The organism is Paenarthrobacter sp. 10L412, assembly GCF_056395565.1.
On the sequence record NZ_JBFTJT010000001.1, the window covers coordinates 56248 to 171590 of the forward strand.

Genomic DNA, 115343 nt, shown 5'->3' on the forward strand with positions numbered 1-115343 from the left:
CCTCACGGCCGAAGACGCTTTGGAAATGCTCAGGACGATCCAGCCTGCAGCGGCGGAAAAGTACCGCACGGAGCACAACGCCCTCGCCATCAAACAGAGTGCACGGTGGCGGGACGTGGAGACTCCGGGCCTTGGAACTGCGACGTCGATCGACCCACGGGTGATCAGCCGGGAACTGGATATAATCCTTCCCGCAGACAGGATCGTCGCAGTGGACTCGGGCAACTTCATGGGCTACCCCAGCCAGTACCTGGCGGTGCCCGACGAATTCGGATTCTGTTTTACCCAGGCGTTCCAGGCGATTGGCATTGGCCTCTACACGGCAATCGGCGCTGCAATAGCGCAACCACAGCGGTTGCCGGTCCTGGGTGCCGGAGACGGTGGGTTCCTGATGGGCATCAGCGAACTGGAGACCGCCGTCCGCCTGAAGCTGCCGCTGGTCTGCATCGTCTACAACGATGCCGCGTACGGCGCTGAGGTCCACCACTTCGCCGAGCACCACCCGCAAGAGGAATTGGGCAGCGTGTCCTTCCCGGAGACGGATATTGCCGCGATCGCCCGGGGGTACGGGGCCGACGGCGTGACCGTCAGGACGCTGGATGACCTTCAACCAGTGCGGGAATGGGTTGCGGTCTTCAGAGACGGCGGACAGGACAGGCCCTTGGTGATCGATGCCAAGATCGCCTCGGACGGTGGCTCCTGGTGGCTGGCGGAGGCCTTCCAAGGACACTGATCCGCCGGATGGGTCGTTGAAAAGGGTTGGGGCGCAATGCAGCCCCAACCTTTTTCACGTTTGCCTACTTTCACACAGTTGTTAGAGGGATGCGGCTGCTGGCACATCTGATGTCGCCGGTGATCCAACAATGGACAGCGCATATTCATGGGCCTTCGGACCCAACAGCTCGTGCAGCTTGGTGAAGAGCTCCTGTGCAGCCAGTCCATGCCAATCATGCGTCGTCTTTGTGCGCGCGGCGGGGAGCGAAAATCCGTTCGTCGCCGGCACTGAACACATCCTCGAGTTCCGGCGAGAGCTTGTAAGCCGCAGAACTTCATGGCGCGGCGTCGGGGGAACGTCGGGCGCGGCGGCGGCCTGGGCCATTCAGCGCTACCTCTATTGGTTCAGGGATGGACTTGGAGTCTTAGGCTACATCCCCGGCTGGAGTGCCGGGTTTTGGTGGCGGGCTAGATGAAGTAGAGGCCCGCCCACGGTGTAGCAACCGGCGTCGACCCTTCGAAAACCGAGCGGAACTCTTCATCGAGTAGTGCGCCCATGGTCAATTCCTGTGAATGTTCCTTGATCTCTTCAGAGCGTGAACCAGACATCTTTGTCTCCCTAGTACGGGCATGTGGAGCGGACCACCACTTGTGGCGCCCAAGCATGCTTCCATCTCCAACCTTATATCGTGACTGTGACGCTCGTAAATAGATCGACATATATTCTAGAATCGAGGGCAAGCCCTTGTTTGGACTTTGGCGGCACGCCTCCGGATGAAATCCACATCCTGCAGGAGATGCAGGGGTCTGGAGTGGAGGGCTGATTGCGCGTAAATTGACGCCAGGATGGGCATCTCATCACGCGCGTACAGAAGCGCGGCTGATGGTGGCAATCAGGGAGCGGAAGGAAACCAAGGTTGAGTGAAGTCATAGACCGGCTCTTGCTGGCGATGAACGCGCACGATCTCGAGGGGATGGCAGCCCTGTTTCACGAGAATTACCACAGCGAGCAGCCGGCCCACCCTGGCCGGACGTTCACAGGCAGAGGGCAGATGCACGCGAACTGGGCGGCGATGTTCGCTGGAATCCCTGACTTCCGGACAGAATCGATCCGTTCAGTCGACGACGGAAACACCACATGGACAGAATGGTCATGGACCGGTCATCGCACCGACGGACAACCCTTCCACGCCCGTGGGGTCACGCTCTTCGAAATAAAGGACGGCCTGATCACGTCCGGAAGGCTGTATATGGAGGACGTCGAACGCGAGGTAGTGGGGATCGAGCAAGCGGTGGAAAATCTATCCGGGCGCCGGCCGGATCCGGCCGGGTCCTAAGCCGGGAAGGGAAACCTATGCTGATATGCGCAACCTGCGCCGTCGAACGCGACGAGCCGACGCCCGAACTCTGCCCGATCTGCACCGACGAAAGGCAATACGTGCCCGAGGACGGGCAAAAGTGGCTTTCACTCGACGAGTTGGCGCAGGACGGCCAGCAGTTACTGCTGGAGGAGAACGAGCCCGGACTTATCGGCATCAGAACCGCACCGAAAGTCGGGATCGGCCAAACTACCCAGCTTGTAGTGACACCAGAGGGTTCGCTGCTGTGGGATCCCGTTGGATTCGTTGATGACACCGCTGTGAAAGCAATCCTCGAGCGAGGCCCGGTGGTGGCGATCGCAGCCAGTCATCCCCACATGTTCGGGGTGCAGGTGGAATGGTCACGTCTGCTCGGCGGCGTCCCCGTCCTTGTGGCCGACGCCGACCGGCGGTGGGTTGGCCGCGATGATGCGGTCATCTCCTACTGGTCCGGCAGCAGGATCATCACCGAAGGGTTGACACTGCACCAGACCGGAGGCCATTTCCCCGGAAGCGCAGTAGCGCACTGGACTGCAGGAGCGGGCGGCAAAGGGGTTCTGCTGACCGGTGACAGCGTCTTTCCTAATCCAGACCGCCGCTCCATCGCCTTCATGCGCAGCTACCCGAATCATCTGCCGCTTTCGGGAGCGGTAGCGTTGCGGGTTGCTGCACAGCTGGAAGAACTCACGTTCGACAGGATCTACGGCAACTTCAACAACGTCATCGCCTCCGAAGCCAAAGCCGTTCTGCGCGATTCGGCCCAACGGCATGCAGCCTGGGCGCGAGGAGACTTCGACCATTTGACGTGATGCGGCCCGTTTCCTTGCCTTGGCACCACTCGGCTACGGGGCGATGCTGACGATTCCCTGGCCGATGGCATGTGTGGCCGCTTGCGGTAAGAAGCGTCGAGAAGGCCAGCTGATCGGCGTCGTGCGCGGCAGTCGCCGTCGCTCGGGCGCGTGCCAGAAGTACGCCGCCTCGTCGTACGCACCTGACCGTCCGCTGCCCGCACTTCGAACGAACGCTCAAGTGCGGCTATCGCATCCTCATTCAGCCCTGCGATCTGTGCGCACTCGGCGAAGCGCTCCACATCCTCTACCCCGAGGGCCGGGAGCCCGCCGGCGGCGCGAAACTCGTCGCACGCCTCGCGCCACTCGTAGTCCATGTGGAGCGTCCGGGCCCGCGCCAGGTGATCTGCGTCGTCGGCCACGTCCACCTCCTGATCACCAGTATGCATCGGTGGACTGGGCAGAACTACCCAAAGCCGCGATGGCGAAGTCGGCCCGAACTGCCGGTGTCCGGGCGGGCCGCCAGCGGGATCCTGAAGGTAATCCGCACGGTGCGGCTGCCTTCAGGTCCATGCCGAGGCAGAGTCCATGGCCAATCACATGTCGGTGATCAGCGATCATCTGGCACAGTCCGGTTCATGGCTCGAGTCCTTTACCAATGCCGTCACACTGGGCGAGCCTCCAGCCGCCCTGACGCAATGGTATGAGGAGGCTGGCGAGCAACTGGACCAGTTCCCGCGGCACATCGCGGGCGTCACCAGAGTTGGGTCGCCCGTCGGGTGAGCAGAGGCCCGCGACTCGCGTATTTGCAGGAGACCGAGCCTGGACGGGGACTCCATGACCGGGAGAACTAATCCTGGGTTTACACTAAAGCCATACCAGATCATCAGGTTGCTTAGTGTCGGTGGCGGGGAGGAACGCATGGGCGCATGTCGAAGCTACGGTTGCCTGGTCCGGTCTCTTAGGCTGGGGCGCATGCGCAGAATAATCCCCGCCACTGCCGCCACCCTTCTCCTCCTGGCTGCGACAGGTTGCGCCGTAGATACTTCCGGCGCAACGAAGGTCGCTGAGGATTTCCATCGTGCCGTCAATGCCTCAGACTGGGCTGCTGCTTGTGATTTGCTCCAGCCTACAATCCGGGAAGAGGCTCAACAGCAGGACGGTGTCGACTGCCAGACGCACTTGGCGTCCGCACATCTTCGAGTCCCCGGTCACGTGGTCAAAACCGAAGCCTATGGCCGGGAAGCATTGGTGGAGTTCGAGGGAGATGCGGTATTCGTCGCTGTTTCCGGCTCAACTTGGCGTGTGACTGCTGCCGGATGCACGCCGAGGGAGGAAACCCCCTATTCCTGTGAAGTAGGAGGCAGATAGCAATGCGTGTGGTCTTTACTCTCTATCTCATTCTCATCTTCGGCGGGCTTGCCTATATGGCCGCCGTTGGACTGGTTCACGGATAGGGGGCGACGTGAGAACAGCTTTGAGGAACAACGGACTGAGTCTATTTTTCGGTCTGATCTTCATCCTGGCCTTGGCGGGTCAAGCCATTACTGGACAAGCCGTCTTCAACGAAGGTCAACTCACTGCCGGCCTTGATGAAATCAGTTTCACCCAATACATCACTTCTTCCAGCTTCGCCGTTGACGTGTCAGAAAACTGGCAGTCGGAGTACCTGCAGTTTCTCCTTTACATCACAGCCACCATCTGGCTGCTTCAGAAGGGCTCGCCGGAATCAAAAGAGCTGGACAAACCCGGCCTGGAATCCGACGAAGAACAACTCGTTGGCGAGCATGCCAATGCCAAGTCCCCCGCATGGGCCAAGGCCAAAGGTTGGCGTCTCACCGTTTTCTCAAATTCACTTGCTGGAACCATGGGATTGATTTTTATCCTGTCGTGGCTGGTCCAGTCCATCGCAGGTCACATCGCCTTCAATGAAGAGCAACTGCGCAACTTCCAAGAGCCCCTTTCATGGGCCGAATACCTGGTGTCGCCTGACTTTTGGAACCGTACCCTGCAGAACTGGCAGTCGGAGTTCCTTGCGGTCGGATCCATGGTGGTCCTGTCGATTTACCTTCGCCAACGCGGATCCCCGGAGTCCAAGCCCGTCGGCTCGGCTCATGATGACACCGGAACCACTGGCTGACCAATCCGGGAATACCTTGTGATGGGCTTTACGCCATGCCGCGCAGCGCGGTCCGGATTGAGTGGCTAAAGGCGGGCATCATGTCAAAGTCTGGATCGATGAGCCACTGAAGCTGGGTCCCGTCCCAGCTGGCCACGATGGAGGCAGCGGCGAGCTCAGCATTACAGCTTGTATCGATGAGTCCTTTAGCCTGATCCTCGCGAATGTGCGCCGTGAAGGCCTGCCGGAGGTTCGCATATCGGGTTGTGAACCATCCGTGCGCAGGGTGTCCCGGCGACGATGCTTCCGCACTGAGGACGGCCAGGAGGCGGAGCAGCTGGGGATGCCCGAGGTTATATTCCGCCAGCCAAAGGATCGCCTCGAGGAGACCGTCGGCAAGTCGACGGCGTTCGAACTCGCTGGCAGCTAACTGGTCCGCGTGCTCAAGCACGGCCTCGAGGAGCAGTTCCTTGCTCGGAAAATGGTGCATCAAGCCTGTGAAGCTTAACGAAAGGGCCTTTGCGATTTCCCGGAGAGAGCCACCCGCGTAACCGCGGGTGGCGAACTCGACGGTGGCGGCTTCGATGATTTGCCGCCGGCGGGCTTCCGTTTTCGCGTAGGTGCCTCGCGTAGCTCTTCTGGGGGTTGGCGTAGCGGAAGTAGTCACGTGGCAATGCTACGCGGACCGGGGGGTCAACCAGGTGGCAGACCCCCCGTCTACCGTCATCGGACGCGGCGAATCGGAACCAGTACCACCGCTGCCAGAACCGCTAGCGCAACCGCCATCCCGAACACCAGTTGGAATCCTGCAATCGATACGACTATCCCGGCCACGATAGGGGCAATGATCTGGGGTCCAGTATTGGCAATGTTCAGGATGCCCATGTCCTTGCCTTGGTTCTCTGCGTCCGGGAGAACTTCAGCAAGCAGCGCTTGGTCAACGGCGATATACATTCCGTAGGCGAAACCACCGACAGCGAGGAACAGGTAGAAGGCACTAAGGTCGGCGGCAAAGACAAGTGGAAGTTCGGCGGCGGCAAAAACCAACGAAGCGACGATCACGATTGGTTTGCGCCGCTTGATCCTATCCGAGAGCGGGCCCGAGATCAGCGTGGCGATTCCTGAAGAGATGGCCATGATCACTCCGCCGGTCCCGATCACGCCGCCCGCCTCAGCAATATCCAGTCCGATGTAGTCCGTGAGGACGAAGAGCTGGTACAGCAAGACCATCATGAACGACAGGAGAAGGAGGAAGCGGCCGATAAGGGCGAGCAGGAAATCCCTGTCCCTTGGCGGAACGAAGCCGCGCAACAGTGCGCCAATAGACAGGGGTTCGCGTGCGACGTCGCGGTTGTCCTTCTCACGCGAAAGGAGGACAAAGATGATCATTGCCACCGCTATGAGCCACGGCAGCCAACGGAGTCCCTCCCTCGGCATCGTGATGTAAGCGCCACCAACGATCGCGCCCAGGCTCTGCGCCAGCAGCTGACCGAGTCCGATGAGGGTGGAGGCCTTTCCAAGGTTCTTGGCGCTCACTCGTTCGGGCAGCACCGCGAACAGCGGAGCAAGGACGACAGCAAGCCCGATCTGGAGAACAACCCAGAGAACGACCAGGATGGCAAACTCGCTCGTGAACGACATCATCGTGGCGGCAAGGCCGAGCACGATTCCACCGCTTGCAATCCAGGGATTTCGCCGTCCGAAACGGCTACGTGTCCGATCGGACAAGGCACCGAAAACGATGGTCGCTATCATGCTGGCGATCGAGCCGGCCGCTGCCAGCGTGGCATAGAGTGCGACCTTTTGATCGGGATCAATCTGGGCCATCAGGGCGGGGATAAGGGCGCCAGCAGCACTGAACGGTAGCATCCAGCCAGCATGCGCCAGGAAGAGAAGTGGCCCGAGACGCCCTAGTCGTGGGGCCGGCACGGCGTCCTGAGACTGGCCTGGGGCTGAGGAAGTTATTGCCATTGGGGATGCTCCTTTGCATGGGACGAAGGTCCGACAAGGAAGACGTTAGCTCAAAAACAGTGCATGCGCTACATTTTGAGAAAAGTTCCTATATCCTGCTACTCTAAAACCGTGCACTTGCCACATTTTAACCAATGGAGGTCCAAATCGTGTCAACCGAAGTACTTCTCGAAATGAAGTTGAATTCGACGCATGTTCCCACGCTCGAAAGATCAACTGGACGGGCACGACTCATCGTCGATGGCTCGCCCATTCTGGTCCGAGGCGTCGAACTGCATAACTCGTCCAGTTCGTCCCCTGAAGCGTTCCGGAATGGACTGGAGTCAGCCCTCACGGTTGGCGCGAATACAGTCCTGGCACCGGTGTCGTGGGAGACCGTCGAGCCCACTGAAGGCACCTTTGAACTGGCCCAAGTTACACACTTGATTGAGTCGGCCCGCAGTGTTGGATTGCGTTTGATCATCCTCTGGTTCGGGGCTTGGAAGAATGGGGCCTCCACCTATGCTCCTGCCTGGGTAAAGAGGGACTGGACGCGCTTTACGCGATGCGTTCTGGAGGATGGGCGTCTCACTGACACCCTTTCTCCCTTCACAGAGGAGCCATTGGATGCCACGGCGTTTGCCGCACTGATGCGGCATATCGAGATGATCGACGGCGAGCAGAGAACCGTCCTCATGGTGCAGGTGGAGAACGAGGTCGGCCTTCTTGGAGCTTCGCGGGATCATTCCCATCCAGCCAATGCTGCATTCGCCAAACCAGTACCACAGCCTGTAGTTGATGCCCTGGCGAGCCGGCCACAAGAAGCACTGGGCGCCAATATCGCCATGTGGCCGGAACTACTCCCCTCCCCAGACCGCTCTGACGAGGCGTTCATGGCGTACGGAATCGCAACCCACATCGAACGGGTGGCACATGCCGGCCGGCAGCACTCGGCACTTCCCCTATTTGTGAACGCGTGGTTGGACAGCGATATCGACGTCGACCTTCCGGGTTTCGCTGTTGCTGGAGGACAGCGCCCCGGCATCTATCCAAGTGGTGGGCCGCTCCCCCACGTCGCCGACATCTGGAAGGCGTGCGCACCCTCCATCGATCTGCTGGCACCCGATCTCTATTTCGGGGACAGCCGGACAATCTTCGGCAACTTCCTTGATGCGTCCAAGGGATTGTTCATCCCGGAAATGCGGCGCGACGTTACGGGAGTCGGGCACATCTTTGAAGCGATCGGCGAATTCGGCGCCCTCGGCGTTTCGCCATTCGGCGTTGATTCCGGCAGTGCCGAGGACCTCCAAGCACTGGCTGACGCCTACGATCTCCTCGCCCGCGCCGATCCTCTTCTTAGCGACACCGCGTACTCCACTGGCCAACATCGCGGGTTCTTCCTCACAGATCAGCAGCCGCAGATCGACCTCGTCTTTTCGACTGTTCGAATGACCGTAACGCGGATGACTCCCATCGGAACCGACCCTATCGGCACATGCGCTTATGGGATCATCCGCCAGCTGGGATCCGATGAGTTCGCGGCGATCGGCCGCGGATTCAAAATAGCTTTCACCGCGATCGACGGAGAATCGAACATCGGCATGGAATCCGTGCAGGAAATATCCGGGGTGGCTGATGCCCGATCCGGACGTTTACTTAACGGGGATGAGACAGCAGGCGGCACTACCTGGATCCATCCACACAACGAACCAATGTCCACCGCGGTGTTCCCGATTCCCATGGGGCACATGCACACCGGCATCTCGATCTGCCGCATCTACCCGTATCCTCGGATGTCGCCCCAACTGGTTTGATTGGAGGGAAGCACACCCAGTCACGCCGCTGGGACTGCGCGCCGTTGAACTCATCCGACAGCAATCAGGCAGGTACCAGCATGCTCGACCTCCATCGCCTCACCCTCCTCAGGGAAGTCAAGCTGCACGGCAGCATGAGTGCCGCCGCCCGCGAACTTTCCTACAGCCACTCCGCCATCTCGCAGCAGCTCGGCTTGTTGGAAAAGGAAACGGGCGTGGTCCTTCTCGAAAGGGTGGGGCGAAACGTCCGCCTCACCCCGGCAGGCGAGGAACTAGTGCACAACACGGAGGCAATATTGGCCGCGATGGAACGCGCTGAGGCTGATCTTGCGACCTCCCATGAACGGCCCCAAGGGGTTGTGACCATAGCGGCATTCAGCACCATCAGCCGGAGCGTGATGCCTTTTGCGTTGGCGGAGTTGGCCCGAAATTATCCCGGACTCGACGTCAGGTTGCGACGCGAGGATCCCGAGCAGGCAGTCGTCCAGTTGGTCTCGCGGCAGGTCGATGCCGTGGTCAGCGATGCGTTTCCTGGAACAACAGTGGCGCCGCCCGGAGGAGTGCACACCACCGTGATCGGCCAGGACCCCATCCGCGGCTACCTCCCCCATGGCCTGGAGTTCGCTGACTTTGACGATCTAAAGGAGCTACGTTGGGTAGCAGAGCCACTCCACACAGCCTCCTCACAATGGGCCATGCGGGTCTGCCGCGAGCTAGGCATCGAGCCGGTTATCGCCTATGTTTCTTCGGACCTACTTTTCCACCTCCGCATGGTTGAACAGGGTCTGGCCGCTGCCTTCCTGCCTGACATGGTGGTGCGTGAAGCCGGCAGCCTTATTACGCCTAGTTCCTGGCTGCCGGCAGATCAACAGCGCAGCATCCAGTTCCTGGTTCGGTCCGGCTCTGAGCGCAGCGCTTCCCTGATAGCCGTGCGGGAAGCAATAACCCAAGCGCTGCAGACTGTCCTCATGTAAGAAGCGCTTACAGATAAACGTCAAAAAGATTCGCTTTTGTTTACTCTTTTCCGTGGCTACATTTGCTTCAGGCATGCTCCACTCCGCCGCGTCCTTGCCAACGCCAGGGTCTGGGAGCCAACCGTCACTACCGAAAGAGAGAACCGATGAGCCTCATATCCGACGTCGCTACATCCCTGATTCCGGGAGACCCCGCGAGCCTCCAACACGCGGATGCCGTCATCCAATCCATCAGCCTTCCCACCTCCGGCATCGCAGTCCAGGACCCTGCGACAGGCGAAACCATAGCCCATGTCCCCGACGCCGATGTTCAGACCGCACTGGAAGCTGTTGCGACGGCGGACAAGGCTGGAACGGCCTGGTCCAAGAGCACCCTTCGCCAGCGCGCCAGCGTGCTGCACGCCTGGTACGACAAGCTCGTTGCCCACACTGAAGATCTCGCTCACCTGATTTCGCGCGAAATGGGGAAGCCCTTGGCAGAGGCACGCGGCGAGGTCAAATACGGCACCGACTTTGTTCGCTGGTACGCCGAGGAAGCGGTGCGTCCCGCAGGGAACTTCCGCGAAACGCCGGATGGTGGCGCGAGCCTGCTGACACGCCGCTCCCCCGTCGGCCTGGCGGTACTGATCACGCCATGGAATTTCCCACTGGCCATGGCTACCCGAAAAATCGCACCCGCCTTGGCGGCAGGATGCCCCGTAGTTATCAAGCCGGCAACCCTCACTCCCCTCACGACGTACTTTGCCGTACAACTCGCCGTCGAGGCAGGAGTGCCTGAAGAACTGATCCAGGTCATCACCACCTCAAAGTCCGGTGCTTTCAGCGAAGCCGTCCTCCTCGATCCCAGGGTCAGGAAGGTTTCTTTCACAGGATCGACGCCGGTGGGCCGGCAGCTCCTGAAGCTTGCGTCCCAGAACGTACTTCGCAGCTCAATGGAGCTTGGCGGCAACGCTCCGCTCATCGTCTTCAACGACGCCGATCTGCAGCGGGCAGTGGATGGAACGTTTGCCGCAAAACTGCGAAATGGCGGCCAGTCCTGCATTGGAGCCAACCGAATCTACGTCCAGGACGCAATAGCGGATGACTTTGTAGCAGCGCTCACCGAACGCTTCGCCCAGGTCGCCGTGGGAAGCGGCCTCGGACAGCAGACGGGACTCGGCGCGCTGATCGACGATCGTGCAGTCGCTCAAATGCAGGCCTACACCGAGAACGCCGTGGCCCTGGGCGCCACACTGCTCACCGGCGGCCACGGATACGATTCCGTAGGCAACTTTTTCGCCCCGACCGTCCTGGACCGCGTTACGGAAGATTCCGACGTCGCCCAGTCCGAGATTTTCGGCCCCATCGCCGCCATACAGCGCTTCAGCTCCGAGGCCGAAGTAATTGACCGCGCCAACGCCACAGAATTCGGCCTCGCCGGCTACGTCTTCACCGAGAACCTGGACCGTGCCCTTAATGTCGCCGACAGTCTCCAGACAGGAATCGTCGGCATCAACCAAGGCGTCCCCTCCAACGCAGCCGCCCCCTTCGGAGGTGTCAAGCAATCAGGTCTCGGACGTGAAGGAAGCGCTGAGGGGCTCGAAGAATACGAGAACATCCGCTTCTACAACGTGGCGCGACGCGCCACGGTTTAGCGCCAGCTCGTTTCCCATCCAAATACCATCCGTTGTTACCTCCCGCATCCGGCTTGGATCCGGCGTTACGGTGCTCAGCTCTGACGATCCTGTGCGGGTCTTCCAGCGGTTTGCCACCGTTGATGCACTCTCCAACGGTCGGGCCGATGTGATCCTGGGCAGAGGCTCCTTCACGGAGTCGTTCCCACTATTCGGCTATGCGGCAGCAGGGTAGTTCCCATGGTCCGCGAAATCCTTGCGGATAGTGGCAACCCGGCCGGTTCGTAGTTCGGTGTCTAATGCCGTCGTGGCTAGGCTAAGGGCCGGACATCTGCATTGGCTGCAGTTGTCCGGTCCAGGCCGACGGAACCCTTGGGCACCAACCGCCAAACGTTGGGGGGTCATTGGCAGTTATTTGAGATCCGCTGCATTTAGTAAAGACCACCAGGCAGTCTTGGTGCACGAGTAGTCGGTACTCGTCTTTCGTCCAAGGCCGTAGCCACGCTACCTGTTACGCTGCCGGAATGATCTCCTCATCACTGAGCAAACGAGTTCTTGCCGCTGTGCAGGCGGTGTCGTTGGCGAGTGCCGGCGTCACCGCTGCATTGTTTGTCACCACCGCGGCTGGTGGTGGCGCTGCGCCGGCAGCGGCGGCAGACACTCTCCCCTTCCACCATATTGATATGGATGGAATCGTCTCCCTGATTGGAATGCCGTATGTAGGGTCAGAGCTTCGAATGGGTGCTCCAGCGGAATTCTCAGGCTGCGATAAGACTGAGGCAGCCCCTGCTGGCTACACGATCGAATGGCTCAGTAATGGAACACCTCTTCCTCCCGAACGTCAGGTCGAACCGCTCAAAATTCTGCCTGAAGACCGCGGGAATCGCCTCTCCTTCAACGTCTACGCCACGACTCCGGAAAAGCCACAATGCGGTGACTCCCTACGGGGCGATGAAAACACCCTGCTGCACAGTAAGGAGACCGCGCCAATTGCAGCCTCCAACCGGGCCATGGGTTGGACCGGGCGGGGAAACTTCGAGCTGCTGGGTCGAACGGACGACGGCGACCTGGTCCTCTATCCACGCACTTATACCTATGGTCTGGGAGCCTGCGATGCGGGAACATGCCCAAGCTACGAGACAGCGCAATGGGATGAACCCAGGCTTGTTGGCATTGGATGGGACGTCTTCAACATCGTCTTCTCACCCGGCGATTTCGACGGCGACGGCAATAACGACATCCTCGCCCGAGACGCACGGGGAGACCTGTATCTGTACCCGGGCGATGGCCATGGGGGCTGGTTGAAAAGATCTGTCGTCGGCACGGGCTGGAACATTTTCGACGCCATCGTGGGCCCGGGCGATTTCGACGGAGACGCCATCAACGATGTGCTCGCCCGCGATGCCGAAGGTGACCTCCATCTGTACCCAGGCGATGGCGACGGCGGCTGGAAGCAACCACGCGTTGTGGGCACCGGGTGGCAGGTCTTTGACAAGATCATTGCCCCGGGAGATTTAAGCGGTGACGGTGATGTCGACATCCTCGGACGTGATTACACCGGCTATATGCACGAATACCGTTCCAATGGCCAAGGAGGCTGGGAAGGGGCCGGTACCTGGGGCCCTGGCTGGGAGGCGATGTCCGAGATCATCGGTGTCGGCAGCTACACCCACAACCTGGGCGAGGCAATCCATTGGGGGCACACGGTGACCCGAAACGACACCATTGCCATCAACCCGGACGGAGACCTGCTCAAGTACAGCGGGTTCGTTCCTACCGACGAAACCATTGGAACCGGTTGGGACATTTTCCGTTCCCTCATCTGACCCTGAGGCAGGTTCTGCGTGAGACCCGGAAGAACCGTCATGTTGGTCCAATCGAGTTGAACGCTTGACCAGCGGTCCGGTAAACGGACATGCTGACGACAATAGTGGCCAACGGTCATCAGAACAGCATCCAAGGGAAACTGCCGCATGCGCACGCATTTGACACACTGGGGAGCCTTCGAAGCCGAAAGTGACGGGAAAGCCCTGCTCTCTGTCAGACCTTGGTCCCAAGACCCCGACCCCAGTGACCTCTTGGACAACATGGCCTCTGCACAACACCACCCCACTCGTATCCTGCGCCCTGCCATTCGTGCTGGCTGGCTGGAACGTGGGCCCGGAAGCGGGTCTGGCCGGGGAAATGAACCCTTTGTTGAAGTTTCCTGGGATCGTGCAATTGAGTTGGCCAGTGCAGAACTGGGGCGTGTCTACTCCGAAAAAGGCCCTTCCGCTGTGTACGGATGTTCATATGGCTGGGCCAGCGCCGGCAGATTTCATCACGCCCAAAGTCAGATCCACCGATTCTTGAACTCGTTGGGAGGCTATGTTTCCGGCGTAACGGACTACAGCTACGGTGCCTCGGGTGTGCTTCTGCCGCACATCATCGCTGCCTCGCCCTATCAGGTCATGGCTGGGGCAACCTCTTGGGAAGTGGTGAGTGAGAACACAGAACTCTTCATTGCTTTCGGGGGAATTTCCGAGAAGAACAGCGCAATTGCTCCTGGAGGAGTCGGGCGCCATGTCGCAAGGGCCGCAATCCGGAAAGCAGTAGCTCGCGGGTGCCGCTTCATTGACGTGACGCCGATAGGCGACGACACCTACAAGGAAGCCGGTGCAGAGTGGATCGCGCCGCTGCCTGGAAGCGACGCCGCCCTAATGCTGGCCCTTGCGTATGTGCTGGACGATGAAAAACTCGCCGACGAGAAGTTCCTCGCCCGGTACTGTGTCGGTCTTAATGAATTCCTGCCGTACCTTCGTGGGGATGTCGACGGTGTTCCAAAAAATCCAAGCTGGGCTGAAAAGCTGACGCGGATTCCGGCGATTCGAATTACCGAACTTGCACGTGACATGGCTGAATCACGGACCATGATCAATTTGAGCTGGTCCATGCAGCGGCAACAGCACGGTGAGCAGCCAATATGGCTTGGGGTGACCCTCGCCGCGATGCTAGGACAGATCGGGTTGCCTGGTGGAGGATTCCAGCACGGTTACGGGTCCTCCGCAGATGTAGGACTACCCAGGCGTGTCGCCGGTGCCCCTTCATTTCCCCAAGGCCGGAATCCCGAGACTTCGTATATTCCTGTGGCCCGGATAGCCGACATGTTGCTCAAGCCGGGAAGCCAGATAGATTTCAACGGCAAGCGAATCACCCTGCCAGAGATCGAGTTGATTTACTGGGCCGGCGGTAACCCATTCCATCACCATCAGGACTTGGCAAGATTCCGGAAGGCATGGGCCCAACCAGCTACTGTCATCGTGAATGAACAGTTCTGGACCAGCACAGCACGCCATGCCGACATCGTGCTCCCGGCAACCATGTCGATAGAGCGAAACGACTACGGAGCGGGCCGAAGTGACCCCACGTTTTTCCCGATGCATGCACTGACTGAACCTGCCGGCAGTGCCCGCGATGATTATGATATTTTCGCCGCAATTGCAGCCAAGCTTGGAACAGCTGACGCGTTCACGGAGAAACGTGACACGATGGGTTGGCTCCGCCACCTGTACGGACAATGGAATAGCGAGCTTGGCGAACGAGGCGTCAACGTGGTTGATTTCGACACATTCTGGGACTCAGAAAAGATCGAGATCCCCCTTATTGAACCTAGCCAAATTTTGCTCTCGGACTACCGTCAGGATCCCGGGAAGTACCCGCTCGGAACACCGAGTGGAAAGATCGAAATATTCTCCTCGACAATTGCCGGTTTTGGCTATGCCGATTGCCCGGGCCACCCCGTGTGGATCGAACCTGACGAATGGCTTGGCTCCTCAGGCGACTATCCACTGCACCTCATTGCCAACCAGCCGAAGACAAAACTCCACAGTCAACTCGATGTAGGGGCCACAAGCCAGAAATCCAAGATCCAGGGGCGAGAACCCCTACGAATGAACCCGGATGACGCGGCAGCCCGCGGCCTTGAAAACGGACAGGTTGTTCTCGTGCGGAATGACCGGGGAAGTTGTCTAGCCGGTTTGGCTATCAGTCCTTCTCTACGGCGCGGCGTTGTACAGCTTTCAGCCGGAGCTTGGTATGATCCGGCACCGAATGAAACATCCTTTTGCAGGCACGGGAATCCAAATGTCCTCACAGCCGACAGGCCGTCCTCAAGCCTGTCACAGGCCACGACCGCGCAGCACGCGCTCGTCGAGGTGGAAGCCTGGTCAGCTGAACTCCCTGACCTCACGGTGACAATTCCCCCCGTTTTGATCCCGGAGCGTTAGCATCTTCAGTGGTTTTGTCCACGGTCAGGGGCCATATAGGCCACTGACCGTGGACAAAACGGTTCCCGAAGTAGGACCCGAACGGCGATTCGAGCCCTGAACGCTGGACTCGTAAAAGGTGGAGAATCCTATCGCCGCGACCGGAAGAAGCTAGGCATCGATCACCATGTCGGTCCGCGCTGTGGAGCAGCAGGGCAGGAACTTGCCTGCATCGATTTCCCTAGCCCGGATCCCGCCCTGGTGGTTCATTTCCACCTCACCGGAAAGCTTGACGACCTTGCACGATCCGCACATGCCTTCCTTGCAGTTCGCCCCGATCCTGACGCCCGCACGCTGGGCGGCCCCCAGAATGTGTTCGGTGGGGTCGATGCGCACATTGATTCCGGTGCGCATGAAGGACAGCGTGAGGCTTCCCGTTCCGACTGTGTCGAAGCTTGAAGCATCCGGGGACGCGGCCTGCGGCGCCGTGTCCGAACCGCCGTCGAGGGCTTCCGCACTGGGCGCATCCGGATCGATGGTTTCCAGCGGCAGTCCCCCGGCCTTCAGGGTTCCCTCGGCGTCGTAGCCTGGCTCGTAGAGCCCGAACGCTGTGGGCTGGCTTTCGTAGTAGTCCTCCGCGGAATCGGCGATTTCCTCCGCGATTTCCTCGGCAATGTCCGCCGCTAGCGCGAGCTCCGCCTGGTACTCAAGGATCGTCTGGCGGTCTCCCGAAAAGAATTCCATGTAGATGGAGGTGTCGTCGACGCCGACCTTCCCCAGGAGCTCCGTTGCGGTGTTCAGGTAACCCTCTGGACCACAGGCATAGACCTGGCGGCCGTTGGCGTCGGGGGCCACTTCGTCCAGCATGGAGGCCGTCAGCCTTCCGGTGAGTCCTTCCCAGCCCTCGGGTTTGCTGCGGTCGCCAAGGGAGTAGAAGACCTTGATCCGCGAGTCCACGGAGGCGATGTAGGCCAACTCCTTGTGGAAAGCAAAGCCTCCAGCCTCCGCGCCGTGATAGAGCACGATGACGTCCGCGTGCCCGGGCAGGGAGTGGATGGTCCGCACCATGGACATGATGGGGGTGATCCCTGCGCCGGCAGCCAACAAGAGGTAGCGTGCCCGGCGGTCGGCATCGGGCAGGTGAAATGCCCCAACCGGGCCGAGCATGTCCAGGACGGTGCCGGCTTTGATGTTCTCGTGCACCCAAGGAGAGACAAGGCCAGTTGCGTCGCGTTTGACTGTGATGTTAAAGGTCCACGGCTGAGTGGGCGAACTGGACAGTGAGTAGCTGCGGTCCACCGGATCCTGGTCCTCGCCGTTCACGGGAAAGGCGACGTTCACGTACTGCCCCGCACGGAACGCCAGTGGCGCACCGTCACAGCGGCGGAACACGAAGGTCATCATGCCGCCCACCTCGGGAACCACCTCAACACATTCGGCCATGAACTCCTGCGGATGCCAAGGGCCCAACGCGCGGGCAGCGCTGGCGGGACCCTCGGTGCTTCCCATCACCCTGTTCCAGGGCATCTCAAGACCGCGAATGCGCTGCGGTTCCTGGACTGCCGTCTCAGTGAGGAGTTCAATCATGCCAGGTGCTCCTGGACACGCTGCACGTACCAGTTAATGAATGCCTCCACCTGGTATTCGCTCTTCATGTACGGGCCGGGCTCGTAGGCAGGGCTGCCGGCGCCCGTCTGGCACAGCTCCACGAACGCCTTGTCCTGCAGATTGGTCTGCTTCCAGGTGTAGGTGAGCTTCTCCAGGTCGTAGTCGACACCTTCCACGGCGTCATCGGCTACCAGCCACGTGGTGCGGACCAGGGACTGGTGCTCGTTGATGGGGAAGACCCCGAACGTGATGACGTGGTCGCTCTGGAAGTGGAACCAGCTGTTGGGCTGAAGGTGCATCGAGCAGCGGCCAAGCCGGAAGTCCGGCAAATCGCCGAGCAGCTTCTTGGAGAGCCTGTGCCCATCGGGCGAGAACGATTCGCCGTCGCCGTCCAACGATTCCCGGGAGATACGGATTCCAGCAATTCGGGTGTCGAGCTCTTCCACCACCTCGTAGGGAAGGCCATAGCGGCGGCAACGCTCCTCGAGCGATGCCTGTGCTTCCTTGTTGCGGTCCCACACCTCTTCAAGGTGGGCCGGGATCAGGCCCTCCGTCAGGCCCCAGGTAGGGAAGAGGGAACAAGCGAGTTCCGGGTGGCCGTCGCAGTGGTAGCACTCACGGTTGTTCTCCATGACGAGCTTCCAGTTGCCCTCTTCAACGATGTTCTGCTGGTAAGCGACTTTCGTCTTGGACAGATCGTGGGGTGCGAGGTAGGGCTCGAAGATCTTGGAGGTCTCGTCAAAGTCGGTGGGCGGTTCGTCCGCAATGCAGACGAAGATCAGTCCGGCAACCACGCGGCTGTGGGCGCGCTTGAGGCCGAAGCAGCCCTTGTCGAACTTCGTCTCCCCCGGCGCCGAGGCATGGATCAGGTTGCCCTCCGGGGAGTATGTCCAGGAGTGGTAGCCGCAGACCAGGTTGCCTGTTGACCCGGCGGGCTCGGTCAAGACGCGGGCGCCGCGGTGGCGGCACACGTTGTGCAGGACGTTCACGCCGCCGTCGTCATTGCGCAGCACGATCAGGGAGTAGGGACCATAGTCGACGGTGACGTAGTCGCCCGGCTCCGGAAGTTCCGCGATGCTGGCGGCAAAGATCCAGTGCTGGCCAAAAATGGCTTCCATGTCGATCTTGAAGATCGTGGCATCGGTGTAGAAAGGCGCATCGAGGGAATATCCCTTGCGCCGGAACTCGAACAACTCGCTGATCTCTGCCAGCTGCTCTGCAGGCAAAGATGAAGCGAGTTTTCCGCGTGAATTGAGGGGCAAGACTGGAGCAGACATTTGTTTCCTCCCGGGAGGCCTGGGTTAGCGTGCGATTCATGGCGACCAAGGGTGCTTGGGTGCAACCGATGTTGTATTCAAAATCCTTGTAGTCATGAGATTAGGGACGAATGAGCTGCAACAAAAGCGCAACATTTAGAAGATAACCATGCACAATAGGTGCATGATCGATGCGAGACTCATCACACTTCGAGTGTTTGCCCGTTGCGGCACCATTGGCGCCACCGCGGAGCTCACAGGCTATTCTCCCTCCGCCGTCTCCGCGCAGTTGCGCGAGCTCCAGCGCGTGCTTGGAATGCAGCTGCTGACGAAGGATGGCCGGGGGGTGCGACTGACCGCCACTGGCCGCTTTCTCGTGGCGGGTTCGGACACCCTCATTACCGACTGGGAGAGTCTGCGTGCAGCCGCCATGGAGGCTGGCGACCAGGTGCAGTCCCATTTCGGCCTCGGCGGATTCTCGACGGCGGCCGCCCAGTTGCTCGCGCCGCTCGCCGCGACTCTTCGCTCAACCCGTCCCCAGCTGGAAGTGCAGGTACTCGAGGCCAACCCGGCCCGCTGCTTCGACTTGTTGGTTGCCGAGCGAATCGACCTCGCGGTCATTGTTGCCATGCAGTCCGACACTTACGCTGAGGACGACCCACGCTTCGAACAGACCGTCCTGCTCGATGACCCTCTGGACGTGATCATTCCCTCTGACCATCCGTTGGCTTCGCGTGAAACAGTGACTCTCCAAGAGCTGGCGTCAGAACCCTGGATCACCGAGGCCGCCGGCTCCACCTACCATTCCCTCTTCACCGCGGCGTTCACCGCGGCCGGGGTAACACCACGAATTGCCCATGAGGCCGTTGAGTGGGAAACCCAAATCGCTTTCGTGGGCGCAGGGCTGGGCGTGGGCCTGCTGCCGCGACTGGCCCCGCTGCGTAGTGCAGAAAACGTAGTTCGCCTCCGTATCACCGGCAGGGGTAAGCCCTCGCGCCGCATTGTCGCCGCGGTGCGGCGTGGCAGCATCACATCGCCTCTGATCCAGGAGTCGCTCGGCATCCTGCAGCAAAGCGCCAATCGGATTCTCACTGCCCGGCCCGAAGACGATCTCTGAAATCCTGGTCTCCTGCAGAACTATGACGGACGTCGTCACTGAGGTCCTGCATGTGCAGAGCCTCCTTGTCTCGCCGCGCTACCTAGGTAGTGACTAGTAACACGCGTTAGTTGCAAATGTGATTTAGGTTACCCGCGTTACTTGTGTTTTGGCAAGCCCATTCTGACAACGATGTCTCAATCCTCGGAATGCAATGAATCGTCCTGCGCATGGCCGAAAAAACCGTTGACTTGTCCGCTGGACTTGTCGTAGCTTCTGAGAGCACTGACAACGTTGTCTATGTGGGGATGGGCACGCCGCGATGAAGGGCGACCGAAAAGAATGATGGAAAAACTCAAGATCAACAGGATGCGGATGGCAACATCTGCGTTAACGTTGGCGGGGCTGACGCTTACGGGCGTCATGGCCGGTGTGACACCGGCATCCGCGGAACCAGAGGTGGGAAGTGAGCAATTTCGACCTGCTTACCACTACACACCCGCGAAGAATTGGATGAACGATCCCAACGGGATGATTTTCCATAAGGGCGTCTACCACCTCTTCTACCAGCACAACCCTTCCGGCAACACGTGGGGAAACATGTCCTGGGGACATGCGACGTCGAAGGACCTGGTTCACTGGCAGGAGCAGCCCCTCGCCCTCTCAACCGATGCACAGGAAGATGTGTTCTCCGGCAGCATTGTGGTTGACAAGGACAACACAACCGGCTTCGGGACGAAGGAAAACCCCCCGCTGGTGGCCATCTACACCAGCGCCTACAAGGAGCCCTCCCCGCACCGGGGCCTGCAGGCCCAGTCCCTGGCGTACAGCCTGGATGACGGCCAAACCTGGACCAAGTACTCCGGCAATCCTGTGCTGAACCGCAATTCAGCAAACTTCCGCGACCCGAAGGTCTTCTGGTACGACAACCCGTCCGGCGGCGGATATTGGGTCATGACCGCAGTCGAATCGCAAGATCACAAGGTTCTCCTCTACAAATCGGGCAATCTCAAGGACTGGACTGCCTTGAGCGAGTTCGGACCCGCCAACGCCAGCGGCGGCCAGTGGGAATGCCCTGATTTGTTCCCGCTCGCGGTGGATGGGGATACGAACAACATCAAGTGGGTCATGGTCGTCAACATCAACCCCGGCGGTGTCGCCGGAGGCTCGGCTGGACAATACTTCGTGGGCAACTTCGACGGCACCACGTTCACCTCCGAAACCACGAAACCAGCCACAGCGGCACCGGCCGGTACTGTCCTGGCCGGCTTCAACGACGGCACCTACAACGGCTGGACCGTCAACAACGAACCCGGCAACTGGAAGAACGGCCCTTTCGGCGACGCTCCCGCCGCCGGCTCCCTGCCCGGTCAAAATCCGGTGACCCAATTTGGCGGCACAGGACTGATCAACTCATTCAACGACGGCGACTGGCCGCTGGGTTCCATGCAGTCACCAACTTTTACCGTGACGGACGACTACCTGAATTTCCTCATTGGCGGCGGCAAGCACCCTCGTGTCTCCGACAAGCTGGACAACACCCCGCCCCCAGGAGAACTTAAGTTTGACGGCTTCGAGGTACCGGATGGCACAACGCTGGCCGATGCCGGATGGACCGGCACAGGAGACCTGACCCCCAACTTCCAGCCGGCCACCAGCGGTGGGGACTTTTACCTTGGCGCCAAACGAATCAACACGTTCGAAACCGGCACCGTACCCGGTGATGACCGTCAGGGTACCCTGACATCCCCTGAGTTCCCCATCACGAAAAACTTCATGAGCATGCTCGTTGGGGGCGGCCACCGCTCGGCGGACTCCGGTCAGACCCTGGCCGTCCAGCTGCTCATCAACGGCAACGTCGTCCGCTCCCTTGCGGGCGATAACGCCGGACTGCTGAACTGGAAAGGCTGGGACGTTTCGGAGTTCGCGGGCCAGAATGCACAGCTGCGGGTGGTTGACCAAGCTACCGGCGGGTGGGGTCACCTGACCCTTGACCACGTCATGCTCACCGACACCGCCGCCGTCCCGAGGTCCGATGAAGAAACAGTGAACTTGGTAGTCAACGGACAGGTGGTCCGTACGGCCACAGGCAACGACAGTGAAACCCTGGATTGGGCCTCATGGGATGTCAAGGAATTCGTTGGCCAGCAGGCACAAATCAAGGTTGTCGATAACAACAGGTTCGGCTGGGGGCATATACTCGCGGACGAGTTCACCGCAAGCTCCACAGCAGCGACGTCCCGCCTGGAGTCGTATGACTGGCTGGACTATGGACGCGACTACTACGCGGCTGTCTCCTTCGCGAACATGCCCGAGAACAAGCGGGTCATGTTGGGCTGGATGAATAACTGGGACTATGCCAACGACATCCCTACCAACCCGTGGCGCAGCGCCATGTCACTGCCCCGCGAGGTGCAGCTGACCCAGACATCTGACGGACCACGCCTCACCCAGAGCGCCGTCAAGCAAGTGGACGACCTCGCGCAAAAGCCGAGCTACGCCGATAAGAAGGGCCGCGCTGTCGCGGCCGGAACAACGTCGCTGCCGGCGACGACTTCGGGCCAGGTCCAGCGCGTGGACATCACCTTCGCCCCCGGCACGGCGAAGAAGTCCGGCATCACCGTACTGGGCGACGGCAACTCCTCCACCATCATCGGCTACGACGCCATGACCGGAAAGATCTTCGTTGACCGAACAAAGTCCGGAAACACCGCTTTCCACTCGGCATTCTCTTCCGTGGATGACGCCCCTGTCACCCTGGACAATAAGGGCAATGTCACCCTGCGGATCTACGTGGACCGCTCATCAGTAGAGGTGTTCACCAGTAACGGCCTGCAGACCATCACCGACCAAGTGTTCCCGAACGCCGGAGCCGACAAGATGTCACTCTTCGCAGAAGGCGGCACCGCCCAGCTGAAGTCGCTGACCGTGACGCCGATGGAACAGTCGATGTTCCTTCCCGGAAAGAAGTAACACCTGCGGGTCCCCTGGCTGCCAACAGCGCAGTCCGGGGACCCACAACAGCTCTCGCAGAAATTGCTGACGGCGACCCTGCTTCGCCTCGAACGCAACGGCATCATCGAACGCGAGCTCCTCAGCTCACGCCCCGTGGCGATCGAGTACCGCTTCACACCATTAGGCAACACACTTCGCCACCCCATCGACGTGCTCCTGGAATGAGCCGCAGCACACATGCCTCACATCGAACAGGCACGCGAGACCTTCGACGTCCAGGACCTGGCCAAAGACACCTAGCCGTGGAGCGCAGCCGCAGCCGCTACCGTGCAGGAGACGGGTGCACCATCCAGCGGTTTTGCTGCCGTCGCCGAAGGGCCACTGGTCGCTACGTCATTGCCGTAATACGACGCGATGGTTTCGTCACAAAACAGCTTCCCTCAAGGTGACCTTTCCCTTGGGTAAGCATCCAACCCGCCAAACATTTTGACCGCGCAGGCCTCGCTCATGGTGGCTGGACGTTCGGGTTGAAACCTTGCTCGCTGGCAGCCTTAGTTCAAACAGCCAACAGTCTCGCCCGCACCGGGTACCCCAGGGCCTTTCTGAGGCCCAGACTCATCGAAGCTGTTGGCCATCGTTTTTATTTATTTCCAAACCTTGACAGGTTGAGTGAGATACATCACTGTTGCGTATTACGGGTGATGTTGATGCATACACAACCAGCCACATGCAGATCAAGCCCGTTCGCAGCAAGAAGATTCACAGTGCCGTAGCGACATCGCGCAAGGATTTGCCCACGGGCGTCTGGAGCATGACGTTGAGAGCGCTGCCTCCACCGACGTAACCCAGCCTTCCCCAAGCCGAGTGGGTTGATTTCGGCGAAAGAACAAGCATTAAAACGTCCACTCGAAGCCCGGTCATTGGTTCGAGCCGCCATAAGCAGGAGTACAGCAATGAACAGCCCCGACATCTCAGTACGGAACCTCTGGAAGGTTTTTGGCGCCGCTGGTGAAAAGGTCCCTGGCGATCCTCAGCTTTCGTCCCTTAGCTCTGCTGAACTGTTGGCAGCCTCGGGCTGCGTGGCGGCCGTCCGCAACCTGAGTTTCGACGTCGCCAAGGGTGAGGTCTTTGTAGTCATGGGCCTTTCGGGGTCCGGCAAATCAACCCTTGTCCGCTGCCTCACCCGGCTTATCGAACCTACTTCAGGGCAGGTAATGGTGGATGGCAAGGATGTCCTGCAGGCAGGGGTTGGGGAGCTGCGGGAACTGCGCCGGCGGAAAATGTCCATGGTGTTCCAGCACTTCGGACTCCTGCCCCACCGCACGGTTTTGGACAACGTATCCTACGGGCTGCAGATCCGCGGGGCGGCTAAGAACGAACGCTACGGCCGGGCTCGGGAAATTATTGAACTGGTCGGCCTGAAGGGGTACGAACAACACTATCCGGACCAACTTTCCGGCGGGATGCAGCAGCGCGTTGGCCTTGGCCGGGCTTTGGCGGGCGATCCGGACACCATCCTGTTCGACGAGCCCTTCTCTGCACTGGATCCCCTCATCAGGCGTGACATGCAGGCCGAGGTCATCCGTCTCCACAAGGAAATGGGTAAGACCATGGTGTTCGTCACCCATGACCTTTCCGAGGCACTCAAGCTCGGTGACCGGATCCTGATCATGCGCAATGGCGAGATGGTCCAGTGTGGCACCGGGGATGAGTTGGTGGGATCGCCGGCAGATAAGTACATTCAGGATTTTGTGTCCGAAGTTCCCCGCGCGGACGTTCTGACCTTGAAGTGGATTATGCGTCCCCTGGCGGATGGAACGCCCCTGGATGCACCGGTCCTCAGTTCCGGGGTGATCATCCGGGACGCCATAACAGCGGTGATGCATTCCTCCTGCCCTGTCCTCGTGGAGGATGAAGCAGGCAGGATCATCGGGCAGATCGACCGTGACAGTATCCTCTCTGTGCTGCAGCCAGCGGAAGCAGCGGCCTGATGACTACGCTTGTCAGGGATCAGGAAAAGGTCCAGCCAACAACGACCCCTGTTAGGGAACCGCGCCGCCGCCCCAGTCGCCGCACCATTCTGCTGGTGGCCGCGGGCGTCATCTGGATCCTGGGCTTTCTGATCCTGCACGGGACGTCGACCCTGACTTTGCCTGCCTCCGAGCTGACTGATCTGCATCGCTCGCTGAACCAGTTCAACGCCTGGGTCGCTGCCAACCGCGCGGACAACCCGGTCTTCCTGTATGTCTTCACGCCCCTGCGGGCAGTGGTGGACAACGTCGCCAACCTCTTCATCACGCTCTTTGCGGCAAGTTCCACGGGTCTGCGACTGCCGGAAATTGGCTGGTTTGGAACCGTAGGACTGCTTGGCTGGATTGCGTTCGCTGTCGGGAACGCCCGCGTGGCCCTCCTGACGGTAGCCGTCTTTACCTTCTTCGGCTTCCAAGGTCTGTTCGTCGAGGCCACCTACACGTTCGCCTTGGTCCTGACCGCGGTGCTGCTGACTCTCCTGGTCGGTATCCCGCTTGGTATCCTCGCCGGCGTCTCTACCCGCGTCGCCACAGTGATCACGCCGGTACTGGACTTCATGCAGACGTTGCCAACGTTCGTTTACCTGGCCCCCCTGGCGCTCATCTTCCTCATTGGCCCGGCCTCAGCCGTCATTGCTACCGTCATCTACGCAGCGCCTCCGGTCATCCGCCTCACCGCTCACGGTATCCGGAGCATCCCCGAGAACACCCGGGAAGCCTCGGACTCGCTGGGTACAACCGGCCTGCAGCGGCTGTTTACCCTGCAGCTTCCCATGGCCAGGCGGACGGTCGTCATGGGAATCAACCAAAGCACGATGGCGGCCCTGTCCATGGTCACTATTGCGGCACTTATCGCCGCTCCGGGGCTTGGCCAGGTTGTTGTCCGGGCATTGCAATCGCTCGACGTCGGCACTGCAGTAAATGCCGGCCTCTCCATCGTCCTGCTCGCCATCGTGCTGGACCGGGTAACCACTGCAGCCAGCCGCCGCGCGGAACCGGGCGCTGCCCGAAAGGGCCGCATCTCCCGCAGGAACCGATACATAATCCTGGGCGTCACGCTGGGCCTGGCCCTGGTCATGGTCCAGTTGTCCAGAAGCTCATTGTGGGCCGCGGCTTTCCCGAAAGACTTCAACATCGGCCCGGCGATCGTCCAGGCCGTAACCTCGGCAAGCCAGTGGATGCAGAGCAACCTGTCCCTGTTCACAGTGTCCCTGCGTGAATCGGTCACCACTGGAATCCTTAACCCGTTCCAGTCCCTGCTCACGGACACGCCTTTCTACATCCTCGTGGGCGTCATTGCCCTGGCGGCTTACGCATTGGGCGGCTGGAAGCTCGCCGCCGTTACCACCGCCTGCCTTGGTGTCATCATCTACCTCGGCCTCTGGAGCGATTCCATGGTCACCCTGGCAGGAACGCTGGTGGCCACCATGCTGGTCATGGTCCTTGGCGTGGTCTTCGGCGTGGCGATGGGCCGCTCCCAAAGGGTGGACCAAGTCCTGCGGCCAATACTCGACGCCGGCCAGACGATGCCAGCGTTCGTCTACCTTGTTCCGTTCCTGGGACTGTTCGGCGCGACACGCTTCACGGCGATCATCGCAGGCATCATCTATGCAGCTCCTGTCGCCATCAAGATCACCGCCGACGGCATCGCAGCGATCTCCCCCACTGTCCTTGAAGCTGCCGTTTCCAGCGGGTCAACGCCATGGCAGGTCATTACCAAGGTCCAGTTGCCGATGGCCAGGAAATCCCTGGCACTCGCCGCCAACCAAGGACTGATCTACGTCCTTGCAATGGTGGTCGTGGGTGCCCTGGTCGGTGCAGGCGGACTCGGGTACGACGTCGTCGCCGGCTTTGTCCAAAGTTCGCTGTTCGGCAAGGGCCTGGCCGCAGGCCTTGCCATTGTGTTCCTCGGCATCCTGCTCGACAGGATGACCCAGGCTGCAGCGGCAGCCCCGATACGGAAATTTGCCTCGGCCAAGATCCCCTCAACCTAGTCCCTCCAACGATCAACCCAGCCCCCCCATACTCCCACCCCCAACAAGGAGACCCAACAAATGAAAAAAGTCCCACCGCTGTTGAAGCGAACTATCCCCCTGATGGCAGGAGTCGCCGCCGCTGCCTTGCTGCTGACAGGCTGCGGGGGTGCTTCCGTGAATCAGGTGGCCGCCGCCCCCGCAGGTGCCGGGGATGCGCCTTGCGGAGCTGTTAGTGTCGCGATGAACGCCTGGGTCGGCTATACAGCCAATGCCGCCGTGTACAGCTACGTCGCTAAAAACCAGCTTGGTTGCTCTGTGGTCCAGAAGGACCTGAACGAACAGATTTCCTGGCAGGGATTCGCCTCCGGCGAAGTGGACGTCATCATGGAAAACTGGGGTCATGCTGACCTCACCAAGCAGTACATTACGGATCAGAAGGTGGCTGTAGATGCCGGTCCCACCGGCAACGAAGGACACATCGGCTGGTACGTACCACCATGGATGGCAGAGAAGTACCCGGACATCACGGACGGGAAGAACCTGAACAAGTACGCCTCGATGTTCACCACCTCCGAGTCCGGCGGGAAGGGCCAGGTCCTGGACGGCGACCCCGCTTTCGTCACGAACGACGAAGCCTTGGTGAAGAATCTGAACTTGGATTACAAGGTGGTGTTCTCTGGCTCGGAGGCTGCCCTTATCCAGTCTTTCCGGACGGCGGAGCAAAACAAGACGCCGTTGCTGGGCTACTTCTATGAGCCACAGTGGTTCCTGTCCCAGGTTCCACTCAAGAAGGTCTCCCTTCCGGCCTGGACCGAGGGCTGCGATGCTGACGCTGAAAAGGTCGCCTGCGACTACCCGACCTATACCCTCAACAAGGTCATTTCCAAGAAGTTCGCGGACAGCGGATCACCGGCAGCCAAACTGGCCAAGGGCTTCAAATGGACCAACGAAGACCAGAATTCAGTCGCGACGGATATCCAGGGCGGCATGACGCCCGAAGCCGCAGCCAAAAAGTGGGTGGACGCGAACCAGCAAACGGTGACGTCCTGGCTTAAATAACAGAACATCAGACCACTCACACGTCATCCACCCAGGGACTGTCCCGGGGTGGATGACGTGCATTACGCACAGCAATTTCCGCCTTTACCCAACTCCACCAAGGAACCGAGCGACGGCGGCACCCGGGCAAGTACCGCCGTCGCACTTTTCTTCAGTGGTCGGCCGCTGTACTGCCCAAGGAGGTTGGTTAGCCGGCTCCGGACAACCGGAACAGAACCACTTTCGGCTCAGCTCCGGACGCCGGCCATTGAACACGACTAACCCACAAGGCATTGTTGGAACCGAGAAGAACACAGCTCCGGAACCAACCACAGGAAGATGTGAGGTCTGAGATGAATAATTCCCCAACCCTGGACGACGGAACCTCTGAAGGTCATGACTCGTCGTTGTCCTTTAACGAGTGCTGGAATCTGTTGGCTGCAGCGACAATAGGCCGCCTTGGCCTGGTAGTGGATGACCACCCCGAAATCTTCCCGGTGAATTACGTTCTCTTTGACCGTCACATCGTTTTCCGCAGCAGCCCCGGACGGAAACTGTGGGGAGCAATGGCGTCTAGACCAGGGGTTTTGGAAATCGATGGCTACGATGCTGCGACAACGGAAGCCTGGAGTGTCGTGGCCCGCGGTGAAACACTTCTCATGACAGATCCCGACGAGACTGCGAAGGTGGATGCCCTGGGACTTGAACCATGGCAACCCGGACCTAAGGACAACTACATCCGACTGGTACCGCGGGCTCTGACAGGCCGACGGTTCAAGGTTAACCCGCCCGACTTATGGACAACCAAGACAAATGATGCCCGACGTGCCTCGTTCGAATAGAGCCGCACTGGGCAGGCCTGCTTAGCCGGGGGAAAGGCTCCTGATCATTGATCTGACGACGGTGCTGCAGGGGCATCGGCTTGCTCCGGGGCGCGGGCGGCCTTTGCCCGGGCGACATGACTGCGGGCGTGCTCGACGGCCGGGGCCAGGTCGTCGAACAGGTGCTTGTGGTGGCGCAGAGACTCCAGCACTCCCACCCGCGTGACCAAGGCAAGGTGCCGGGCCTGGATTCCCTTGATCAACACTGTGATTCCGCGCCGCTCCAGGGCATTGACGATGTCGGTGATGACCCTCGCCCCGGTAGCATCCAGGACTTGGAGCTGGGACATGCGGATGATGACTGCGTCAACGTTGCGGATAGCGCTGACGCGTTCCAGAACGCGTTCCGCGGCGCCGAAGAACAACGCCCCATCCAGTCGAAACACGGCAATGTGTTCATCCCCGTCTTGGACAGGACCGGGAATTTCCTCACGGTGCACCCCGCTGGACTTGACCATCGTGCGCAGGGCAAAGAAGGAGGCGACGGCGATGCCGATGGCCACGGCCTGAATCAGGTCAAAGGACACGGTGATCAGGGCCGTGACAATGAAAACGACCGTGTCCGCCCGGGTTGACCCGATCACGCTGCGCAGGGTGGCCAGGGAAACCATCCGGGTGGCGGTGATCATCAGAACACCGGCCAAAGCAGCGAGCGGAATCCGCGAGACCGGACCCGTTGCAAGGTAGACAACGGCCAGCAGGACTACGGCATGGATGATGGCGGACAGCCGGGTGCGGCCGCCGGAGCGGATGTTCACTGCTGTGCGGGCGATGGCACCGGTGGCAGGCATACCGCCGAAAAACCCCGAGCAGATAGAGGCCAGGCCTTGGCCCAGGAGCTCGCGGTCCGCGTCATAGGGACCGGTGTCAGAGATCGAGGCGGCGACCCGCGCAGAAAGCAGTGATTCGATCGCAGCCAGCGCTGCGATCGTTGCGGCCGGGGCTGCCAGCGCTGCCACAGTGCCCCAGTCAAGGGCGGGGACGACTGGGGGCGGCAGTGCGTCAGGAAGTGCGCCGATCCTCGCCACCGGAAGGTCCAGAACCTGGGCAGTGACGCTGGCCGCGATAATGGCGAGGAGGGAACCGGGAATCTGCGGATGGATCCGGGGTGCGGCAACCATGATCACGGCGACGAGTACCACCAGGACCACGGGAGCCCACAAGGCGGCTGGCGACGTCGTCGCCAGTCCCTGGACAGCCGAGACGGCCGCGTTGCTGCTTGGTCCAGCGTGCACTCCGAACGCAGCGGGAACCTGCTGGAGGAAGATGATCAGTGCGATGCCCAGGGTGAATCCCTCGATCACCGGCCAGGGCAGCAGGGTCACGACGCGGCCGAGTTTTAGGACACCAGCGACGATGACCATGGCGCCGGCGAGGACTGACACAGCGGCCAACGCGCCGATGCCGTGAGCTGCGATGACAGGGCCGAGGACAACAACCATGGCGCCGGTCGGCCCGGAAACCTGGATGTTGGACCCACCAAAGACAGCCGCCACAATCCCGGCGATCACCGCGGTAATCAAGCCACTGGCCGGGCCGGCCCCGGAGCTGACACCAAAAGCAAGCGCCAAAGGCAAGGCAACGATGCCAACGGTAACTCCTGCTACCAGATCCCCTTTCCAGGAGCGGGGCAGTTCCGCATAGTCCCGCCAAGACGGCAGGAGCGCGCGGGCCATGCGCAAGACAGTCATCGTTGTGCGCCTGAAGGGGCTGCAGCAGAAACGTTTGCCGTTGAATGTTCAAGCTGCTCGCGGGTGTTGTTCAGCATGTCATGCAGCAGTTGCCGGGCCACCGCCAGCAGTTCTGCAACCTGCGGGTAGGCCAAGGAATAGAACATTTGCAGCGCCCGGCGTTCAGCGGTGACAAGGTGGTAGCGGCGCAGGACGGACAGGTGTTGGGATAGGTGGGATGCTTCCAGACCCGTCGCGGCCAGCATGTCAGTCACCGATACTTCTGGGGCCGCGCTCAGCAGCTCCAAGACCCTGATCCTGACTGGATGCGCCAAGCCCTTGAAGAGGTTGGCCTTCACCTCATACAGAGGCGCCCGGAAATCTGAAAGTTCATCCATGCTTGCCTCTCGCCCCATGATGGGAGTCTTTGGACTGATTGATGATTCCATCATTCAGTGTAACAGCGCTGAGCAAACTGCCTGCGCCCCAGCCAAATCGCCCCTTGCACTCCCCATGCTTTGTGATACGTTTTAAGGGTAATTCGTATCAAGTATCGTACCCTCGTCGGCACTATCTGCCCCCGCTTCACCCGCTGACGCCATGCCTCATTCCAGGCACACTGCAAAACATTCACGTTGACCACGACAGGACACAGCGGAGGCGTACGCCAGCGCTGATAGTTCGAGTTCTCAAAGGAGAGACTCATGAAGCACATCTATGAGCCGAACGTTGCGATATCGATGCGGGACGGAGTGACCCTCGTTGCTGACATCTGGCGCCCACTCGAGGGAACGGCGCCGACGCTGCTCCTGCGGCTTCCGTACAGCAAACGGATGCCATTCATTTACGGCGGGCCGGGAACGAGTGTTCCCAGCCTGATGGCACTCGTGAACGCAGGATATGCAGTCGTCCTTCAAGACGCGCGCGGAACCTATGGTTCTGAGGGTGGGTTCGAGCCTAAGATCAACGAAATCGCTGATGGTCAGGACACAGCAGCGTGGATCACCCGGCAGGGATGGTCAGACGGCACCATCGGTATGTATGGGGCATCCTACTCGGGAATGACCCAGTGGGCCCTGGCCATCAAGGAAACGCCGGGCCTGAAAGCCATTGCCCCCACCATGGCAGCAACGGATTGGTACTCAGAGCTCTGGTACTCAAGGGGTGGCGCCCTATCCTTGAGCCTTGACACCTTGTGGAATGCCATGATGTATGCCAGCGAAGAACAACGGGACCTGGCGAGTGGCAAGACGACTGACCCCGCCGCCCTGATGAAGCTCGGCGGCTCACTGCTGAACCCGCTTTCGCTCAACGATGCCACGCCCGTTGCTGATCTGCCGGTGATTGGGAAGGGGCGCTGGTTCGACGATTGGTTAGCCCACCCCGACTTCGACGGCTACTGGGCCGCCCAGGACTGGTCGCCCCTGGTCAGTTCGGTGGAGGTTCCTGTCTTGGCCACCGGCGGCTGGTACGACCTCAAGATCAACGGAACAGTCTCCGACTTCGTTAGGGTCCGCACACAGGGCGCATCCGAGACAGCGCGCGAGGACTCCCGCCTGATAATCGGACCATGGGAACACGTCAGCACCACCGGGCAGTTCGCAGACAGGCACTTCGGGATCCTTGGCGCTGGCGACGTCACCGAGTCGCATATCGCCTTCTTCAACCAGACACTCCGTGGTCTCGCACCCGAGTCCCCCGCGCCCAGGGTGCGGATCTTCGTCATGGGCATCGACCAATGGCGGGATGAGCAGGATTGGCCGCTCCCCGACACGTCCTACACGAATTACCACCTGCATAGTGGCGGGTCGGCCAACACCCGCCACGGCGATGGCACCCTCCAGCCCGCCGCATCCTCGATGGCGGGCCACGACGAATTCCAGTACGATCCACGTGATCCACTGCCCACCGCCGGTGGCGCCCTTCTTCCGAGTGTGCCGGGATTGGTAGGACCAGTTGACCAGAAGGTTGTGGATGGCCGATCCGACGTCCTTTGCTACACCGGACCCGTCCTCGAGGAGCCCATTGAAGTGACCGGGCACGTGGAGCTCAAGGTGTTCGTCTCTTCAAGCGCCGTGGACACGGATATCACCGCCAAACTCGTTGACGTCTTTCCCAACGGACGCGCAATCAACCTCTGCGACGGCATCCTGCGTCTGCGCTACCGGAACGACCTGTCGAACCCCGCGCCCCTGACCCCCGGTGAGGTGTACGAGGTGACCGTACCGATGGCGGTGACCTCCAACGTCTTCCTGCCCGGTCACCGCATCCGGCTCGATATTTCCAGCAGCAACTTCCCCCGCTACGACCGGAATACGAACACCGGAGGCTTTATCGCCCAGGAGTCTATCGACCAGGCGGTCGTAGCCACCAACCGGGTCATGCACGGACCCCAACACCCGAGTCGGCTCGTCTTGCCCGTCATCAAGCGCTAGGAACCGCCCGAGCCCGGCCGCCGTCGAACATTCAACGTTCGACGGCGGCCGCTGGACGTCGGGAGGGCACAGCGTCACGCCCCGAGGCCAAAGAAGAACTGAAATGTACGGGACATGATACGTTCGTACTCGTAAGTTCGGACAAGGAGGGCTCGTCCCATGATGCCTCAAGGTGCCACCTCGGCCACTGGCCGTACCCGACGATCCCGCAAGAGCGACGACGGGTCCAGACGCCAGGAATTGTTAGTGGAGCTTGAAGCTCTCTTCTTGTCAGAGGGTTTTAGCGGCTTGACGATCGAGGAGCTCTGCAGCCGGCTTCGATGCTCCAAAACTACGCTCTACTCCGTGGCCAGCAGTCGAGAGCAGATCATCCAAAAAGTTACAAGGCACTTTTTTGAACGGTCTACCAAAGCCATAGAGGCCGGAATTGCTGATGTCGAGGATCCCGCGGAGCGGATAATTCGCTATCTCGCGGGAGTCGGTTCTGCCATGAGTCGTAATTCGCGCGCCTTTTACATCGACATGATTTCCTACGAACCGACAGCGGCGATCTACCGGTTGAATTCGCGTGCTGCTGCCCGAAAAGTTCAAGGCATGATCGAAGATGGTGTGGCCTCGGGAGCGTTCCGGGCGGCAGATGCGGCCCTGGCTGGCCAAGCCATTTCTTTGCTGATTGACGGCGTGCAGTCCGGCGAACTTCTGGAGGCGACTGGGCTGACTGCAGGCGAGGCCTTCACGGAAATCGGCGAGCTCGTCATCCACGGGCTCACAGTCAAGCCCAAGTGAGCGAGGCGGGAAAGGTGCCAGAGCACCTTCCCCGCCTGTTCAGCGTATTGAGGACCCGATGGAAATGCCTCCGTCAACGTCGAGAACTACACCTGTGATGAATGACGCTCCCTCGGAGCCAAGAAAGGCTGCAGCTTCGGCGATGTCCGAGGGGTCACCCGTGTGCTTCATCGGGACCTTACTGATGAGCAGGTTCCGTGCTGCGTCGTTCATTGATGCAAGCATGGGCGTCTGGATGAGTCCGGGAGCGATAGCGTTGGCAGTTATACCGTCTCGCGCCCCTTCCAGGGCAAGGGTTCTGGTCAGCCCCACCACACCAGCTTTGGCCGCCACATAGTTGGACTGTCCGAAGTTACCCCTCCAGGACATCGACGAAAACGAGATGATCCGGCCGTAGCGGCGTTTCCGCATCCCCGGGAATACGGCACGGGAGCAGTAAAAGGCACCTTTCAGGCTGACGTCTACGACGGCGTCCCAGTCCGCGTCGCTGATTCTCTCGATGCGGTTGTCCCGGATGATCCCGGCGTTGTTGACCAGCACATCGACTGCTCCCTGTGTTTGTTCCACTTCCGAGATCCATCCATTCACAGTTGACGAGTCCGTCACGTCAACCACTGTCTTGGTGACGCTGGCGTCGCCATGGACTTGGATTTGGTTCACGGCCTCGCTGAGCAAGACGTCGTTGACGTCCGCCAGCGCCAAGGAGGCACCCTCCGCTGCAAAGCGGCTGGCCATCGCCAATCCAAGGCCCTGCGCAGCCCCTGTTATCGCCACAGTCCTGCCTTTATATCGATCGGTCACCGGGATCTTTTGGGTGTTCAAGGCGCCTGTCTCCTACTTCTGGTTGAGCCTGCGTGCCGCTAAGAACTGGCGGAGCGCATCTGGAACGTTGTTGTCACGCCAATTGGCCTGGAATGCTTCGAGTTCCCGATTAAGGGCGTCTGAATCGTCGAGTTCGGTAATCGACGAAAGCAGGTTCTTGAGATTCTGCTGTGCCGGCGAGTCCCTGGCGGCGAGCTGGGCGGCAACGTCGGCGGCCCTCTCGTGTAGTCGCTGATAAGGCACCACGTCATGCAGCCAACCAGTTGGACGCAATGCTTCCGCAGTCATGGGCTGGCCACTGAGGTGCATCCACCGTGCGGGACTCTTTCCAATAGCGCGCTCCAGACGAACGCTGGACCCAGCCCCGGGCGTCAGCTTATTGTTCAGGTGCCCGTCCCCGACCAGTGTTCCTTCAGCAGCAATGACGACGTCGCATGCTAAAGCGAGCTCAAGACCCCCGGCGATTGCGTGTCCATGGAGAGCTGCAACCCAGGGCTTGGAGCTTCGCTCTATAGTCGTGACGACGTCCGAAAGTCGCTCCAGGAATTCCACCACGCCGGCTTTGCTTTCTTCCTCAAGTGCCAGGAAATGCCGGAAATCCCCGCCGGCACTGAAACTCTTACCGTTTCCGGCCAGCACGACGACGGCCGTCTGTGGGTCATGGGCGATGTCGATGACTTGAGCGGCCAAGGCGTCGGCTAAGGCGCCGTTGATGGCGTTGCGCTGAGCTGGGCGGTTCAGGAACAGCCACCGGACAACTCCCCGTTGTGCGACTTGGAGATGTTGGGACGTCACAGCTGTCCTGCTTTCTCCACCTCGGAACGGCGCTGCTGCCTCAGGACATAGCGTTGGATTTTGCCGCTGGGCGTCTTCGGAAGCTCTTGAACGAAGTGGATGGATCGGGGGTATGCATGAGCGGCATAATGGCTTTTCACAAATCCTTGAAGGTCCTGCCGAAGGGCGTCAGACGGCTCCCACCCATCACTGAGTACGACGTAGGCTTCCAGGACCTCTCCCCTGTCCGCGTCGGGAGCAGCGATCGCAGCGCTTTCGGCTACGGCCGGGTGTTCGCTGAGCATGGATTCGATCTCAAACGGGCCGATCCGGTAGCCAGCCATGATGATGACGTCGTCATCGCGGGATGCGAAATGGAATGCTCCATCAGCGTCCCGATGGCCGAGGTCGCCCAGGAGATAGAAGCGCCCATCGCGGGTGAATCGCGATGCTGTCTGCGAAGGGTCCTGGTAGCTTCGGAATGTCATCGCTGGACTACTCGCGACATCGATTGCCACCCGGCCCATCACGCCCGGCGCGAGTTCCGTGGCATCGTCTTCACCAAGCACTGTCGCTGCCCATCCGGGAAGCGGGTAGCCCATGGATCCCGGGACGACCGCACGGGCGATCGCGGGGTGGTGGACGTTGCCGAAGACCATACCAACCTCTGTCTGGCCGAAGTGGTCGTGCACCTCCAAGCCCAATTGCTCCCCTGCCCAGACGTTGACCTCTGGCGTCAGCGGTTCACCCGCACTTGACAGGCGCTTCAGACGGGTGCGCGATGGGAGGATCGGGAAATGAGTGCGTAGCGCCCGGTATACGGTGGGGGCCGCCGTCAGGTTTGTGACTCCCAGGTTCTCGATGATTTTCCATGCAGCAGTGGGCTCAAAGGCTCCGGCCTGCAGGATCGCCCCCGTCCCATTCGCGAGCGGGGCAACGATTCCGGCATATAGGCCGTAGGCCCATCCAGGGTCCGCTGCGCACCAATACACGTCGTCGCTGGCGACTCCGAGCCCGTATTTAAGGTAGCTGTGCCATCCTGCGGCCTGTCGCAGCGGGTGAATGACACCTTTGGGGGAACCCGTTGTACCGGATGTGAACATGTGGACGAGCGGGCCATCGGGACCCTGAACAAAAGCCTCCAAGTCTTTGGTGGAAGCGGTAGCCAGCAACGTTTGGTAGTCAACATCTTCGGGCTCGCCGGCTCCATCGACAACGACGACCTTGATGGGGCTCCCCGTGAGGTCCGGAAGCTTCCCGCGTTGGGCTGTGTCCGTAATAACCAGGCCTACCTGTGCCGTATGGATCCGAAATTCGACCGCTTTGCCTGCAAAGGCGGTAAACAACGGCACGTACACCGCGCCCAGTCGCCATACCGCAAGCATTGTGGTCACAAGTTCGGGGCCCTTGTGGAGAAGAGTGGCGACGCGGGTGCCGGACTGCACCCCGAGGTCGCGAAAGCCGTTGGCAAGCCTGATCGATTCGTTACGGAGTTCCCCGTAACTGACGGCTCGTGCCACTCCACTGTCTTCGACGACGGTGTAGGCCGTTGCCGCCGGGTCGTGGCGGTCGCAGAGGAGCCAAGCAGCACACGCACTTTCATCCAAATAGGGACGGCTGAAGTCGGTGAAGAGGTCTACGTCCAATGTGATCACCCTTGATCTGTTGAGTACGTTTGTTGGTACGTTCGTATCGTAGATCGAATCATAGTGTTTTGTCGAGTGTCCGGACGGACTGCATGTTTTTGCCGCTGGTGTTCCCAGGAGCACACGTTAAAGCAAAGACCCCCCTCTGACGAGGGGGTCGGGTGGTAAGCGCAAGAATTTGTCCGGGTCTATACAGCCGCTCGTCTCTAGCCAGGTGACGATGCCGCACTGGCCTCGGTCGATGCCCCGAGTGTATTGCTTTCGCCGCTAACCGAGGGCATGGCAATAACGGCGACCACAGTGAGTACGGCACTGACCAGCACGGCGATGAATACACCGGTAGATGCCGTCACGATTGTCTGGGGATCCGAATCTCCGCCGGGCACACGGGCGTATATCGCGTTAGCGACTGCCCCGAAAACGGCGACGCCGACAGAGCTGCCGATCGAACGTGCAAAAAGATTGGTACCGGTAACTACGCCTCGCTCATTCCATTCGACACTGGTTTGGGCGGCAATGAGGCTCGGGGTCGCCACCAGCCCCAAGCCAAGCCCGACGACGAAGCAGCCCGCAGCCACCACAAAAATGTTGGGCGCGGGTGCAGTCAGAGCAAGAACAGCTGTACTCACGACCGTGATCGTGACGCCAATCAGGGCGGTCCTCCGGAACCCGATGCGGAGATAGAAACGACCCGCCTGGGATGCACTGATCGGCCAACCGATGGTCAGGGCAGCCAAAGCGAGCCCCGCGATGATTGGGGAGGTCGAGGTGGCTCCTTGAAGGTACGTGGGAACGTAGGAGGTGAGGCCGAACATGACCGCACCGACGCCAAAAGAGGTCATCGCCGTCGTCGCCAGCAGCCGACGGGACACTACCCACGCAGGCAGTATCGGCTCCGTTGCCCTCCTTTCGGCGAGCACAAACGCAGCGAACAGGACAGAGCCGGCCGCAAATATCGCGATACTTATGGGAGAGTTCCAGGCCCATGACTGGCCACCGCCGAGTGCCCCAAGAATGAGCAGGCTCAGGGAAAGTGACAGCAGGCCCGCCCCCAAGAAGTCCACACGGTGCTTGGCCCGCTCAATATTCTCGTGGAACGAGCGAATCAGCATCCAACCCGCCAAGAGACAAAGTGGAATGTTCACGAAGAAGATCCCACGCCAGATGCCCAGCGACGCGAACACGCCTCCGGAGGTTGGGCCAACCACCGAGGAAAGGGCCCAAACGCTGGCAAGGTAGCCCTGCACTTTAGACCGTTCGGCCACAGTGTAGATATCACCCACGATGGTCATGGCCATCGGCAGGACTGCTCCGGCGCCCAGACCCTGAAGAACCCGGAATGCTATGAGGGCGGGCATGCTCCACGCTACTCCGCAGAGGATCGATCCGAGCAGGAAGAGTCCGATACCGCAAAGGATAATCGGCTTACGCCCAACCATGTCTGAGAGCTTCGCGTAGACCGGCACCGAGATAGCCTGCGCCAACAGGTAAGCCGAAAAGAGCCAAGGAAAAGACGTGAAACCGCCGACGTCACCCACAATTGAAGGAACCGCCGTCGCAACAATCGTCGAATCAATCGCCACCAGCCCCGTTGCGAGCATCAAGGCGATGAGGATAGGTCCTCGCCGAGACCGAAACCCGACGCCCTCAGAAGTCTCTGTCGTCATGAAAACTCATTTCCTTTATCTCCGTGTGCGGCTCGCACGGAAGAATTCTGCGAACTAATGGCAGTGCGATAATTTTTCGCACAAATCCGTTCTTGTTTAAGGCTAGTGCCCGGCCCATGGCCAAGCCATAGCCGTCCGCGTCAACAACCCCCGAATATGCGCCAACCAACTTCTGGTCCGAGCTCTGCCCTGTCCGCGGCAGCGTCCGGGTGGGCAGAGTCGGCGACAGTTGGCTGACGGTCAGTGTGTGAGGTCTCGTCCCTTAGTTTCCGTCAGGAAGAACACACACACTGCTGTGATGACCCCGGCCACCACCAGATAGAGTGCGACGGACCAGGAAGCCAGCGTTGCTGCGTACAGGGCCGTTGCGATGAGTGGCGAGAACCCGCCGCCCAGCGTCTGTCCGAACTGGTAACCCATCGAAGCACCGCTGTACCTGAATTTGGTAGCGAAGAGCTCACTGATCAACGAGGCCAGCGGGCCGTAGATCATACCGGCCAAGATAGTGCCACCTGTCATTGCCACCGTGATCAATACAGGGTTCTTGGTGTCAACCAGGGCAAACATGGGAAATGCCCAGAGAGCGAAGGCAATGCCCCCTGCGAGTATGACGGGTCGACGACCCACCTTGTCGGAGATTGCTGAGCTGACCCAGTCGCTGAGGCCGTAGAAGACGAAAGCGATGGTCAAAGCGATAAGGCTTACCCCCGCGTCAAGCTTGAGGCCGATGGTGATATAGCTGAGCAACCAGGTCACGAGGATGTATGCGAGCGTGCCGAATCCAAAACTGATCCCAGCTGCGAGGAGAAGCTCCTTGGGGTTGGACCTCATGACTTCCAGGATGGGTTTGCGGGTGGTCTTACCTTGAGCCTCTGCGGCTTTGAACACCGGGGTCTCTTTCAGGCGCAGCCGAATAATCAGGCCCGTCACCACGAGGATGATCGACAGCAGGAACGGGACCCGCCATCCCCACGCTTCGAAGGTCTCAGCAGGCATGAAACTCAAAGCGAAGAGCACACCGGTGGACAGCAGTCCGCCGATCGCGGAGGATGCCGGAATTAACCCTGTATAAAAACCGCGCCTTTCCGGCGGCGCCGTCTCACTCACCATCAGAATGGCGCCACCGTACTCGCCTCCGAAGGAGAAGCCCTGCACGAATCGCAGCATCACGAGGAAAATAGACGCCCAAAAGCCGATTGCTGCGTAGGTCGGAAGTAGCCCGATGGCAGTGGTCGAAAGGCCTGCGATAAGCAGCATGGCCACCAAGACCCGTTTCCGGCCATGCAGGTCGCCAACATGTCCCGCTACCAAACTGCCAAGCGGTCGGGCAATGAAGCCGACGGCGTAGGTGGTAAACGATGCAAGTAATGCTGCAGTCGGGTCGAAGCTCGGGAAGAACAGTTTTCCGAAGACCAGCGCGGCCACCGATCCGTACAGGACGAAATCATATTGCTCGATGATGTTGCCAACGACGCTACCGGCGACAGTACGGCGCAACAGCTTCTTCTCTTCTGGTCCGAACTTTCTGGTTTCTGCGGGTAGGACGATAGATGCGTCCTTCTCCCCGATCGATTGATTTGTCAGCAGGGCCTGGGACTTCGTCGTCCGCATAAGTTCTCCTGGGTGTTTTCGCCGGCGCAAAAGCGTAGCCGGGTTGCAAGTGAGGTCCGGCCTGGAGATTCTCTTCATCGATCAGGTCGGTATGCCGACGCTACTTCGGCCCAACATGCGGCGTCAAGGAAAACTTTCGCGCTAAGTTTTAAACTCTCGTATGGCGATACTTCAGTGCTTGTCTTGGAGCAGTCTCGACCGCAGGGCAACCCTGGTCAAGGCATCCAAAGCCGCAGCGGGGTTTGCGACTCGTAGGCTTTTCCCTGCGGAAAGGACACGAGCTCGAATTGCATCCCCCACGGCGCCAGGAAGTAGACCCAACGCTGGCCCTTGCTCGCGCCTGAGCTCAAGGTCGGATTCCCAAGCACCTGGATGCCGTGACCCTTGAGGTAGTCGACAGCTACATCGAGGTCCTCTACGTAGAAGGCGAGGTGATGACCTCCGATGTCGCTGTTGCGGGGCTGGTCCAAGCGTTGATCCGGCGAGGAATAGTTGAAGACTTCAAAATTGGATCCATTGAAGCAGCGGTAGAAGCGTATTTCCACCAGCGTTGCCTCCGGATGGACGTTGAGCTTGGTCCGCATCAACACGGGATCCTGCGGGTAGGGCCCCAAGGAGTAAACATGCTGACATCCAATGACTTTAACGAGGAATTCGTGTGCCTGTTCCATGTCGGGCACCGTGAATCCAACGTGGTCTGTCCCACGGATGCCCGGCAGCCCGCTTCGTCCGATGGGGGCGTTTTGCTGTTCGGCGTCCAGGTTCATCTACTTCTCCAGCCTTATGTCTCTAGCGATCAAATATCTCTGGGTGATCAAGCAGCGCAATGCGGGTTTTGCGGACGTGCATCGCCAGCAGTTCCTCTGCAGAGCGGATGTCACGCCGGCGGATTGCTGCAACGAGGAGCCGATGCTCCAAATTCGTGTCTCCGAGCCCCTCGGGACCGATCAGCTGTACGTACGCGCGCCGATAATGCTGTGTCGTGTTCCAGAGCCTCTCGACCATCTCCAATAACGTTGGCATGCCCGCATCCTGAAAACTCAACAGGTGGAACTCCCGGTCGAGTTCAACGAAGTCCTCCACCACCGTGCAATTTTCCATCTGCTCCGCCAGCTCGCTGAGCCGATCCATGGTTTCGGCACTGACGCTGTCAATGGCCTGCCCCAACGCAAGCGGCTCAATGCGTTCGCGAATCAGATACGTCTCCTGGCACTCAGCGAGGTTCATTGAGCTGACCCAGGCACCCGAGGAGGCGACCAGCGTGACGAGACCATGCGATTCAAGAATGCGCAACGCTTCCCGAATCGGCAGCCTGCTCACGCCAAACTCTTCCGCAATCTGCTCCTGGCGGATCCTCGTGCCAGGTGCGAGATCGCCGTCGAGAATCCTCTGACTCAATTCGTTTGCGATGCGCTGACTTGCAGCACCCGACTTCTTCAACAGAACAGCTTCGATGGCCATAGCTACAGCATACGGACTCAGCGGCAATGGATCCATTCGATGATGTTTGGCGTGCAAAACATGGTTCTATGCATTGCATTGGATCCATTCGACCCTCTATGGTTGGACGAACGCCTCAAAGCCATTTCACGTTCGCCACTTGGGAGCCATAGATGTCAACCACCACGCCTTTGACCTACTCGACAGAGTGCACAGAGCTGCGGACAACCCGTAAAGACTGGGATGAAGCAGCTCCGGAGCTGCTCGAATCCATGCTGGTGCAGATGCACACCATTCGAATTTTCGAGGAAATTGTCCTGCAGCTGGCAGGTGAGGGCCTCGTACACGGCCCCGCCCACTCCAGCATCGGTCAGGAGGGTGCCGCCGTGGGATCCATTCTGGCGCTGAGGGGCGCCGACGGCGTCAACGGCACCCACCGCGGCCATCACCAATTCCTGGCAAAGGGTCTGGCCTACCTGTCCCCGAACGGTATGTCGATTATTGACGGGATAAAGAACGACCAAGTCACGGAGTTCATCCGACGAACGATGTCCGAGATTTTGGGTCTCAAAGCCGGTTTCAGCGGTGGTCGGGGCGGCTCAATGCACCTGCAGTGGCTTGAGGCCGGAGCGCTGGGTACGAACGCCATTGTGGGTGGCGGAGTGCCGCTTGCCGCAGGCAATGCCTGGGCACAGCGCCATGACGCAGAAATCCACGACGGCGACGGGCCGGCAGGCGGCATGGGGGTCACCGTGACCTATTTCGGTGATGGCGCCTCAAACATAGGCTCGACTTTGGAGACGCTGAATCTTGCCGCTGCCTGGCGCCTGCCACTGTGCTTCTACATCGAGAACAACCTGTATGCCGTTTCGACCCATGTTGCCGACGTGACCGGTGAACCTCGGCTGGCGGCCCGTGGCCCTGGCTTCGGAATCAGATCCTGGCGCGTGGACGGGATGGATCCCCTCGCCGTCTACCTTGCCCAGAAGGCAGCCGTGGATCACATGCGCGCGGGCAAGGGAGCAACCCTCATCGAGGCGGAAACCTACCGCTATTTCCATCAGAACGGCCCGTTCCCCGGTAGCGCCTTCGGCTACCGGACGAAAGAGGAGGAGAAGCAGTGGCGCGATCGCGACCCGCTGGCCAAGCTGGCCGTCGAGATGACCCGGCGCGGACTCCTCACCGATGAACAACTGAGCGATCTCACCTCGCACATCACAGAGCACATCACCCGGATTGTGGACGGAATTACGGAGAAGGACCCGGAAAGCACCAAAGGCGCCCGCCGCATCCGCCCGACGCTTTGGCCCGATCCCACAGGGGTGGACACGGACATCAGGAGCGAACCTGCGCTGACAGGATCAACCTCCGGAGAAGGCACCGAAACCGGCACCGAGGAGCGCCGCTTCGTAGATGCAATTGCAGATGTACTGGGGCGCCGGATGGACGTTGACCCGGGTGTGTTGGTCCTGGGCGAGGACGTTCACCGGCTCAAGGGCGGCACCAACGGGGCAACCCGCGGGCTGAAGGACGCCTATCCCGACCGGGTCCTTGGGACGCCTATCAGTGAGAACGCCTTCGCAGGCCTGGCAGGCGGACTGTCCATGACAGGGCGCTACAAACCAGTTGTTGAGTTCATGTACTCGGACTTCCTGTGGGTCGCCGCTGACCAGATTTTTAACCAGATCGGCAAGGCACGGCACATGTTCGGCGGCCAGTCCGCGATGCCCGTGGTTCTGCGCTCCAAGGTTGCAATGGGAGCAGGTTATGGCTCCCAGCATTCCATGGACCCGGCGGGTATCTTCGCCAACAACCCGGGCTGGCGAATCGTAGCGCCGTCAACTCCGCACGACTACATCGGCCTGATGAATACTGCGCTGGAACTCCAGGACCCGGTGCTTGTGCTTGAGCACGTCGACCTCTACGGGACCAAGGGAGACATACCCGCTGGAAATCTCGACTACCAGTTGCCCGTTGGCAAGGCTGCCGTGCGTCGCGCAGGCGAAGGTGTCACCGTACTGAGCTACCTGAACATGGTGGACGTTTCCCTCCGGGCTGCCGGGCAGCGAATGGATCTCGATCCCGAAATCATTGATCTCCGGTGGCTTGACCGAGCCTCCCTGGACTGGGACACGATCGGCGCCTCAATCCAGAAAACCAACAACGTCCTGATCGTCGAGCAAGGCGCCCGGGGCACCTCATATGGCGGCTGGCTGTCCGACGAGATCCAACGCAGATTCTTCGACTACCTCGACCAGCCCGTTCAAAGAGTTACGGGCAGGGAAGCGGCGCCGAGCATATCGAAAGTCCTTGAGGCTGCCGCCAATGCCGATATCGACGACGTCCTTGCCGGCTTTGACGAAATAGCCCGCAACCTCGGCCGTTCCTGAACCGGCTCCCATCAAAGGATATTCACCATGGCAACCATCATCACCATGCCGGCCGTCGTCGCAGACGCCACCGAAGCAGCCCTCCAGGACTGGCTCGTGAAAATAGGCGACACGATCGCCGCCGGACAGCCCATCGCCGAAATTGAGACTGAAAAGGCCACTGTTGAGCTACAGGCTGAGTTTCCGGGCACCATAGGAAGGCTGTTAATACAGCCGGGAACTTCCGTAGGTGTCGGTGAGCCCATTGCCGTGCTCGTGGATGCCGGGGAAGATGAGGCGTCCATCGACAAGCAGATCGCCTCCGCTGGCGGCGCCTCGCACAGCATTGCAGAGCATCTAGTTCCGGAGGACACTGAAGCCCCAACAACCCGGGATCCGCGGCGTGGGGCTCCGGACTCCAGCCCTGAAGCGTCCAGCAAGAATCAAGGACCGGGCTCGCGCATCTTCGGGTCACCCCTGGCCCGAAAGCTCGCAAAAGAAATGGGGATAGACCTCTCAGCATTGGAGGGTTCCGGACCCAACGGCAGGATTCTGCGCGGCGACGTTGAAGCTGCCGGAAGGCATCAAGCAGTGGGGCCACAGCCCGTCCCCAGGGTGCAAGAACCCGCTCCCGCTCCCCCGATGGCTTCATCGCAGACGGGAGCGCAAAACTTCCAGGACGTACCACTCTCCGGCATGCGCAAGGCCATTGCCAGGCGGCTCACCGAGTCGAAGACCAGCGTTCCCCATTTCTATGTCTCCATTGACGTCGAAATGGACGCGCTCCTGGCCTTACGCAAACAGATCAATCAGGACATGCCCGCCCAGGGACAGAAAACGACCGTCAACGACCTCGTTCTGAAAGCCCTGGGAGGCGCCCTCGTGGACGTGCCCGCTGCAAATGCTTCCTGGCAAGGCGACGCCATCCGCCGCTATTCCACTGTCGATGTCTCCGTGGCCATCGCGACCACGGACGGCCTGCTGACACCGGTGGTCCGCGGCCTGGAAAACCTCTCCCTCAGCTCTGTGGGCAGGCTGACGGGTGACTACAAAGAACGTGCCGCCGCCGGCCGGATCCGGCAGCAAGAACTCGACGGTGGGTCCTTCAGCCTCACGAACCTGGGCATGTACGGAACACGGGAGTTCTCGGCCATCCTGAACCCGCCCCAGGCAGGGATCCTGGCCGTCGGTGCGGCGGAACAGCGCGCCGTGGTGCGCTCCGGCCAGTTGGCAGTTGCCACGGTCATGAGCTGCACCCTCTCCGCAGACCACCGTGTTATCGACGGCGCGGTGGCAGCCCAGTTGCTGGCAGCATTCAAGGCGCGCATAGAGAACCCCCTCAGCATTCTCCTGTAGTCCCATCCACCAACTGAACCGTGTTGCACAAAGACGCGGCATCCAGCGAAAAGGTCCTATCCATGACTCAAGTAACAGCCGAGCACGACGAATTGCAAGAGGCCGTGCTGCAGCCATCCCTCAAATCCGCTGGCCATATCATCGTTGATACGCTGGCCGCCCATGGCATCAAGCGGGCGCATGTGGTGCCGGGCGAGAGCTTTCTTGACGTTCTTGACGGGCTCCACGGCTCCCCCATCGAAACCATCGTTTGCCGCCATGAGGGTGGTGCCACATACATGGCCGAGGCTGATGGGAAAATGAACCAGCTGCCGGGGATCGCGATGGTTACCCGTGGACCCGGCGCCGCCAATGCCCATGTTGGACTGCATACAGCATGGCAGGACTCAACGCCCATGGTTCTGTTCGTGGGGCTGATCCCCTTCGCCCACAGGGATCGCGAGGCCTTCCAGGAATTCGATATTAAGGCCTGGTTCGATACCGGCGCGAAGCGCGTGATGGTCCTGGACCACGCGGCACGCGCTTCCGAAATCGTTGCCGAAGCCTTGTTCGCGGCGATGAGCGGGCGCCCCGGTCCCGTCGTTGTTGGCCTGCCGGAAGACGTTATCCGCCAGCAGATCCCCGCGGAACTCCATCCAGCCATCCCTGTCGCCACCGGCGGAATGACCACCGTGGACGCCGCCGCGCTGGCCGATGCCTTGGCCGCATCCAGCAAGCCACTGTTTGTGACAGGTGGGAACGACTGGACCCAGGAAGGCGCGGACCAGCTCACGCGCTGGCTGGAAAAGCACCACATCCCGGCCGCAGCTGAATGGCGCACCGAAGGCACCATCCCTTTCGATTCGGCGTCCTACGTAGGCCCCATCGGCTACGGCAGGCCCCGCCCCACCTATGATCTGCTGGAAGAAACCGACCTGCTGATCTTTGTGGGCACGGTTCCCGGGGATGTTATTACCAACGGATTCCTCTGCCGCCAGGACTGGGCAAAAAAGAACTTCCTTGTCACCATCGACCCCTCGCTCCGTGGCCGCTCGGGTCCGGTCTCCTACCAAATCCTGGCCAAACCGGACGTCTTTATCCGTGACCTGGCAAAGATAGATCTTCCCGTCAAGGATGAATGGGTGAACTGGACGTCGAAAATGCGCGGGGAGCAGGAAGCCTTCGCCAGCCTGCCCCCGGCGACGCCGTCGGCTGGCCCCGCACGGATGGATACACTGATGGCCAACCTCGTCCCCACGCTACCTGCTGACGCCATGGTGACCCTCGGTGCCGGGGAGCACACCAACTGGGCCCATCGCTACTTCCCCACCCAGCGGTATGCCTCGATGATCAGTGCCCGGAACGGTTCCATGGGCTACTCGGTCCCCTCCGCCATCGCCGCATCCCTGGAATACCCAGGCCGGCGTGTGGTGACCATTGCCGGTGACGGCGAATTCCTGATGAATGGCCAGGAACTCGCGACAGCCGCCCAATACGGCGCCACTCCCTTGGTCATCGTCATGGACAACCAGGAGTACGGCACCATCCGCACCCACCAGGAACGTCACTACCCGGAGCGGGTGTCAGGGACCCAGTTGAAGAACCCGGAATTCGCGCTCATGGCGCAGGCCTTCGGCGGCTTCGGGATCAAGGTGGAACTTGATGCTGACATTCCTGCAGCCATCAAGGCTGCTCTGAAAGCCATAGACGAGGACCGCGTGTTTGCGCTCATCCATCTGGTGGTTGAGCAGAGAGTCAAAGCCTACTAACCACCCATCCGCCATCGGCTCACTTGAGCCGCTCCAACCCTCAACTTTTAAGGACTTCCCTTCATGACAGTTTCTGCGCTTTCCCCTGCCGTTTCATCTGAACGCGAAGCCGCGCTCCTCGCGTCCGTGCCTACCGGTTTGTTGATCGGTGGGCAGTGGCGGGATGCGTCCGACGGCAGCACGTTCGATGTGCACGATCCCGCCACTGGGGAGGTGCTGGCCACCCTCGCTTCCGCGACCAGCGAGGACGCTGTTGCCGCGTTGGACGCGGCCGACGCCGCCCAGTCCTCCTGGGCGCGCACCGCACCCCGAACCCGGGCCGAGATCCTCCGCCGCGCCTTTGACCTCGTCACCGAACGGGCCGAGGACTTCGCCCTGCTGATGACCCTGGAAATGGGCAAACCCCTGCCCGAAGCACGCGGCGAAGTCACCTACGGGGCGGAGTTCCTGCGCTGGTTCTCCGAAGAAACCGTCCGCGACTACGGCCGGTACCTCACCACCCCCGAAGGCAAAAACAAGATCCTGGTCCAACACAAACCCGTCGGACCCTGCCTGCTGATCACCCCCTGGAACTTCCCCCTGGCCATGGCCACCCGCAAAGTCGCCCCCGCCGTCGCCGCCGGCTGCACCATGGTCCTCAAACCCGCCAAGCTCACACCGCTGACCGCCCAGTACTTCGCGAAGACCATGCTCGACGCCGGCCTGCCCGCCGGAGTCCTGAACGTCGTCGCCTCCTCCAGCGCGTCGGGCGTCTCCGGGCCGCTGCTGAAGGATTCACGGTTGCGGAAGGTCTCCTTCACCGGATCCACCCCGGTCGGGAAGCGGCTCATGGCCGACGCCGCACAGAACGTCCTGCGGACCTCCATGGAGCTCGGTGGGAACGCCCCGTTCATTGTGTTCGAAGACGCAGACCTCGATGCCGCCGTGGAAGGGGCGATGGCCGCGAAGATGCGGAACATGGGCGAAGCCTGCACCGCCGCGAACCGGTTGCTCGTCCATTCCTCGGTCGCTGCGGAGTTCACGGCCAAGTTCGCCGCTGCCATGGGCGCTTTGGTGACCGGCCGCGGAACGGAAACCAACACGCAGGTTGGTCCGCTGATCGACGCCTCCGCCCGGGAGGATGTGCACGCTTTGGTGAGTGCCGCCGTCGACGCCGGAGCCGTTGCAGTTACGGGCGGTGCGCCCGTGGACGGACCCGGGTACTTCTACCAGCCCACCGTCCTGGCCAACGTCCCGAACGACGCAGCGATCCTGGGCCAGGAAATCTTCGGCCCCGTCGCCCCCGTCACCACCTTTACCAGCGAAGAGGACGCCATCCGCCTGGCCAATGCCTCCGAGTACGGGCTCGCGTCCTACCTCTACAGCAAGGATTTCAACCGGCTCCTCCGGGTTGCGGAGCAGATCGAGTTCGGCATGGTCGGCTTCAACGCCGGCGTCATCTCCAACGCCGCAGCACCCTTTGGCGGGGTCAAGCAATCAGGCCTCGGCCGCGAAGGCGGCTCCGAAGGCATCAACGAATACACCACCACCCAATACATCGGCATCGCCGACCCCTACGCCCGCTAAACGCCGGAACACACAGAAGCGCCTGCCGGCCCCTGTAGAGGGAGGCGGCAGGCGCTTTAGTGTTGGGCCAGACAACGTTGGTCCAGGGAAGGCAGTCGCCGCAGATGCAGTGACTACCGCGAGAACTCCGTCGGTGGGCTGTCCACCCAGTCCAGGTAGATCGGGTCCTCCGGGTGCCAAGCTCCCCAGTGTGAGACACGAGGGACATTTACGACGTCCCAATCCGAGTTGATGGGCCGGACGTCGATCCAGTCCCAGATGCAGGTCCGATGAAGGATCTTCCACACGCCATCGCGCTTCTCGCACAGATCGCGGTAGCGGCCTGCCTGGAACATTGTTACTTCGGGCTCTTTGAAGGGGACAACGCAGATGAACATGCTTTCGCGCTTCGCCCGATTGCCGTCGATCTCGGACAAGACATTGGAGATATGGTGGCTGCAACTGTGGATCTTGTCGTGCCAGGTCATGGCTGCATCGGCCCACCCATGGCCGTTTCCGACGTAGCTGCCGTGATCATCGAATGAATCATGCCAGTAGGTGGATTTCATCAGCTCGCGGTCGTGCCGGTCCGCGCCCCTCGCGTACAACATCAGATTGTCGTGGAGGGCTTGCTTGTCATACAACTCAGTTAGTTGAGCATCTGTGAGTGACATATATCCAGACTTTCTACTTCAAACGTCAGGCAGCTTCTTTGACTACCCTCGTTGGGGTTTTTAGAACGTGCGTGCGGCGACCCGCACTGGTTCGGCCCGCTTCAGGGCCTCGCCCAGACGCTCAGCTGACACAGGTGCCGCGGGAGCTTCGAGCATGCTTTCGTCCGGGGTTGCGGGGTCAGCCAGGTAAAGCCTGGTGTAGGCAGCGGCTTCCGGCTCGAAACGCCAGCTCTCAGCCAGCGCGCCAGCGTCCACCGCATCGAAACCCAGTTGCTCGATGACGCCCATTACCTTGGTTTTGGCAGAGATGTCATCGCCCGCCACCGGAAGGGCGGTGCGATCGGAGGCGCCGGCGGGGCGAACCAGCTGCGGAATGTGGTGCGCCAGGATGTTATTGAATGCCTTTGTCAGGCCGGCTCCTTGAAAGTGCCGCAGGACAAGCTCGCTCGTAGTGAGCCGTTCCTCGTCGAGCTCAGCCACCCTTCCATCCCGGAACGGGTAGTAGTTGGTGGTGTCCAGTACAGCTTTCCCTTCCAGGAGGGAGGCAGGAACGGCGGTGTGTGCCGTGAGCGGCACGGACAGCACCACAACGTCTCCGGCCGCTGCGGCCTGTTCGACGGTGCCGGCGGAAGCCAGGGGTCCCAACTCTGAGACGAAGCCGCCTAGGGTCTCCGGGCCGCGGGAGTTGGACAGCACTACACGGATCCCGGCATTTACGGCCAGACGCGCTATGGCAGCACCGATGTTTCCGGTGCCAATAATTCCAAGGGTGGTCATATCTATTCCTCTTTTGAGAGTAGTGGATTGGAGGTGGAGCATCCGGGGACCGGCCCGGATTCAGGGTCCGAAATGATGGCCGGGACGTGACCGGTTGCATCGAGCACGTTGTCCAGCCAGGCCACCCGGTTGGCGAACCGCTTGGCCTTGTGCGGAGCGGTCCACCGGTAGGCGTCGTTTTCCCAGTTGATCTTCAGCCGCCGGCGGGACGTCACAGCAGTGAAAGTGTGGATGAGCCACGGATTCCCCAAACCGTCGGCCACCACCACGTCCGGTCCCGGCAGGAGGGCCAGGAGATCTTTGTCTTGGAGGCCGGTTTCTTCAAATAACTCTTCAAGGGTCTGTTGTTCAGGCGTGGCACCGGCTTCCATAAAACCGGTGATGCAATGCCAAAGACCGCAGTCGTGACCAAGATTTCCGCTTCTTCTGAACAGGGCAATTTTGTCCCGCCACTGGACCACGGCCGCTATCACGGTACGGTCCGCCGGGATGTCATGCGCAGCGAGTGACGGAAACCCGACATTGGACACCGCATCAATGGCGCTCATATTTTCCTCCCAGCGCGTATTTAGCTCCCACGTGCAGCAACCGGCCCAGGCCGCTACACGACGTCGATCGACCGGGAGTTAACAAGCTCGCGGAACTTTGCACCGTGCCAGATGAGCGGCTCGTTTTCCCCGACTCCGAGCTTCTTCACCTCAAGCAGCGCCATCCAGTGGTCGCCGGCTTCTGAAACCTCATGGATGGAGCACTCGAGCCACAATGCAGCGTCTTCTATGAACACGGCCCCGTCCTCACCGACGTCGATTGCCACCTGCTCAAACCGTGCAGCGCGGTCCTTGCCGGCGAGCTTGCGGGTCAGATGCCCTTGCCCCTTGCCAAAGATCGAAACCCCGAGCGAGGCAGCGTCCTTGATCTGTTCCCACGTCTCCGACGACTTCTGCACAGCTACCGCAACCAGGCACGGTTCCAGCGACACTCCAACCATGAACGATGAGGCGACGAGCGCATGCTTCTCGTCGCCTGCTTCGATCGCGAGCACTGCAACGCCGGAGCGAAACTGCGCGAACGTGCTTCGCACCACCAAGGGGTCGTTGCCGAACGCGCTGACCTTCGGCCGGGTCATAAATTTTTGGCTCATGATTTCTTCCTCTGGTGCCCGAGTGGAGTGGTCGCCTTGAACCACTCCCGGACCGAATACGCCGGGACCGCTATGCAGCGGTCTGGCCGCCGTCAATCGGCAGCGCGACGCCGGTGATGTACGAAGATTGCTCACTGCCGAGGAACAAGACCGCATTAGCTACTTCTTCTGCGGTTCCGACCCGACGTGCCGGAACCATATTGATGAGGTAGTCGGCTGCGGCAGGGTTTTCGGCGAGGGCTTCTTCCATCATTGGCGTCCTAATGGGGCCTGGGCAGATGGAATTCGCGCGGATATTCTGTGCCGCGTATTCAAGCGCGATGGTGCGGGTCAATCCCAGGAGGCCGGTCTTGGCGGCGCCGTAGCTGCCATACAAGGGCGTTCCCATCAAGGCTGCGGCTGAAGCCACATTGACTATCGATCCCCCGCCGCGCTCCAACATGGCCGGAATGGCAAACTTCATCGTGAGGAAGGCACCCCGGAGATTCACGTTGATCATCTTGTCGAAGTCCGATTCCAGCGCCTCATGGTGCTGCACCATTGGGGCATTTGCTCCTGCGATATTGCACAGGATGTCGAGTCCACCGAATTCGCTGACGGCCAAGCTGACCATGGCCTTGGCGTCTACCGAGTTTGAGATGTCAGCCTGGATCGGCACCGTGCGGTCTCCCAGCTCGACTGCTGTCTTCTCCTGGGCCCCGGAGAAGTCCGCCAGGACAATGTTTGCGCCATGCTGATGAAACAGGCGGGCGGTTGCCAAACCCATGCCTGAACCCGCACCGGTGATTACTGCTGTCTTGCCTTCAAGTATGTTGTCCATGGTTGTTCCTTCATGTCCTGGTAGTTGGCCCACCATCAACGCTATGAGCGGATGGGGCTGCAACGGCATGGCCATCGGCGCCAACAAGGAAGGAAACTGCGCCAAGATATGGCCTCGGCGAACACTGCCCGCAGGAACAAATAGGCTCCCCGGAAGCCTGAACTGGATGACCAGTCCGGCTTCCGGGGAGCCCGTTGGCTGTCTATCTACTTTGCTGAGAGAACCGCGTCGCGGCTCCGGCTTTCATTCCCGGTTTGTCCTGCACTACCAGGTGCGAAGGCCTTCGAAAACACGAAACCGCGGTAGTCATCGGAGACAACTTCCTGGACCTTTTTGACGTATTTGTCGAAGCCCCCGGCATACGGAATGAAATAGCGCGAGCCGTCGTATTTGTTGACGTGGACCATGTAGTTGTCCACGGCCCGGCGCAACAGCGGCTCCGCAATCTCATTGCAGTGCTCGCCCCACTCCCGCTCTGCCTCAAGGCTGGCCTCAATGCGGACGGCGCCCTTCTTTTCGGCGTGCGCCATGATGTCCGCTACAAAATCAACGTGTTGGTTGTTCCCCACGAAGAAGTTTGCAAGCACACTGGGGCTCTGCGGGCCGGTAAGCATGAACAGGTTGGGGAATCCATGCGTCATGACCCCCAAATGGGTCTGCGGCTTATGGTTCCACCGGTCGCTGGGCTGTTGGCCGTGCTCATTGCGGACGTTGGCCTGGTCCAGGGCTCCCGTAAAGGCCTCGAAGCCGAGGGCAAAAACGATGAGATCAACCTCGTACTCATTGTTCCGGGTCTTGATCCCGGTCTTGGTGATGCGCTCCACCGGATCACTTCTCAAGTCAACCAGACTGACGTTGCTTTGATTGAAGATCGAGTAGTACCCGGTGTCGATGCAGAGGCGCCGTATGCCGATTGGGTAGGAGGTTGGCATCAGCTTCTCCGCGGTCTCCGGATCATCGATCATGTCGCGGATCTTGCCGCGGACGAATTCAGCTACAACGTTATTAACGTCGATGTTCGTCCCCTGGTCCGAGAAAGTTCCGAGCAAAGTCTGGCCCCCGAACGCCCATCTCGACTCGAGAATCTGCTGTTGCTGTTCCTCGGAAAAGTCTGAAGCCTTGCCCGCAAAGCCCTGCATGACGTACCCAACTGGAGAATTGTATGACTCATCACGCAGTTGCAGGACTTTCTTGTTGAGCCGGGCCTTCTTCCTCCTGTCCGCTGGCCCGTTGTGTGCAGGGATCGAGTAGTTCGGGGTCCTCTGCAGGACATAGAGTTGCCCGGCGGTCTTGGCGATCTCAGTCGCAGCCTGCACGCCTGAAGAGCCCGTTCCTATGACTGCCACGCGCTTGCCGGCAAACTCGACGGGGGTTTGTGGCCAGTGGCCGGTTTGATGCCATTCACCTTGGAAATCATCCAGGCCGGGGAAGTCCGGCTTGCGCGGCTTTGACAGCTGTCCGGTGGCCATGACCAGGTAGCGGGCCCAAACTGTCCGGCCCGTATTGGTCTTGATCAAGTATTTGTTCTCATGCGGCTGCCACTCAGCCGACGTCACCCAGGTGCTTAGCGAAAGGTTTCGGCGCACATCGAGGCGGTCCGCAACATAGTTCAGGTAGCGCAGGATTTCGGGTTGCGCTGCGTATCGTTCGCTCCAGTCCCATCCCGTGTAAAGTTCGGGATCAAACATGAAGGAGTAGCTGTGGCTCTCCAAGTCCACGCGGGCACCCGGGTAGGCATTGTGATACCAGACGCCCCCGACGCCGTCTGCTCCCTCAAAGCCGTGGACGTCATGTCCCAGATCTGCAAAACGGTGGAGGGCGTAGATGCCCCCCATGCCGGCGCCGATCACGACGACGGAATATTCCTCAGTCCCGTCTGCCTGATTTCGTACGTTTGAAAAGCCCACCGGATCTCCTTTGATGTCAGTGCGTCGGCTTCTTTGCCGATCCTCGTTCACAAATAACGGTTCACAAATAACGCTAAGAGCCGCTGGGGCAGGACCGGCATGGCAATGGACGCCAATATGGCGGGAAAATGCGTCAACCAGTCATCCACCCGGTTAGCGTCAACTCGTGCGGGTCTCGGCCAAGGCGACGATCGCTACGGCGCTCGTGGTCTCCACACCTAACTGGTTAATGGCCTTCAGTGTGAGTTCAGCGCATGCTCCATGGTTCTCATCGCGGAACACGCGCGTGACCTCGCCTCCGATCCACTGGGTATCACCAAAGACACCCGGCTGCTTAATGCGGACCGAAAGCGACACAAGATCCGCGTCGTCGCCCATCCAGTTGGTCACGCAGTGCGACATCCACGACACGCGCTGGTTGCCGTTGTCGTACGCGCCCGGCATACCGATCGCATGCGCCATGGCAGCGTCCTGGTGTCCCAAGCTCGGGAAGGGCTCGGAGAGGAAGTGCTCGGGACCGAGGTTCGTCGGCGCGTTTGGGTCGCCGTTCCTCACTCGCTCCTGCTGGCGCACTCGGGTCTCGACGCCGCGGTAGCCGGCGGTACCGATTGCGCCCGCGTAGTACGCAGTCATGGTGATGAGGTCGAGCGGACCCTTGACCACCTGCGGCACGACATCGCCGACGGATACCGTCTCAGCAAAACGCGTGCGCTGGCCGCGGATCTCCTCAGCAAGGATCGCGGCTCGGATCTGGTCCTTCTCCTCGTCCGTATACACATGCGGATCGCGGGGTTCGTGCATCCGCTGGGCCTCGGAACTTCGAGCCACACAGACGATCGTGTTACGGACGATCCCGACCAGCTCTTCGCCGACGAAGTAATCGGTGCGCCCCACCTGCTCCACGAGGCGGCCCGACCGGCGGCCAACCCGTTCGCGTACGTCCTCGACGAAGGCGCGGGCCCGCACCCGCTCCCCCAGCCGGATCGGCCGGCGAAAGTCGAGGTCGGCACCAAGATGAATGGCCTGGAGGCCCTCTGACATGCCCATTGCGACTTCGGCGTCACACACGGAGTAGAGGAAGGTGGGGGGTGCAATCCGGGTACCGTGCCGCGTTGTCTGCGCGTACGAATCGGATAGCCACAGCGGGTTCTCGTCGCCGATCCCCCATGCGTAGTGGCGGATCGAGTCGGTGCTGGCCTCCTCGTTCCATTGCACGATAACGGCTGACTCGCCGACAAAGCTCCTCATGTAAGCGACGTCTTCATCGGTGATCCGCTTTGCCGGTACGGAAGTAGCTGCGCTGGTCATGTTGTTGGTCCTAACGAGGTGGTGTGGACTGAGACGACAGCATCGACGACCGTGACGGTTGCTGTCGCCGGGTCCGCAAGGATGGGATTGAATTCGAACTCGTGGATGTTCCCGTGCCGTTCGGCCCAGGCAACTATGTCGATCACACTGCTCGTAAGGGCCTCGAGGGTCTTCCCGCCGGCCTCACCGCGAAGGCTGGTGGCCACAACGCGCGCGTCAGAGATGGCTTGCCGGACCTCCGACCGGGACACCGGGAGCGGAAGGATACTTATATCGTCGATTGCCTCAGTCATCCCGCCGCCGGCGCCGATGACGAGGACCGGACCAAATTCGGGATCGCGTCGAAGCCCCAGGAGGACTTCGGTCTTCCCTGGTGCCATCGCCTGGACAGAGATCGTCGCGGCCTCCCCCTGGAGGGATGCGAGCTGGGTGGCTGCCGCACGCGCGCTGTCGGCGTCGTTGACGCCGATGAAAACGCCGCCGGCGTCTGCCTTGTGCAGGATCTCGGCGTCGTCAATTTTGATCGCCACTGGGAAGCCGATCTCCTCGGCAGCCTGGACAACGCCGTCGACATCACGGACGGCGCGGCTGGCGGGCACAGGGACACCGGATTCCGCCAAGGATTCAGCCACCTCACGCCACGTCAGGTTGGACGTCCCGTCAGTCGTCGTCGTCTTGAGGGCCCTCCCCACGAGATCTCCGCGGTTGGCACGGGTTCTTTGGACGTGGGCCCATGAAGATGCGGCCGCGATGGCATCCAGCGCACGCCCCGCTGTAGGCAAGGAAAGCACTCCTGCTTTGCGCAGGATCCCGGCCTGGGCGGCCGTGACCCGGTCGTCCTCGGACAACGGGACCACCATGACGCGTACTCCCGCCGGGATGCTCATCCCGGCGATACCGGCCGCCAACTCATCGAAATCGTGCGCGAGCCGGGTCGCCGTCACGATAACCCAACCGTCCGACGTCGTGGCGAAGACCCGTTCAAGGATGCGCAGGTAGTCGGCAGTGGATGACTGGACTCCGACGTCGATGGGGTTGCCGAGGTGATTGCTGCCAACCGCATCGCCGATTGATTGGAGCGCATCTGGTTCAATATCCCGGAAAGTCAGGCCGCGGTCATCGGCCAGGTCGTTCCAGAGCCCCACCTGGGCGCCGGAAGTCGTGACGACCGTCAGTTCCTGGTCACCGCCGGAGAGCCGTCCATGGAAGACGTCGAACGTCTCGGTCAAATCAAGGAGTTGCTCAGGCGAGGTACACACCATTCCGAAACGGTGGCGCAGGACGCTCAGAGCGACACGGCCGCTGCCCGCCAGCTTCCCGGTATGCGACTGGGCGCTCATCGCGCCGCGGGTGGACCGTCCCAGTTTCAGGACGATGACCGGGATTCCGCGGTCCCCCGCAGCGGTTGCAGCGGCTTCGAGGTCGTCGTTTGCGCTGAAGCTCTCGACGATGCAGGTGAGGACATGCGTGTCCGGATCAGCGCCCAACCACTGCGCCCAGTCGGTAAAGCCCGTAGAAATCTCGTTTCCTGAGCTGGCCCATGCACTCAAGCCGCTCGCGCCGCGTGCGGCAAGGGATTGCATGAGCGCGTTTCCGAGTCCGCCGCTCTGGCTGAACATGGCCACGTGACCTGCCGGAATCGCACTACGCTGCAGGACCGAGGAGAACGTTGCGGTCAGTGACCGGCCCACGTGCATAAAGCCGATGCAGTTGGGCCCGATAAGTCGGGTGGTGCCCTTGGCCAATTCTGCACGGAGCAACTCGTCGCGGTCGTGCCTGCCGGTCTCACCGAAGCCGGCAGCGAAGGCCACCGCGAAAGGGACGCCGAGCGCCACGCACTCGCGAAGATCCTCGATGACCCTGTCGGCCGGTCCCACGAGGACGGCAACGTCGGGCACCTCGGGGAGGTCGGAGAGGCTCTCCACGGTGGGTACACCGAGCACTTCCTTGTGCACGCTGCTGACTGCGTAGTACCGCCCCTCGAAGCCGAGCCGGGCGAGGTAATCCAACGTCCGTCCCGAGGTCTTCCATGCGTCCCGGGAGGGGCCAACCACCGCCACACTCTCTGCGTTTAGCGGGTTATCGATGCGCACCGGGCTCAAAACGGCCTTGCTATCCAACATTTACATTCCTCCAGTACGTCGGATGGTCCCCGGCCTGCGGCGGGCGGGGACTTCTATTGCCTCGACCACGACGCCGAGATCACGTTCGGTATCGAAGTAGGCAAATCCGCCGTCGCCGCCCTGGCCATAGCCACGCGCGGTTTGCGTAACCCGATATCCGGACCCTTCCATCAGCGTGATCGCGTCATCAAGGCTGTCCACGAAGACGCCCAAGTGGTGCAGGCCGGTGCGCCCCTGTTCGGTGAACTCGTGATAGATACTTGGACCGGCCAATGGCTGGATGAGCTCGATCTGGGGATTGGACCCGCCCATGGCGAGCTTCATGGCAAAAGCGCCTTCCTCGGCGCCAAAGCGTGACCAGGGCATGAACTCCTGGTCATAGCTGTAACAAGTCCACTCGTCGATGCCGAAGGCTCGCCCGTACAAGTCGATGGCCCCGTCCAGGTCCGGCACGAGGATCCCTACCTGCCCCACTTTTCCTATCGGAACAGAAGCTGCGAACTGAACAGATTCCGCTCCCGCAGCGGGCCTGGCAGCGTCGCCATCCCGCTCAAACTCTCTTGATGTGATAGTTGCATTCATAATGTAATAACTACGCTAGCTTTCTAGTTGCTGTCAACGGATAAAATGCTGTCCGCGGTAACCGACTCTTTCTCATGGCGTTGTAGCTCTCCTTTCGCCATGTGCGTATGATTTCCGCATGGCAAGTACAACTAAGACAGTCGACAAACCGTCCCTCGACAGCGAAGCTCCGAAGGACCTGGTTCAGTCGGTTGCCCGGGCCCTGAACATCGTTGATGTCGTTGCGGCGTCGAAGGAGCCCATGCGGGCCCAGTCCATCGCGAGCGCAGTAAACCTGCACATTGCGACGACCTCCCATTTGCTGGCGACGCTTGTACATGCCGGTTACCTGGAACGTAACGAGCGCACCTACAAACTCGCCGCCGGGAAAATCCTGGATCTTAGTTCACGCGTGGAAGACGACTGGCGTCCGTCGCCCCTGGCGCTGCGTCTCTTGAAGATGGTGGTTGATGCTACCGGCGAAAGCGCCTACCTTTCCGCGTGGCAAGGCGGCACTGTCACTGTGGTCGCCGTTGAGGAGGGCAGCCACGCGGTTCGGGTAGCGGATCTTAGGGTTGGCGTTTCCGGCGACATTCATGCTCGCGCCTCAGGCAAGGCCCTCCTCGCCTTCGGTCCGGAATCACAACTGGAACGGATCCGGTCCGTAGACGGTGAACTCACGCGGCGAACCGAGCATACGATCACTACCCTTCCTGAATTCTTGGCCGATCTTGAGGTGACCAGATCGCGTGGTTACGCACTGGACCACCAGGAATACGTTCTTGGCGTCTGCGGCATGGCAGTTCCTCTCTTCGAAGGGTCCGAACGCCCCCGCACTGCTTTGACGATTACGGTCCCGCTTCACCGGTTTACCAACGAGGAGCACTTCCAGAAGTGCGTCGATGCCCTGATGGAAGCCCGCCGCCTGGACGATGAAGAAGGAGACTCAACCCAGCCGTAGTACGTCCAGTTCCAGTACCGGACCCCCTTCCCCGTGACAAACTTCCAGGGACGTCCGGGGGCCGTCCTCCAACCGGGGAAAATCTGAGCTGGCAAGGTAAGCGCACAAGCGGGTTCCTTTCGAAAGCCGGATCGCAGTGGATCCAAGATCCACGGTGATTGACTTCCCGGCGCTACCCTCCGCAGTGCTGAATGAGGACCCCTCGCAGAGCAGCTCGGAGGAGCCGTTGTCATCAAGTGTCGCCAGCTTGATGATCACAGGCGTGGGACCCGTGGCCGCAACCTTGAGGCTGCACGTGACCGACCCGAGGATCTCGACGTCTTCGAAGAGTGGTTCCGAAACGAACGACTGCACGTCATGGCGCGCGCTCAACGCGTCCACCATTCGCGGACCTGAATTCGCGCCCACTTTGTAGCCCGGAAAGAATGTTCGCCCGCCGATTGTCGGTACGGGCGGCTCCAGTGACAGCCCGGCGTAGGTATCTGTACTCGTTACAGCACCGTCCGGCGTGCTGGAGCGTAATTGAAGCTGCATTCTCTGTGTGTCATCCGGCGGCCAGCTCGAGAAGCATCGCCATTCATCAGCTCCCATGGAGAAAACACTCACAGGGTGGTCAGCGCGGTTGCGGCCGTCGCGTATTTCCTCCAGCCAACCGAGTTGAAGGGAGGTCGGGTCCAGGCTGTCAAACGATGATGCAGGACCAAAGAAGCGCGCCGGGAACCATCCGCCCATGAGACCGTGCGCCCAGGGCCCTATCAAGAGGCGATCATGGAGATTCCGCGCGCCCATGGCCTCTCGTCGCACAAAACTGGCAACTGTTCCTGGAAGGAAAATGTCGAACCAGCCTCCGATGACAAACGCCGGCACCTCAACGTGCCCAGCCAGCTCCGGATCCACCAGCGAACGGCTACGATCCCGCCAGTCGCGCAGGTACGGCGCGAACTCCCCGGCCTCCTCGATGAGTTGGTGAAAAGTACGGATTTTCCCCTCTGCGACGCTCCGCTCCAGGCCTGCGATCCGCGGACGGCTTTTTTCATCCATACCGGCGCTTGCGAGGAGAATCGACACCCAGTGTGCAAGGAATCCCAACACGACGTTGTCGTCCTCGTAAAGCCAACCGGAATGGACGTCGTCGGCGGTCACAGCGGGAACAATGCCAATGAGGCCTTCAGGATTCTTCGCCGCCGCCAACCACTGGCTGATACCTACGTATGACCCGCCCACCATGCCCACTTTGCCGTCGGACCACGGCTGCCCGCGCACCCACTGGATGGTGTCCACACCATCATCGGCTTCATTCACAAAAGGAACGAAGTCGCCCTCGCTTCGAAACCTGCCCCGTACGTCCTGAACCACCACCGCCCAGCCGCTTTCCACGGCGCGCAGGACGTTAATCCACGTGTTGGCGTGTGCGGGGTCGTCCTTGCAGTAGGGCGTCCGTATCAGAACTGTGGAGCGCGGTTCCCCATCACTTGGCCGGTACACATCTCCAGAGAGGGTAACGCCGTCGCGCATTGCGACAGGGACGTGCTTCTCAACTATCAGGGTCATGGCAACCTTCGGTGTTTCGCAATCGCAGTCGGTCTGGCCTGGGATGGTCACCCGGCTGTTTGGACCATGTCCAGGCGCGGGTAGTGGTCAAGAAGTTCCGCGCCATTTGCCGTGACGACAACGAGGTTCTCAAGACGTACGCCTCCGACACGGTGCTGCCCTTCGATACCTTCGATGGCAATGACCATGCCTTCTTGGATCTCCTCAGGATGGTCAAGCGACCACGAGCGCGTAATGGTGGGCGGGTTGTAGTGGATTGCCCGGGACCCTGCGTTGACCAGGCCGATCCCGTGCCCCAGTTCGATGCTGAAACACTCTGCCTCGGACGGAAAGCCAAGATCTTCCGCGGGGGCAAGTACGGAGGCCACGTCAGCTGTGCTTGCGCCGGGTTTCATGAGCGACATCGCCAGATCCAAACGGTCCGTCAGCTTTGCGTAGGACGAGCGCTCGGCTGACGTCGGGGCGCGGCCCACGACGTATTGGCGGTAGAGACACGCGGTGTACCCCATGTAGGAAGTTCCGCAGGTGAGGAGGTAGGCGAGATCGCCATGCTCAACGATGCGGTCTCCACCGCTGATCCCACGGGGGAATGACAGTGGTCCGGAGAGCAGACGGGCGGCTCCCACTTCCGCACCGGCATCTTCAATGGCGCGACGGGCCATCAACGCGATCTGGGCCTGCTTGGTTCCGGGCCGCAATGCGGCCCGGGTCGCCTCAAACCCTGCGGTGCTCAAGCTCGCCGCCATCGAGATGCAGGAGATTTCATCAGCGGTCTTGATCGTTGAGCATTCGAGCAAGAGAGGGAGCCCGGGAATTGTTTGGATACCTGCATCGGCCAGGGCATTCATACCGGGCTCATCAATCTCGCTGACGGCCAACTGCTCGCCCTGGAGAGATCGTGATGAAAGTTCATCGCGGATCTGGGCTGCGAAAACGGCCGACAGTTCGGCAATTGCAGAACTGGGTGCCACACCGCCGAGCCAAGAGATGGCTGGGCGCCACTGCGTGATCCATGGAGCCTGGTCGGGCATTTGCTGGAGGGATCCCGCTGGCGCGAACACGATTGGTTCCTCATCTGCGAAGAACAATGCATAGCCCACCTGGAGCGAGAATTCTCCCCACCAAAAGCCCGTCAGATAACGCACATTGTCCGCGCCCGTGAGCAGGAGCGCAGGTATGCCCTTGGAGCGCATCAGGGCCCGCATACGGTCAGCGCGTTCTCGACGCATCCGCTCGAGATCAACGCCTACGTGCAGTTCTGTACGTGCCGGTCCGAAGTGCAATTTCTGGTGATTTTCGGGCATCGTTGCCTTGGCCTTTCGTGTTTATGGATGTTAGTGCTGCGGCATTTCAACCGATCTTTGCTCTGAAACAACGCTAAGAGGGGGCGGACCCTGAGCGACACGGCATAGGACGCCAATGACGTAGGAAGCCACGCCAGACTTCCAGTTTGTTAACTCAGTGGCTATCGCTGCCCTGCGCGGCGACTGCCCACGCGGGGTCGCGCCGTTCCACGAAGGCCAGGGCACCCTCACGCGCTTCCGGTCCACTTCGCAACGGAGCAACGATTTCTTCCTGGGCAGCGAAGCGCGCCTCCGCTGCGGCGTACCGCGATTCCGAGATGATGCGCTTGGCAGTCTTCATTGCAACGGGTCCGTTGAGCTGGATTTTTGCAGCGAGTTCGAGTGCTGTGTCGAGTGCTTTGCCCGGCTCAGTCAGCCTGTTGATGAGACCGAGCTCGGCGAGGCGGGCCGCAGTGATCGGCTCTCCCAGCAGCGCCAGCTCCATCGCGATGTGATACGGCATACGGTCCGGCAGGCGGAGTAGCCCGCCGCCTGCGGCGATCAGTCCCCGCTTTACCTCAGGAAGGGCAAACGAGGCTGTTGAGCTGGCCACGATCAAATCGCATGCGAGGGCAAGCTCAAATCCCCCTGCGTAGGCATACCCTTCGACGGCGGCAATGACGGGTTTCACGGGCGGCCGACGGGTGATGCCGGCGAAACCACGTCCTTCAAGGACCGGAACGTCTCCCGCTGCAACCGATACGAGGTCAGCGCCTGCCGAGAAGTATCCGCCAGCGCCGGTGAGGATGGCGACGCTTGCAGAATCATCGGCGTCGAACGCATCGAACGCAGCTGCAAGCGCCAGTGCTGTGGGGCGGTCAATGGCATTTCGCTTGTGCGGACGGGTGATCGTCATGATGCGAACTCCCCCGGAGTTGCTGACGTGAACGCTTGGCTCACTCTGTTTGTTGCTTGCTCCCGCTTGAGGCTGGGTTTGTTGCATCGTTCATCCTTTGGGTCGTCATGATGGGACTAGAGCTGCGGATTGCTGATCTAGATATTTTCAAATGGTGAATGTTACTACCGTGATACGATAGTAACATTGCTACTTTCCACGAGGATTTCTTCTTTCTCGTGCTAGCCACAATTTCGGATGGAATGAAGGGAAATAACCATGAAACCCGCGCAAAGACTCCGGGAACTGCTCGCGGATTCCAAAATGATCATCGCGCCGGGAGCCTACGATGCACTCTCAGCGAAGTTGATTGAGCAAGCCGGCTTCGATGTCGTGCTTATCGCCGGGGGCACTTACTCCAACTTCCACTACGGGGTGCCGGATAACGGTTTTATCTCCCAGGGAGAACTCATCGAGGCCGGCAGGCGCATCACGGCAGTCACAGACCTGCCACTCATTCTCGACTTTGATGATGCAGGAGGATCACCCCTTCAAGCGTTCCGTGGCGTCCAACTTGCCGAGCAAGCCGGCGTCGCAGCCCTGCTGGTCGAAGACATGGTGCCTGCAACGAAGCACTTTTGGACACCCAGAGACGGCGGGGAGCGCTGGAAGCCGCAACTCAAACTTCGAACCGTCGAGGAGATGAGTGACATCATCCGTGCCTGCGTGGAAGCCCGGACGTCCCCGGATATGGTGATCGTGGCCCGATCGGATGCCAGCCGCTTTGGCTTCGACAACCTCTCTGAACGCATGGCTGCCTATTCTGCTGCCGGCGCAGACATGCTCTATCCGTGCGGCTACCCCCTTCTCGACTTGCCCAAGCTCTCGGAAGTCGTCCCAGGCAAGTACGTCATGGTGACCGTAAAGAATCCCACCCTGGAAGAGCGCCAGGAACTCGAAGACGCCGGTGTAAAGATGCTGCTGGTCATCAACACAGTGAACGGTGCCGTAGCGGGCTTTCGCGAGAATCTGTCCCTCCTCGCGCGTGGTGAGTTGCTCGAGGGCGAAGCAGAAGGCGGCGCTTACATACCCATCATGGAAGCAATCGATGCGGCAGACTGGGCCCGCAAGGCCCGCCACTTCGGTTATTCCTGACAGTTTGTTGCAACTGATTCACGAGCAGAAAGCGCCGACGACATCTCAAGTCGTCGGCGCTTTCATTTGCGTCAGGCCGGAGTTTTTACACCCGCGGCCAGCTCCGGTCCCGTGAGCGGAGTCGGATTCCAGCCTTCGCCCATGGCAACAAGACCTTCAGTCATCATTCCGTGGCTGACCGCGTCATTCATGGTCTTTTTGAGCTCGTTCACCATCAGCATCCGGGTGGAACGCAGCGTCAGCGTAGGCTTCGCGGCAAGCATCCGGGCAAGTTCATATGCCCTGGTGACTACCTGATCCTTGGGCACGACTTCGTTCACGGCACCCCATTCGTATGCCTGCTGCGCAGTGATCTCCTGGCCGGTGAGGTGGAAGTACCGGCCCCGGTTCAGGCCGATGACCAGCGGCCAGATGATCTGCATGCCGTCGCCGGGAATGTTTCCCTGGGAGAAATGTGCATGATCGGCGAACACGGCATCCTCGGAAGCGATGACGATGTCGCACAACAGCGCCTGCTCATTGTGATACCTCGCCGGACCGTTTACTGCGGCAATCATGGGAACCTCGATGTCGAGGTGGCCGAGCACAAGGCGCTTGGCGTCGTGATGAAGGCCTAGCCAGATCTCAGGGGTTACCCAGTTCTTGTTATCAATCGGGGCTTCCTTGTCGATGAAGGTGTCGCCCGCTCCGGTGATGATGACAACGCGGTTCCCCCGGTCCCTGCTGATGTCATCCCAGAGCGATGAAACATTGTCATGGACTCCTACACCCCAGACGACGTCGCTCCCATCCGTATGGAACGTGACGAGCAGAATGCCATCCTCGTCACGCTCCAATTTGATGTGCTCGTACTTGTCCTTGTAGTCATCAAACGTTATCCACGCCATCGTGAATCTCCTTATTTCTGTGATTGAGCCATGAGTCGCGCTCCATGGGGCCGTCCGGCCGGCGCGTTCTAAACTCTCGTAATATGAACTGTATATACAAATAGCGCGAGTTCTCAATAGTCGTTGGCAAAAATCCGCGCGAGGAATAGCGTTTCGTGTCCGCCCTGCTCATGGCGGCGGCGGCAAGTCCAACTCTGACCGAATCATGGAGCAGTCCTCCGGCCGGCGTAAGCGAGCAGGGCGCTGTCCACGGTTGCCGGCTCCGTGCTGTCCAAACGCGCCAGGACGTGACCATCGGGCCGTACAAGGATGGCCTCGTCCCTGTTTACACGGTAAGCAGCCGCCCACTCGGCCTCTGCAGCGACGAAGTCCCCTGAGGGCCCGAACGTCACCAAGCGGTGTGGAATGCCATGCATGTCTGCGCGCCGCGCTGCCTCTTTTGCCGGCTCGGAACCAGAGCGGGCCAGCACGGTCAGTTCACGTCCGAACAAATCAAGCGTTGAGACAGTTTCCTCGGCGTTGAGCCACACGTGCGGGGCGCGTTCACCCACGGCAGCAGTTGGGGTGAAAGTTCCCACCGGCCAGCCGGCATCCGGCAATGTGGGTCCGGCAACCGCTCCACGGTCATAGCGGAATCCGATGTCCAGGCCAGGGTGTACAAAGTTTTCCGGCCGGAAGGAGCGGGGGCCTTCATCGGCGTTACCGACAATGGATCGGAAGTTGCGGACGGATTCGGCCATGTTAAACACTGCAACGGGCCGCCGCTCCACTTCGTACGTGGCCAGGAGGGCAGGATCAGCCCAGCCCTTGAGGACAGCTGCCAGCTTCCATGCGATGTTGTGGACGTCCTGAATGCCGGTGTTTTGGTTGAAGCCGCCGTATGGAGGCATGACGTGCACGGCGTCTCCCGCGAGCAGGATCCGGCCGGACTGGTAACAGTCAGCCACCCAGGCGCCCACAGTCCAGGTCCGGGCGTCCATTAACTCCACCGACTCGTGAGGATCGCCGATCGCATCGCGTATTTGCGTCGTCCAGTCAATGTCTTCGAAGGGCACCCTGTCCATGACCAGCGGGCGGCCCAGCATCGCTACCCGATCGGTCGCGTCCACGGGAGCGATCACGACAGCGCCGATGGTCTGTGGATTATCGAGATAGATAAAGCTGGAGGGATCGCCCGTGCGCCGCTGGATAACAGGCGAACGGAACAGTACGCTCACGGCCGTCTGCAGGTCCTGATCGCCCGTCGTCCCGATCCCCAGGGCAGTGCGCACCTGGCTGGCGGCGCCGTCGGCCGCGATGACATATTTTGCGGCAACGTCCACAGAGCCATCATCATCGGCTATGGACACGAGGACTTCTGTCCCTGTGTCCTTAACCGTCGACACGGTCCTTCCGAACTCGATCGTGACCGTGTCCTCTGCCTGGGCCGCGTCAACGAGGATGGGCTCAAGGGCGTCCTGTGAGCACAGCACCACATCCAGGGTCTCCGGACCGAGGCTGGTGTCGGCGGGGCCGTCAGCACCGCTGCTGGTGACTACAGAACGCCACGGTGATACGGCATCGCTTCCCAGCAGGCGCCGTGGTCCGCCAGGAAGCGCCGCAGCCCGTACTTCTTCCGTGAGACCGAGCTCGCGAAAAACCTCCATGGTGCGGCAACTGACCGCACGGGACCTGGGGTGGCGCGACCGCTCGGTTCGTCGCTCGACAACGAGGGTGTCCACGCCGAACCGCCCCAGGAGGATCGCCGCCGAAAGTCCCACCGGACCAGCTCCGATAATCAGGACGTCGACGCTGCGCTTCGCGGGTTCATTCCGCTCGTTCACTGGCTGACTCCTGCAAACTCCGTCAGTTCTGGCTCCGTGATGCGGGAATCCATGTACGTCAGTTGGCCGCACGGCTGCATCCTGGCGCGCAGCACGTCATCGAACGCAGCGCTGACATCAAGGGGCGTCCATGACTCGCGGGTGAGGGCGGAGTCGACGACGGCCGGGTGCGAAAGCAGCATGAGGTCATGCCCGTTCGCAAAACGGACCACTTGGCCGTTTACTCCTTTGCTGAGGTCGGACAGGAGATAAAGCACCACTGGAGCGTTTGTGGACGGCGGCGGCGCGATGGGGTTTCCGCCGAAGAACTTCGTGTACGCCTCGGTGCCGGCCGTCATCATCGGTGTGTCGGCATGGGGTGCCATGGCGTTTACCCGGATGTCTCCACCTTCGGCGCCGAACTCGGTTGCCCAGGCGAAAGTCAACGAGGCGATCGCCGCCTTGGCTGCGGCATAAGCACTCATCATCCGGAGACCTACAACCGCGCCCGAGGTCACATTGACGATCGATCCGCGTCCCTCCATCGCGGCAAGGCCATGGACTGACATGAAGTAGGTACCACAGACGTTTATGTCCACGTGGCGGCGGATGTGCTCCTGGGTCTCCTGCCCGGCAGTCACGGTCTCCAAATAGCCGGCGTTGTTTACCAGGCCGTCAAGTTTCCCGAAGCGCTCTACCGCAGTAGAGACCAGCCGCTGGCAACTGTCCCAATCGGTGACGTCCGCCGCGACGGCCATGGCTTCGCCGCCTGCCCGGTTGATCGCCTCCGCCACAGCCTCGGCACTTTCGGCATTAATGTCCGAGACGACGACGCGGGCACCTTCCGCTGCGGCCGCGTGTGCATAAGCCTCGCCGAGGCCGCGACCGGCGCCGGTAATGAGGATGTGCTTTCCAGCGAGGATTTGATCGCTAGTCATTGAAATGCTCCTTTGCATTCGTGGTCTGGACAGGGGATGCTTTTCCCCAATCCGTGGCATAGATCGGGTCGTGCGGATAGCGATCGCCGAAGTTGGACGTGGGTGGGATGCCAAACAGCTCGGCTACGTCGGCTTCCGGACCGAGCCGTTGCGCCCCGTCCCAGACGCAAGTCCTCGCGAGCACCTTCCACTCCCCTTGGCGCCGCTCACAGAGATCCCGGTAACGGCCAAAAAGCAGGTCCGTAGGGCCGCCGTCGGCTGGAACCGTACGGTAGATGAACGCTGTTTCACGCTTGGCTTCGTTGCCGTTGAGGTCGATGAGTATGTTGGTCACGTAGTGGCTGGCCTTGTGGGAGGACTCCCGCCGCATGGAATAGGCCCAGTCGCAGAAGTCATGGGACAGGCCCACATACATGCCATGATCCTCAGTCGCCTCAGGCCAGTAGGTGGACTTCATCAGGTCCAGTTCCTTCCGGTCCATGCCCCGGCAATAGCGGATCATGTTCTCGTTCAGCTCCTGCTTGGCGACCAGGACACGCAGTTGATCCAGCTCGGCAGCCCAGTCCACCGTTTTGCCGGTGTTCGGCGTAGCCTCCTTCATGGGCTCAATTACTCCAGTCATCTATCGGGTCCGGGACAGGAGCAGCGCCTCGCCCTGGCCGCCTCCACCACACAGTGCCACAGCAACTTTGCCCCGTTCGCGGCGCTGCAGCTCGTAGACAGCGGAGACAACCACGCGCGCCCCGGAGGCGCCAATGGGGTGTCCGAGCGCGATGGCGCCGCCGTTCACGTTGACCTTGTCCATCGCAATTCCGAGCTGCGCAGCTGAGTGGAGGGCTACGGACGCGAACGCTTCGTTGATCTCCACGAAATCCAACTCTTCTACGGTCCAGCCCGCGGCTCCGAGCGCTTTCGCAATGGCTTGCGCTGGTTTGTCCGGCAGGGATGTGTCGGGGCCCGCAATCTGTCCATGAGCTGCGAGCACAGCCCAGATCTCCAGGCGATGGGTCTCTGCGTATCCGCGCGTGGTAAGGACGACGGCGGCAGCACCATCAGTGAGCGGCGATGCGTTGCCGGCCGTTACGGTACCGCCAGGGGAAAAAGCCGGCCGGAGTTTGCTGAGGGACTCCGCATTGCTGTCCGGACGGACACCCTCGTCCATGCCTGCCAATTCAGCCGTTCCCCGCCGACGCGGCACTTTGACCGGAACAATTTCCGCATCAAAGTACCCTGCGCTCTGGGCCGCTGCTGCCCGTCGATGGGAGTCTGCAGCGGCGTTGTCCTGCTCGGCACGAGCGATGCCGTGTACGTCATTGGCGCGGTCAGTATTAAGGCCCATGGACTCGTGGTCGAAGGCATCGGTTAGCCCGTCATGGGCAACAGAGTCCGACAGCACGGCATCCCCGTAGATCTGCCCGGCGCGTAAACCAGGAAGCAGATGCGGAGCATTGCTCATTGATTCTTGTCCGCCCGCGATGACTACTTCCGCTTCGCCAAGCTGGAGTAGCCGGCTGGCTTCGATAATCGCGGTCAGTCCGGACAGGCATACCTTGTTAACGGTGACAGCGTGGGCATTGAGCGGTATGCCGCCGGCTACTGCTGCTTGTCGTGCAGGGTTCTGGCCAGCGCCCGCCTGGATTACCTGTCCCATGAGAACAGCGTCAACAGCATCTGCACTGATGCCTGCCCTGTCCAGGGCGGCAGCGATTGCAGCACCGCCGAGCTCGACGGCGGACAACGCGGCGAGCTGACCCATCAACCGGCCCTGGGGAGTCCGGGCAGCCCCAACGATGACGATATCTTCCTTACGGTTCATTGATGCTCCTTGAGCCTGGGGCTGCTGGCGGATAGTCACGGGTTTAGCTGTAGAGGGCCCGGTGAAGTCGAACAAGGTAGTCGGCGGTGACATCCGAATAGTTCGGGAAGCGTTCTGTAATGGCAGCAAGCGCGATGTCGCGTCGGTGTGGGCTCCGCGCCTTATCGGCTGAAGCAAGGGCGTGGGGTATCTTCTGGCGGGTGAGATCGGTGCAGTAGCTGGGGGATCCGGGCTGCTGGCGCCAAGACTCCGCCAGGGATCCGGCGTCGACCGCGTCAAAGCCGGTTTCCTCGACGAGGGCCATCGCCACCGCTTTGTCGTGGTCGCGATCCGCGGCCACAGGGATCGCGATCCGATCGGGATCGCCGTCTTCACGTCCATAGGCCTCGAAAGACCCAGCCGTAATGGCGTTCCAGGCCTTGGCAACGGGACGCCCGAGCTGCTGGGTGATCCAGACGCTTTCGACCATCCCGTTTTCCAGGGCATCCACCCGTCCATCACGTAGTGGGTAGTAGTTGGACGTATCGACGATGACCGCGTGGGCCGGGAGGTCCTCGATAAGGGTTTTGACCTCCGGCATCCGGCTGAGCGGTATGGACGTGATGAGGACATCGACGTCGGTGGCGACGCTGCTTGCCTCTACTGGCTTGGCTCCCGCCGCCACAATGTCCGAACTGATGGTTTCAGGGCCGCGGGAATTAGCAACCTTCACATCATGGCCAGCTCCGCTGAGTTTGCGGGCGAGTGTCGCTCCGATTGATCCTGCTCCTACAATGCCGATCTTCATGAGAATCCTTGTCTTGTTTGTGAGCCGGTTCCGGCCTTGAACTTGCCCCTACGTGGTAATTGATGCCGCGAGCATCACCGCGAAACGTCCGCTGCGTTGACTGGGAGCACCGTGTCCAATTCGGGCGCCAAGTACACCATCTGGTCGCGGAACGACTCGCTCGCATTGCGGAATGCCCGCAGCTCGCCGTCCTTCATGAGCGCCTCCCCGCTGTCGGCCCAACTCTCGGGCGTAGGTGATTCGACCTTCATTCGCGGCATGCCGGCAATGGCCACGCGACCGGCAGCGACTCCGGCAATCTCGAACGTTTCGCCGAAGACTGTAGTGTCCTGGTGCGCCAGCCACGTCACGAACGCAGACACAGAGCTCGCCGGAACATTGGTGCGCATTGCGTCCTTGACCACGGGATTGGGAAAGGCGTCCTCCGTCATCGGTGTCAAGGCAACCGGCATCAGGGTGGTGACTTGAACTCCCACCTCACGAGCCTCGGCCGCTAGGGTAATACCCAGACCCCAGATCGCGGCCTTGGCAGCGTTATAGGCCGAGTCGGTCGGAACACCCATGACCCCGTTCGACGAGATGTTGATAAGCCGGCCACTGCCCGAGGCAATGAGGTGCGGCATGGCAGCACGCGAGACTCCAACCACGCCCTTGACGGCCACATCGAAGATGCGCCACCACGTCTCGGGCTCCATCTCCCAGAAACGGCCGAAAGCGTTGATCCCGGCGTTGTTCACGACGATGTCGAGCTGCCCAAAGGAGTCCAGTGCGGTCTGGACTATGTCAGCCGCGTTCGTGACAACGTTATTGCTGTCAACCACTGCCATGCCGCCGGCGTCGGTAATTTCTGCCACGGCCTCGGAGGCGTTCGCCACGTTGACGTCGTTGACGACCACGCGCGCCCCGCGGGCGGCGAGCATCTTTGCGTGCTCACGGCCCATTCCCTGTCCCGCACCCGTGACAATTGCCACCCGGCCCTTGAAATCAAGATTGTTCATTTTTCAGTTACTCCATTTCTTGTGGAAGCCGGCAGGCGTTGCCACTACTTTCCAGCCAGCCAGCCGCCGTCGACCGCCAGGGAAATTCCGGTAACCATGCGGGCTTGTTCCGAGCAGAGCCACACAACCGCATCTGCCTGGTCCTCGGGTTCAGCCAGCCCGCGCATCGGAATCGCCGACAGGATCCTTTCCCGGAATTCGGGCGGGTTCTGCTCGAAGGCGTTCTTCATCATGGGACTCGTCGTCGACCCCGGCGTGAGAGCGTTAATACGGATGCCCAAGGGCCCATAATCAATGGCCGCGTTCCTCGTCATCCCGACGACGCCGAACTTCGAGGCCGTGTACGGCGCGTTGTTGGCGATGCCGATCAAGCCCGCAGCAGAAGCTGTGTTCACGATCGCGCCACCTCCGGTCTTCAGCATCGCGTTGACTTCGTGCTTGAGGCAGTAGAAGGTGCTGTAGAGGTTCACCTTCATGACTCGATCCCAGGTCTCGCTGTCAGTCTCCCCAATAGGTGCGAAGACACCGTTCATCCCTGCATTGTTGAAAGCGAAATCCAGCTGCCCGAAGTTCGACACCGTCGCGTCGATGAGGCCTTTGACCTGCTCCTCATCGCTGACATCGCACTGGAAGAAGACGGCCTTTCCACCGGATTCGGTGATCATCTCCACTGTTTCGCGCCCGGAGGCCTCATCAATATCTGACACCACTACGTGCGCGCCATTCTTCGCGAACGCCAGGGCACCTGCCCGGCCAATGCCCGAGCCCGCGCCGGTGACGAGACCGGCTTTGTCTTTCATCATCAGTTTTTCCTCATTCATCAGTAGTTCTCTCCAACATGGACGTTGTTGTCATAATTGCGGCGCGATTCCTGTGGGAGGAACCTGTCCTCGGTTTCACGCACGTAGTCGGTCAGGGGCCGGCCGAACATTGCGCCCCAGCCGATGCTGTCCGGGCCATCGTTCAAGTGGTCGATGTACTCGCCGATGGGTGTGGCCTCGCCGGATTCCTTGACCTCCATGAGCAGGCGCCATACCTCTTTGACGCCCGGGAGCACGAAAGCCACAGGCTGGATCGCTTGGCCGAGCGCTGTCATCTCGGCGACGGTCTTTCGGCCGATCAACGGAACTCCGACGGCGTAGGCGGGCCCGGGTGTCTCCTTCAGCGCGAGTTCGGCCTGCTCCCAGGTATGGAATCCCTCGTAGAAGATGACGTCCGCACCGGTCTCGGCCTTGTAGAGTTGCGCGCGGCGGATCGCCTCGTCCACGCCACCGCCGGCGGCACCATAGCCGTCGGTGCGGGCAACGATGACGAAATCGCTGTCCAATTTGTCGCGGGCATCGACGGCGGCGTTCAGTCGTCCGATAGCCTCGGCGTCCGAAACCAATTCGATCCCGGCTACGCCGCCTGATTTCTTGGGCTCCCGCTGATCCTCAATGTGGATTCCGGCGACGCCGGCATCAATGAACTCTGACACTGTGCGCTGCACGTTGATCGGTGCACCGAAGCCGGTATCGGCATCGCAATAGATCGGAATGTCAGCGGCGCGGGCGGTACGTTTTGCATGCTCAACCACTTCGGTCAGGGTGAGCCATCCCGTGTCGGAGACGCCCTGCCACCAAGCCGACATGCCGCCGGAGAGCTGGAACGCGTCGAAACCTGCGTGCTGCGCCATCTGTGCGTGGAGTGGCAAGGCGCCGAACGGCACCAGGGCCGTCTGGGGACTGTCGAAGACGGCACGCAGCGCCTTGCCTGGTGAGGTCAGACTCATGATGCCACCTCAGGGGTGTTGAAACCGACAGTTACCACGACGTAGACGCAGTCTTCGTCGTACGGGTTCTTCCAGGCATGGGGCACCCCGGCCATGACTAGCAGGTCTCCCGGCACGAGCGTCCGCTTCTTCCCACCCGGGAGAACGAGGTCAACTTTGCCCGAGATAACCACCTCGTAGTCGATGGTGTCGCTCGCGTGCATCCCGGCGTCGCCGTCGTCGTCGGTGGCGTTCATGCTTTCGTCCAGCGTCTCTGCGTCCACCTCCCCGGAAGAGTGCGCAGGGAAGCTGCTGATACCGAAGGTGGATCCGTTGGGTCCAGCCAAGGCGACCTTGCTTGGCGGGGCGCCGATGTTCGTTTGGCTGTGGCCCCCGTCAACAGCCCAGTAAAAGGCACCCGCTGCCACGCCGGGGAAGTCGAACTCTGCGGCCGGGCCGACTTCGAGGAAGTCGGCCTCGCCGGCCTCGTTCGGCCCCGCGACGACGAGTTGGAATTTTTTGGGATCAGGAAAAGTCATCTGTGTTCACTCCTTCGTGGATGGACGCTTCGCGGTTGGGCGCTTAGTGGTCAGGCGCGCAGGCCCGCCTCGCGCATCAGCGGGAAGACTTGCTCGTTCAGCCGGTCCAGGCCCTCGTCATAGTCGACGAGGCCGGTGCAGATGCCCGTGATGCCCGAGGCCTGCAACTTCTGCAGCTCCTCGACGACCATCTCGGGAGTACCAGTGATGGGCATAAGCGCCGCGCGGCCAAAGGCCCTCACGGATTCGTCACGCTTGTAGTCCTCGGACTGCTTGTACTCATCCCAGTTGAAGCTCTGCGTGCCGCTGCGAATGATCTCGCGATAGCGAAGCGCGCTCTCCCAGTCAGTGTTTTCCGTGACGTAGTCCGCGTAGGCGCGTGCTTCCTTCTCGGTGTCTTTGACGATGATGTGCGCGCCAGCCCACAGTCCGAGATCCTCGCGTCCAGCGGCGTCGGCTTTCTGCCGCAGTTTCGGTGTCAGCTCGCCACTGTGTTCGACGCTGGCAACCGACGCGAACAGGACGTTTGCGTGCTTGAAGGCGAACTCCTGCCCTGCTGGGCTCGAACCGGCGCTCATCACCATCGGGCGCGGGGACTGCACGGGCTTCGGGTGCGCCTGCGCGCCCTTCAGATTGAAGAACTTGCCGTCGAAGTCGAACTCCTGCTCCTCGTTCGCCCACAGCCGCTCGGCGATCTCAATCCACTCGTCGGCGAGCTCGTATCGTACATCGTGCTCTGGGAGTTCGACGCCGAAGATGTCGTACTCGGGCTTGAAGTAGCCCGCTGTCACGTTCAGCCCCATGCGACCACCACTGATGTGGTCAATGGTTGTCACCATTTTCGCGCCCATCACGGGGTTGATGAACTGCACGTTGCAGGTGGCGATGATCTGAATGTTCTGCGTCACCGCGGCGATACCTGCCGCCCAAGTGAACGTCTCGAACTGACGACCCCAGGGCCGGTCGGGACCAGCGAGCCCCTGCCAGCGAGCGATGGGGATGAATCCGTCCAAGCCGTACCGGTCGGCCTTCTGGGCGAGATGCTGCACTTCGCCCCAGTTGCCAAGCTTGATGGAGTTCTCGGCGAAGTTCAGGCCGCCTTGGCCCGTGGACACGTTCGCCCCGAAGATCGCGACCTTGAAAGCGTTGTCGCTTCCGACCATCGGGCCCTTGTCACGCTCGACTGTGTAATCCGCGACAAAGTCGCGATCAACGGCTTGGTCGGTGGAAGTTTCGTTGGATGCGATGCTCATAATCGCCGTCCTTTCGGGAAGATTGAAATTGGGTGCAGAAGGGGTTGGAATTGCTATGACCGGCAGGGTCACGGTTCAGATTTGGGATGCATCCCCAAGGACGTGCCAGGTCCGGTTGTGATAGACCAGCGGGTCCGCGGGCGCTGCCTCACTTGAGAGCGCCGGAGAGGCCTGAAGCGCCTCGACCGCCACGATGGTGGACCCTCCGGCGGCCATCGAGTTGATGATCCTTCCCCGGATCCAAGTCTGGGCCTGCACAAAGTAGGGCTCCCCCGACTCGAGACGGGACCAGAGAGAGGTGTCAGCAAAGCGATCGATCCCGCTGGTGGCGCAGAGTTTGGCAATGTCCACCTGATCAGCGCCCAGTAGATGCACGACGACGGTGTCTGCAGCCAGAATGGTCGGGGTACTGGAGGAAAATTCCGATACTGAGAAGGCCAGAATGGGGGGTTCGGCACTGGCGGAAATGACAGACGTTGCCGTCAGGCCGACAGGCCCGTTGCCCGCATCAGCGGTGATGACAGCAACACCACCGGGATGGTTGCGAAACGCCGCCTTGAATTCGTCGGCAGTGACTGCAGGTTCAAGGCTTTGGGTGATGGATAAGCTCACCGGATCTCCTTTGATATCAGTTCGCCGGCTTCACTGCCGGCCCTTGCTTAGGGCTTCAACGTTAGGTGCGTAGGTGAGGTAGGCGGCATGGCAAGACATGCCAAACAGATGGGAAACTGCGTCAGGCTGGGGCCTCTTGTGAATACATGGCATGGGATGCAAAGCTGGTGACGTGCTTCACATGCTGGGCCTGTGCGACTCCTCGCCCTGGGGCTCTGGAGCGCCTCTTCGTCAACGGTGAAAGGGGGCGGCAGTGAAACTAAGCTCCTACCAGAATCTGCGGCTACCGAACTTCAGCGTTCACGGACTCTGCGCAGTGTTGAAGGATGCGGATCTTGATTGGCAAACTGCGCTCAGAAACGCAGAGATCGACCCAGATGCCATAGACCGCCCGGGAGGCACTATTCCCGCCAAGAAGGAGTTGGCCTTCCAACTGCAATTCGTGGCGCTCACCAAGGATCGCGTCGACCTTTGGGTTAAGGCCGCACAGGCCTACACGCTGGGATCCTTCGGAATTCGCGGATTGGCCCTCGCTACAGCGCCCACCATTGAGGCCTGGGTAGAAGCTGGCAGCTCAACAGACTATGCCCCGGGCCTGATGGAAATTACGCCTCTCAGGGCACCGGGTGGCACGGTGATTGGTATGGAGTACACCTACCCCGATACTCCGGAAGAGCTCATCCCGTTCAGCGTCTACCGCGATTTCTGCGTCGTTGCCCGAACTTTCACATGGATGTACGGCAGCCCTTTCCCCTTCACTCAGGTCGAATTCCCCTTCGCAGACGCCTCCCCCGAGATTTCGAACTACGTCCCCTGCGCCATCGACTGCGGATCCGACGCACTGCGGCTCTGGTGGGATCCGGCAACATCGGTCCACGAGCTCCCTTTCGGTAACGCCTTCCAGCACGAAGCATGGCTCAAGGCGGATCACCAGATTCTTGACGACCTCAGGGCGACCGGCGATTGGCCTGACACCGTCATGAAGATTATTAGGGCCGCGCCCGAGCTCAATCGCAAACTGGCAAATGTGGCAGCAACACTTCGGGTCTCCCCCCGCACGTTGCAACGCAAGCTTGAACTAACCGGTGACGACTTTGCCCAACTGCGGGACAAAGCCCTGCGTGACCTTGCCGCCGATCTGCTCTCGAAAACGGACCACTCTGTGGCACGGATATCCCGCACTCTGGGCTATACAGACCCAACGAGCTTCACCATCGCCTTCAAACGATGGAATGGGATGCCACCGACGGCCTACAGGGAAGCATCCCGATACAGGAACAACGCGGGTTCCACGGCTTAGACGCTTTCGCTGTGCATGGCGTCTGCGGCGCGTATCAGGGCCAGGTGGGAAAAGGCTTGTGGAAAGTTTCCCGCCATGCGTTTTTCATTCATTGAATATTCTTCGCTCAGCAGACCGAGGTCATTGCAAAGTCCCACCAGGGCGCCCATCAGGTTCTTGGCGTCTGCCCGTCGGCCTGAGCGTGCGTACTGTTCCACCAACCAGAAGGAACAGGCAAGGAATGGATGTTCTCCGGGCGCCAACCCGTCGACGCCCGTCTCGGTGCGGTAGCGCATCAGAAATCCATCAGTGGTGAGTAGCTCCTTCTCCAGCTGGGCGACGGTTCCCAACATCCGCTCGTCGTCGTAGGCGAGAAAGCCTACCTGCGGCAAAACCAGCAGGGCCGCGTCCGTCGCCTCACCACCGTAAGTCTGAGTGAAGGAATTAAGTTCACGGTTGAATCCGAGATCCGTTATTTCTACGGCGAGCCGATCCCGATGCCGCTCCCAATCCTCCAGCGGCCCAGGCAATCCGTGGTCCCGGACAGCCCGTACCCCGCTGTCATAGGCTGCCCACATCATGACCCGCGAGTGCGTGAAATACTGCGGTGCCCCGCGCATTTCCCACAATCCCAGGTCTTTGTCGTCGAAGTGTTTGTCCACGGAACCAAGAAGGGCGCGCTGCAAGGCCCAGGAGAAATGATCTTCCTTGCCACCGGCCAAGCGAAGCCTCTCCAGTACCACCATCACTTCCCCCACGACGTCGGCCTGATGCTGGGAGACGGCTGCATTGCCGATTCGAACGGGTCTGGCGTCCTGGTAGCCCGGCAGGTGCGGGAGTTCCTTTTCTGTCAGGTCCCGTTCGCCCCCTACGCCATACATTATTTGCAGATCTTCCGGATCGCCGGCCAGCGCACGCAGAAGCCAGTTGCGCCACTTCAGGGCTTCGGATTCGTAGCCGTGCGTCAGCATGGCTTCAAGTGTCAACGATGCATCGCGAAGCCAACAGTAGCGGTAGTCCCAGTTGCGTGGTCCGCCAAACTCTTCCGGCAGGGAAGTGGTGGGAGCGGCCACAATGCCGCCCGTCTCATAGTGGGTCAAAGCACGTAAGACCAGAAGTGATCGCTTGACTGCATCCTGATGCGGCCCGTCGTAGCGGCAATTGGCCGCCCACGTCGTCCAGTAGTGGATGGCGTCGTCCAGGGCTGCATCAATGTTGATGGAAGGAGGCACGTCCTGGTAGGAGGGGAACCATGTCAGGTGAAAGTCCACATTCCGTCCCTGCTCAACCGTGAACTCCCCCGCATGCCGGTGGTCTTCGGCCTGTGGAAGAAAGTCGCCCCGCAAAGACAGAGCATCCGGGCCGGACATGGCGAGAAGTATTTCGGCGCCGGGGTCGGCGCTGTCGCGGATCCTGCTTACCCAAGGCAAGACGGTGGCATACTGGGGCCGAATTCTTATCTCTTGGTGCATGGGAACTGTCCCGCTGAGTCCAGTGACCCGCCGGACGAGTGATGGATGGGCGGCACCAACCGGCATAAAGTCCGTCACCAGGACCTTTCCGGAATTCGTCTGCCACGTTGTCTGGAGTACGAACGTCGACTCCATATAGTGACGGTCCACCACAACTGCCTCCGGCGGACTCGGGGCCAGCAGCCACCGGCCATGGTCTTCATGCCCGAGCAGGGAGGCAAAGAGCGACGGCGAGTCGAAACGCGGGAGGCAGAGCCAGTCAACACTGCCCTGGCGGGAAACAAGGGGTCCAGTGTGGAGATCCGAAAGCAGCGCATAATCCTCAATCGGGGCAGCCATGCTTCACTCAATCACAAGATGAATGATCCCCATAGGCTTTTGCGGCTGTGGCTTCGAAGGCAGGATCAATTACCGTGCTTGGGAGTTCGCTGGCCTGGTGTGCAGATAAAGAACTGAGGCTGGGCGACCGGTGCAAACGGAACGATGAGCCACTGGTTGCCGTAGAGCTCCACGTAGGAGTCGGAAGGGCAGAGTGTAAAGGCTTCTTCGCGTGTCATCTCGTTCCCTCTCTTTGTTGGGTTGTTTGTTCGGCTCCACTGCGGAGCCTTGGTTAGCTTCAACGTTAGGAGCCTTCAGCGTTGGCCGGCATGACAGGCGACGCCAAGTAGATGGGAAACCGCGCCAAACGTCACCTCGTGTGCGTTTCAGCCCCGCCGGAGGTGCAAAGCTACTGACATGACTTCACGAGGCTTCTGGTACTCGGATTATGACTGCGGCAGAGGGTGGCGACGGTGAAAGGCGGAACATATCAGAACCTGCGCGTGCCAAACTTCAGCGTGCACATACTGCGGGGGCTGCTTGAGGATGCGGATTTGGATTGGCAAACTGCCCTGGCGAATGCGGAAATAGACCCCGACGCGGTGAACCGCCCGGGAGGTACTATTCCTGCCAGGAAGGAGCTGGCCTTCCAGCTTCAGTTCGTTGGTCTCACAGGAGATCGTGCGGATCTCTGGGTGCGGGCCGCACGTGCCTACTCACTTGGCTCCTTCGGAGTTAGAGGATTGGCCCTCGCTACTGCACCGACCATCGAGGCGTGGGTTGATGTTGCAAGTACCACTGACTATGGCCCTGCCCTGTTCGAGTTAACGTCTCTGAGGACAGCGGATGGCGCGGTAACGGGGATGGAGTTCACCTACCCCGATGCCCCGGAAGAGCTGATCCCCTTCAGCGTTTACCGCGACCTCTGTTTCATTGCCCGAAACTTCACATGGCTCTATGGCAGCCCCTTCCCCTTCACCCGGATTGAATTCCCTCTCCCGGAAGCCTCCTCCGAGCTCTCGAGCAACGTCCCCTGCGGCATTGAATGCGGCGCCGAAACACTGCGGCTATGGTGGGACCCCGCAACGTCTGCACAGGAACTTCCCTTTGGTAACGCCTTTCAGCACGCGGCATGGATCAAGGCGGATACCCAGATTGTCGATACTCTAAGGGCGACCGGAGACTGGGCCGACACTGTCGCCAAGACCATACGGACTGCGCCCGAGCTCAACCGCAAACTGGCAAATGTGGCCGCAACACTTCGGGTTTCCCCCCGCACGCTGCAACGCAAGCTCGAACTTACTGGGGATGACTTCGCCCAACTCCGGGACAAGACCTTGAGTGATCTCGCCGCCGATTTACTCTCGAATACGGATCTTTCGGTAGCGAGGATATCGCGCAGGCTTGGCTATACAGAGCCTGCCAGCTTCACCATCGCCTTTAAGCGGTGGAAGGGGATGCCACCGACGGCCTACCGGGAAGCTTCCCAGTACAAGAGCAAGGTCAGCTCCGGGGCCTAGGCCTGCTCCCACCGCTCTCTTGAACGCTCCTGATCCTCTCGTGACCCGCGACACACCTTGGCGTACATTCCCATGTGGACGGCGTTGATTGCCGTGCCGGACAGGGGCAGGACCACCTTACCGTTGAAGCCTACGCAGGCCCGGCAAAGAAGCAGGGTTCTCTGCGGTCAGGAACGACTCCAGCGACTGCTGGTTACATACAAGGTGATCAAAGATGACACAAACAACATTGGTCGAGTCCCGCACTGGCCAAAGCACAGCAATAATTGCCCTGCTCCTGTTGAGCGGCATAACACTTGACATCCAATACGGAATCCTCGCCCCGCTCATTGGCGTGATTGCGACCGAGTCAGGCCTAACGGGTTCGGAAATCGGCTGGGTCCTTAACGCGTTGATGATGGGCAGCGTGATCTCCGTCAGTCTGACCGCCCGAATGGGTGACATTTTCGGGCATCGCAAGGTTCTCATCGCGCTTATCGTCCTGGCACTCTTCGGATGCGCTCTGGGTGCCACCGCCCATGGCTTCTTGCCTCTGGTCGCCGGCCGGTTCCTGATGGGCCTCGCCGTCACGATTCCGCTCAGCTGGGGTCTGCTGCGTCCACGGGCTACCGCCCGGCAAATCCGTCTGGTCTCTCTGGTGCTTTCGACGGTAATGGCAGTCCTCGTACCGCTCGCACTGATTGCCGGCGGCCTGATCGTTGGCTTGGGTTTGCCCTGGGAGACCGTCTTTTGGGTGACTTTCGCTTTGTACGCAGTGATGCTGGTTCTTGCCCTGATGTCACCTGAAACACCCGTGGCTGCTCGCGCTGTTGTCCAGTTGGACTGGTTCGGCGCGCTGGGGCTGGGCGTTTGGGTCACGGCACTCCTGATCGGAATTGCTGAAGGGCCCGGCCAAGGCTGGACATCACCGCTGGTGCTCGGTTCATTCATGCTTAGTGCAGTGACATTGGCTGCTTGGATCATTCAGCAGCGACGCACCCAGGAGCCCCTGGTGTCATTCCGCAACATGGATATCCGCCAGACCCTCATCGGTTACTCCGGAATCCTCTTGATCAGCTTGGTAGGACAGGGCATATTTATCGTGCTGCCGGCATGGCTGCAGACGCCGGCATCCTCCGGGTACGGCCATGGCCTCTCTGCACTGGATTCCTCGTACGTATTGTTGGCCATGATTCCCGGAGCTGCGCTGGGATACCTCTGGACGCGGTGGGGTCTGCGGCGCCTGGGACCGAAGACGGTTCTGGTCATTTCCGGATCGGCTGCGGTCCTTGTCTTCCTCGGGCTCGCCCTGGCCCAAGGCCAAGTCTGGTTGTCGTGGTTGTGGGTCTTCCTCTACGCACTCACGATCCTCAGCTGCCTGACCACTGGATACACCCTCGTCGCAGCCGCCGGCCGCCAGGACAACATGGCAACGACCGTAGGCATGCAAAACATCATCCAGTTCGTTGGAGCGATGATTGCAGTCGCAGTTATCTTGAACGTGCTGGTTCCCGGCCCCGACGGATTCATTCCGCAGGCAACGTTTGCTGGCATCTACATCGCATCGGCCGTGATTATTGCTGCTTTCGTACTCATCTGGGCGGTGCTGGCACCTAAGCGCATCACCGATCTGCATGCAGTCGACACAGAGACCGATCCCACGAAGGTCCATGCTGTTAGCCACTAAGAGCCTGATCAGCAAAGCCGACGGATATGAGGTCTGGATGACCTACAAGTGGGAAACCGCGAAACGCGAGGAGAAAAATGCGAACAATGAAGTCGCGAATCATGTTGACTGCAGGCTCGACGGCGGTGCTGCTGGCCCTGGCTGGCTGCGCTCAAGGCCCGAGCAGTCAAGGCCCCGCTGACACTGTCGCAATCGATGTCGGCAACAATATGAAGGTCAACCTGAAGACAAGCCCCAACCTCAAGGTCGCCGTTTTTATCCCGGGCGTCGCCAATGCCTACGGCCAGGCGCAGGAGCTTGCCGCAAAGGAGACGGCCAAGCAGCTCGGCATGGACATGACATTGTTCGACGGGGGCTATAACCCGAGCCAACAACTCAATCAAATGCAGACCGCGCTCGTATCCGGGGGCTATGACGCTGCAGTCGTGCAGGCCCTCGACGGCACAGTAGTCTGCAAAACCCTCACCGAGGATTACCCCAAGGCCAACATTCTTGTGGTGAACAACGTCACCCCATTGTGCGACTACGGCACAAATCAGACCGGCAAGTCAGTTGAGGAGGTCTGGGCGCCGGGCACGATGAACTTTGTAGGCAGCAACAACACCCGCGCTTACATCGACGGCTGGTTCTCCGCGGCAGCAAAAGCAAACCCCGGAAAGCAGAACGTTGTTGCTGTACTTGGTCCTGCTGTCGCCGCCCAAACACGGGTGATTGAGGTTGCCTTGGCGAAGTTCGCGCAGGACAACCCCGAGTACACGGTGGATAAGATCTACACCGATTACACGACTACCGGCACGTTCAATGAGACCCAAACCTACCTGCAAGGCCACGCGGACACCAGCCTCATCCTCTCCATGTACACGCCAGACATCTCACAGGGCATCGTCAAGGCCGTGGAGGACGCAGGCCTTCTTGGAAAGGTCCACATTGTTGACCAGGGATTCGGCGAATTTTCAATCAAACAGATTGAAGCAGGAAATATCCAGTTCTCAACGCTGTTCTTCCCCTACAACGGGATAAAGGTATCCCTGGAGGCCATCGCTGCGGCTCAACACGGAGATGCCGGACCTCGTTTTGTGGATGACTCGGTCATCGGCACGGCGAAGAGTCCTTTCACTGTCACGAATGGCACGATCTCCCAGCTTCCCGCCGAACTACGCTAGCCGCGCAGATCGCCTGGAGGACCGCTGCGGCGGCTTACACCGTAACGCCAGCCGCCCCAATCAAGATCGCGAAGCAATGAAGCTCCGTGACACATCACATTCACCCCGGCCGCCTAAGGCGCGGGCACCAGGTAATCAGGAGAATTATGCGTACAACGAAGTCGCTGGTCATGTTGGCTGCTGGATCTACGGCAGTGCTGCTGGCTTTGGCCGGTTGTGCCGGGAACGACGCCGGTAAACCGGGCAGTCAGGGCCCGGCCGGCACGGTCGCAATCGATGTCGGCAATGACATGACAGTCAACTTGAAGACCGGCAAGGGCCTTAAGGTCGCCGTTTTTATCCCGGGTGTTGCCAATGAGTTCGGGCTGGAGCAGGAGCGGGCAGCGAACGTGACTGCCAAGGAACTTGGCATGGACATGACCTTGTTCGACGCAGGCTATGACCCGAACAAGCAGCTCAACCAAATGCAGACTGCGATGACTTCCGGCAACTTCGATGCAGCAGTGGTAATGGCCCTCGACGGCGTGATGTCCTGCAAGCTCCTCACCCATGACTTCGCAAAGGCCAATATCCTTACGTCCATTTCGGGCTCACCCCTGTGCGACGACGGCAAAAACCAGGCCGGCAAGTCCGTTGACGACGTCTGGGCGCCGGGGACGTTGAACTTCGTGGGCAGCAACACCACCCGCGACTATGTCGACGGCTGGTTGGCGGCAGCAGCAAAGGCAAACCCCGGCAAGCAGAAGATCGTTGCTGTTCTTGGCCCCGCGGTCAACACCCAGACACGCGTCACAGAAGCAGCACTGGCAAAGCTCACGGCCGACAACCCCGACTATTCCGTTGAGACGATTTACACGGACTGGACGACGACCGACGCCTACAACAAGATCCAGACCTACCTGCAGGGCCATCCTGACACCACCCTCATCATGTCCGCGTCCTCGCCTGACCTCACACAGGGCGTCATCCAGGCCGAAAAAGACGCGGGCCTGTCGGAGAAGGTGCACGTCGTGGACATCGGCTTCGGCAAGTTCCAGATCCAACAATTGGAGGCCGGTACGGTACAGCTCTCCACAATGCTGTTCCCTTTCAACCAAATGAAGGCAAACCTCAACTCCATTGCCGCTGCGCAACGCGGGGACGCCGGCACACGCTTTGTGGATGACTCGGTCATTGGCACTGCAAAGAATCCCTTCGTAGTCACAAAGGAAACGATTTCACAACTGCCCGCCGAGCTACGCTAGCGCGGCAGCTCACCAGCCTGGGGCTGGGCGTCGTTCGCTCGAACGCTGCCCAGCCCAACATAGAAAGTAGAACTGGCAATGGAGCCTTCGAAATCGGACCCGGTTATCGCCGTCGCACTTAAAGCGGTGTCGAAGACCTACGGTGCCACACGCGCATTAATCGATGTGGACGTTGAGATCCATGAAGGAACGGTACATGCACTGATCGGCGAGAACGGAGCGGGCAAGTCCACGGCGTTGGGCGCTATCGCCGGTCGCGTCGACTATGACGGGGGTGTCGTCGAAGTCTTCGGTGAACAAGTTGAACCGGGAAACCTTCGCGCTGCACGCCGGAGCGGTGTCTCGGCCATCTATCAGGAACTGACGATCATCCCGCATCTGGATGCAGCAGCGAACGTTTTTCTCGGGTCCGTCCTGTCCCGGTTCGGAGTTCTCTCCGCCGCTGAGATGCGACGCAAATACGTCCAGCTGTGTGCCCAGCTGGAGGTCCAGGTCGTTCCGGCTGGCGTGCCCGTCGGCACCCTGTCAGTGGCTGAGCAGCAATTGCTTGAGATCATGCGGTCGCTGGTGGTGGATCCTCGCGTCATCCTCTTCGATGAGCCGAGCGCATCCCTGGCCGTGGAGGAGCGGGAAGCCCTGTATAGAGCGATCGAAGGATTGCGTAAGCGCGGCGTCACCATCGTGATTGTCAGTCACAACTTCGATGAAATCGAACGACTGGCCGACAGAGTCACGGTATTCCGGAATGGCCGGGCCATCGTCACGAGCGGGCGGGGAGAGAGTTCGCGCGCCGAACTCGTGCGCGCGATGCTTGGCGAGCAGCGAGGTGACCAAACCCTTGGCCGGGTGCTGATGGACAAGCCAGCCGGTATCCACCAGAAATCGATTGACCCGGCTCTAGCGCCGGTCCTTGAAGTGGTCGGCCTTACTGTGCCGGGGGTCATCGAGAACATCGACCTGGAAGTGAAGCCAGGCGAAATACTCGGCATTGCCGGTCTGGTAGGTTCGGGCCGCTCGACGTTGCTGAGGGCGATTGCCGGCGCGGAATCGACTGCCCGGGGAAGCATCCGCTTGTCGGGGGCCCAGTCCCCCTGGCCGCGAACAGTTCGCGCGGCCCGCAAGCTGGGAATCGGTCTGATCCCGGAAGACCGTAAGGGCCAGGGCCTGGTTATGCCCCGAAATGCCGCGGACAACATTGCCCTGTCCAATCTTGGCGCAGCCTCATCAGGCGGCGTAATTGGGCGAAGGAAACTGCGTGCCATGGTTGCCGAGGCTGCCTCGAAGCTGAACTTCCCGATAGCCCGGCTGGGTGAACGGAGCGACCGGTTTTCCGGCGGCAACCAACAGAAGCTCTTGATGGCACGGTGGTTGTACGACCGCCCGAAAGTGCTCCTCGCTGACGAGCCCACACGCGGTATAGACATCGGCGCCAAGGGCGAGTTGCTTGAGAGCCTGCGCAAAATGGCGGACGACGGCGTCGGCGTCATCGTGGTCTCATCCGAACTCGAGGAAGTGCTGGCCGTTTCGGACCGTGTACTCGTCGTCGCCAAAGGCCAAAGCATGGGCTTGCTGGAGCGAAACGGCGATCAAGAGATCGCCATGGAAGACGTACTGAAAGCTGCATTCGGATTGAAGGAGAACGCATGAGCGCCACCATCGACAGGGGCACCAGCCCGGATAACACCGTTGCTCCCCCCGTCACGAGAAAGAGAAGAGTCAATCTACGGGAGAGAGCAGCGAGCCTCGGGATGGTCTGGGTGCTCATCATCCTCGTGATGACGGCGATCAGCCTCAATCCTCGCTTCCTCAACCCAGGAAACCTCGTCAACATCCTCACCCAAAATGCACCTGTCGGCATTATCGCCGTAGGGATGACGTTCATTATTATCGCCGGAGGTTTCGACCTTTCGGTGGCCGCTGTGCTGGCCATCGGCGGAGTGTCATACGCAACGCTGTCCTACATGATGCCTGCGGGTCCGGCGATACTCATCACGCTGGTGATCGGATTCCTTCTGGGCCTGATCAATGCCCTCCTCATCACAAAAGCGAAGGTGAACGCGTTCATCGCTACTCTCGCTACAGCCTCATTGTTCAGCGGGCTGACCTTGCTGTTCACGAACTCCAAACCGGTTCCCATGGCAGCAGGCGGCTACGACTTCCTCTCGGACAAGGACTTCCTGGGGGCGCCGCTCTCCGTCTGGCTGCTTGCTGTCCTCGTAGCGGCAGGATGGTTCGCACTTTCCAGAACCGTGTACGGCCGGGGCATCTACGCGATCGGCGGCAACAACGAAGCCGCACGGTTGGCCGGACTGCCCGTGGTGTCCCTCCGGGCAAGTACCTACGTGCTGACAGCGATGCTGGCAACCCTCGCGGGAATCGTCCTGGGGTCGGTCATCGGCGTCGGACAGCCAGGCGTGGCCGTTGGAGTCACGCTTAACTCGATCGCGATCGTCATCATCGGCGGAACTTCATTGCTCGGCGGAGAAGGCGCCATGTGGCGAACACTCGTCGGCATCCTGATCTTTGGGACGATCAACAACGTCTTTGACATCCTGGCATTTCCGCAGGCAACACAAGAGGTGGCCCTTGGTGTGATCGTGCTCGCCGCCGTCTCGTTGGACGCCTACACACGGTCTCGGAAGCGGTCAGGAGAAGCCTGAGCTGTCTCATATCCGCGTCCGCAATATCTGCTCACAGATCAACCATCAGGGAAGGAAGATGACATGTCACGATTGGCCGGCAAGGTCGCCGTCATCACGGGCGCGGCCAGCGGAATGGGCCTCTCCGCCCTCAAGCTCTTCGTAGCCGAGGGGGCGCGGGTAGCGGCCACCGACATCTCCGCAGAGGCACTGCGACAGGCCGTCGGGGAAGTCACCGAAAACGGAGGCGAGGCCATTGCACGCACGCACGATGTTTCCTCCGCTGAGGACTGGAAGCGTGTAGTCGAGGACGTACTCGCCGAGTGGGGCACCATCGACATCCTGATCAACAACGCCGGAATTGCCATGGCGAAGGGTGTTCTCGAAGCCGAGCTTGACGACTGGAATAAGGTGATGGCCATCAATGTCACCGGACCTTGGCTCGGAATGAAGAGCGTCATCCCCGCCATGCAGGCCGCGGGCGCCGGTTCCATCGTAAACGTGTCATCGATCGCCGGCATTGTCGGCGGCGCCTCGGATGGCGGCAGTGCAGCCTACTCCGCTTCGAAGGGGGCAGTCCGTTCCCTGACAAAACACACTGCCCAGTGGTTTGCAAAGGACAACATCCGGGTGAATTCAGTGCATCCCGGTCCGGTCGACACCGGCCTGACCCGTGGCTATGGGCTCACAAGGGAATCGCTGGCCAACCCTGAAACCGTTCCTTTGCCGCCCCACGCGGGGGAAGCATCCGACATCGCGTATGGCATGGTCTACCTCGCATCGGATGAGGCCAAGTTCATCACTGGAACGGAACTCGTCATCGACGGCGGGTTCACCTCTCACTGAAAGGATCACAATGACGCACTCCCCGGACACCGAGCCACGCGTGACTGATGACAATGGCCAGACCCCGGATGCTGATTACCGGCAAGAAAACGACTACCAGGATGACCTCACAATCTCCGGCAAGGATGCTTCTGCCTATGTCCTCGCCGATGACACCAAGCCGATCTATTCGCTGGGTCCAGATTCCGAGCGACAGCCAGGCACCCCTCAAGGCACGCTGACAAAGGGACGTCACACAGGGCGAAGCGTTTACCCTGGCGTGGAACGGAGCTACTACCTCTACGTCCCTGCTCAATACACGCCAGACAAGCCCGCCGCCCTTGCCATTTTTCAGGATGCCAATCTGTATCTGGCACCGAAGGCCAGCGCGGATATCGTCCTGGACAACCTCATCAACAAGGGCGAGATCCCGGTTACGGTGGCCATATTCATTGAAGCAGGCGAGCAAGGCCCGGGATATCCCCACTTTGGTGGAACGGACAACCGCAGCATCGAGTACGACTCCGTCAACGGCGACTATGCCAGATTCCTCACGGACGAATTCCTTCCGGATGCCATAGGGCATCTCAATGTCTCCACAGTTCCCCGGGATCGAGTGCTTGTAGGCATCAGCTCGGGCGGCAACTGCGCGTTCACCGCAGCATGGGCACGTCCTGACGTCTTCGGCAACGTCATCTCCCATTGCGGCAGCTTCATCAATATCCGGGGCGGCCACAATCACCCCTCGGCAATCCGGCAGAACCCACGAAAACCAATCCGGGTCTGGCTACAAACTGGAGCCCGGGATCTTGACGTCATTTTCGGCAGTATTCCGATCGCCAACCACGACATGTTCGCAGCCCTTGAGTATCGACGCTACGATGCCAAATTCGTGTATGGCGAGGGCGGACACTCGCTCCTGCACGGTGGCGCAGTCCTCCCGGAGACGCTGAGGTGGATTTTTCGCGATCATCCCGACACCGCGGGCGCGCAATAGCCGGAACAGGACTGTCGGCAACCCCAATCTGCGCACGGAAAGAAGAGATCATGACCAGACAAATGATTGTCGGCATGCATCTGGGCAACGGATACGGCAACCTGCCTGGGGCTTGGCGCGCCCCGGCAGTAGACCCGAGGAGCTATACGAGTTTTGACGCGAAGGTTCGCCATGCACAGGCGGCCGAGCGCGGGAAGCTCCAGTTCCTGTTCCTACCGGATGGCCCCACTCACGTCGGCGATATCGAGAACGAGCCGCCCCACTTCAATCTCGACGTCATGGTGACGTTGGCAGCTGTCGCGCGCGAAACGAGCCGGATTGGCCTCGTCGCCACCGGCTCGACGACGTTCAACGAGCCGTTCAACCTCGCCCGACAGTTCAAGGCGCTGGATGTCATGAGCCATGGGCGGACGGGTTGGAATGCCGTCACCTCGAGCGGACAAGATGTCGCGGCAAATTATGGCCAAAGAGTGCTATCAAGCCCGGAACGCTACGGGAGGGCGCATGAGACGATCCAGTTAGTACAGTCTCTTTGGGGCAGTTGGGGAAAGACAGCGTGGATGCACGATAAGGCAACGGGCCGCTTCGCGGACGCCGACCAGATCGCACCCATCAATATGGGTGGCAATTTCGTCGCCTCGCGTGGTCCGCTGTACATCCCTCCATCCGAGCAAGGGCAGCCCGTTATCTTCCACGCCGGAGGCAGTCCGAACGCCCTCGAACTCGCCGGCCGTTACGCCAACGGCGTTATCGGCGCAGCTTTCACCATCAACGATGCGCGTGCGCAGCGCGCCGCGTTTCGTGAAGCGGCCGAACGCGCCGGGCGGGATCCGGACGAGCTCAAGTTCTTTGCCGGCCTGATGACGACGATCGCCAAGGACAAGCGCGAAGGTCTTGATCGCCGAATTACGCTGAGCGGGCGAATCTTTCCTCAGCGCGCGTCCTATCTTGGACAGATGCTCGGCCTGGGCCTCGATCCGGCACAGCTCGACGAGCCACTATCGCAGGAGCAACTGTCCAAGGCGCGGCCATCAGCGGGCGACCCTCGCTCGGCTCATGCACTTAGCATCGCGAGTGAAGGCTGGACGGTCCGCGATGTGCTCGCGCACGGTGTGATCGACTACCACCCCGTCGTCGTCGGACCGGCCGCCGAAGCCGCTGGCCACATGCAGAAATGGTTCGAAGCAGAAGCTGTGGACGGCTTCTGGGTGTCGCCGGACATATACGAGGACGGGATTGACGCCTTCGTCGATGGCGTCGTGCCAATCCTCCAGGATCGCGGGCTATTCCACCGGGAATATGACGGCACAACCCTGCGCGAACATCTTGGCGTTCCGGCCCAATATGGAGTCGATCCGCGCGTCACGAACTGACGTGAATCAAACGTGACCTGGCTCGGGATAGCGGGCGACATCGGCTAATACGGCAACGCCATCGACCAATACGGCCTGTTCTGGTAGAAGGAAGACGGCGACCCGCTGGACTAGTCGGTTGCCGGTCGCATTCGTCAATTGTCCCCCTCGTCGCTGGCGGCTTCGGCGACTTTCGCGGTATCGACGAACTGCTCGAAGCGGACGATGAGACCCCCGCGGACAATGAAGTGATGGGCTACCCGGACATCGAGCTTCCGCCCAGTTTTACGGTGCGTTGCTGTGTATCGTGCGAGGACGACGACATTCTCACCATCGACGACGTAGCTGTCATCGTGAGCGGTCCAACCGTCCCAGTCGCGCCCGAGTACTTCCATGACGTTGGAGGTGACGCCCTCCGGTGTGCGATAGGTTCCCGCAAGGGGAAACCCCGCCATTTCAGTCCATTCGACGTCGGGCGCCATCGTGGCACGAAGCGCCTCGAGGTCACCGGCAGCTGAGGCAATGTACTGCCGGCGGACAACATCACGCGAGGCTGCGGACGTCCCAGGGTCCACCGTCTCGTTCAGACCCATGTCATCTCACCTTTGGCCACCTTGGGTCCAATTTGTGCCGCGATCAGCATTCCCGATTCCGGATAGCTTTCAACGAGCGCCGCTGTTGCCGCAGCAGCATCGGGGGAACGGTCGAGAATGCGCTCGAAGTCCTGCAGATACTTGCGGGTGTAATCAATGCCGCTCGCATCGTTTGCGGTCCCGGGGAGCCGGTGTCCGGCGACGACCAACTGAGGCTCTTGCGATTGCATCTCATCGAGCATGTCGATCCAGGCAGCCCGCTGTTCCGGAGTCGCGGTATCGGCGGTCCAGACATGTTCTTGCTGGAACACCAGAACCCCACCAACGACGGCCTGATAATCGGCGTTCCACAGATAATGCCGGTCCGGCAGCAGTGCCGAACCTCCCTTGACGTCGAATCTGTAACCATCCAGCTCAAGGAAATCACCTTCGAGCGCGGTGATCGGGACCAGCCGCGTTGGCAGATTCGCTCCCAGCGTGGCCCACGCCTTGAGCTTCCCCTCGAAGGAGTCGCGGATGTGCTCGATCACGATCGGAGTGGCCACGATAGCCGCAGCGGGAAACGCCTCAGCGATAGCTTCCAGGCCGAAATAGAAATCCGGGTCGGCGTGGCTTACGAAGACCGTGGCCAGATCCTTCCCGGAGTCGAGGATGGCGGCCACCAACCGATGCCCGTCTGCCCGGGTGAAACCGGCATCAACAAGCAGCGCTCCTGTAGGACCCGTCACCAGCGTGGCTGACTTATTGGGTGAACCGGCGGGAAAGTCCAGATCGAAGACTTCGAAGCTAAGCGACATGGGTGGTGCTCCTTCTCGTGTACAGCACGGAACGTCCGAACAGGCGGTTTCTTCATCGCCTGCAACCATCAACAAAGCTGACTAGTCAGCTATTCCCGTCCCGTGCGCGGACCCGGTGATCACGGCATGGTTGGCAGTTCTTTCGCGGCGTTCTTGCTCAATGTCCGGATAGCTGTCGCAAAGACCTCTGCTTGATCAACAGGCAGCGGATCGATGACATATCGTTCCACGTTTCGGGCATGCATGGCAGCGGCCCCAAGGACGACTTGCTCTCCATGCGGCGTGAGGTGGATCAGCTGGACGCGACGATCATCCGTGGAACCTCTGCGCTCGATCAAACCCTGCGCCGATGCCCGCTGAACCAACCGGGTAGCACCACCGGAGGTCAGCACCCTGGCCTGGGCAATGTCACGCACAGGCATTCCGGCGTCACCAGCACGGCCCACTAAGAGAAGGAGCTCGAAAAGTGAGTGACTGAGCCCCGCCTCCTGCTCCAAAGAGCGGCCAAGCAAATACTCCAGCCGGTACGCAGCACCAAGCAAACGCCCGAAAACCAGGATACGAGGATCATTGGCCGCCTCTTGGGCAGTAGTAGGTTCTCTCTGTACTTCCACCCTCCAACCCTAAACCTGGGTTACATGTCCAAGTGGCCTAGAAACTCCCCGGTGTAAGGGCATAGGTAGGCGACGGTGTCTTTCACGCGCACCGTGAAGTCGGTACCGCCCGGGACCTCGAACCGTTCTCCTTCGCCGTAGGTCGTCCACTCCCCTTGGCCTGCGGGTTGCTGCACGTCCCACGTTCCGCGGACGAGGTGCATCCATTCCTTGACGGGGGCTTCGAACTTCCACTCACCAGGTTCCATCACGCCAACGGTGAAGTTGCCCTGCTCATTCTTGAACTCAAGGCTGCGCACTTGTCCTTCAAAATACTCATTCTGGCCAATCATTGGATACTCCATTGGTAGTTGCGATCTTCGGCTCGCTGGTTTGCGGCCTGCTGGGAATCACACTAATGAACCTTCTATGGCCGGACCATCGCCGGGAAGTACCTATCGCTGGGTAAATAATGTCCACGGCGTACAGAATGTCGGCCCGATCCTTGTTAATATGAGGCCATGGCGGTACATGGAGAGGCGTTAACAGTCGCAAAGCTGTCAACGACCAAAGGGCTCGGGCTGACCATGGTGCATGGAGGCAGCGGAGCTGAAAGAGCAGCCGGTTTCCCCCTGACGGTCGAGCGGAAGGGCCCGATTCCGGCGCTGCACGATGGGGAGCTGGTGCTCACCACCGGACTGCTCGCCGGGGAGGATTGGATCGCTTGGAAAGCCCTCATTTCGGAAGCCAGGTACGCCGGCGCCTCGGGGCTCGTCATCGGCCTCGGCAATGGAGCAGCATTCGCGACGCTCCCGCCACAGGTGCTTCGTCTGGCGATCGAACATGACCTGCCGCTGCTGACTGCAGATTCTGCCGACTTAGGACGCATCGCACACTCCATCACAGTCACGCACTCGGAGGCCCAACGGGAAGCGTTCAGGCGGCCACTTGATCTGCAGATGGAGATCACCGCGATCGTGACACGCGGCGGCTCCTTCGGTGACCTGCTATCCGGGTGGCAGCAACGAACCGAGGAGCCGGTAGCTGTATTCGACCGACTCGGGCGGGCCATGGCCCGAAGCTCCGCCTTCCCCTCCAGCCTTCTCGGACCGCTGGGCGAACGCCTGGCTGGCCACAAAGCGCCCCGCCTCGGAGAGCAACTCCACCTAGCCGAGACCGAGTTGAAGGGCGATCCCGAGGGAAATACCGCGGGCGCCGAGCAAACGGTGGAGATCTCCCCGTTCGCCGGCAACGACACCGTCCGCGGGTACTGCGTCCGTATCCCCACCGGCCAGGAGACGGCCGAACTCGCCGCACCGGCGTTGCGTTCGCTCCTGGCCCTCGAATTTGAGCGACTTTGGTTCCTCGACGAGACAGCACGTCGGAAACGCGCCGAGCGTTTTACCCGCCTTCTGACGCTCACGGAGCCTGGAGGCGCGCGGACTTTCCTCCGAAGCATCGGTATCGAGTCAGGCCCACTGCGTGGGGTGAGCATCGAAGCGCGAAACGAGACGCACGCCGAAGTGCTCATCGACGACCTCGCCGTGGTCCTCGCCACCCCCTTCATCCGGCACCGCCACCGCATTGTCGACTGTCTGGCAACGGTGGAACCACGCCAAGCTCTGGCGGACTACGGGCTCGACGTCCCAACAGGAATCGGCACACGTGGCGCTCCGGAGCACTCCGCTCGAACCATCAGGCAGGCAACCCTTGCCCTGGAGACGAGCCGTCGCGCCGGCACACCCATCGAGTACGTCGACGGTGCCTCGCACGAATTCCTCATCAACGCCGCCCCGTCCGACTACCTGGAATCATTCTCCGCCGCTGTCCTTGCCCCCATCGAGAACTCGCGGGGAGGAGAAGCCCTCCTGCGCACCCTGCACACCTGGCTCCTCGAACGACGATCCATCGAGGCCACGGCCGAACGCATGGGAGTCCACCGGCATACAGTGCGGAACCGGATGCAGCGGATCGTACAGATCACCGGGCACGATTTGGACGGCGTCGATGCACAGACCGAGCTCTGGCTTGCCTTCAAGGCACGCGGGTTCCGTGATAGCTCAGATAATTCACCCCCAGGTCCATAACAAACAGCTTGGGTTCGCCGCCCCGGCCATATTCCGGTCCGGGGTTAGCTGCCATGATGGTCGTCACATCCTGCGGACCCCACCGCAAAGATCCGGTACTCAAACGAGGAACGCCATCATGCCCACAACCGTTGCAACCACCGATTCCGTCCCACGGTCCGTACTCCGCCGAGTTGTCATTGCCAGCGGGCTCGGCACCTTGCTGGAGTACTTCGACTACGCCAGCTACAGCTACCTTGCAACCACAATTGCCATGGTCTTCTTTCCTCCGGAGGATCGCGCTGTTGCCCTGATGAGCACCTTCGCGGTGTTCGCGCTCTCCTTCCTCGTACGCCCACTCGGCGCCTTCGTCTGGGGCAGCCTGGGCGACAAAATCGGCCGTAAGAGCATCCTCGCCACCACCATCATCCTCATGTCCGGCGCGACCTTCCTCATCGGATTCATTCCTAATTACGCCACCATCGGAGTCGCCGCACCCATACTGCTCCTCCTGCTGCGCATGACGCAGAGCTTCTCCGCCTCCGGCGAGTACGCCGGCGCGGGCACCTTCGTGGCCGAGTACGCCCCCGCAGCCAAGCGCGGCCTACTCACCAGTGTCGTGCCCATCGCGGCGGCCGCCGGGTTCCTGGCAGCCTCAATCATGGCAACCGTCCTCTACGCAGGCGCCTCTCCGGACTTCATGCAGCAGTGGGGGTGGAGGATTCCGTTCCTCATCGCAGGCCCACTGGGCATCGTTGGACTCTGGCTCCGGTTGCGCTTGGAAGACACCCCACAGTTCCGACGGGTGCTGGAACTCGAAAAGAAGCAGCGCCAGACAGTGGCTGATCAGCAACCTGGCTCAAAACGTTGGTCCGAGACACGCAAGAGCCTCCCGTCGATGTTCAAGGCCCTGCTCGTCATGTCACTCAATGCCGGCGCCTACTACCTCCTGCTCAGCTACACGCCGTCGTTCCTCATCGAGGAAGCGGGGATGAGTGAGTCAACGGCCACGCTGGTCGTCACAATCGGCCTCATCGCGCACATCATCTTCATCCCACTTGCCGCCAGACTGTCCGACCGCATCGGACGCAAACGGACGTTGATGATCTCGAGCATCGCCTTCATCGTCTTGAGCTACCCGATCATGACACTGCTCTCCTTCGGCGGCGTGGTCCTCGCTTGCGTTGTCCTCATCGTGTCGCTGATGTTCTTCGCCATGAACGATGCGGTCTTCCCCTCGTTCTTCACCGAACTCTTCGGCACCCGCTCGCGTTACCTCGGATTCGCACTGCCCTTCAATGTCGGCGCCATGCTCTTCGGAGGCGTCGCGCCACTCATCGGCACCTGGCTGATCGCCATGACCGGCAACCCCAGCTCACCAGCATTCTTCCTGATGGGGATAGGCGTGCTCTCCCTCGTCGGCCTCCTGATGAGTGCCGAGACCGCACACAGCCCCCTCCCCGATGAGCAAGTCGAAGTGCGGAAGCAATCGGTGCCCTCGATATAGCGCCGGACACCGCAGGACCGGGCCGTTTAGCATCAAGCACGGGGTCGGACAGCATTTTGGGTAATGCTGTCCGCCCGCGTGCAACGATTTCGAGATGTGTTCGCCAGTGGTGTCATAGACGAAGATTGCTGCCCGGTTGCGAAAGCCGACGTATAGATTACCAGCCGCATCTACTGCCAAGGAGTAGATTTGGCCGGCGCCAGCGATGACGTGAATTGCGGGGTGTGCAGTCTTCACCTCACGCCCGTTCTCGCTTACCGGATGTAGTCGATCCGGTTCGCTGTGTTCTGACTGACCCACAGCCCATCGAAGCCAGGCGTAAAGGCGAGCTCATTGGGGGCAGGCGACCCGTGGGCCAAGACCGTTGCCTCCGCTGTTCGATCATCGATTTGAACCAGTCGTACTTGTGGCTTCCAGTACGGCTCCTCACTCAGCGGCAATTGAATCCGCGGCATCTGTCAAGAGCAGTAAGCGCCTTAGCCTTGGCATCGTGTGGCCCGGCCGAGGAGCAATGACCAGGCAGGCCTCTGACCTGCCGTTGGTGTTGAACTGAATCTCGCTGGCACCGTCCGGCCCTTGCCTGACTGTTACTGCTGTCCCGTTGTCTGCCCCGGAGAGGAGGAACGACTCCCGGTCCTCTCCCGGCACGGCTTCAATGCGTAGGCTCGTGCCGATCATCGTCCAGTCGCGCAGCACGAGTGTGAGCGGCTCTTTGGGGCGCAGCCAGTGTGCCCCGTCGGGTGTCATTCCACGCTCGGCATGCTGGGCGTTAACCTCATGATCGAGTTCAGGCTGCTGCTCCCCGAAGGTGATGCCGTCCACTACCCGTGCTTCCAGGGCGGTCGATGCCCTGTCCTGCTCCGCCAACTTCCCCTGGACTTCGCTGACCTGCATTTCGTCCTGAGCTATGGGCCAAGAGAGCCTGTACCGGGCATCGTGGATCCTGTGCAGGGGCTTTAGCCTCAGCCTCTGCCCATCCGAGGCGAGAACCGAGAGCTCTTCGCCCCCTTCGTAATGGGTTTGCAGCTCGCTGGCAAGGAGAACAGGCGTCTCCGCCAACGGCCTGAGCGGCCCTGAAGCGATGTGGGCCGCCCTGGCCCCTGTTGCCCGGTAATGCAGTCCATCGTCGGGGATCTCTTCGGCAAGGACCGTGGGTCCGTATCTGATCCAGGCCCATGCGGAATCATCCGCGGCCCGGACCACCTGCAGATCACGCTCCAGACGCAGCAGGATCTCCTCCGTCCCGTCCCACACGCGGCGCAGTCGCCACCAACCCGCGTCCTGGTCGATCCTGCCGCCGTCGCCCAGTGCGGCCGTGGCACCTCGCGCCCATTGCGGTAGGCGGATGGCGAGGGTGAATTCCCGCGGTTCCTCCACTCTCACACGGACAGAGGCAGTGTTCCCTGAGGGTAAGGCGGAGTCAATGGTGACCTGGACACCCTGCTCCGTCCAGTTGAGTTCCGTGGCCAAGAGCCAGATAACACGGAGTTCGTCGCCATCGGCGACGAACACATGCGATCCATGTTTTGCATGAGCCTCGTATCCGGAGCCCATGCAGCACCAAAAGCCGTCCTGTTCCGGCGAGTACATCCGGTAGTGGCCGGGACGGTGGGATGTGAAGTAGACCAGGCCACCGTGCCCAGGGTGCTGCGTGGATAGCACATGGCTGCATTGCGTGACCTCGATGTAGTCCAGGTACCGATCCTCCCCATCCAGAAGATAGAGCTCGGCTGCCAGCTTGACCATGTTGTAGCTGTTGCAGCTCTCGGGGCCCTCCCGGCCGAGGAACATTGGGGAGAAGTCGTCCCTACGGTGGAAGTGCTCCCGAACACTGTTGCCCCCGATCGCGCTGCTGCGCCAGCCAACGACGTCGTCGAAAAAGTTTCGGGCGGCCTGCCCGATGCGCGCGGTCGCTGCATCGTTTAACCCCAGTTCGCGGGCAGCCCTGGCAATTGCGGCGTAGCCAACCACGACCGGAATCTGGGTGTTGGCGTGAAGACCCGCAAGTGAGTCCTGCGTTGTTTCACCCGGCAGAGCCAGCACCCGGGTTATCAGCTCTTCCCGAATGAACCTCATGGACAGCTGAAGGTAGCGCCCATCCTGCCGGAGAAGTGCCAGGCGGGCGAACGCTTCGGTAAGTCCGCCGAACTCGGTCTGCATTATGAGCTCGAGCGCACCTTGGTCCAGTCGGTCCGTGGTCTCCAGCCACCAACTCGCCAGGTCATCCAGGATCTGGTCCGCCTCCGCGGAGGGAACATGCGACGCGACATCCACCAAGCCCGCCAGCGTCTTGTGCAGGTTATACAGGGGAACCCAGCGCCCATTGAGCTCAAAGGGGGAGGCTCTAATGTCTCCTCGAACGAGCTCGTCCCAGAGCTGCCGCCCTTGAGGTACGCCGCCCAAGTATCCTGTCCCGGAGACCTGCTGCACTTCCCGGAGTCCGGACAGCAAGCTTTCAAGCATGTTCCCCAGGCGTGGGTCACCGTCCCCGGCTACAGCGTGGGCAAGCGCTGACAGGACGTGCCCTGCCGTGTGGCCGTTGAGTCCCGTCGATTCCCAGCCGCCATAGAGCTCAGCCGTAGCGGGAAAGCCCGCTTCTTGCCGGAAGGGCGCCAGAAGACGATCAGGATCCAGACGCAGCAGTGCTTCCCGGTTCACAGTCTGGGCTTCAGCGAAGCGGCCCTCGCGGAGCCGAATCTGGCTGAGAGGCCGGTAGTCAAAAGTCATGGTGATCTCAGCAGTTCAAGCAGGGCTTGCTGCCCGTGGCGGGGCTGGAGGTCACCGCCGCTGCAACAGGCCTTACAGAGCCCTGACCAGACAGTGTTCCCCGAACGGTAGCGAAAGAGTGGGCTGGAAGACGGAGTACCAGCTGGCCCTCGCGTTCTTCAACCTCGAGGGGACGCGGCGTGACGGCGTCGGGGTGTGCGGGCGCGTTGAACGCTGAAACTTTGTCGCCGGAAAGGACCAGTGCTTCCACCTGCTCCAGGGACCCGCCGCGCAGGTCCAGCACCACCTCGCTCTCGTCCTCCAGTTCCAGGTTGGCCATGGAGATGAGCACTTGGCCATCCTTGGTGCTGGCGGAGGCCGTGAACGTGGGAACCTGCTCCCCCTCCAGCTTGTGCGAGCCGTCGGAGTCGAGATGCGTGTGCAGCACGGTGGCGTCCTGATGCCCTGCGTTCATGGCGAAGACGTGGAACGTGGGCGTCTTTACGAGCGCTCCGCTCTCTGGATCCGTGAGCAGCATGGCTTGCAGGACGTTGACCGTTTGGGCGATGTTCGCCATGACCAAGCGGTCTGCATGCTGGTGAAAGGAGTCAAAGTGGATTGCTGCCACAAGGGCGTCGCGAATGGTGTTCTGCTGATAGAGGAAGCCGGGGTTGGTGCCGGGCTCTACGTCCCACCAGGTGCCCCACTCGTCCAGGACCAAGCCCACCGCCTTGTGCGGATCGTAGACATCCATCATGGTGGAGTGCGCCGTCAGCAGGGTCTCAATGTGATGGGCGGCCTTGACCGTCCTCCAGTACTCTTCCTCACTGAATTCCGTGGCGGAGCCTTTGCTGTCCCAGTGGCCGGACATCGTGTAGTAGTGGAGCGAGATACCTTGATATGGGGAGCTCTTGCGGCCTGGTCCGCCCTTATCATGAAGCGCTTCCATCAGGGCTTTGGTCCATGCCACGTCATCGTCGTTGGCGCCGGCTGCTATCCGATACACATCGTTGCCGTTGTGGGAGCGGACATAGGTGCTGTACTGCCGGGCCAAGTCTGCGTAGGCCTCAGCCCGGAAGTTGCCACCGCAGCCCCAAGGTTCGTTGCCGATACCGAAGAACGGGACTTTCCAGGGCTGGTCCCGTCCGTTCTGCCGCCTCAGTGCGGCCATAGGTGAATCGTCGGCGCGGGTGAGGTATTCGATCCATTCACTCATTTCCTGGACCGTGCCGGAACCCACGTTGCCGTTGACGTAGGCGTCCGCGTCGAGCATCTCGCAGAGGTCCATGAACTCGTGGGTGCCGAATGAATTGTCTTCTACGACATCGCCCCAATGGGAATTGACCATCACGGGGCGCTGTTCACGAGGGCCGACGCCGTGACGCCAGTGGTATTCATCGGCGAAGCAACCGCCGGGCCAGCGAAGATTGGGGATGCGCAACTCGCGCAGGGCTTCCACCACGTCATTCCGGATGCCACGGGTGTTGGGTATTTCGCTGTCCTCCCCCACCCAGAAACCACCGTAGATGCAACGGCCCAAATGTTCAGCGAAATGGCCGTAGAGGTGACGGCTGATGGTGGGACCCGCGATGTCCAGATTGACGACGAGCCGGGGCGAAGATGCCATGGTCAAGATTCTCCAAAGTCTATGTGTAATTCAGCTGGTTGATTCCCGGACGATGAGCCGGAAAGGGGCCACGAGTTCGCGCCCGGGGCGGGGGGAACGGTCTTTGATCCGTTCGGTGAGTAGGGAGAGCGAGGACCGGACCATCCAGTCGTGGTCCGGTGCGATGGTCGAAAGGGATGGAACGGAAAATGCCGCCTGCTGGACGTCGTCGAAACCGATGACCTTCACGTCCTCCGGAACGCGCAAGCCGGCGTCCTTAAGACCTCGGATGACCCCGAAGGCGACCGCATCGGTAACGGCCACCACGCCGTCGAATTCAATACCGTCTTGGACCAGCTTCTTGATGCCGTCAGCGGCATGCTCCATGCTGGGTTGATCCATGGGCACGTGCAGGGAGGGGTCGTCGCTGAGTCCTGCATCCGCCAAGCCCTGGCGGTAGCCCTTTAGACGATCCAGTACAACATTGTGGAGCTCGGTTTCGGGTGAGTAGTTACTCGCCCAGGCGATGCGTCGGCACCCCTGCCCCACCAGATGTGCGGTGGCCGTCTTGGCTCCTTCTGCATTTGGCATCACCACGTGATCAACGGCCTCGCCGTATATCTTTTCGCCGAGGAGGACCAGGGGGATGGACTGGTTCAGAAGGCTGGCTTCCTCCGGCCCCAGTACCAGTGCAGAGAGAATAAGGCCGTCGTATTCCAGATTGCGCGACATTGCGACGGCGTCGAGTTCGTCCTCGATGTGCAGACCGGTCTGCTCAACAGCCACGCGGTATCCGAGCTCGGCGGCCTGGGCAACAACCCTGCCACTGAGCTCACCGAAATAGGCGTGGCTGAGGGCAGGAACCGCCAGCCCGATCACCCCGGTGGTCCCAGTGCGCAACGTCCTTGCAGAACGGTTCATGACGTAACCGCTCTCCTCCACTGCCTCCAGGACACGCTTGCGGATATCCAGATTCACCGAGCGCCGGCCGTTCACGACGTTGGATACCGTCATGGTTGACACTCCTGCCAGCCGCGCTACGTCAGACATCGTGACCATTGCAGACCCCATTTCCACAAACCTATTTGATGCCGGCAGAACTAAAACTTTGCGTGTAGCGCTGCTGGACGAAGAAGAAGACCAGAACTACAGGTATCACGTAAAGGATGGATCCTGCGGCTATGAGGTTGTTTAGTGGGAAACCCCTTTCATTGACGTACCCGGATGACAACGCAACGGCCAAGGTGGTGTTGCTCTGATCCAAGAGAAGGTTGGGGGCTATGAAATCGCCCCAGACCGCCAGGAATGACATGACAAAGGCGGTGACGACGATCGGTTTGGAGATAGGGAGAAAGATCCTGGTGAATATTCTGAATTGTCCGCACCCGTCCAGGATGGCCGCCTCCTCCAATTCCTTGGGAAGGCCCGCAAAGAACTGACGGTAGAGGAAGATCAGATAGGGAGATCCCACCAGCCCCCAAATCACCCACGGCCAGTAATTCCCCACAAGTCCCACCTGCGAAAACAACAGATAAGTGGGGATGAGTGTCACGATGCCCGGCATCATCATCATGGCGATGAGTACTCCGAAAAGAATTCCCTTTCCCGGGCCGCGGAGCCTGGCAAAACCGTAACCGACCAGTGCCGAAGACAGCGTCGTAAGGACTCCGTTGACCGTGGCCAGGAACAGCGAGTTCAGCATGTACGGCAGGAACGGGATCCTTGTTACCGCCTCTACGAAATTCTCGATGTGCGATGGGAGTGGCCAGAGAACGGCGATCCCTGAGTACAACTGCTCGGGCGATTTGAACGCCGTAGCCAGCACCCAGTACATGGGAAAGGCAACGAGTGCCGTGATGAACACGAGAACGGCCGTGACCAGGATGGTCGAGCGTCGTCGTATGCCCGATCGGCTTCTTGTGCCCCTCTCATGACCAGGTGACTGTACCGGGTGGGGATGCGCCCGTTTGGACGACTGCAGTTCCTTGAGAGTCATCTACTTCCCTCCATCGCTGGAAGGATCCACGGAATAGAACACAGTCTTTCGGCTCGCACGGAAGAACAAGACCGTTACCACCAGGATGGCCAGGAAGAACAGCCACAACATCGCTGAGGCATAACCGTAGCGGGAGTAGGCAAAGTACTGTGCATAGACGTCGATCATGAAAATCCTGTTGGCTTCGGGAACCGCCGTCACGGCAGCTGCGCCAGTGGTCGGGGAGAGCAAAAGGGCGGGAACGAAAGTTTGCAGAACCCCGATGGTCGAAGTCACGGTCTGGAAGAGGAGCACTGGAGAGATGGTGGGAAGGGTCACCGCCGTGAACCGGCGCCAAGGTCCGGCTCCATCCAACGTTGCCGCCTCCAGGAGCTCCGGGGAAACATCCTGCAGCGCGGCGAGGTTAATGATCATGCCGGCACCAATACCCCAAAGCATCACGGCGAGCAGGACCACGAACACTTGCTGCCCTGTCATCCAGTTCACGGCGTCCTGCCCGAACCAGGCACGGACGGCGTTGATAGCGCCGGAATCCCGGTCAAACACCAGTTTCCAACTCAGTGCCGAGGCCACTGGGGGGAAGACGGCGGGGAGGTAGATCATGGTCCGCCAGAATGACCTCAGGCGCACCTTCTGGTTCAGCAGAATGGCAAGACCGAGGCTGCCCGCCACCGTCAGAGGCACTACAACAACGGCCAGGACTGCGGACCGCGACATGCTCGCCCACGTTTCAGGGTCGCCCAGGACATCGAGATAGTTCTGCGCACCCACCCAGCGAAACCCCGGGCTCACGCCGTCCCAGTCAGTCAAGCTGACACCCAGGGCATAGGCGAGCGGAAAGATCGTCAGCAGGACTGTGCCGATGAGCCAGGGCGAGATGAAGAGGTAGAAAGCCCGGCTACGCCGCTTGGTCAACGGGCTGCCCCGCCGCACGGGAGGGGCAACGCTCAACGTCGAAGCCATGTCAACCGCCGATACGCGAAACACCCTCGGCGAGGAGCGCGTTGCATTTGGTATTGACCTGATCGGCGAACTGCCCGGCCGTCAGGGATCCCTGGACCAACTTGGGAAACTGCTCCGAAACTGCAGCCGTCAGGGCCGTGACCGTGGCGTACGGGGAAAAACTCAACACCTTGGCGTATTTGTCCTCCGCCGTCTGGGTTTCAAGTGCTGACTTCTGGTACGCCTCCTTGGCAGGAAGGCTGGAACGGAGGTTCTTCATGACGGGGAGGCCACCACCGGTTGCCGCGCGGTCCTTTGCGGGCTGTCCGGCAGTGAACCATTCGAGAAAAGCGAAGCCTCCGTCCGGATTTTTGGCCTTGGCGGGGATCCAGTGGCCCGTGGCACTGGTGGTGGGACTTACCCGTTCCTTGCCCAACAAAGGAGCAGGTGCCATACGGGCAAAGTCGGGGGCCTTCTTGTCGCCGGCCACGACGCCGGTCAGCCAGTATCCGGCACTCTGCATGGCCTGTCGGCCTGAACTGAACGGGGGCCAGTCCCAGCCGTCCGGGTTGGGATCCAGGAGTGTGTAGCCAGCCTTGGCTTTTGCGACATCTGCCAGCCAGCCGACGGCCTTCTGAGCCTCGGGTGAACTGAAGTCCACCTTCTTCAAATCTTCACTGAACAGCGAGACGCCGGTTGTGGCGAGCATGCCCTGAAGGAACGCGACATCAGGAGTGGTGGCGAACAAGCCATAGCGGGAAGACTTGCCCCCGGAGGTTGCCGTCATGCTTTTGGCAACATCCAGCAATTCGTCGTACGTCAGCGGATTGGCGCTATCAGGAACCCTGGCACCCACTTCCTCGAAAACGGACTGGTTGTACCAGAACATCATGTCCAGGCTCCAGTCCTTGGTCAGCCCGTACGTGCTGCCGCTGCCCTGCCGGGTGCCATCCCACTTCCACACATCGTTGATCGCTTCGAGATCGTCCGCGTGGATGAGGGAGCTGCCGGAAAGGTAGTCATCCAGCGGTTTCGCAATCTTTCGGGAAGCCAGATAGGGAGTCACCTGGGCGCCGGCGCCGCGGACCAGGTCCGGGGGTGTGCCGGCAGCGAGCATGGCGTTGAGGCGTGTCTCGTCGTACTTGATAAAGGTGATGGGAGCATCGGCGTTGAGCTGCTGCCAGGCGGAGATCACGTCCTTGGTGATCTCACCATCGTTGCCCATGATGGTCAGGGCACCTTTGCCGGAAGAGCTGCCACCTGCCGAGCTCGAGGTGTTCACCTTGCACCCACCAAGAGCTGCGGCTGCCACACCAGCGGCGGTGAGACCGAGGAATCCCCTGCGATTAAAGGGTTGGATTTTCATAAACTGCGCACCTTCCTTGCTACGCGTACATGCCAAGGAAAGGCCTAGGCATGTAACGATAAACGGGAGATCCGGATGCACCACGAGGAAGGGTGCTTTAGGATGCGTTTATCGTTACACGAGCGGGTGGAGGCGTCAATACTTTTTCCGAACTTCGTTTCCTGTTGCAGGGTTTCGCTTGTGAACACGTTGATCATCCGCGATAGCAGCCGTTACGAGGGATGGCCAGAATCCAACGGACCGCTGTGTCCGTTGCTACAACGCAACGCCCTGGCTCTTCCCCTGTGGCTTGCCGCCTTTTCCTGTCCATAAACTTTGCCGAAGCTGCGCTAAACCAGGGGAACTCTTGATCCAGTTGCAGCATGGTTGAACCAGCAGGATGCAGGAGGAGCCATGAAGCGCATAACAGCCACCCCTAACTTTGGCGGAGCCCCCAAGGGAAGCTCACCGGTCAAAGTGTCGAGCGGAGTCACACATCCGACGACGGGGTGCAGGACTCCTTCCGAGACGGACCCGCGACCCAAATCCTGTGACCTTGGCATTCAGGAAACGAGCCGCCAACTCTGGCCCGACTGCCGCGACTGAAGGCTTTCCGGAAGCGTGCCACGCAGACTCTGCCCGAGCCCGCCAGATCCGGTCAGAGCAGCCAGCGCCACCAGCGTGACTGTTCCCGTTCCGGCGTCGGTTCCGGCTCCGGCTCCTCACCCAAGGCCAGGGCAGCCTCCGCGATGTCCTCCGCGGTGAGCGTCATGACTGCCTCACGATCGAGTGCGTCGAGACTTTGTTCCTCGTCGAGCGACAGCCGCAGCGCCTGGCGGTTAAGCGCCTGCTCGAACAGCGTGCGGGCGAACCGTGCGTTGCCGGAGTCCTCGCCCGCGTGGAGCCCGATGAGGATGCGACGCAGCATCTGGTCCGCCCCCGGCTCCAGCGTGTACTCGTGTTGGGCCAGCATCTGGTGGAAGATCGTCTGGAGTTCGTCGACGGAGTAGTCCGGGAACGTGATCTCCCGGGCGAACCGGGAGCGAAGTCCGGGGTTGGAGAGCAAGAAGGATTCCATCAGCCGCGGATACCCCGCCACAATCACGACCAAACGGTGGCGGTGGTCCTCCATCCGCTTGAGCAGGACCTCGATCGCTTCCGGGCCAAAGTCCATCCGGCCGTCCTCCGGGGCCAGCGCGTAGGCCTCGTCGATGAACAGCACGCCGTCCAACGCACGCCGGATCACCCGGTCCGTCTTGATGGCGGTCGCACCAACGTATTGCCCCACAAGGCCCGAACGGTCGACCTCAACCAGATGTCCTTTCTGCAGCAGACCGACCGCGCGGTACATCTCGGCCAGGAGCCGCGCCACGGTCGTCTTGCCCGTGCCTGGGTTTCCCAGAAACACCAGATGCTGAGAAGTGGCCACCTCCGGAAGGCCGTGCGCCTTGCGGCGGGCCTGGACTTGGAGCAATGCGACCAGGCCCCGCACCTGTTCCTTTACGGTTTCCAGTCCGACCAGCGCGTCGAGTTCGGCCTGCACCTCGGACAGCGGCCGGGCCGGCCCGGGCCTCGCTCCGATGAGATCGCCCACCAGGTCGTCGACGCGCTCTGAACCGGGCAGCTTGAGCTGATTGGCCAGATGGCCAATGGTTTCGCGCAGGTCATCGAGCGGATTGCGGCTGGCAGCCATACATCAACTGTAATACTCGAGACAAGCCCAAACCCTTCATGCTCCCCGGGCCCTTCACCGCGATCAGGAAAGCCGAGTACCGAGAAGCCAGGCCATGGCCTCATCGCGGGAAGTGAAATACCGAGTGGGACACGGGAGTGTGCGCCGTGCCATAGCAAAGTTGGCAATGACACGACTGACTGGACTTGAGCCCAGCAGGGCAATTCGTGAAGCGGCGCACTTGACGCTGAAAACAGTCCTGGCTTGGCGGCTCACCGCCTGGGTTTCCGTCATGTCGATCAACATCGGGTATTCGGCACCGTCGGCGAGCTCATTGACCTTTGCCATCGCCCCATGAACATCAGGAGCCTCCAGAACCGTCCCCGGCTTCCACACAAGGTGGAGAATTCCGTCGGCATCCAATTCCACTGTGCCCTTGCCGCCGTCAACAGTGACTGGCTTCATCATTTGCTCCCCCAGCATGGTGTTGAAGCTAAGACTAACTGCCCGCTTGAAGATGTGCAGCGAAGTGAAGCAGAAATTTGGCAGGATCCCATTTCCATGAAATCGGGAGAGGCCCGGAGCATCAAGGTTTCATCGTCCGGCTCGGCGTGGTAGAAGTCGCCGGGTTCGGATAGGTGCTTTCCTGCCGGTGTGCAACCGGCTGGCGCAAGCGACCACGACCCAGCTGAGTACGAACATACCAACCACCGCATAGCCCAATCCGGTCAGATCGATGCTTCCGATCCTGGCCAGTGCCCCTCCAATGGTTCCGGTTTTCGCAACGATCACGGAGATCAGCTCCACCGTTCCGATGCTTAGCGCGACGGCTGCGGAAAGCCCCGTGAGGACGATGTTGTACTGAAGCCTGCGGTCCGGCTTGGAGAACGCCCTGCTGTAGGCGAAGTTCATGAACCATCCGTCCACCGTGTCGAACAGACTCATGCCAGCGGCGAAAAGCACGGGCAGGATCAGGACGGCGTACCAGGGAAGCGCCATTGTCGCCGCACCGCCGGCAATGACCAGCAGGGCCACCTCAGTCGCCGTATCAAACCCCAGGCCGAAAAGCAGCCCTACCAGGTACATTTGCCACGGCCGCGTGATGCTCCGCATGAGCGGCCGCAGGACACGGACCATCAACGCGGCGGCAGCTCCGCTCTCTGGAGGCACGGCGTGGCCAGCCCGAAGCCGGCGGAAGTCCACCACGACGCGGATCAGAAGGGTCAGGTTGAGTGCCTCCAGGATATAGAGGAACACTCCGGAAATAGCGGTTCCTGCCAGCCCGAGAGCTTCGCGCAGGGGCGAGGCGTCCTTACCGACGAGGATTCCGAGGTACTGTGCTCCTCCTGCCAGTAGCGCGCAAAGGCCGAAGACGACGGTCGCGTGGCCCAGCGAGAACCAGAAGCCCACCGAGAGCGGCCTAAGGCCCTCGCCGATGAGCTTGCGGGTGGTGCAATCAATGGCTGCAATATGGTCGACGTCGAACGCGTGCCGTGCGCCTAACAGGTACGCGCCGGTTCCGATCCCCATGCCGAAGATCTGTGTGGAGCTGAGGTGCAGGCTTTGAGGAACGATACTGAAAACCAAAACGCCCCAGCCCACCGTGTGCAAAGCGATGATGGTGCCCGCCATGCCGGCCACGGGAGTCACGCGCCACCGCGTGGTTCTTGCACTGCTGAACTTCGGCCGTTCAAGGGAAGCCAGGACACCCATGACCGGTTCCTGTCAGCCCATTGGAGGCGTCAGGCCATAACGGGCAATGATCTCCGGAAGCCACGGGGCTTCCCCGAACTGAAGCCCGTATTTGGCAGCAAGTTCGCCGATGGCCTCGGGATCGGGCGGCCCGGCTTCGAGCTGATCAGCCAATCCCCAGAAGAAATGCTCAAACCCCGCAGGACTAATCACCTCGATCATCCGTGCCGGGACCTTGCCGGCATTCCACATGGTGTGCAGTTCCCCGCGCGGCTTTGTGATGTAGCCGCCAGCACCCAGCACCGCCTCACGCTCACCCGACCTGAACCCGATCTCGCCTTCAAGGACGATCGAATACTCATCTTCACGAGTATGCGTGTGCGGCGGAACCAGGGCCCCGACCGGGAACGGGTGCTCTACGATCGAGATCTGCTCATTGGTGTGTTCGCCGAACAGCTTGAACACAACCCCGATGCTTCCCAGGCTGCCCTTCCGCCCTTGTCCTGGCTGCACAACTGTCAGCCGCGGAGCACCCTCAATGTCCATGACAAGCCCTCCTTCTGATTTCGATATACAATGGTGTATATCGAAATTGTCCGGCCGCAAAGAACGGGTGTCAATACTTTGAGTGAACAGCATGGTTCATCCAAATCACGCCGCTATCAGATGAGCAGGCGGGCTGAACATGTGGACAGCACACGCCAGCGCATTGTCGACGCCGCAGTGGCCCTCCACGGTTCCGTGGGGCCGGCTCGCACGACCATCGCCGGAGTCGCCGAGAAGGCCGGCGTCACGCGCCTGACGGTCTATCGGCATTTCCCCGACGATGAGGCGTTGTTCTCCGCGTGCTCCTCGCACTGGCGCGCACAGCAACAGCTTCCGGACCCGGCCGCCTGGTCCGAGCACTCCGACCCTCTGGAACGGCTGAAAGTCGGCTTGTCCGACCTTTACCGCTTCTATCGCGACGGCGAGGCCATGCTCACGCGCATCTATGCCGACCGGGATGCGCTCCCGAAAGGACACCGAGAGGACCTCGAAACGCGCAACGCCTACTTCCGCGATGTCCTCTGCGAACCGTATCCAAAGCAAGGCAGGACCGGCCGGCTCGGTGCCATCGTAGGCCACGCTGTTTCGTTCTGGACGTGGCGGTCCCTGTGCCACGACAACGGGCTTTCCAACGAGGATGCGGTTGAAGCCATGTGCACCCTTGTCGCAGCAACAGCCGGCACCTCCGACGCGCGTCGGACAGAAAAGACGGCTGCCCGTACGCCGTGACCCTCACCGGGGAGTTAATTCATTTCCCGGCCGTTGCCTGTAAGAATCCGGCGGTTCGCGGAAACATGATGGGTATAGGAACCCAGGGCCGCAAACGAGCGGGGGCATGCGTGATGTTGTTGCAGCGGGAAGCCGAGTTTATCTCCCTTCATGCCGCCCAGCACGAACGCGTCCTGCACTACATCCTCCGTCGGGTGGGCGAGCTGGAAGTGGCCCGGGAGCTCACGGCCGACGTCTTCCGAATTGCTTGGCAGAAGTCCGAGCATGAACCCACCACCGAGGTGGCATGGCTCTTCGCAGTGGCGCGGAACGTCATCGGCAACGAATACCGCGGCAGACGGCGCAGACGCGAGTTGCTCTTCAAACTCGCCGAAGGCGTCCGAGCCGCCGCCGAACCGTCCACAGGCGACGTCGAGGCCGCCGTCGCGGAAACGCTCGGCAAGTTACGGCCCAAGGACAGGGAAATTCTGATGCTTCATTTCTGGGACAAACTCTCAACCGCGGAAATCGCAACCTCCCTCAGATGCACGGAAAACAATGTCGGAGTGCGCCTTCATCGGGCCAAACGCGCATTCGCAGCTGCCATGCCCACAAAGCTCTCTGCAGGTCATCCAGACGAGGCCGGTGAACACTCCCATGGACAGGATTGAGGAGCTGCTGGAGGCAGCCAACCCGGTGCGCCCGTCAAACGCACCGCTGATGGATGCCCGTAGGGAATTGCGTGCTGCACTCGACGGCGGGCCTGCCCTGCACGCCGCCGGACAGGACTTTGTTGATGGCAACAGAAACCGGTTCTCCGGGAGCCCGCGGGCCCAGCGGCCGTGGACTGTAGCGATCGCAGTGGCTGTGTTCTCGGCGCTGGTGCTGGCCGCCGTCGTACTGGCCCAGGTCCTGGCCCCGCTGCAGCCTGTTCCGCCCGCCCTCAGTCCATCACCGACCGTCAGCAGCACGGGGACAGGATCGGACGGGTGGCGGGTAGTGCGCATGTCCACCATGGAAACCGACGGAACTGCCGGGCCACAAATTCAGATCGATGTAGCTCCGGGGTTTACTACAAGCAGCGACGTTCCCAACGATAATTACGACTCCCTGTCCCTCAAGATCGTTCGGGACACACCAACCCAGGCCGTGTTTGCCCAGATCTATTACGGCAAGGTAATGCCCCAGCGCGACCCCCAGGCTTGCGCAGCGACGCCAGAGGACTACGTGGAGCTGGACAGCATCGCAGTGGATGTGCCCGTCAAACGAGAAGTTCCCGGAACAGCATCGCCGCGATTCGTGTATCGGGTTGTGAACGGCAACGGCCTGAAGTCCTCCTTCGGGATCACGTCCCTGTCGCCGGGGACTTCGGTGGATGGATGCACCGAATACCACCATGTCGATTCCGAACCTGACGGCACCATGCTGGCTGTTTCAGACCATTTCCAGTTCAACGGTCGCGTCCCTGGATGGTTGTCCACGTCCATGTCATCTGTAACGCCCACGTTTGCATCCCTTGAGGAGGCCAGAGCGTTCATGGCCACGGAGGAATACCGGACGTACAAACGGATGCTGTCTTCCGTGCGCATAATCCAGCCAAAGTAGGAGCAGATCATGCCCAGCGAATCCCCAACAGACTTTGAAAGGCTAACCATGTTTTTGGCTCGACGGACAGGTGATACCGATTATGCCCAGATACTTGCCACGGACGCGTTCCGCTGGGCCACGGGCCAAGCGCAAGAGGGAATCGACGTCCCCTTCGGGACCTTGCTGGCCGCGGCAGTCCGTCCGGCGGCAGCCGCCATTCGTGACAAAGACGACGAAGTGGCGCAGCAGGAATCCATCGCCGGGATCATCGCCACCCTTCGGCCTGTGGAGCGCGAAGTACTCAGGCTCGTCTACTGGGATCAGCTCAGCATGGGTGAAGTTGCAGATTACCTGGGCTGTTCCATGGCGCGCGCCGGGGCCCTTCTCGACAAGGCCTACACGCACACCGAACGTCGGGCCACACAGCTCCGCTACGCATTGACAAGCGACGCCGATGAACCCGCTTGAACGCCAGATCTCTGACGCGGCGCCTTGGGTCCAACCCGCTACATTTCCCATCCACGCCGGTGAACGGATCCCGCCCGATGACGCCGAAGCACTGGGCCCTGGCTTGCCGCCATCCCGATCGACCGCCCGCGTCCGCCAAGGCGATCTTGGAAGAAAACTCCTGGTCACCATCGCGGCCTTGGCACTGTTGGTCGCGGGAGGGGTGGGATTCTCCGCGGCGCTCCAGCCGGCGTCGGAGCTGCACGATAGCAACCTCGACGGCGGTCGCCCGGTCGAGGGTGGTGCAGCCGTGGCAAGCACTCCGCCAGGCTTTCCGGCGGAATGGCGTACAGCCACTTTGTTGAGTCCATGGGCCGATGCCTCAATCAGTGTCGAAGCTACCGTGGAACTGCCAGCCGCCTGGAGCGTGCGCCGCCACGAGCCCTCGGCGGAGTTTCCCGGACTGCACGTGACGGTTGTGGATGAAGACTCCCTGCCTGTTGCCACACTCTATTTCGGACCATCTGCCGACCAGGATTCGTGCCCCCTACGGGCGGAAACTTTCGTGCCACTACAGCGGGCCGACGTCACCACCGGGGCACAACTGCTGGATCCCGCTCTCGCGTCCGCATTTTCGTATGGTCTTACTACGGAGCCGGAACCCAGGGGATCCTTCGGGCTCGTGCCGCAGACATCAAACGCGAACCCCTGCGGTGATTCTGTCCGGGATCCCGGGACGCCGCTGCTGATCCTCAGATTCGGAGATCTCCTTGGACTCGGTCCTGCCGCAACCGCACCCAGATCCAGTTACGCACGCACGTTCGCAACAGTCGAAGATGCGCGGCACTACGTCCAATCACAGGAATTCGCAACACTCAAACGACTCATCACTTCCCTGAAGTTCTCGTTCCCTGAGGATCGCTCGCAGCTCTGGCAACTGCCGGACAATAGACGCCCATCGAACTGAGGGGACCAACTACGGCCACGAGGACGGACTTCCTCACGCCCCGGCGTCCCGTCACGCCGTGGAAGAGGACCTCCACGCGCTGGCAGATGTGCCGCACTTCTGCCACTGGGCTCCAAGCACCCCTTGGCGACCTGGCAGGCCACCTTACCTAGTCCGCCATATCGGGAAAGAGTGGTCCGTCGTAATCAGTGGAGGGAGCCTGCACACTTTCGTGCTGTACCGGCTCTGAGGTCTCGTCCGCCAACCTGCGGCCCCCTGCCCCAACCCTGTCCCGTCGAGTCACCTTCACCACAACCTATCCACATATTGAACGCTGCGTTCAACTCGTTCTTGTTTTAAGTGTGCTCCGAGTCACAGTCGAAAGCAATAGAAAATGAACGTCACGTTCACATTTTTCTGAAGAAGTGAAAACGAGGGACTCCCCCGCGCGTGGGCCGCACCCCTTTTTGACACTGACCCAGGCAGCATCTATATTGAACGCAACGTTCATACGTTGAACACGCTCAAGTCCACCGTCAAGGAGGCCCTAATGCACACCGTCATCGAAAGGATCGTCGAGCGTGGCGACCAACGCGGGCGCACACTGGGCTTCCCCGCAGCCAACACCCCGATCGACGGAAACCCGGAACCTGACGGAGCCTGGATACGGCGCAGGATCTCTACGGGCTGCAGCTTCGGGTGCATCTCATGAAAAAAATCCGCCCGCAATTGACATTTGCTGGCGCCGGCGCGCTGGCAGAACAGTTGCAAAAGGACGTCGAACAGACTCGAAAATGGGCCCATCACAACCAGCCTTGGCTAGTGTCCCCCATCGCAGGGACCCCACCTGAGGCAATAAGAAGAGGAGCGACCGTATGAGCGCCCAGACGTCGCTTCCCGCATGGGCTATCCAGCGTGTAGCAGCAGCCCTCGACGCCGAACCCCGCGACGGCGTCCCCACATCCGCGGTGGATCTCGCGAGGCGCACGGGGTTGAGCAAGAGCCTGACTCGACGTTGCCTCAGTCAGCTCCGGGCCAGCGGGCGGTCAGCGGATCCGGCCCGCATCCGGGCTTTCTAAGCCAGCGCTTCCTCGACTTTTTTCGCTGCCAGTTTTACTTTCTCAACAGTGGGAAGAATGTTGTCAGTTTTGACCCGCTGCGTGGGACCGTTGAGTGTGAGGACGCCTATCAGCTGACCAGCACTATCCCTAACTCCGCAACCGATGACAAAAAGGCCTTCCTCGAGCTCATCGTCAAGGATTGCGTAACCTTGCTCCCGGACCCGGCGTACCTCATCGAGAAAGGCATCGCGCCTGGTGATTGTTTTCTTTGTAAAGGATTCCAGCCTCTTCGGCAGGGCCGCAACAACCTCTTCATCGTCAAGCTCAGCGAGAATGAGCTTGCCGGAAGCACTCGCGTGGAGGGGGAACGACTCGCCGACGTACAAGTGCGACGCGTTGAGGAAGCGGGACGCTGACGCCTCGGCAACGACGTCGTAGGAGTCGGGGCCGGTAACCATGACGAATGTGAGTGTTTCGTTGAGCTTGGCGGCGTATTCGTTCAGGACCGGTTGGATCCTGGTGACAACTCCGGAGTAAGGATCGGCCACCCGCCCTAGGCGCGCCATCTGCCAACCCAGCATGTAGCGGTTATCAACACGGGCAACAAAGCCGGTTTGCTCAAGGCTCAGCAGCAAGCGGAAGGCGGTCGGCCTGGTCATCCCCACGGCCTGGGCTATTTCCGTGACCGTAATTCCTTGCCGATGCCGGCCAAGTTCGCCCAGCAGTACGGTCGCCTTGATTACCGACTTATTGGTCAGGTCAAGCGGCTCGGGGGTGACCTGCTCGTCTTCTACCGATTCTTCCGGTGCCGTGTTTTGTCCCGTTGCCATGTCCGCTCCCGCCCTGCGCTGACTCAAAGCCAGCTGCTTCGACATTCATTTGCCAAATCCATCCTAGGCGCTGCGGTGCCGGAACCGACAAAAGCTGAACAAGGAGTTCAAGCGTCAGGACGGCAAAGACAATTTGGCCGTCCTGCCCATGACTGCTTCATGGTTGATGTCCACTGGATCCCGTGCTGACGCGACGATGGCATTCGTTCACTGTACGAACGCCCTGATCAAAGTTAGGCGCGGTCTTCACGCGCCGTCAACACTCTCGCGAATTTGGACGCCGCGTTCGTTTCAAAAAGAAATGTCTTGACGCTGTGGCGTGGACCACACTAATCTTTGTTCAACAAGCAAACATGACGTTCAACAATTGAACGAAGAGAGTTGAAGCCCATGATCAAGCAGATGAAGATATTCGCCTTCGATTTCACCGGCCCCGCCCATCTGTCGGCCGGGCTGTGGAGGCATCCGAAAGACCGGGGCGGCGAGTACGCGTCGGTGCAGTATTGGGTGGAATACGCACGCATGTTGGAGGACGCCTGCTTCGACGGGATTTTCTTTGCGGACAACGTCGGCTATCACGACGTCTACCGCGGCAATGTTGATGCCGCGCTGGCTGACGCAGCACAGATTCCCGCCAACGATCCCTCCTACGTGATCCCGGCGATGGCTGCAGCGACGCAGCACCTCGGCTTTGGGGTGACGTCAACGACCGCCTATGACCATCCCTACTCGCTCTCCCGCAAGTTCGCGACCCTGGATCACTTGACGGGTGGGCGAATCGGCTGGAACGTTGTCACCTCCTACTCCGACAGTGCAGCAAAGAATCTGGGCACGGGCGTCCAGCGCGCCCATGATGACCGTTACGAGGTTGCCGGGGAATTTATTGAGGTGTGCCTCAAGCTCTGGGAAGCGTCCTGGGACGAAGGTTCTGTGGTCCGCGACGCCGATTCCTGCACCTATGTGGACCCTCGGCTGGTACACCCCATCAACCATGCCGGCAAGCACTTCACCGTTCCGGGCATCTTCCTCTGCGAACCTTCGCTGCAGCGCACCCCGGTCATTTTCCAAGCGGGCGGTTCCAGCAAGGGTGTAGCCCTCGCGGCGGCTACCGCGGAGGCGGTCTTCATGAACGCCACATCCAAGCCCGGGCTGAAGAAGCAGGTGGACAATCTTCGCGCCCAGGCAGTCGAAGTCGGACGGGATCCATCCCACATCGCCGTGCTGCAGATGATCACCATCGTCAGCGCCCCAACGGACGCTGAAGCCCAGGCCAAGTATGAGGAATATCGGGAACTGGTCTCGTACGAAGGTGCCATGGCCCGTTACAGCGGCTGGTCCGGCCTGGACATGTCAACCTTCGATCCGGACGTGCCGCTGCGGCACGTCAAGACCAACGCCGGGCAGACCATGGTGGACATCTTCTCCAAGATGGACCCCACGAAGGAATGGACCCCTCGCGACATCGCCGAATACATCGGGATCGGAGGCACCTCACCAGTCATCGTAGGCGGCCCCGAAACCGTTGCAAACGAGCTCGCATCCTGGATCGAGGAGACCGGCATCGACGGCTTCAACATTGCCCATGCCATCAAGTTCCAGGACATCAAAGACTTCACGGAATTCGTGGTCCCGGAACTGCAGTCCCGCGGCCTCATGCGTACCGCCTACGAAGGCCACACCCTTCGTGAAAACATCTTCGGCCCAGGCCACGCTCGCCTGGCCACCGACCACCCCGGCGCCGGACACCAGGCTCCACTCCCCCTCTCCACCCACTAAGGATTTATCGCCATGCAAACCGCCACTGCGGCCCCAGTCATCAACGCGGCCGACTACCGCCGGGTCTTCGGGCTGCTGCCAACCGGTGTGGTCGCCATCACCGGGATGACCGACGACGCAAAGCCTATGGGCTTCGTCGTAGGCACCTTCCAGTCGCTGTCACTGGAGCCGGCGCTGGTCACGTTCTGCGTCGATGAATCATCCAGCACCTGGCCGACCCTGCGCTCATTGGGCCGGTTCACTGCCAACATCCTGTCCACCGAGCAACTCCACGTTTGCAAGGCGCTCTCGCGCAAAGGCGAGGACAAGTTCGTGGGCTTGGACTACGAACAGAGCCCCAGCGGCACTCCCCGCATCCAGGGAGCCACAGCATTCATCGACTGCAAGGTCCTGTCCGAAGTTGTAGCTGGCGACCACTACATGATCGTCGGTGCCGTCACAGCCATGGAAACAGGCAACTCGGACGCCCTCATGTTCCGTGGGGGAAAGTTCGGCGAATTCACCCTCTGGGATACCCCAACACCCGCAGAGAAAGCAGCACAACCATGAACCAGATGCTCGAACGCATCGCCGATGCCTGGGCCCGCGCCTGGGGCCAGGGAGACACCGCCGCCTTCCAGGCCATCGTCGA

Annotated in this window: 105 protein-coding genes and 1 pseudogene (2 of these 106 only partly in view); 50 read left to right on the forward strand and 56 right to left on the reverse strand. The window is 60.7% G+C overall.

All coding sequences use genetic code 11. The annotated features are described in order from the left end of the window. Window positions 1–733, forward strand: the 3' portion of a protein-coding gene (locus AC1DD7_RS00275; RefSeq protein WP_477513291.1) for a thiamine pyrophosphate-binding protein. Its footprint begins 944 nt before the window's first position; 733 of the gene's 1677 nt are visible here — the last part of the coding sequence; its start codon lies beyond the left edge, outside the window; its stop codon occupies window positions 731–733. Between the two features lie 81 nt (window positions 734–814). Here the strand turns inward: AC1DD7_RS00275 and AC1DD7_RS00280 are convergent, their stop codons facing one another. Next, the gene (locus AC1DD7_RS00280; RefSeq protein ID WP_477513292.1) at window positions 815–1003 is read right to left on the reverse strand and encodes a hypothetical protein; all 189 of its coding nucleotides are present in this window, start codon (window positions 1001–1003) and stop codon (window positions 815–817) included. A 179-nt stretch (window positions 1004–1182) separates the two neighbouring features. Further along, window positions 1183–1323 carry a hypothetical protein gene (locus AC1DD7_RS00285; RefSeq protein ID WP_477513293.1) on the reverse strand — a complete coding sequence of 47 codons (141 nt, stop codon included), beginning with the start codon at window positions 1321–1323 and terminating at the stop codon, window positions 1183–1185. Window positions 1324–1631: 308 nt separating this feature from the next. Between AC1DD7_RS00285 and AC1DD7_RS00290 the strand changes: the two genes are divergently transcribed. The 5 genes from AC1DD7_RS00290 to AC1DD7_RS00310 all read left to right on the forward strand — a co-directional run bounded on the left by AC1DD7_RS00290 (window position 1632) and on the right by AC1DD7_RS00310 (window position 5000). Then, entirely contained in the window at window positions 1632–2051 is a 420-nt protein-coding gene (locus tag AC1DD7_RS00290) for a nuclear transport factor 2 family protein (protein ID WP_477513294.1), read from the forward strand. Between the two features lie 17 nt (window positions 2052–2068). Next, on the forward strand, window positions 2069–2881 hold the full coding sequence (locus AC1DD7_RS00295) for an MBL fold metallo-hydrolase (RefSeq protein WP_477513295.1): 813 nt from the start codon (window positions 2069–2071) through the stop codon (window positions 2879–2881). A 567-nt stretch (window positions 2882–3448) separates the two neighbouring features. Next, window positions 3449–3643, forward strand: coding sequence for a hypothetical protein (locus AC1DD7_RS00300; RefSeq protein WP_477513296.1), 195 nt, complete (start codon window positions 3449–3451; stop codon window positions 3641–3643). 192 nt (window positions 3644–3835) lie between these two features. After that, a complete protein-coding gene (locus AC1DD7_RS00305; protein WP_477513297.1) occupies window positions 3836–4231 on the forward strand; it encodes a hypothetical protein in 396 nt (131 codons plus the stop codon). 94 nt (window positions 4232–4325) lie between these two features. Beyond that, complete coding sequence (locus AC1DD7_RS00310) at window positions 4326–5000, forward strand: DUF6766 family protein (RefSeq protein WP_442015586.1); 675 nt, start codon at window positions 4326–4328, stop codon at window positions 4998–5000. A gap of 28 nt (window positions 5001–5028) precedes the next feature. Here AC1DD7_RS00310 and AC1DD7_RS00315 read toward each other — a convergent pair whose 3' ends face one another. Both AC1DD7_RS00315 and AC1DD7_RS00320 read right to left on the reverse strand, forming a co-directional pair. Beyond that, a complete protein-coding gene (locus AC1DD7_RS00315; protein ID WP_477513298.1) occupies window positions 5029–5646 on the reverse strand; it encodes a TetR/AcrR family transcriptional regulator in 618 nt (205 codons plus the stop codon). A gap of 56 nt (window positions 5647–5702) precedes the next feature. Continuing rightward, window positions 5703–6950 carry an MFS transporter gene (locus AC1DD7_RS00320; RefSeq protein WP_477513299.1) on the reverse strand — a complete coding sequence of 416 codons (1248 nt, stop codon included), beginning with the start codon at window positions 6948–6950 and terminating at the stop codon, window positions 5703–5705. A gap of 149 nt (window positions 6951–7099) precedes the next feature. On the opposite strand from AC1DD7_RS00320, the gene AC1DD7_RS00325 reads away from it, so the two are divergent. The 6 genes and pseudogenes from AC1DD7_RS00325 (at window position 7100) to AC1DD7_RS00350 (ending at window position 15595) form a co-directional block, all read left to right on the forward strand. Further along, window positions 7100–8743 carry a DUF5597 domain-containing protein gene (locus AC1DD7_RS00325; protein WP_477513300.1) on the forward strand — a complete coding sequence of 548 codons (1644 nt, stop codon included), beginning with the start codon at window positions 7100–7102 and terminating at the stop codon, window positions 8741–8743. A gap of 80 nt (window positions 8744–8823) precedes the next feature. Continuing rightward, on the forward strand, window positions 8824–9717 hold the full coding sequence (locus AC1DD7_RS00330) for a LysR family transcriptional regulator (protein WP_477513301.1): 894 nt from the start codon (window positions 8824–8826) through the stop codon (window positions 9715–9717). A gap of 146 nt (window positions 9718–9863) precedes the next feature. Continuing rightward, window positions 9864–11351, forward strand: coding sequence for an NAD-dependent succinate-semialdehyde dehydrogenase (locus AC1DD7_RS00335; RefSeq protein WP_477513302.1), 1488 nt, complete (start codon window positions 9864–9866; stop codon window positions 11349–11351). A gap of 34 nt (window positions 11352–11385) precedes the next feature. Beyond that, window positions 11386–11550: pseudogene (locus AC1DD7_RS00340) on the forward strand (LLM class flavin-dependent oxidoreductase); the annotation flags it as partial. 304 nt (window positions 11551–11854) lie between these two features. Further along, window positions 11855–13156 (forward strand): FG-GAP repeat domain-containing protein, encoded by a 1302-nt coding sequence (locus tag AC1DD7_RS00345; RefSeq protein ID WP_477513303.1) that lies wholly within the window; start codon window positions 11855–11857, stop codon window positions 13154–13156. A gap of 147 nt (window positions 13157–13303) precedes the next feature. Continuing rightward, entirely contained in the window at window positions 13304–15595 is a 2292-nt protein-coding gene (locus AC1DD7_RS00350; RefSeq protein ID WP_477513304.1) for a molybdopterin-dependent oxidoreductase, read from the forward strand. A gap of 150 nt (window positions 15596–15745) precedes the next feature. Here AC1DD7_RS00350 and AC1DD7_RS00355 read toward each other — a convergent pair whose 3' ends face one another. Both AC1DD7_RS00355 and AC1DD7_RS00360 read right to left on the reverse strand, forming a co-directional pair. Then, entirely contained in the window at window positions 15746–17161 is a 1416-nt protein-coding gene (locus AC1DD7_RS00355) for a ferredoxin reductase (RefSeq protein WP_477513305.1), read from the reverse strand. After that, entirely contained in the window at window positions 17158–18459 is a 1302-nt protein-coding gene (locus AC1DD7_RS00360) for an aromatic ring-hydroxylating oxygenase subunit alpha (RefSeq protein ID WP_442015597.1), read from the reverse strand. The genes AC1DD7_RS00355 and AC1DD7_RS00360 overlap by 4 nt, the downstream gene beginning before the upstream one ends. 163 nt (window positions 18460–18622) lie before the next feature. Here AC1DD7_RS00360 and AC1DD7_RS00365 point away from each other — a divergent pair, with 163 nt between their 5' ends. The 7 genes from AC1DD7_RS00365 (at window position 18623) to AC1DD7_RS00395 (ending at window position 28375) form a co-directional block, all read left to right on the forward strand. Beyond that, window positions 18623–19555: a LysR family transcriptional regulator gene (locus AC1DD7_RS00365; RefSeq protein WP_477513306.1), complete on the forward strand. Its 933-nt coding sequence runs from the start codon at window positions 18623–18625 to the stop codon at window positions 19553–19555. A 321-nt stretch (window positions 19556–19876) separates the two neighbouring features. Then, on the forward strand, window positions 19877–22507 hold the full coding sequence (locus AC1DD7_RS00370; protein ID WP_477513307.1) for a GH32 C-terminal domain-containing protein: 2631 nt from the start codon (window positions 19877–19879) through the stop codon (window positions 22505–22507). A gap of 18 nt (window positions 22508–22525) precedes the next feature. Further along, on the forward strand, window positions 22526–22714 hold the full coding sequence (locus AC1DD7_RS00375) for a winged helix-turn-helix transcriptional regulator (protein WP_477513546.1): 189 nt from the start codon (window positions 22526–22528) through the stop codon (window positions 22712–22714). Window positions 22715–23442: 728 nt separating this feature from the next. Beyond that, entirely contained in the window at window positions 23443–24480 is a 1038-nt protein-coding gene (locus AC1DD7_RS00380) for a quaternary amine ABC transporter ATP-binding protein (protein ID WP_477513308.1), read from the forward strand. Further along, the gene (locus AC1DD7_RS00385) at window positions 24480–26513 is read left to right on the forward strand and encodes an ABC transporter permease (RefSeq protein WP_477513309.1); all 2034 of its coding nucleotides are present in this window, start codon (window positions 24480–24482) and stop codon (window positions 26511–26513) included. The genes AC1DD7_RS00380 and AC1DD7_RS00385 overlap by 1 nt, the downstream gene beginning before the upstream one ends. A gap of 60 nt (window positions 26514–26573) precedes the next feature. Further along, a complete protein-coding gene (locus tag AC1DD7_RS00390; RefSeq protein WP_431115079.1) occupies window positions 26574–27554 on the forward strand; it encodes an ABC transporter substrate-binding protein in 981 nt (326 codons plus the stop codon). A 332-nt stretch (window positions 27555–27886) separates the two neighbouring features. Next, on the forward strand, window positions 27887–28375 hold the full coding sequence (locus AC1DD7_RS00395; RefSeq protein ID WP_477513310.1) for a pyridoxamine 5'-phosphate oxidase family protein: 489 nt from the start codon (window positions 27887–27889) through the stop codon (window positions 28373–28375). A gap of 44 nt (window positions 28376–28419) precedes the next feature. Here the strand turns inward: AC1DD7_RS00395 and AC1DD7_RS00400 are convergent, their stop codons facing one another. Both AC1DD7_RS00400 and AC1DD7_RS00405 read right to left on the reverse strand, forming a co-directional pair. After that, window positions 28420–30105 carry a SulP family inorganic anion transporter gene (locus AC1DD7_RS00400; protein ID WP_477513311.1) on the reverse strand — a complete coding sequence of 562 codons (1686 nt, stop codon included), beginning with the start codon at window positions 30103–30105 and terminating at the stop codon, window positions 28420–28422. Then, complete coding sequence (locus AC1DD7_RS00405; protein WP_477513312.1) at window positions 30102–30500, reverse strand: ArsR/SmtB family transcription factor; 399 nt, start codon at window positions 30498–30500, stop codon at window positions 30102–30104. Before AC1DD7_RS00405 ends, AC1DD7_RS00400 begins: the two co-directional genes overlap by 4 nt. Before the next feature lie 288 nt (window positions 30501–30788). Between AC1DD7_RS00405 and AC1DD7_RS00410 the strand changes: the two genes are divergently transcribed. Together AC1DD7_RS00410 and AC1DD7_RS00415 are read left to right on the forward strand one after the other, a co-directional pair. After that, window positions 30789–32519 carry a CocE/NonD family hydrolase gene (locus tag AC1DD7_RS00410; protein WP_477513313.1) on the forward strand — a complete coding sequence of 577 codons (1731 nt, stop codon included), beginning with the start codon at window positions 30789–30791 and terminating at the stop codon, window positions 32517–32519. 159 nt (window positions 32520–32678) lie between these two features. After that, window positions 32679–33305, forward strand: coding sequence for a TetR/AcrR family transcriptional regulator (locus tag AC1DD7_RS00415; protein WP_477513314.1), 627 nt, complete (start codon window positions 32679–32681; stop codon window positions 33303–33305). Window positions 33306–33344: 39 nt separating this feature from the next. Here the strand turns inward: AC1DD7_RS00415 and AC1DD7_RS00420 are convergent, their stop codons facing one another. The 7 genes from AC1DD7_RS00420 to AC1DD7_RS00450 form a co-directional block, all read right to left on the reverse strand. Beyond that, window positions 33345–34127, reverse strand: a complete 783-nt coding sequence (locus AC1DD7_RS00420) for an SDR family oxidoreductase (protein WP_477513315.1) — start codon at window positions 34125–34127, stop codon at window positions 33345–33347. Between the two features lie 12 nt (window positions 34128–34139). Beyond that, on the reverse strand, window positions 34140–34922 hold the full coding sequence (locus tag AC1DD7_RS00425; RefSeq protein ID WP_477513316.1) for an enoyl-CoA hydratase/isomerase family protein: 783 nt from the start codon (window positions 34920–34922) through the stop codon (window positions 34140–34142). Then, window positions 34919–36556, reverse strand: coding sequence for an AMP-binding protein (locus AC1DD7_RS00430; RefSeq protein WP_477513317.1), 1638 nt, complete (start codon window positions 36554–36556; stop codon window positions 34919–34921). Before AC1DD7_RS00430 ends, AC1DD7_RS00425 begins: the two co-directional genes overlap by 4 nt. Before the next feature lie 197 nt (window positions 36557–36753). Then, window positions 36754–38214 carry an MFS transporter gene (locus tag AC1DD7_RS00435; RefSeq protein WP_477513318.1) on the reverse strand — a complete coding sequence of 487 codons (1461 nt, stop codon included), beginning with the start codon at window positions 38212–38214 and terminating at the stop codon, window positions 36754–36756. A 240-nt stretch (window positions 38215–38454) separates the two neighbouring features. Next, on the reverse strand, window positions 38455–39825 hold the full coding sequence (locus AC1DD7_RS00440) for an MFS transporter (protein WP_477513319.1): 1371 nt from the start codon (window positions 39823–39825) through the stop codon (window positions 38455–38457). A 215-nt stretch (window positions 39826–40040) separates the two neighbouring features. After that, window positions 40041–40592, reverse strand: a complete 552-nt coding sequence (locus AC1DD7_RS00445) for a VOC family protein (RefSeq protein ID WP_477513320.1) — start codon at window positions 40590–40592, stop codon at window positions 40041–40043. Between the two features lie 22 nt (window positions 40593–40614). Beyond that, on the reverse strand, window positions 40615–41286 hold the full coding sequence (locus AC1DD7_RS00450; protein WP_431115068.1) for a GntR family transcriptional regulator: 672 nt from the start codon (window positions 41284–41286) through the stop codon (window positions 40615–40617). A 152-nt stretch (window positions 41287–41438) separates the two neighbouring features. On the opposite strand from AC1DD7_RS00450, the gene AC1DD7_RS00455 reads away from it, so the two are divergent. From AC1DD7_RS00455 to AC1DD7_RS00470, 4 genes are all read left to right on the forward strand, one after another. Next, complete coding sequence (locus tag AC1DD7_RS00455; protein WP_477513321.1) at window positions 41439–43655, forward strand: alpha-ketoacid dehydrogenase subunit alpha/beta; 2217 nt, start codon at window positions 41439–41441, stop codon at window positions 43653–43655. Window positions 43656–43682: 27 nt separating this feature from the next. Beyond that, complete coding sequence (locus AC1DD7_RS00460; RefSeq protein WP_477513322.1) at window positions 43683–44990, forward strand: 2-oxo acid dehydrogenase subunit E2; 1308 nt, start codon at window positions 43683–43685, stop codon at window positions 44988–44990. 62 nt (window positions 44991–45052) lie between these two features. Further along, window positions 45053–46738: a thiamine pyrophosphate-dependent enzyme gene (locus AC1DD7_RS00465; protein ID WP_477513323.1), complete on the forward strand. Its 1686-nt coding sequence runs from the start codon at window positions 45053–45055 to the stop codon at window positions 46736–46738. A gap of 63 nt (window positions 46739–46801) precedes the next feature. After that, window positions 46802–48304 carry an NAD-dependent succinate-semialdehyde dehydrogenase gene (locus AC1DD7_RS00470; RefSeq protein ID WP_477513324.1) on the forward strand — a complete coding sequence of 501 codons (1503 nt, stop codon included), beginning with the start codon at window positions 46802–46804 and terminating at the stop codon, window positions 48302–48304. 113 nt (window positions 48305–48417) lie between these two features. On the opposite strand, the gene AC1DD7_RS00475 is transcribed toward AC1DD7_RS00470, so the two are convergent. From AC1DD7_RS00475 to AC1DD7_RS00515, 9 genes are all read right to left on the reverse strand, one after another. Beyond that, a complete protein-coding gene (locus AC1DD7_RS00475; protein WP_442005455.1) occupies window positions 48418–48957 on the reverse strand; it encodes a nuclear transport factor 2 family protein in 540 nt (179 codons plus the stop codon). Between the two features lie 60 nt (window positions 48958–49017). Next, window positions 49018–49734 carry an NADPH-dependent F420 reductase gene (locus AC1DD7_RS00480; RefSeq protein ID WP_477513325.1) on the reverse strand — a complete coding sequence of 239 codons (717 nt, stop codon included), beginning with the start codon at window positions 49732–49734 and terminating at the stop codon, window positions 49018–49020. Window positions 49735–49736: 2 nt separating this feature from the next. After that, on the reverse strand, window positions 49737–50282 hold the full coding sequence (locus tag AC1DD7_RS00485; RefSeq protein ID WP_477513326.1) for an NUDIX domain-containing protein: 546 nt from the start codon (window positions 50280–50282) through the stop codon (window positions 49737–49739). Between the two features lie 53 nt (window positions 50283–50335). After that, on the reverse strand, window positions 50336–50875 hold the full coding sequence (locus tag AC1DD7_RS00490; protein ID WP_477513327.1) for a flavin reductase family protein: 540 nt from the start codon (window positions 50873–50875) through the stop codon (window positions 50336–50338). 70 nt (window positions 50876–50945) lie between these two features. Then, complete coding sequence (locus tag AC1DD7_RS00495; protein ID WP_477513328.1) at window positions 50946–51695, reverse strand: SDR family NAD(P)-dependent oxidoreductase; 750 nt, start codon at window positions 51693–51695, stop codon at window positions 50946–50948. Between the two features lie 206 nt (window positions 51696–51901). Continuing rightward, complete coding sequence (locus tag AC1DD7_RS00500) at window positions 51902–53602, reverse strand: flavin-containing monooxygenase (protein ID WP_477513329.1); 1701 nt, start codon at window positions 53600–53602, stop codon at window positions 51902–51904. 159 nt (window positions 53603–53761) lie between these two features. Then, the gene (locus AC1DD7_RS00505) at window positions 53762–54910 is read right to left on the reverse strand and encodes an FAS1-like dehydratase domain-containing protein (protein WP_477513330.1); all 1149 of its coding nucleotides are present in this window, start codon (window positions 54908–54910) and stop codon (window positions 53762–53764) included. Then, window positions 54907–57033, reverse strand: coding sequence for an acetate--CoA ligase family protein (locus tag AC1DD7_RS00510; protein ID WP_477513331.1), 2127 nt, complete (start codon window positions 57031–57033; stop codon window positions 54907–54909). The genes AC1DD7_RS00505 and AC1DD7_RS00510 overlap by 4 nt, the downstream gene beginning before the upstream one ends. Continuing rightward, window positions 57034–57615 carry a VOC family protein gene (locus tag AC1DD7_RS00515; protein WP_477513332.1) on the reverse strand — a complete coding sequence of 194 codons (582 nt, stop codon included), beginning with the start codon at window positions 57613–57615 and terminating at the stop codon, window positions 57034–57036. 118 nt (window positions 57616–57733) lie between these two features. Here AC1DD7_RS00515 and AC1DD7_RS00520 point away from each other — a divergent pair, with 118 nt between their 5' ends. Then, window positions 57734–58555 carry an IclR family transcriptional regulator gene (locus AC1DD7_RS00520; RefSeq protein WP_477513333.1) on the forward strand — a complete coding sequence of 274 codons (822 nt, stop codon included), beginning with the start codon at window positions 57734–57736 and terminating at the stop codon, window positions 58553–58555. Here AC1DD7_RS00520 and AC1DD7_RS00525 read toward each other — a convergent pair. From AC1DD7_RS00525 to AC1DD7_RS00535, 3 genes are all read right to left on the reverse strand, one after another. After that, complete coding sequence (locus tag AC1DD7_RS00525) at window positions 58541–60106, reverse strand: CocE/NonD family hydrolase (RefSeq protein ID WP_477513334.1); 1566 nt, start codon at window positions 60104–60106, stop codon at window positions 58541–58543. The two genes, AC1DD7_RS00520 and AC1DD7_RS00525, sit on opposite strands and share 15 nt — an antisense overlap. 47 nt (window positions 60107–60153) lie before the next feature. After that, on the reverse strand, window positions 60154–61410 hold the full coding sequence (locus AC1DD7_RS00530) for a M24 family metallopeptidase (protein ID WP_477513335.1): 1257 nt from the start codon (window positions 61408–61410) through the stop codon (window positions 60154–60156). 154 nt (window positions 61411–61564) lie between these two features. Next, the gene (locus AC1DD7_RS00535; protein ID WP_477513336.1) at window positions 61565–62392 is read right to left on the reverse strand and encodes a crotonase/enoyl-CoA hydratase family protein; all 828 of its coding nucleotides are present in this window, start codon (window positions 62390–62392) and stop codon (window positions 61565–61567) included. A gap of 171 nt (window positions 62393–62563) precedes the next feature. Here AC1DD7_RS00535 and AC1DD7_RS00540 point away from each other — a divergent pair, with 171 nt between their 5' ends. Beyond that, window positions 62564–63439: an isocitrate lyase/PEP mutase family protein gene (locus tag AC1DD7_RS00540; RefSeq protein WP_442005468.1), complete on the forward strand. Its 876-nt coding sequence runs from the start codon at window positions 62564–62566 to the stop codon at window positions 63437–63439. Window positions 63440–63510: 71 nt separating this feature from the next. On the opposite strand, the gene AC1DD7_RS00545 is transcribed toward AC1DD7_RS00540, so the two are convergent. From AC1DD7_RS00545 to AC1DD7_RS00600, 12 genes are all read right to left on the reverse strand, one after another. Continuing rightward, entirely contained in the window at window positions 63511–64326 is an 816-nt protein-coding gene (locus AC1DD7_RS00545; RefSeq protein WP_431115049.1) for an enoyl-CoA hydratase/isomerase family protein, read from the reverse strand. Between the two features lie 203 nt (window positions 64327–64529). Further along, window positions 64530–66149: an FAD-dependent monooxygenase gene (locus tag AC1DD7_RS00550; RefSeq protein WP_477513337.1), complete on the reverse strand. Its 1620-nt coding sequence runs from the start codon at window positions 66147–66149 to the stop codon at window positions 64530–64532. Further along, complete coding sequence (locus AC1DD7_RS00555; RefSeq protein WP_477513338.1) at window positions 66146–67066, reverse strand: SDR family NAD(P)-dependent oxidoreductase; 921 nt, start codon at window positions 67064–67066, stop codon at window positions 66146–66148. The genes AC1DD7_RS00550 and AC1DD7_RS00555 overlap by 4 nt, the downstream gene beginning before the upstream one ends. Then, a complete protein-coding gene (locus AC1DD7_RS00560; protein WP_477513339.1) occupies window positions 67059–67688 on the reverse strand; it encodes a nuclear transport factor 2 family protein in 630 nt (209 codons plus the stop codon). The genes AC1DD7_RS00555 and AC1DD7_RS00560 overlap by 8 nt, the downstream gene beginning before the upstream one ends. Beyond that, the gene (locus AC1DD7_RS00565; RefSeq protein ID WP_477513340.1) at window positions 67689–68882 is read right to left on the reverse strand and encodes an acetyl-CoA C-acetyltransferase; all 1194 of its coding nucleotides are present in this window, start codon (window positions 68880–68882) and stop codon (window positions 67689–67691) included. Window positions 68883–68925: 43 nt separating this feature from the next. Beyond that, window positions 68926–69669: an NADPH-dependent F420 reductase gene (locus AC1DD7_RS00570; protein ID WP_442005473.1), complete on the reverse strand. Its 744-nt coding sequence runs from the start codon at window positions 69667–69669 to the stop codon at window positions 68926–68928. 74 nt (window positions 69670–69743) lie between these two features. Further along, on the reverse strand, window positions 69744–70667 hold the full coding sequence (locus AC1DD7_RS00575; protein ID WP_477513341.1) for an SDR family NAD(P)-dependent oxidoreductase: 924 nt from the start codon (window positions 70665–70667) through the stop codon (window positions 69744–69746). Between the two features lie 44 nt (window positions 70668–70711). Beyond that, window positions 70712–71470, reverse strand: a complete 759-nt coding sequence (locus AC1DD7_RS00580; RefSeq protein ID WP_477513342.1) for an SDR family NAD(P)-dependent oxidoreductase — start codon at window positions 71468–71470, stop codon at window positions 70712–70714. Between the two features lie 17 nt (window positions 71471–71487). Beyond that, window positions 71488–72438, reverse strand: a complete 951-nt coding sequence (locus AC1DD7_RS00585) for an isocitrate lyase/PEP mutase family protein (protein WP_477513343.1) — start codon at window positions 72436–72438, stop codon at window positions 71488–71490. Further along, entirely contained in the window at window positions 72435–72956 is a 522-nt protein-coding gene (locus tag AC1DD7_RS00590; protein ID WP_477513344.1) for a cupin domain-containing protein, read from the reverse strand. The genes AC1DD7_RS00585 and AC1DD7_RS00590 overlap by 4 nt, the downstream gene beginning before the upstream one ends. Before the next feature lie 50 nt (window positions 72957–73006). Beyond that, complete coding sequence (locus AC1DD7_RS00595; protein ID WP_431115040.1) at window positions 73007–74209, reverse strand: LLM class flavin-dependent oxidoreductase; 1203 nt, start codon at window positions 74207–74209, stop codon at window positions 73007–73009. A gap of 75 nt (window positions 74210–74284) precedes the next feature. Further along, window positions 74285–74821, reverse strand: coding sequence for a flavin reductase family protein (locus AC1DD7_RS00600; RefSeq protein ID WP_431115039.1), 537 nt, complete (start codon window positions 74819–74821; stop codon window positions 74285–74287). A 253-nt stretch (window positions 74822–75074) separates the two neighbouring features. On the opposite strand from AC1DD7_RS00600, the gene AC1DD7_RS00605 reads away from it, so the two are divergent. Then, window positions 75075–76121, forward strand: coding sequence for an AraC family transcriptional regulator (locus AC1DD7_RS00605; RefSeq protein ID WP_477513345.1), 1047 nt, complete (start codon window positions 75075–75077; stop codon window positions 76119–76121). Here the strand turns inward: AC1DD7_RS00605 and AC1DD7_RS00610 are convergent. Further along, complete coding sequence (locus tag AC1DD7_RS00610) at window positions 76118–77911, reverse strand: glycoside hydrolase family 15 protein (protein WP_477513346.1); 1794 nt, start codon at window positions 77909–77911, stop codon at window positions 76118–76120. The genes AC1DD7_RS00605 and AC1DD7_RS00610 overlap by 4 nt on opposite strands. 65 nt (window positions 77912–77976) lie before the next feature. Continuing rightward, complete coding sequence (locus AC1DD7_RS00615) at window positions 77977–78129, reverse strand: hypothetical protein (RefSeq protein ID WP_431115036.1); 153 nt, start codon at window positions 78127–78129, stop codon at window positions 77977–77979. Between the two features lie 315 nt (window positions 78130–78444). Between AC1DD7_RS00615 and AC1DD7_RS00620 the strand changes: the two genes are divergently transcribed. The 9 genes from AC1DD7_RS00620 (at window position 78445) to AC1DD7_RS00660 (ending at window position 89317) form a co-directional block, all read left to right on the forward strand. Continuing rightward, entirely contained in the window at window positions 78445–79410 is a 966-nt protein-coding gene (locus AC1DD7_RS00620) for an AraC family transcriptional regulator (protein ID WP_477513347.1), read from the forward strand. Between the two features lie 214 nt (window positions 79411–79624). Next, window positions 79625–81076, forward strand: coding sequence for an MFS transporter (locus AC1DD7_RS00625; RefSeq protein WP_477513348.1), 1452 nt, complete (start codon window positions 79625–79627; stop codon window positions 81074–81076). A gap of 86 nt (window positions 81077–81162) precedes the next feature. Then, entirely contained in the window at window positions 81163–82239 is a 1077-nt protein-coding gene (locus AC1DD7_RS00630) for a sugar ABC transporter substrate-binding protein (protein WP_477513349.1), read from the forward strand. A gap of 146 nt (window positions 82240–82385) precedes the next feature. After that, entirely contained in the window at window positions 82386–83483 is a 1098-nt protein-coding gene (locus AC1DD7_RS00635) for a sugar ABC transporter substrate-binding protein (RefSeq protein ID WP_477513350.1), read from the forward strand. 78 nt (window positions 83484–83561) lie between these two features. After that, entirely contained in the window at window positions 83562–85130 is a 1569-nt protein-coding gene (locus AC1DD7_RS00640) for a sugar ABC transporter ATP-binding protein (protein WP_477513351.1), read from the forward strand. Next, complete coding sequence (locus tag AC1DD7_RS00645) at window positions 85127–86143, forward strand: ABC transporter permease (protein ID WP_477513352.1); 1017 nt, start codon at window positions 85127–85129, stop codon at window positions 86141–86143. The genes AC1DD7_RS00640 and AC1DD7_RS00645 overlap by 4 nt, the downstream gene beginning before the upstream one ends. A 63-nt stretch (window positions 86144–86206) precedes the next feature. After that, on the forward strand, window positions 86207–86968 hold the full coding sequence (locus AC1DD7_RS00650) for an SDR family NAD(P)-dependent oxidoreductase (RefSeq protein WP_477513353.1): 762 nt from the start codon (window positions 86207–86209) through the stop codon (window positions 86966–86968). A 10-nt stretch (window positions 86969–86978) separates the two neighbouring features. Continuing rightward, window positions 86979–87944: an alpha/beta hydrolase gene (locus AC1DD7_RS00655; RefSeq protein ID WP_477513354.1), complete on the forward strand. Its 966-nt coding sequence runs from the start codon at window positions 86979–86981 to the stop codon at window positions 87942–87944. 50 nt (window positions 87945–87994) lie between these two features. After that, window positions 87995–89317, forward strand: a complete 1323-nt coding sequence (locus tag AC1DD7_RS00660) for an NtaA/DmoA family FMN-dependent monooxygenase (RefSeq protein ID WP_477513355.1) — start codon at window positions 87995–87997, stop codon at window positions 89315–89317. 134 nt (window positions 89318–89451) lie between these two features. Here AC1DD7_RS00660 and AC1DD7_RS00665 read toward each other — a convergent pair whose 3' ends face one another. The 4 genes from AC1DD7_RS00665 to ppnP form a co-directional block, all read right to left on the reverse strand. Further along, window positions 89452–89889 carry a nuclear transport factor 2 family protein gene (locus tag AC1DD7_RS00665; RefSeq protein ID WP_477513356.1) on the reverse strand — a complete coding sequence of 146 codons (438 nt, stop codon included), beginning with the start codon at window positions 89887–89889 and terminating at the stop codon, window positions 89452–89454. Further along, on the reverse strand, window positions 89880–90686 hold the full coding sequence (locus tag AC1DD7_RS00670) for an MBL fold metallo-hydrolase (RefSeq protein WP_477513357.1): 807 nt from the start codon (window positions 90684–90686) through the stop codon (window positions 89880–89882). The genes AC1DD7_RS00665 and AC1DD7_RS00670 overlap by 10 nt, the downstream gene beginning before the upstream one ends. Window positions 90687–90805: 119 nt before the next feature. Next, entirely contained in the window at window positions 90806–91300 is a 495-nt protein-coding gene (locus AC1DD7_RS00675) for a MarR family winged helix-turn-helix transcriptional regulator (RefSeq protein WP_477513358.1), read from the reverse strand. A gap of 20 nt (window positions 91301–91320) precedes the next feature. Next, a complete protein-coding gene (ppnP, locus tag AC1DD7_RS00680) occupies window positions 91321–91632 on the reverse strand; it encodes a pyrimidine/purine nucleoside phosphorylase (RefSeq protein ID WP_477513359.1) in 312 nt (103 codons plus the stop codon). A 168-nt stretch (window positions 91633–91800) separates the two neighbouring features. Between ppnP and AC1DD7_RS00685 the strand changes: the two genes are divergently transcribed. Together AC1DD7_RS00685 and AC1DD7_RS00690 are read left to right on the forward strand one after the other, a co-directional pair. Beyond that, a complete protein-coding gene (locus AC1DD7_RS00685; RefSeq protein WP_477513360.1) occupies window positions 91801–93366 on the forward strand; it encodes a helix-turn-helix domain-containing protein in 1566 nt (521 codons plus the stop codon). Between the two features lie 118 nt (window positions 93367–93484). Next, entirely contained in the window at window positions 93485–94852 is a 1368-nt protein-coding gene (locus AC1DD7_RS00690; RefSeq protein ID WP_477513361.1) for an MFS transporter, read from the forward strand. 426 nt (window positions 94853–95278) lie between these two features. Here the strand turns inward: AC1DD7_RS00690 and AC1DD7_RS00695 are convergent, their stop codons facing one another. From AC1DD7_RS00695 to AC1DD7_RS00740, 10 genes are all read right to left on the reverse strand, one after another. Further along, window positions 95279–97579, reverse strand: coding sequence for a beta-L-arabinofuranosidase domain-containing protein (locus tag AC1DD7_RS00695; protein WP_477513362.1), 2301 nt, complete (start codon window positions 97577–97579; stop codon window positions 95279–95281). Window positions 97580–97586: 7 nt separating this feature from the next. Beyond that, the gene (locus AC1DD7_RS00700) at window positions 97587–99185 is read right to left on the reverse strand and encodes an alpha-N-arabinofuranosidase (RefSeq protein ID WP_477513363.1); all 1599 of its coding nucleotides are present in this window, start codon (window positions 99183–99185) and stop codon (window positions 97587–97589) included. Window positions 99186–99215: 30 nt separating this feature from the next. Beyond that, a complete protein-coding gene (locus tag AC1DD7_RS00705) occupies window positions 99216–100235 on the reverse strand; it encodes a LacI family DNA-binding transcriptional regulator (protein ID WP_477513364.1) in 1020 nt (339 codons plus the stop codon). A 10-nt stretch (window positions 100236–100245) separates the two neighbouring features. Further along, the gene (locus AC1DD7_RS00710) at window positions 100246–101160 is read right to left on the reverse strand and encodes a carbohydrate ABC transporter permease (protein ID WP_477513365.1); all 915 of its coding nucleotides are present in this window, start codon (window positions 101158–101160) and stop codon (window positions 100246–100248) included. Next, window positions 101161–102123, reverse strand: coding sequence for a carbohydrate ABC transporter permease (locus tag AC1DD7_RS00715; protein ID WP_431114998.1), 963 nt, complete (start codon window positions 102121–102123; stop codon window positions 101161–101163). Window position 102124: 1 nt separating this feature from the next. Then, window positions 102125–103468 (reverse strand): extracellular solute-binding protein, encoded by a 1344-nt coding sequence (locus tag AC1DD7_RS00720; protein WP_477513366.1) that lies wholly within the window; start codon window positions 103466–103468, stop codon window positions 102125–102127. 637 nt (window positions 103469–104105) lie between these two features. Further along, a complete protein-coding gene (locus AC1DD7_RS00725) occupies window positions 104106–105140 on the reverse strand; it encodes an AAA family ATPase (RefSeq protein ID WP_477513367.1) in 1035 nt (344 codons plus the stop codon). Window positions 105141–105203: 63 nt separating this feature from the next. After that, window positions 105204–105602, reverse strand: a complete 399-nt coding sequence (locus AC1DD7_RS00730; RefSeq protein ID WP_477513368.1) for a SpoIIAA family protein — start codon at window positions 105600–105602, stop codon at window positions 105204–105206. A gap of 111 nt (window positions 105603–105713) precedes the next feature. Next, window positions 105714–106832 (reverse strand): HoxN/HupN/NixA family nickel/cobalt transporter, encoded by a 1119-nt coding sequence (locus tag AC1DD7_RS00735; RefSeq protein WP_477513369.1) that lies wholly within the window; start codon window positions 106830–106832, stop codon window positions 105714–105716. A 12-nt stretch (window positions 106833–106844) separates the two neighbouring features. Further along, entirely contained in the window at window positions 106845–107357 is a 513-nt protein-coding gene (locus AC1DD7_RS00740) for a cupin domain-containing protein (protein ID WP_477513370.1), read from the reverse strand. 141 nt (window positions 107358–107498) lie between these two features. On the opposite strand from AC1DD7_RS00740, the gene AC1DD7_RS00745 reads away from it, so the two are divergent. From AC1DD7_RS00745 to AC1DD7_RS00780, 8 genes are all read left to right on the forward strand, one after another. Then, entirely contained in the window at window positions 107499–108086 is a 588-nt protein-coding gene (locus tag AC1DD7_RS00745; protein ID WP_477513371.1) for a TetR/AcrR family transcriptional regulator, read from the forward strand. A 113-nt stretch (window positions 108087–108199) separates the two neighbouring features. Continuing rightward, window positions 108200–108736 carry an RNA polymerase sigma factor gene (locus AC1DD7_RS00750; protein ID WP_477513547.1) on the forward strand — a complete coding sequence of 179 codons (537 nt, stop codon included), beginning with the start codon at window positions 108200–108202 and terminating at the stop codon, window positions 108734–108736. Further along, the gene (locus AC1DD7_RS00755; protein WP_477513372.1) at window positions 108711–109670 is read left to right on the forward strand and encodes a hypothetical protein; all 960 of its coding nucleotides are present in this window, start codon (window positions 108711–108713) and stop codon (window positions 109668–109670) included. The genes AC1DD7_RS00750 and AC1DD7_RS00755 overlap by 26 nt, the downstream gene beginning before the upstream one ends. A gap of 9 nt (window positions 109671–109679) precedes the next feature. Next, window positions 109680–110120, forward strand: coding sequence for a sigma factor-like helix-turn-helix DNA-binding protein (locus AC1DD7_RS00760; RefSeq protein ID WP_477513373.1), 441 nt, complete (start codon window positions 109680–109682; stop codon window positions 110118–110120). After that, window positions 110107–111066 (forward strand): hypothetical protein, encoded by a 960-nt coding sequence (locus AC1DD7_RS00765; RefSeq protein WP_477513374.1) that lies wholly within the window; start codon window positions 110107–110109, stop codon window positions 111064–111066. Before AC1DD7_RS00760 ends, AC1DD7_RS00765 begins: the two co-directional genes overlap by 14 nt. A gap of 529 nt (window positions 111067–111595) precedes the next feature. After that, entirely contained in the window at window positions 111596–111757 is a 162-nt protein-coding gene (locus AC1DD7_RS00770; protein ID WP_477513375.1) for a riboflavin kinase, read from the forward strand. Further along, the gene (locus AC1DD7_RS00775; RefSeq protein WP_477513376.1) at window positions 111754–111924 is read left to right on the forward strand and encodes a riboflavin kinase; all 171 of its coding nucleotides are present in this window, start codon (window positions 111754–111756) and stop codon (window positions 111922–111924) included. The genes AC1DD7_RS00770 and AC1DD7_RS00775 overlap by 4 nt, the downstream gene beginning before the upstream one ends. Beyond that, a complete protein-coding gene (locus AC1DD7_RS00780; protein ID WP_477513377.1) occupies window positions 111921–112124 on the forward strand; it encodes a helix-turn-helix domain-containing protein in 204 nt (67 codons plus the stop codon). Before AC1DD7_RS00775 ends, AC1DD7_RS00780 begins: the two co-directional genes overlap by 4 nt. Here the strand turns inward: AC1DD7_RS00780 and AC1DD7_RS00785 are convergent. Then, complete coding sequence (locus AC1DD7_RS00785) at window positions 112121–112936, reverse strand: IclR family transcriptional regulator (RefSeq protein WP_477513378.1); 816 nt, start codon at window positions 112934–112936, stop codon at window positions 112121–112123. The genes AC1DD7_RS00780 and AC1DD7_RS00785 overlap by 4 nt on opposite strands. 402 nt (window positions 112937–113338) lie before the next feature. On the opposite strand from AC1DD7_RS00785, the gene AC1DD7_RS00790 reads away from it, so the two are divergent. The 3 genes in view from AC1DD7_RS00790 to AC1DD7_RS00800 are tightly spaced (at most 12 nt apart) and all read left to right on the forward strand, a layout consistent with a single transcriptional unit that may run on beyond the window. Then, entirely contained in the window at window positions 113339–114712 is a 1374-nt protein-coding gene (locus AC1DD7_RS00790) for an LLM class flavin-dependent oxidoreductase (RefSeq protein WP_477513379.1), read from the forward strand. Window positions 114713–114724: 12 nt separating this feature from the next. Beyond that, window positions 114725–115261: a flavin reductase family protein gene (locus AC1DD7_RS00795; protein ID WP_477513380.1), complete on the forward strand. Its 537-nt coding sequence runs from the start codon at window positions 114725–114727 to the stop codon at window positions 115259–115261. After that, window positions 115258–115343 carry the 5' portion of an ester cyclase gene (locus AC1DD7_RS00800; protein ID WP_477513381.1) on the forward strand. It continues 343 nt past the right edge of the window, so only the first 86 of its 429 coding nucleotides appear in the window; it begins with the start codon at window positions 115258–115260; its stop codon lies beyond the right edge, outside the window. The genes AC1DD7_RS00795 and AC1DD7_RS00800 overlap by 4 nt, the downstream gene beginning before the upstream one ends.

Bases quoted from the DNA above. Each gene is read 5' to 3' on its own strand.
- AC1DD7_RS00285 (WP_477513293.1), bottom strand. From the start codon at position 1,323: ATGTCTGGTTCACGCTCTGAAGAGATCAAGGAACATTCACAGGAATTG.
- AC1DD7_RS00295 (WP_477513295.1), top strand. From the start codon at position 2,069: ATGCTGATATGCGCAACCTGCGCCGTCGAACGCGACGAGCCGACGCCC.
- AC1DD7_RS00300 (WP_477513296.1), top strand. From the start codon at position 3,449: ATGGCCAATCACATGTCGGTGATCAGCGATCATCTGGCACAGTCCGGT.
- AC1DD7_RS00305 (WP_477513297.1), top strand. From the start codon at position 3,836: ATGCGCAGAATAATCCCCGCCACTGCCGCCACCCTTCTCCTCCTGGCT.
- AC1DD7_RS00320 (WP_477513299.1), bottom strand. From the start codon at position 6,950: ATGGCAATAACTTCCTCAGCCCCAGGCCAGTCTCAGGACGCCGTGCCG.
- AC1DD7_RS00330 (WP_477513301.1), top strand. From the start codon at position 8,824: ATGCTCGACCTCCATCGCCTCACCCTCCTCAGGGAAGTCAAGCTGCAC.
- AC1DD7_RS00335 (WP_477513302.1), top strand. From the start codon at position 9,864: ATGAGCCTCATATCCGACGTCGCTACATCCCTGATTCCGGGAGACCCC.
- AC1DD7_RS00345 (WP_477513303.1), top strand. From the start codon at position 11,855: ATGATCTCCTCATCACTGAGCAAACGAGTTCTTGCCGCTGTGCAGGCG.
- AC1DD7_RS00350 (WP_477513304.1), top strand. From the start codon at position 13,304: ATGCGCACGCATTTGACACACTGGGGAGCCTTCGAAGCCGAAAGTGAC.
- AC1DD7_RS00355 (WP_477513305.1), bottom strand. From the start codon at position 17,161: ATGATTGAACTCCTCACTGAGACGGCAGTCCAGGAACCGCAGCGCATT.
- AC1DD7_RS00360 (WP_442015597.1), bottom strand. From the start codon at position 18,459: ATGTCTGCTCCAGTCTTGCCCCTCAATTCACGCGGAAAACTCGCTTCA.
- AC1DD7_RS00365 (WP_477513306.1), top strand. From the start codon at position 18,623: ATGATCGATGCGAGACTCATCACACTTCGAGTGTTTGCCCGTTGCGGC.
- AC1DD7_RS00370 (WP_477513307.1), top strand. From the start codon at position 19,877: ATGATGGAAAAACTCAAGATCAACAGGATGCGGATGGCAACATCTGCG.
- AC1DD7_RS00380 (WP_477513308.1), top strand. From the start codon at position 23,443: ATGAACAGCCCCGACATCTCAGTACGGAACCTCTGGAAGGTTTTTGGC.
- AC1DD7_RS00385 (WP_477513309.1), top strand. From the start codon at position 24,480: ATGACTACGCTTGTCAGGGATCAGGAAAAGGTCCAGCCAACAACGACC.
- AC1DD7_RS00390 (WP_431115079.1), top strand. From the start codon at position 26,574: ATGAAAAAAGTCCCACCGCTGTTGAAGCGAACTATCCCCCTGATGGCA.
- AC1DD7_RS00395 (WP_477513310.1), top strand. From the start codon at position 27,887: ATGAATAATTCCCCAACCCTGGACGACGGAACCTCTGAAGGTCATGAC.
- AC1DD7_RS00400 (WP_477513311.1), bottom strand. From the start codon at position 30,105: ATGACTGTCTTGCGCATGGCCCGCGCGCTCCTGCCGTCTTGGCGGGAC.
- AC1DD7_RS00405 (WP_477513312.1), bottom strand. From the start codon at position 30,500: ATGGGGCGAGAGGCAAGCATGGATGAACTTTCAGATTTCCGGGCGCCT.
- AC1DD7_RS00410 (WP_477513313.1), top strand. From the start codon at position 30,789: ATGAAGCACATCTATGAGCCGAACGTTGCGATATCGATGCGGGACGGA.
- AC1DD7_RS00415 (WP_477513314.1), top strand. From the start codon at position 32,679: ATGATGCCTCAAGGTGCCACCTCGGCCACTGGCCGTACCCGACGATCC.
- AC1DD7_RS00435 (WP_477513318.1), bottom strand. From the start codon at position 38,214: ATGACGACAGAGACTTCTGAGGGCGTCGGGTTTCGGTCTCGGCGAGGA.
- AC1DD7_RS00440 (WP_477513319.1), bottom strand. From the start codon at position 39,825: ATGCGGACGACGAAGTCCCAGGCCCTGCTGACAAATCAATCGATCGGG.
- AC1DD7_RS00445 (WP_477513320.1), bottom strand. From the start codon at position 40,592: ATGAACCTGGACGCCGAACAGCAAAACGCCCCCATCGGACGAAGCGGG.
- AC1DD7_RS00450 (WP_431115068.1), bottom strand. From the start codon at position 41,286: ATGGCCATCGAAGCTGTTCTGTTGAAGAAGTCGGGTGCTGCAAGTCAG.
- AC1DD7_RS00455 (WP_477513321.1), top strand. From the start codon at position 41,439: ATGTCAACCACCACGCCTTTGACCTACTCGACAGAGTGCACAGAGCTG.
- AC1DD7_RS00460 (WP_477513322.1), top strand. From the start codon at position 43,683: ATGGCAACCATCATCACCATGCCGGCCGTCGTCGCAGACGCCACCGAA.
- AC1DD7_RS00465 (WP_477513323.1), top strand. From the start codon at position 45,053: ATGACTCAAGTAACAGCCGAGCACGACGAATTGCAAGAGGCCGTGCTG.
- AC1DD7_RS00470 (WP_477513324.1), top strand. From the start codon at position 46,802: ATGACAGTTTCTGCGCTTTCCCCTGCCGTTTCATCTGAACGCGAAGCC.
- AC1DD7_RS00475 (WP_442005455.1), bottom strand. From the start codon at position 48,957: ATGTCACTCACAGATGCTCAACTAACTGAGTTGTATGACAAGCAAGCC.
- AC1DD7_RS00480 (WP_477513325.1), bottom strand. From the start codon at position 49,734: ATGACCACCCTTGGAATTATTGGCACCGGAAACATCGGTGCTGCCATA.
- AC1DD7_RS00485 (WP_477513326.1), bottom strand. From the start codon at position 50,282: ATGAGCGCCATTGATGCGGTGTCCAATGTCGGGTTTCCGTCACTCGCT.
- AC1DD7_RS00490 (WP_477513327.1), bottom strand. From the start codon at position 50,875: ATGAGCCAAAAATTTATGACCCGGCCGAAGGTCAGCGCGTTCGGCAAC.
- AC1DD7_RS00495 (WP_477513328.1), bottom strand. From the start codon at position 51,695: ATGGACAACATACTTGAAGGCAAGACAGCAGTAATCACCGGTGCGGGT.
- AC1DD7_RS00505 (WP_477513330.1), bottom strand. From the start codon at position 54,910: ATGACCAGCGCAGCTACTTCCGTACCGGCAAAGCGGATCACCGATGAA.
- AC1DD7_RS00510 (WP_477513331.1), bottom strand. From the start codon at position 57,033: ATGTTGGATAGCAAGGCCGTTTTGAGCCCGGTGCGCATCGATAACCCG.
- AC1DD7_RS00515 (WP_477513332.1), bottom strand. From the start codon at position 57,615: ATGAATGCAACTATCACATCAAGAGAGTTTGAGCGGGATGGCGACGCT.
- AC1DD7_RS00520 (WP_477513333.1), top strand. From the start codon at position 57,734: ATGGCAAGTACAACTAAGACAGTCGACAAACCGTCCCTCGACAGCGAA.
- AC1DD7_RS00525 (WP_477513334.1), bottom strand. From the start codon at position 60,106: ATGACCCTGATAGTTGAGAAGCACGTCCCTGTCGCAATGCGCGACGGC.
- AC1DD7_RS00530 (WP_477513335.1), bottom strand. From the start codon at position 61,410: ATGCCCGAAAATCACCAGAAATTGCACTTCGGACCGGCACGTACAGAA.
- AC1DD7_RS00535 (WP_477513336.1), bottom strand. From the start codon at position 62,392: ATGCAACAAACCCAGCCTCAAGCGGGAGCAAGCAACAAACAGAGTGAG.
- AC1DD7_RS00540 (WP_442005468.1), top strand. From the start codon at position 62,564: ATGAAACCCGCGCAAAGACTCCGGGAACTGCTCGCGGATTCCAAAATG.
- AC1DD7_RS00545 (WP_431115049.1), bottom strand. From the start codon at position 64,326: ATGGCGTGGATAACGTTTGATGACTACAAGGACAAGTACGAGCACATC.
- AC1DD7_RS00555 (WP_477513338.1), bottom strand. From the start codon at position 67,066: ATGACTAGCGATCAAATCCTCGCTGGAAAGCACATCCTCATTACCGGC.
- AC1DD7_RS00560 (WP_477513339.1), bottom strand. From the start codon at position 67,688: ATGACTGGAGTAATTGAGCCCATGAAGGAGGCTACGCCGAACACCGGC.
- AC1DD7_RS00565 (WP_477513340.1), bottom strand. From the start codon at position 68,882: ATGAACCGTAAGGAAGATATCGTCATCGTTGGGGCTGCCCGGACTCCC.
- AC1DD7_RS00570 (WP_442005473.1), bottom strand. From the start codon at position 69,669: ATGAAGATCGGCATTGTAGGAGCAGGATCAATCGGAGCGACACTCGCC.
- AC1DD7_RS00575 (WP_477513341.1), bottom strand. From the start codon at position 70,667: ATGAACAATCTTGATTTCAAGGGCCGGGTGGCAATTGTCACGGGTGCG.
- AC1DD7_RS00580 (WP_477513342.1), bottom strand. From the start codon at position 71,470: ATGATGAAAGACAAAGCCGGTCTCGTCACCGGCGCGGGCTCGGGCATT.
- AC1DD7_RS00585 (WP_477513343.1), bottom strand. From the start codon at position 72,438: ATGAGTCTGACCTCACCAGGCAAGGCGCTGCGTGCCGTCTTCGACAGT.
- AC1DD7_RS00590 (WP_477513344.1), bottom strand. From the start codon at position 72,956: ATGACTTTTCCTGATCCCAAAAAATTCCAACTCGTCGTCGCGGGGCCG.
- AC1DD7_RS00595 (WP_431115040.1), bottom strand. From the start codon at position 74,209: ATGAGCATCGCATCCAACGAAACTTCCACCGACCAAGCCGTTGATCGC.
- AC1DD7_RS00610 (WP_477513346.1), bottom strand. From the start codon at position 77,911: ATGGCTGCCCCGATTGAGGATTATGCGCTGCTTTCGGATCTCCACACT.
- AC1DD7_RS00615 (WP_431115036.1), bottom strand. From the start codon at position 78,129: ATGACACGCGAAGAAGCCTTTACACTCTGCCCTTCCGACTCCTACGTG.
- AC1DD7_RS00625 (WP_477513348.1), top strand. From the start codon at position 79,625: ATGACACAAACAACATTGGTCGAGTCCCGCACTGGCCAAAGCACAGCA.
- AC1DD7_RS00630 (WP_477513349.1), top strand. From the start codon at position 81,163: ATGAAGTCGCGAATCATGTTGACTGCAGGCTCGACGGCGGTGCTGCTG.
- AC1DD7_RS00635 (WP_477513350.1), top strand. From the start codon at position 82,386: ATGCGTACAACGAAGTCGCTGGTCATGTTGGCTGCTGGATCTACGGCA.
- AC1DD7_RS00640 (WP_477513351.1), top strand. From the start codon at position 83,562: ATGGAGCCTTCGAAATCGGACCCGGTTATCGCCGTCGCACTTAAAGCG.
- AC1DD7_RS00645 (WP_477513352.1), top strand. From the start codon at position 85,127: ATGAGCGCCACCATCGACAGGGGCACCAGCCCGGATAACACCGTTGCT.
- AC1DD7_RS00650 (WP_477513353.1), top strand. From the start codon at position 86,207: ATGTCACGATTGGCCGGCAAGGTCGCCGTCATCACGGGCGCGGCCAGC.
- AC1DD7_RS00655 (WP_477513354.1), top strand. From the start codon at position 86,979: ATGACGCACTCCCCGGACACCGAGCCACGCGTGACTGATGACAATGGC.
- AC1DD7_RS00660 (WP_477513355.1), top strand. From the start codon at position 87,995: ATGACCAGACAAATGATTGTCGGCATGCATCTGGGCAACGGATACGGC.
- AC1DD7_RS00665 (WP_477513356.1), bottom strand. From the start codon at position 89,889: ATGGGTCTGAACGAGACGGTGGACCCTGGGACGTCCGCAGCCTCGCGT.
- AC1DD7_RS00670 (WP_477513357.1), bottom strand. From the start codon at position 90,686: ATGTCGCTTAGCTTCGAAGTCTTCGATCTGGACTTTCCCGCCGGTTCA.
- ppnP (WP_477513359.1), bottom strand. From the start codon at position 91,632: ATGATTGGCCAGAATGAGTATTTTGAAGGACAAGTGCGCAGCCTTGAG.
- AC1DD7_RS00685 (WP_477513360.1), top strand. From the start codon at position 91,801: ATGGCGGTACATGGAGAGGCGTTAACAGTCGCAAAGCTGTCAACGACC.
- AC1DD7_RS00690 (WP_477513361.1), top strand. From the start codon at position 93,485: ATGCCCACAACCGTTGCAACCACCGATTCCGTCCCACGGTCCGTACTC.
- AC1DD7_RS00695 (WP_477513362.1), bottom strand. From the start codon at position 97,579: ATGACTTTTGACTACCGGCCTCTCAGCCAGATTCGGCTCCGCGAGGGC.
- AC1DD7_RS00700 (WP_477513363.1), bottom strand. From the start codon at position 99,185: ATGGCATCTTCGCCCCGGCTCGTCGTCAATCTGGACATCGCGGGTCCC.
- AC1DD7_RS00705 (WP_477513364.1), bottom strand. From the start codon at position 100,235: ATGGGGTCTGCAATGGTCACGATGTCTGACGTAGCGCGGCTGGCAGGA.
- AC1DD7_RS00710 (WP_477513365.1), bottom strand. From the start codon at position 101,160: ATGACTCTCAAGGAACTGCAGTCGTCCAAACGGGCGCATCCCCACCCG.
- AC1DD7_RS00715 (WP_431114998.1), bottom strand. From the start codon at position 102,123: ATGGCTTCGACGTTGAGCGTTGCCCCTCCCGTGCGGCGGGGCAGCCCG.
- AC1DD7_RS00720 (WP_477513366.1), bottom strand. From the start codon at position 103,468: ATGAAAATCCAACCCTTTAATCGCAGGGGATTCCTCGGTCTCACCGCC.
- AC1DD7_RS00725 (WP_477513367.1), bottom strand. From the start codon at position 105,140: ATGGCTGCCAGCCGCAATCCGCTCGATGACCTGCGCGAAACCATTGGC.
- AC1DD7_RS00730 (WP_477513368.1), bottom strand. From the start codon at position 105,602: ATGCTGGGGGAGCAAATGATGAAGCCAGTCACTGTTGACGGCGGCAAG.
- AC1DD7_RS00735 (WP_477513369.1), bottom strand. From the start codon at position 106,832: ATGGGTGTCCTGGCTTCCCTTGAACGGCCGAAGTTCAGCAGTGCAAGA.
- AC1DD7_RS00740 (WP_477513370.1), bottom strand. From the start codon at position 107,357: ATGGACATTGAGGGTGCTCCGCGGCTGACAGTTGTGCAGCCAGGACAA.
- AC1DD7_RS00750 (WP_477513547.1), top strand. From the start codon at position 108,200: ATGTTGTTGCAGCGGGAAGCCGAGTTTATCTCCCTTCATGCCGCCCAG.
- AC1DD7_RS00760 (WP_477513373.1), top strand. From the start codon at position 109,680: ATGCCCAGCGAATCCCCAACAGACTTTGAAAGGCTAACCATGTTTTTG.
- AC1DD7_RS00765 (WP_477513374.1), top strand. From the start codon at position 110,107: ATGAACCCGCTTGAACGCCAGATCTCTGACGCGGCGCCTTGGGTCCAA.
- AC1DD7_RS00770 (WP_477513375.1), top strand. From the start codon at position 111,596: ATGCACACCGTCATCGAAAGGATCGTCGAGCGTGGCGACCAACGCGGG.
- AC1DD7_RS00775 (WP_477513376.1), top strand. From the start codon at position 111,754: ATGAAAAAAATCCGCCCGCAATTGACATTTGCTGGCGCCGGCGCGCTG.
- AC1DD7_RS00780 (WP_477513377.1), top strand. From the start codon at position 111,921: ATGAGCGCCCAGACGTCGCTTCCCGCATGGGCTATCCAGCGTGTAGCA.
- AC1DD7_RS00785 (WP_477513378.1), bottom strand. From the start codon at position 112,936: ATGGCAACGGGACAAAACACGGCACCGGAAGAATCGGTAGAAGACGAG.
- AC1DD7_RS00790 (WP_477513379.1), top strand. From the start codon at position 113,339: ATGAAGATATTCGCCTTCGATTTCACCGGCCCCGCCCATCTGTCGGCC.
- AC1DD7_RS00795 (WP_477513380.1), top strand. From the start codon at position 114,725: ATGCAAACCGCCACTGCGGCCCCAGTCATCAACGCGGCCGACTACCGC.